117 protein-coding genes and 1 riboswitch (2 of these 118 running past the window's edge) are annotated in these 111210 nt (G+C 70.3%); of the genes, 30 read left to right on the top strand and 87 right to left on the bottom strand.

Annotated features, from left to right (window positions below; translation table 11 throughout):
- The 3 genes in view from galT to BLW09_RS04180 are tightly spaced (at most 55 nt apart) and all read left to right on the top strand, a layout consistent with a single transcriptional unit that may run on beyond the window.
- A protein-coding gene (gene galT, locus BLW09_RS04190; RefSeq protein WP_089908838.1) for a galactose-1-phosphate uridylyltransferase crosses the window boundary here: on the top strand, positions 1-538 show its 3' end. Its footprint begins 677 nt before the window's first position; the window shows 538 of its 1215 coding nt (coding positions 678-1215); its start codon lies beyond the left edge, outside the window; it ends in the stop codon at positions 536-538.
- Positions 535-1695 (top strand): galactokinase, encoded by a 1161-nt coding sequence (gene galK, locus BLW09_RS04185; RefSeq protein ID WP_089908835.1) that lies wholly within the window; start codon positions 535-537, stop codon positions 1693-1695. Before galT ends, galK begins: the two co-directional genes overlap by 4 nt.
- A 55-nt stretch (positions 1696-1750) precedes the next feature.
- A complete protein-coding gene (locus BLW09_RS04180) occupies positions 1751-2557 on the top strand; it encodes an MBL fold metallo-hydrolase (protein ID WP_231947049.1) in 807 nt (268 codons plus the stop codon).
- Positions 2558-2665: 108 nt separating this feature from the next.
- On the opposite strand, the gene BLW09_RS04175 is transcribed toward BLW09_RS04180, so the two are convergent.
- The 3 genes from BLW09_RS04175 to glyA all read right to left on the bottom strand — a co-directional run bounded on the left by BLW09_RS04175 (position 2666) and on the right by glyA (position 5463).
- Entirely contained in the window at positions 2666-3163 is a 498-nt protein-coding gene (locus tag BLW09_RS04175; protein WP_089908828.1) for a YbaK/EbsC family protein, read from the bottom strand.
- The gene (locus BLW09_RS04170) at positions 3160-4041 is read right to left on the bottom strand and encodes a bifunctional methylenetetrahydrofolate dehydrogenase/methenyltetrahydrofolate cyclohydrolase (protein ID WP_089908826.1); all 882 of its coding nucleotides are present in this window, start codon (positions 4039-4041) and stop codon (positions 3160-3162) included. Before BLW09_RS04170 ends, BLW09_RS04175 begins: the two co-directional genes overlap by 4 nt.
- A gap of 96 nt (positions 4042-4137) precedes the next feature.
- Positions 4138-5463, bottom strand: a complete 1326-nt coding sequence (gene glyA, locus BLW09_RS04165) for a serine hydroxymethyltransferase (RefSeq protein WP_089908823.1) — start codon at positions 5461-5463, stop codon at positions 4138-4140.
- Between the two features lie 32 nt (positions 5464-5495).
- Positions 5496-5593, bottom strand: a riboswitch (ZMP/ZTP riboswitch).
- Between the two features lie 134 nt (positions 5594-5727).
- Between glyA and BLW09_RS04160 the strand changes: the two genes are divergently transcribed.
- Positions 5728-7257, top strand: coding sequence for a family 20 glycosylhydrolase (locus tag BLW09_RS04160; RefSeq protein WP_089908821.1), 1530 nt, complete (start codon positions 5728-5730; stop codon positions 7255-7257).
- A gap of 51 nt (positions 7258-7308) precedes the next feature.
- On the opposite strand, the gene BLW09_RS04155 is transcribed toward BLW09_RS04160, so the two are convergent.
- The 4 genes from BLW09_RS04155 to BLW09_RS04140 form a co-directional block, all read right to left on the bottom strand.
- Positions 7309-8553, bottom strand: coding sequence for a hypothetical protein (locus BLW09_RS04155; RefSeq protein WP_231947048.1), 1245 nt, complete (start codon positions 8551-8553; stop codon positions 7309-7311).
- A 171-nt stretch (positions 8554-8724) separates the two neighbouring features.
- Positions 8725-9621 carry a carbohydrate ABC transporter permease gene (locus tag BLW09_RS04150; RefSeq protein ID WP_089908815.1) on the bottom strand — a complete coding sequence of 299 codons (897 nt, stop codon included), beginning with the start codon at positions 9619-9621 and terminating at the stop codon, positions 8725-8727.
- The gene (locus BLW09_RS04145; RefSeq protein WP_089908813.1) at positions 9618-10574 is read right to left on the bottom strand and encodes a carbohydrate ABC transporter permease; all 957 of its coding nucleotides are present in this window, start codon (positions 10572-10574) and stop codon (positions 9618-9620) included. Before BLW09_RS04145 ends, BLW09_RS04150 begins: the two co-directional genes overlap by 4 nt.
- A 5-nt stretch (positions 10575-10579) precedes the next feature.
- Entirely contained in the window at positions 10580-11821 is a 1242-nt protein-coding gene (locus BLW09_RS04140) for an extracellular solute-binding protein (protein ID WP_089908810.1), read from the bottom strand.
- A gap of 363 nt (positions 11822-12184) precedes the next feature.
- Here BLW09_RS04140 and BLW09_RS04135 point away from each other — a divergent pair, with 363 nt between their 5' ends.
- From BLW09_RS04135 to nagA (BLW09_RS04110), 6 genes are all read left to right on the top strand, one after another.
- Positions 12185-13063 carry an SIS domain-containing protein gene (locus BLW09_RS04135; protein ID WP_089908808.1) on the top strand — a complete coding sequence of 293 codons (879 nt, stop codon included), beginning with the start codon at positions 12185-12187 and terminating at the stop codon, positions 13061-13063.
- The gene (locus BLW09_RS04130) at positions 13060-14061 is read left to right on the top strand and encodes an ROK family protein (protein WP_231947047.1); all 1002 of its coding nucleotides are present in this window, start codon (positions 13060-13062) and stop codon (positions 14059-14061) included. The genes BLW09_RS04135 and BLW09_RS04130 overlap by 4 nt, the downstream gene beginning before the upstream one ends.
- Positions 14058-14969, top strand: a complete 912-nt coding sequence (locus BLW09_RS04125; protein ID WP_089908804.1) for a 1-phosphofructokinase family hexose kinase — start codon at positions 14058-14060, stop codon at positions 14967-14969. Before BLW09_RS04130 ends, BLW09_RS04125 begins: the two co-directional genes overlap by 4 nt.
- 85 nt (positions 14970-15054) lie before the next feature.
- A complete protein-coding gene (locus tag BLW09_RS04120) occupies positions 15055-15915 on the top strand; it encodes a class II fructose-bisphosphate aldolase (RefSeq protein WP_089908801.1) in 861 nt (286 codons plus the stop codon).
- Entirely contained in the window at positions 15912-16697 is a 786-nt protein-coding gene (locus tag BLW09_RS04115) for a DeoR/GlpR family DNA-binding transcription regulator (protein ID WP_089908799.1), read from the top strand. The genes BLW09_RS04120 and BLW09_RS04115 overlap by 4 nt, the downstream gene beginning before the upstream one ends.
- Positions 16694-17902: an N-acetylglucosamine-6-phosphate deacetylase gene (nagA, locus tag BLW09_RS04110; protein WP_231947046.1), complete on the top strand. Its 1209-nt coding sequence runs from the start codon at positions 16694-16696 to the stop codon at positions 17900-17902. Before BLW09_RS04115 ends, nagA (BLW09_RS04110) begins: the two co-directional genes overlap by 4 nt.
- A gap of 64 nt (positions 17903-17966) precedes the next feature.
- Here the strand turns inward: nagA (BLW09_RS04110) and BLW09_RS04105 are convergent, their stop codons facing one another.
- From BLW09_RS04105 to BLW09_RS04095, 3 genes are all read right to left on the bottom strand, one after another.
- Positions 17967-19190 carry an MFS transporter gene (locus BLW09_RS04105; RefSeq protein ID WP_089908797.1) on the bottom strand — a complete coding sequence of 408 codons (1224 nt, stop codon included), beginning with the start codon at positions 19188-19190 and terminating at the stop codon, positions 17967-17969.
- A 158-nt stretch (positions 19191-19348) separates the two neighbouring features.
- Positions 19349-19894, bottom strand: coding sequence for a cysteine hydrolase family protein (locus BLW09_RS04100; RefSeq protein WP_089908794.1), 546 nt, complete (start codon positions 19892-19894; stop codon positions 19349-19351).
- Positions 19891-21357, bottom strand: coding sequence for a purine-cytosine permease family protein (locus BLW09_RS04095; RefSeq protein ID WP_089908791.1), 1467 nt, complete (start codon positions 21355-21357; stop codon positions 19891-19893). The genes BLW09_RS04100 and BLW09_RS04095 overlap by 4 nt, the downstream gene beginning before the upstream one ends.
- A 106-nt stretch (positions 21358-21463) precedes the next feature.
- Between BLW09_RS04095 and purU the strand changes: the two genes are divergently transcribed.
- The 3 genes from purU to nagA (BLW09_RS04080) are packed head-to-tail and all read left to right on the top strand — an operon-like array spanning position 21464 to position 23941.
- Complete coding sequence (gene purU, locus BLW09_RS04090; protein WP_089908788.1) at positions 21464-22327, top strand: formyltetrahydrofolate deformylase; 864 nt, start codon at positions 21464-21466, stop codon at positions 22325-22327.
- A gap of 58 nt (positions 22328-22385) precedes the next feature.
- Positions 22386-22748, top strand: a complete 363-nt coding sequence (locus tag BLW09_RS04085) for a YrdB family protein (protein ID WP_231947045.1) — start codon at positions 22386-22388, stop codon at positions 22746-22748.
- Complete coding sequence (gene nagA / locus BLW09_RS04080; RefSeq protein WP_089908781.1) at positions 22745-23941, top strand: N-acetylglucosamine-6-phosphate deacetylase; 1197 nt, start codon at positions 22745-22747, stop codon at positions 23939-23941. Before BLW09_RS04085 ends, nagA (BLW09_RS04080) begins: the two co-directional genes overlap by 4 nt.
- A 107-nt stretch (positions 23942-24048) precedes the next feature.
- Here nagA (BLW09_RS04080) and nagB read toward each other — a convergent pair whose 3' ends face one another.
- The 7 genes from nagB to BLW09_RS04045 form a co-directional block, all read right to left on the bottom strand.
- Positions 24049-24834 (bottom strand): glucosamine-6-phosphate deaminase, encoded by a 786-nt coding sequence (gene nagB / locus BLW09_RS04075; protein WP_089908778.1) that lies wholly within the window; start codon positions 24832-24834, stop codon positions 24049-24051.
- Positions 24834-25730, bottom strand: coding sequence for an ROK family protein (locus tag BLW09_RS04070; protein WP_089908775.1), 897 nt, complete (start codon positions 25728-25730; stop codon positions 24834-24836). The genes nagB and BLW09_RS04070 overlap by 1 nt, the downstream gene beginning before the upstream one ends.
- A complete protein-coding gene (locus BLW09_RS04065) occupies positions 25727-27313 on the bottom strand; it encodes a glycoside hydrolase family 3 protein (RefSeq protein WP_089908772.1) in 1587 nt (528 codons plus the stop codon). The genes BLW09_RS04070 and BLW09_RS04065 overlap by 4 nt, the downstream gene beginning before the upstream one ends.
- A complete protein-coding gene (locus BLW09_RS04060) occupies positions 27310-28203 on the bottom strand; it encodes a carbohydrate ABC transporter permease (RefSeq protein ID WP_089908769.1) in 894 nt (297 codons plus the stop codon). The genes BLW09_RS04065 and BLW09_RS04060 overlap by 4 nt, the downstream gene beginning before the upstream one ends.
- Positions 28200-29153: a carbohydrate ABC transporter permease gene (locus BLW09_RS04055; RefSeq protein ID WP_089908766.1), complete on the bottom strand. Its 954-nt coding sequence runs from the start codon at positions 29151-29153 to the stop codon at positions 28200-28202. The genes BLW09_RS04060 and BLW09_RS04055 overlap by 4 nt, the downstream gene beginning before the upstream one ends.
- A 94-nt stretch (positions 29154-29247) precedes the next feature.
- Entirely contained in the window at positions 29248-30597 is a 1350-nt protein-coding gene (locus BLW09_RS04050) for an extracellular solute-binding protein (RefSeq protein ID WP_089908762.1), read from the bottom strand.
- Positions 30598-30677: 80 nt separating this feature from the next.
- Positions 30678-31862, bottom strand: coding sequence for an ROK family transcriptional regulator (locus BLW09_RS04045; RefSeq protein ID WP_089908760.1), 1185 nt, complete (start codon positions 31860-31862; stop codon positions 30678-30680).
- A 146-nt stretch (positions 31863-32008) separates the two neighbouring features.
- Between BLW09_RS04045 and BLW09_RS04040 the strand changes: the two genes are divergently transcribed.
- Positions 32009-32800: an SDR family NAD(P)-dependent oxidoreductase gene (locus BLW09_RS04040; RefSeq protein WP_089908757.1), complete on the top strand. Its 792-nt coding sequence runs from the start codon at positions 32009-32011 to the stop codon at positions 32798-32800.
- A gap of 84 nt (positions 32801-32884) precedes the next feature.
- Here the strand turns inward: BLW09_RS04040 and BLW09_RS04035 are convergent, their stop codons facing one another.
- Complete coding sequence (locus tag BLW09_RS04035) at positions 32885-34099, bottom strand: NADP-dependent isocitrate dehydrogenase (protein WP_089908754.1); 1215 nt, start codon at positions 34097-34099, stop codon at positions 32885-32887.
- Positions 34100-34245: 146 nt separating this feature from the next.
- Between BLW09_RS04035 and BLW09_RS04030 the strand changes: the two genes are divergently transcribed.
- From BLW09_RS04030 to BLW09_RS04020, 3 genes are all read left to right on the top strand, one after another.
- Positions 34246-34698, top strand: coding sequence for a GNAT family N-acetyltransferase (locus BLW09_RS04030; protein WP_172824172.1), 453 nt, complete (start codon positions 34246-34248; stop codon positions 34696-34698).
- Positions 34682-35065, top strand: a complete 384-nt coding sequence (locus BLW09_RS04025; protein ID WP_089908752.1) for an MGMT family protein — start codon at positions 34682-34684, stop codon at positions 35063-35065. Before BLW09_RS04030 ends, BLW09_RS04025 begins: the two co-directional genes overlap by 17 nt.
- Before the next feature lie 61 nt (positions 35066-35126).
- Positions 35127-35549: a hypothetical protein gene (locus BLW09_RS04020; RefSeq protein WP_089908749.1), complete on the top strand. Its 423-nt coding sequence runs from the start codon at positions 35127-35129 to the stop codon at positions 35547-35549.
- A 33-nt stretch (positions 35550-35582) separates the two neighbouring features.
- On the opposite strand, the gene BLW09_RS04015 is transcribed toward BLW09_RS04020, so the two are convergent.
- The 5 genes from BLW09_RS04015 to BLW09_RS03995 all read right to left on the bottom strand — a co-directional run bounded on the left by BLW09_RS04015 (position 35583) and on the right by BLW09_RS03995 (position 40030).
- Entirely contained in the window at positions 35583-35882 is a 300-nt protein-coding gene (locus tag BLW09_RS04015) for a hypothetical protein (protein WP_089908746.1), read from the bottom strand.
- Positions 35883-35884: 2 nt separating this feature from the next.
- Complete coding sequence (locus tag BLW09_RS04010) at positions 35885-37060, bottom strand: inorganic phosphate transporter (protein ID WP_089908743.1); 1176 nt, start codon at positions 37058-37060, stop codon at positions 35885-35887.
- A gap of 94 nt (positions 37061-37154) precedes the next feature.
- Positions 37155-38990: a sensor histidine kinase gene (locus BLW09_RS04005; protein WP_089908741.1), complete on the bottom strand. Its 1836-nt coding sequence runs from the start codon at positions 38988-38990 to the stop codon at positions 37155-37157.
- A gap of 4 nt (positions 38991-38994) precedes the next feature.
- Positions 38995-39678 carry a response regulator transcription factor gene (locus tag BLW09_RS04000; RefSeq protein ID WP_231947044.1) on the bottom strand — a complete coding sequence of 228 codons (684 nt, stop codon included), beginning with the start codon at positions 39676-39678 and terminating at the stop codon, positions 38995-38997.
- Between the two features lie 4 nt (positions 39679-39682).
- Positions 39683-40030 carry a response regulator gene (locus tag BLW09_RS03995; RefSeq protein ID WP_089908735.1) on the bottom strand — a complete coding sequence of 116 codons (348 nt, stop codon included), beginning with the start codon at positions 40028-40030 and terminating at the stop codon, positions 39683-39685.
- A gap of 179 nt (positions 40031-40209) precedes the next feature.
- Between BLW09_RS03995 and BLW09_RS03990 the strand changes: the two genes are divergently transcribed.
- Positions 40210-41262: a hypothetical protein gene (locus BLW09_RS03990; RefSeq protein ID WP_089908732.1), complete on the top strand. Its 1053-nt coding sequence runs from the start codon at positions 40210-40212 to the stop codon at positions 41260-41262.
- Between the two features lie 113 nt (positions 41263-41375).
- Positions 41376-41723, top strand: a complete 348-nt coding sequence (locus BLW09_RS03985) for a hypothetical protein (protein WP_089908729.1) — start codon at positions 41376-41378, stop codon at positions 41721-41723.
- Between the two features lie 61 nt (positions 41724-41784).
- Here the strand turns inward: BLW09_RS03985 and BLW09_RS03980 are convergent, their stop codons facing one another.
- The 10 genes from BLW09_RS03980 to sucC form a co-directional block, all read right to left on the bottom strand.
- A complete protein-coding gene (locus BLW09_RS03980) occupies positions 41785-43599 on the bottom strand; it encodes an ABC transporter ATP-binding protein (RefSeq protein ID WP_089908726.1) in 1815 nt (604 codons plus the stop codon).
- Positions 43596-45470 carry an ABC transporter ATP-binding protein gene (locus BLW09_RS03975; protein WP_089908723.1) on the bottom strand — a complete coding sequence of 625 codons (1875 nt, stop codon included), beginning with the start codon at positions 45468-45470 and terminating at the stop codon, positions 43596-43598. The genes BLW09_RS03980 and BLW09_RS03975 overlap by 4 nt, the downstream gene beginning before the upstream one ends.
- A gap of 414 nt (positions 45471-45884) precedes the next feature.
- Positions 45885-47123 (bottom strand): dimethylargininase, encoded by a 1239-nt coding sequence (ddaH, locus tag BLW09_RS19245; protein WP_089908721.1) that lies wholly within the window; start codon positions 47121-47123, stop codon positions 45885-45887.
- A 24-nt stretch (positions 47124-47147) separates the two neighbouring features.
- On the bottom strand, positions 47148-48203 hold the full coding sequence (locus tag BLW09_RS03965) for a Glu/Leu/Phe/Val dehydrogenase family protein (RefSeq protein ID WP_089908719.1): 1056 nt from the start codon (positions 48201-48203) through the stop codon (positions 47148-47150).
- Positions 48204-48307: 104 nt separating this feature from the next.
- Complete coding sequence (gene purH, locus BLW09_RS03960) at positions 48308-49888, bottom strand: bifunctional phosphoribosylaminoimidazolecarboxamide formyltransferase/IMP cyclohydrolase (RefSeq protein ID WP_089908716.1); 1581 nt, start codon at positions 49886-49888, stop codon at positions 48308-48310.
- Positions 49885-50478: a phosphoribosylglycinamide formyltransferase gene (purN, locus tag BLW09_RS03955; protein WP_089908714.1), complete on the bottom strand. Its 594-nt coding sequence runs from the start codon at positions 50476-50478 to the stop codon at positions 49885-49887. Before purN ends, purH begins: the two co-directional genes overlap by 4 nt.
- A gap of 35 nt (positions 50479-50513) precedes the next feature.
- A complete protein-coding gene (locus BLW09_RS03950; protein ID WP_089908711.1) occupies positions 50514-51815 on the bottom strand; it encodes a cell division protein PerM in 1302 nt (433 codons plus the stop codon).
- Positions 51816-51870: 55 nt separating this feature from the next.
- Positions 51871-53256 carry a hypothetical protein gene (locus BLW09_RS03945; RefSeq protein ID WP_089908707.1) on the bottom strand — a complete coding sequence of 462 codons (1386 nt, stop codon included), beginning with the start codon at positions 53254-53256 and terminating at the stop codon, positions 51871-51873.
- Between the two features lie 132 nt (positions 53257-53388).
- Positions 53389-54276, bottom strand: a complete 888-nt coding sequence (gene sucD, locus BLW09_RS03940; protein WP_018191900.1) for a succinate--CoA ligase subunit alpha — start codon at positions 54274-54276, stop codon at positions 53389-53391.
- 17 nt (positions 54277-54293) lie between these two features.
- Positions 54294-55457, bottom strand: a complete 1164-nt coding sequence (gene sucC / locus BLW09_RS03935) for an ADP-forming succinate--CoA ligase subunit beta (RefSeq protein WP_089908705.1) — start codon at positions 55455-55457, stop codon at positions 54294-54296.
- A gap of 233 nt (positions 55458-55690) precedes the next feature.
- Here sucC and BLW09_RS03930 point away from each other — a divergent pair, with 233 nt between their 5' ends.
- Complete coding sequence (locus tag BLW09_RS03930) at positions 55691-57289, top strand: hypothetical protein (RefSeq protein WP_089908701.1); 1599 nt, start codon at positions 55691-55693, stop codon at positions 57287-57289.
- A gap of 57 nt (positions 57290-57346) precedes the next feature.
- Positions 57347-58192: an oxygenase MpaB family protein gene (locus tag BLW09_RS03925; protein ID WP_089908699.1), complete on the top strand. Its 846-nt coding sequence runs from the start codon at positions 57347-57349 to the stop codon at positions 58190-58192.
- Here BLW09_RS03925 and BLW09_RS03920 read toward each other — a convergent pair.
- The 3 genes from BLW09_RS03920 to BLW09_RS03910 are packed head-to-tail and all read right to left on the bottom strand — an operon-like array spanning position 58189 to position 62941.
- Entirely contained in the window at positions 58189-59253 is a 1065-nt protein-coding gene (locus BLW09_RS03920) for an FUSC family protein (protein WP_089908696.1), read from the bottom strand. The two genes, BLW09_RS03925 and BLW09_RS03920, sit on opposite strands and share 4 nt — an antisense overlap.
- Positions 59250-61790 (bottom strand): ATP-dependent helicase, encoded by a 2541-nt coding sequence (locus BLW09_RS03915; protein ID WP_089908694.1) that lies wholly within the window; start codon positions 61788-61790, stop codon positions 59250-59252. Before BLW09_RS03915 ends, BLW09_RS03920 begins: the two co-directional genes overlap by 4 nt.
- Before the next feature lie 50 nt (positions 61791-61840).
- Positions 61841-62941: a glycerophosphodiester phosphodiesterase family protein gene (locus BLW09_RS03910; protein WP_089908691.1), complete on the bottom strand. Its 1101-nt coding sequence runs from the start codon at positions 62939-62941 to the stop codon at positions 61841-61843.
- A gap of 85 nt (positions 62942-63026) precedes the next feature.
- Between BLW09_RS03910 and BLW09_RS03905 the strand changes: the two genes are divergently transcribed.
- Both BLW09_RS03905 and BLW09_RS03900 read left to right on the top strand, forming a co-directional pair.
- Entirely contained in the window at positions 63027-63623 is a 597-nt protein-coding gene (locus BLW09_RS03905; RefSeq protein WP_089908685.1) for a hypothetical protein, read from the top strand.
- A gap of 40 nt (positions 63624-63663) precedes the next feature.
- Complete coding sequence (locus BLW09_RS03900) at positions 63664-64455, top strand: Bax inhibitor-1/YccA family protein (protein ID WP_089908681.1); 792 nt, start codon at positions 63664-63666, stop codon at positions 64453-64455.
- 72 nt (positions 64456-64527) lie between these two features.
- Here BLW09_RS03900 and guaA read toward each other — a convergent pair whose 3' ends face one another.
- The 7 genes from guaA to BLW09_RS03865 all read right to left on the bottom strand — a co-directional run bounded on the left by guaA (position 64528) and on the right by BLW09_RS03865 (position 72653).
- The gene (gene guaA / locus BLW09_RS03895) at positions 64528-66141 is read right to left on the bottom strand and encodes a glutamine-hydrolyzing GMP synthase (RefSeq protein WP_231947042.1); all 1614 of its coding nucleotides are present in this window, start codon (positions 66139-66141) and stop codon (positions 64528-64530) included.
- 25 nt (positions 66142-66166) lie between these two features.
- Positions 66167-66616: a DUF3817 domain-containing protein gene (locus BLW09_RS03890; protein WP_089908678.1), complete on the bottom strand. Its 450-nt coding sequence runs from the start codon at positions 66614-66616 to the stop codon at positions 66167-66169.
- Between the two features lie 4 nt (positions 66617-66620).
- The gene (locus BLW09_RS03885) at positions 66621-67439 is read right to left on the bottom strand and encodes an SURF1 family protein (protein ID WP_089908675.1); all 819 of its coding nucleotides are present in this window, start codon (positions 67437-67439) and stop codon (positions 66621-66623) included.
- A gap of 56 nt (positions 67440-67495) precedes the next feature.
- Positions 67496-68860, bottom strand: coding sequence for a cation:proton antiporter (locus tag BLW09_RS03880; RefSeq protein ID WP_089908671.1), 1365 nt, complete (start codon positions 68858-68860; stop codon positions 67496-67498).
- Positions 68861-68866: 6 nt separating this feature from the next.
- A complete protein-coding gene (locus tag BLW09_RS03875) occupies positions 68867-69400 on the bottom strand; it encodes a cation:proton antiporter regulatory subunit (RefSeq protein WP_231947041.1) in 534 nt (177 codons plus the stop codon).
- 166 nt (positions 69401-69566) lie between these two features.
- Complete coding sequence (locus BLW09_RS03870) at positions 69567-71432, bottom strand: glycerol-3-phosphate dehydrogenase/oxidase (RefSeq protein ID WP_089908668.1); 1866 nt, start codon at positions 71430-71432, stop codon at positions 69567-69569.
- 102 nt (positions 71433-71534) lie between these two features.
- Positions 71535-72653 (bottom strand): GuaB3 family IMP dehydrogenase-related protein, encoded by a 1119-nt coding sequence (locus BLW09_RS03865; protein WP_089908665.1) that lies wholly within the window; start codon positions 72651-72653, stop codon positions 71535-71537.
- 66 nt (positions 72654-72719) lie between these two features.
- Between BLW09_RS03865 and BLW09_RS03860 the strand changes: the two genes are divergently transcribed.
- Positions 72720-73877, top strand: coding sequence for a MalY/PatB family protein (locus BLW09_RS03860; protein WP_089916591.1), 1158 nt, complete (start codon positions 72720-72722; stop codon positions 73875-73877).
- Between the two features lie 13 nt (positions 73878-73890).
- Here the strand turns inward: BLW09_RS03860 and BLW09_RS03855 are convergent, their stop codons facing one another.
- From BLW09_RS03855 to groES, 4 genes are all read right to left on the bottom strand, one after another.
- Entirely contained in the window at positions 73891-75579 is a 1689-nt protein-coding gene (locus BLW09_RS03855; RefSeq protein ID WP_089908662.1) for an ABC-F family ATP-binding cassette domain-containing protein, read from the bottom strand.
- 99 nt (positions 75580-75678) lie between these two features.
- Positions 75679-77181 (bottom strand): IMP dehydrogenase, encoded by a 1503-nt coding sequence (gene guaB, locus BLW09_RS03850; protein ID WP_089908659.1) that lies wholly within the window; start codon positions 77179-77181, stop codon positions 75679-75681.
- Positions 77182-77278: 97 nt separating this feature from the next.
- Positions 77279-78220, bottom strand: a complete 942-nt coding sequence (gene rarD / locus BLW09_RS03845) for an EamA family transporter RarD (protein ID WP_089908656.1) — start codon at positions 78218-78220, stop codon at positions 77279-77281.
- 79 nt (positions 78221-78299) lie between these two features.
- Entirely contained in the window at positions 78300-78596 is a 297-nt protein-coding gene (gene groES / locus BLW09_RS03840; RefSeq protein WP_055894868.1) for a co-chaperone GroES, read from the bottom strand.
- A 155-nt stretch (positions 78597-78751) separates the two neighbouring features.
- On the opposite strand from groES, the gene BLW09_RS03835 reads away from it, so the two are divergent.
- A complete protein-coding gene (locus tag BLW09_RS03835; RefSeq protein WP_089908653.1) occupies positions 78752-79939 on the top strand; it encodes a class I SAM-dependent methyltransferase in 1188 nt (395 codons plus the stop codon).
- A gap of 32 nt (positions 79940-79971) precedes the next feature.
- Here BLW09_RS03835 and BLW09_RS03830 read toward each other — a convergent pair whose 3' ends face one another.
- From BLW09_RS03830 to glmS, 8 genes are all read right to left on the bottom strand, one after another.
- Positions 79972-80574: a DUF4190 domain-containing protein gene (locus tag BLW09_RS03830; protein WP_089916588.1), complete on the bottom strand. Its 603-nt coding sequence runs from the start codon at positions 80572-80574 to the stop codon at positions 79972-79974.
- 120 nt (positions 80575-80694) lie between these two features.
- On the bottom strand, positions 80695-81798 hold the full coding sequence (gene tsaD / locus BLW09_RS03825) for a tRNA (adenosine(37)-N6)-threonylcarbamoyltransferase complex transferase subunit TsaD (protein WP_089908650.1): 1104 nt from the start codon (positions 81796-81798) through the stop codon (positions 80695-80697).
- A complete protein-coding gene (gene rimI / locus BLW09_RS03820) occupies positions 81795-82295 on the bottom strand; it encodes a ribosomal protein S18-alanine N-acetyltransferase (protein ID WP_089908647.1) in 501 nt (166 codons plus the stop codon). Before rimI ends, tsaD begins: the two co-directional genes overlap by 4 nt.
- Positions 82292-82912, bottom strand: a complete 621-nt coding sequence (tsaB, locus tag BLW09_RS03815) for a tRNA (adenosine(37)-N6)-threonylcarbamoyltransferase complex dimerization subunit type 1 TsaB (protein WP_089908645.1) — start codon at positions 82910-82912, stop codon at positions 82292-82294. The genes rimI and tsaB overlap by 4 nt, the downstream gene beginning before the upstream one ends.
- Before the next feature lie 9 nt (positions 82913-82921).
- On the bottom strand, positions 82922-83467 hold the full coding sequence (tsaE, locus tag BLW09_RS03810; RefSeq protein WP_089908642.1) for a tRNA (adenosine(37)-N6)-threonylcarbamoyltransferase complex ATPase subunit type 1 TsaE: 546 nt from the start codon (positions 83465-83467) through the stop codon (positions 82922-82924).
- Positions 83464-84597 (bottom strand): alanine racemase, encoded by a 1134-nt coding sequence (gene alr, locus BLW09_RS03805; RefSeq protein WP_089908637.1) that lies wholly within the window; start codon positions 84595-84597, stop codon positions 83464-83466. Before alr ends, tsaE begins: the two co-directional genes overlap by 4 nt.
- Positions 84585-84941 carry a holo-ACP synthase gene (locus tag BLW09_RS03800; protein WP_089908634.1) on the bottom strand — a complete coding sequence of 119 codons (357 nt, stop codon included), beginning with the start codon at positions 84939-84941 and terminating at the stop codon, positions 84585-84587. Before BLW09_RS03800 ends, alr begins: the two co-directional genes overlap by 13 nt.
- A 4-nt stretch (positions 84942-84945) precedes the next feature.
- Positions 84946-86796: a glutamine--fructose-6-phosphate transaminase (isomerizing) gene (gene glmS / locus BLW09_RS03795; protein ID WP_089908631.1), complete on the bottom strand. Its 1851-nt coding sequence runs from the start codon at positions 86794-86796 to the stop codon at positions 84946-84948.
- Positions 86797-86861: 65 nt separating this feature from the next.
- Between glmS and coaA the strand changes: the two genes are divergently transcribed.
- Both coaA and BLW09_RS03785 read left to right on the top strand, forming a co-directional pair.
- Positions 86862-87800, top strand: a complete 939-nt coding sequence (gene coaA / locus BLW09_RS03790; protein WP_089908627.1) for a type I pantothenate kinase — start codon at positions 86862-86864, stop codon at positions 87798-87800.
- An 82-nt stretch (positions 87801-87882) separates the two neighbouring features.
- A complete protein-coding gene (locus BLW09_RS03785; RefSeq protein WP_089908623.1) occupies positions 87883-88191 on the top strand; it encodes a helix-turn-helix domain-containing protein in 309 nt (102 codons plus the stop codon).
- 68 nt (positions 88192-88259) lie between these two features.
- On the opposite strand, the gene glmM is transcribed toward BLW09_RS03785, so the two are convergent.
- The 4 genes from glmM to BLW09_RS03765 form a co-directional block, all read right to left on the bottom strand.
- Positions 88260-89621 (bottom strand): phosphoglucosamine mutase, encoded by a 1362-nt coding sequence (gene glmM, locus BLW09_RS03780; protein WP_089908619.1) that lies wholly within the window; start codon positions 89619-89621, stop codon positions 88260-88262.
- 27 nt (positions 89622-89648) lie between these two features.
- The gene (rpsI, locus tag BLW09_RS03775; protein WP_089908616.1) at positions 89649-90146 is read right to left on the bottom strand and encodes a 30S ribosomal protein S9; all 498 of its coding nucleotides are present in this window, start codon (positions 90144-90146) and stop codon (positions 89649-89651) included.
- Positions 90147-90198: 52 nt separating this feature from the next.
- Positions 90199-90645: a 50S ribosomal protein L13 gene (gene rplM, locus BLW09_RS03770; RefSeq protein WP_018191935.1), complete on the bottom strand. Its 447-nt coding sequence runs from the start codon at positions 90643-90645 to the stop codon at positions 90199-90201.
- Between the two features lie 167 nt (positions 90646-90812).
- On the bottom strand, positions 90813-91751 hold the full coding sequence (locus BLW09_RS03765) for an SDR family oxidoreductase (protein ID WP_089908611.1): 939 nt from the start codon (positions 91749-91751) through the stop codon (positions 90813-90815).
- Positions 91752-91856: 105 nt separating this feature from the next.
- Here BLW09_RS03765 and BLW09_RS03760 point away from each other — a divergent pair, with 105 nt between their 5' ends.
- Positions 91857-92696: a helix-turn-helix transcriptional regulator gene (locus BLW09_RS03760; protein WP_089908608.1), complete on the top strand. Its 840-nt coding sequence runs from the start codon at positions 91857-91859 to the stop codon at positions 92694-92696.
- Between the two features lie 30 nt (positions 92697-92726).
- On the opposite strand, the gene BLW09_RS03755 is transcribed toward BLW09_RS03760, so the two are convergent.
- Positions 92727-93530, bottom strand: coding sequence for a hypothetical protein (locus BLW09_RS03755; protein ID WP_089908605.1), 804 nt, complete (start codon positions 93528-93530; stop codon positions 92727-92729).
- 206 nt (positions 93531-93736) lie between these two features.
- On the opposite strand from BLW09_RS03755, the gene BLW09_RS03750 reads away from it, so the two are divergent.
- Positions 93737-94948, top strand: a complete 1212-nt coding sequence (locus BLW09_RS03750) for a sensor histidine kinase (protein ID WP_089908603.1) — start codon at positions 93737-93739, stop codon at positions 94946-94948.
- The gene (locus tag BLW09_RS03745; RefSeq protein ID WP_089908600.1) at positions 94945-95580 is read left to right on the top strand and encodes a response regulator transcription factor; all 636 of its coding nucleotides are present in this window, start codon (positions 94945-94947) and stop codon (positions 95578-95580) included. Before BLW09_RS03750 ends, BLW09_RS03745 begins: the two co-directional genes overlap by 4 nt.
- A 7-nt stretch (positions 95581-95587) precedes the next feature.
- On the opposite strand, the gene truA is transcribed toward BLW09_RS03745, so the two are convergent.
- The 27 genes from truA to rplB form a co-directional block, all read right to left on the bottom strand.
- Entirely contained in the window at positions 95588-96469 is an 882-nt protein-coding gene (gene truA, locus BLW09_RS03740) for a tRNA pseudouridine(38-40) synthase TruA (protein WP_089908596.1), read from the bottom strand.
- A 19-nt stretch (positions 96470-96488) separates the two neighbouring features.
- Entirely contained in the window at positions 96489-97514 is a 1026-nt protein-coding gene (locus BLW09_RS03735; RefSeq protein ID WP_089908594.1) for a GNAT family N-acetyltransferase, read from the bottom strand.
- 164 nt (positions 97515-97678) lie between these two features.
- On the bottom strand, positions 97679-98251 hold the full coding sequence (gene rplQ, locus BLW09_RS03730) for a 50S ribosomal protein L17 (protein ID WP_089908592.1): 573 nt from the start codon (positions 98249-98251) through the stop codon (positions 97679-97681).
- Positions 98252-98305: 54 nt separating this feature from the next.
- The gene (locus tag BLW09_RS03725) at positions 98306-99304 is read right to left on the bottom strand and encodes a DNA-directed RNA polymerase subunit alpha (RefSeq protein WP_018191943.1); all 999 of its coding nucleotides are present in this window, start codon (positions 99302-99304) and stop codon (positions 98306-98308) included.
- A 119-nt stretch (positions 99305-99423) separates the two neighbouring features.
- Complete coding sequence (gene rpsK / locus BLW09_RS03720; protein WP_018191944.1) at positions 99424-99822, bottom strand: 30S ribosomal protein S11; 399 nt, start codon at positions 99820-99822, stop codon at positions 99424-99426.
- Between the two features lie 38 nt (positions 99823-99860).
- Positions 99861-100235, bottom strand: coding sequence for a 30S ribosomal protein S13 (gene rpsM, locus BLW09_RS03715; RefSeq protein WP_018191945.1), 375 nt, complete (start codon positions 100233-100235; stop codon positions 99861-99863).
- Between the two features lie 135 nt (positions 100236-100370).
- Positions 100371-100484, bottom strand: a complete 114-nt coding sequence (gene rpmJ, locus BLW09_RS03710) for a 50S ribosomal protein L36 (protein ID WP_018191946.1) — start codon at positions 100482-100484, stop codon at positions 100371-100373.
- An 82-nt stretch (positions 100485-100566) separates the two neighbouring features.
- A complete protein-coding gene (infA, locus tag BLW09_RS03705) occupies positions 100567-100788 on the bottom strand; it encodes a translation initiation factor IF-1 (protein WP_011186713.1) in 222 nt (73 codons plus the stop codon).
- Between the two features lie 174 nt (positions 100789-100962).
- A complete protein-coding gene (gene map, locus BLW09_RS03700) occupies positions 100963-101793 on the bottom strand; it encodes a type I methionyl aminopeptidase (RefSeq protein ID WP_089908589.1) in 831 nt (276 codons plus the stop codon).
- A 2-nt stretch (positions 101794-101795) separates the two neighbouring features.
- The gene (locus BLW09_RS03695) at positions 101796-102416 is read right to left on the bottom strand and encodes an adenylate kinase (protein WP_172824171.1); all 621 of its coding nucleotides are present in this window, start codon (positions 102414-102416) and stop codon (positions 101796-101798) included.
- A complete protein-coding gene (gene secY / locus BLW09_RS03690) occupies positions 102413-103735 on the bottom strand; it encodes a preprotein translocase subunit SecY (protein ID WP_018191949.1) in 1323 nt (440 codons plus the stop codon). Before secY ends, BLW09_RS03695 begins: the two co-directional genes overlap by 4 nt.
- A 76-nt stretch (positions 103736-103811) precedes the next feature.
- Positions 103812-104519, bottom strand: a complete 708-nt coding sequence (gene rplO / locus BLW09_RS19175; RefSeq protein ID WP_089908581.1) for a 50S ribosomal protein L15 — start codon at positions 104517-104519, stop codon at positions 103812-103814.
- Positions 104519-104704, bottom strand: coding sequence for a 50S ribosomal protein L30 (rpmD, locus tag BLW09_RS03680; protein WP_018191951.1), 186 nt, complete (start codon positions 104702-104704; stop codon positions 104519-104521). The genes rplO and rpmD overlap by 1 nt, the downstream gene beginning before the upstream one ends.
- Positions 104704-105417: a 30S ribosomal protein S5 gene (gene rpsE / locus BLW09_RS03675; protein WP_018191952.1), complete on the bottom strand. Its 714-nt coding sequence runs from the start codon at positions 105415-105417 to the stop codon at positions 104704-104706. Before rpsE ends, rpmD begins: the two co-directional genes overlap by 1 nt.
- Positions 105414-105785 (bottom strand): 50S ribosomal protein L18, encoded by a 372-nt coding sequence (rplR, locus tag BLW09_RS03670; RefSeq protein WP_089908578.1) that lies wholly within the window; start codon positions 105783-105785, stop codon positions 105414-105416. The genes rpsE and rplR overlap by 4 nt, the downstream gene beginning before the upstream one ends.
- Positions 105786-105787: 2 nt before the next feature.
- The gene (rplF, locus tag BLW09_RS03665; RefSeq protein WP_018191954.1) at positions 105788-106324 is read right to left on the bottom strand and encodes a 50S ribosomal protein L6; all 537 of its coding nucleotides are present in this window, start codon (positions 106322-106324) and stop codon (positions 105788-105790) included.
- Between the two features lie 6 nt (positions 106325-106330).
- Positions 106331-106729 (bottom strand): 30S ribosomal protein S8, encoded by a 399-nt coding sequence (gene rpsH / locus BLW09_RS03660; RefSeq protein WP_089908575.1) that lies wholly within the window; start codon positions 106727-106729, stop codon positions 106331-106333.
- 99 nt (positions 106730-106828) lie between these two features.
- Positions 106829-107416 (bottom strand): 50S ribosomal protein L5, encoded by a 588-nt coding sequence (gene rplE / locus BLW09_RS03655; RefSeq protein ID WP_089908572.1) that lies wholly within the window; start codon positions 107414-107416, stop codon positions 106829-106831.
- Positions 107416-107775: a 50S ribosomal protein L24 gene (gene rplX, locus BLW09_RS03650; protein WP_018191957.1), complete on the bottom strand. Its 360-nt coding sequence runs from the start codon at positions 107773-107775 to the stop codon at positions 107416-107418. Before rplX ends, rplE begins: the two co-directional genes overlap by 1 nt.
- 3 nt (positions 107776-107778) lie before the next feature.
- On the bottom strand, positions 107779-108147 hold the full coding sequence (rplN, locus tag BLW09_RS03645) for a 50S ribosomal protein L14 (RefSeq protein ID WP_018191958.1): 369 nt from the start codon (positions 108145-108147) through the stop codon (positions 107779-107781).
- On the bottom strand, positions 108144-108449 hold the full coding sequence (gene rpsQ, locus BLW09_RS03640; RefSeq protein WP_018191959.1) for a 30S ribosomal protein S17: 306 nt from the start codon (positions 108447-108449) through the stop codon (positions 108144-108146). Before rpsQ ends, rplN begins: the two co-directional genes overlap by 4 nt.
- Complete coding sequence (gene rpmC, locus BLW09_RS03635) at positions 108449-108778, bottom strand: 50S ribosomal protein L29 (RefSeq protein ID WP_089908569.1); 330 nt, start codon at positions 108776-108778, stop codon at positions 108449-108451. Before rpmC ends, rpsQ begins: the two co-directional genes overlap by 1 nt.
- The gene (gene rplP, locus BLW09_RS03630) at positions 108778-109197 is read right to left on the bottom strand and encodes a 50S ribosomal protein L16 (RefSeq protein ID WP_018191961.1); all 420 of its coding nucleotides are present in this window, start codon (positions 109195-109197) and stop codon (positions 108778-108780) included. Before rplP ends, rpmC begins: the two co-directional genes overlap by 1 nt.
- A gap of 2 nt (positions 109198-109199) precedes the next feature.
- Positions 109200-109967, bottom strand: a complete 768-nt coding sequence (gene rpsC, locus BLW09_RS03625) for a 30S ribosomal protein S3 (RefSeq protein ID WP_089908567.1) — start codon at positions 109965-109967, stop codon at positions 109200-109202.
- Positions 109967-110359: a 50S ribosomal protein L22 gene (gene rplV, locus BLW09_RS03620; protein WP_018191963.1), complete on the bottom strand. Its 393-nt coding sequence runs from the start codon at positions 110357-110359 to the stop codon at positions 109967-109969. The genes rpsC and rplV overlap by 1 nt, the downstream gene beginning before the upstream one ends.
- Before the next feature lie 25 nt (positions 110360-110384).
- Positions 110385-110666, bottom strand: a complete 282-nt coding sequence (gene rpsS / locus BLW09_RS03615) for a 30S ribosomal protein S19 (RefSeq protein WP_018191964.1) — start codon at positions 110664-110666, stop codon at positions 110385-110387.
- Positions 110667-110678: 12 nt separating this feature from the next.
- Positions 110679-111210, bottom strand: the 3' portion of a protein-coding gene (gene rplB, locus BLW09_RS03610; RefSeq protein ID WP_089908564.1) for a 50S ribosomal protein L2. It continues 308 nt past the right edge of the window; the window shows 532 of its 840 coding nt (coding positions 309-840); the start codon falls outside the window, past its right edge — the gene reads right to left on this strand; it ends in the stop codon at positions 110679-110681.

The following is a 111210-nucleotide window of genomic DNA, read 5'->3' as shown; positions in this document are numbered from 1 at the left end:
CGACCTCCTGGAGCGCGAGCGCGCCTCCGAGCGCGTGGTGCTCGCCGGGGAGCACTGGACCGCCTACGTGCCCTTCGCCGCACGCTGGCCGATCGAGATCCACGTGCTGCCGCACCGCCACGTCGCCGACATCGCCGAGACGAACGCCGCGGAGCGGGACGAGCTGGCCACGCTCTACCTGCGTGTGCTGCGCGGGGTGGATGCGCTCTACGACACCCCCACTCCGTACATCGCCGCCTGGCACCAGGCGCCCGTCGGCGTGCGGCGGGACGAGATCCGCCTCATGCTGCAGCTGACCTCCCCCCGGCGCGGCGCGGATAAGCTGAAGTTCCTGGCCGGCTCGGAGTCGGCCATGGGCGCCTGGGTGGGCGACATCCCGCCCGAGCAGGCGGCCGCGGCTCTCCGCGACGCCGTCGCCCGCGCCGACCGCGACAACCCGGTCGGCGATCTGCCGGTCTCCGTGACCGGGCTCGTCACCGGGCCCGTCGTGGCTCCGGCGGGCACCGCATCCCCTTCCGACCGAGAGGCTGACCGATGACCGACCTGCGCACCGGCGTCCGCGACGACTTCGCCGAGGTGTTCGGCCGCGAACCCGACGGCGTGTGGTCGGCTCCCGGCCGGGTCAACCTGATCGGCGAGCACACCGACTACAACCTGGGATTCGTCCTGCCGTTCGCGATCAACCGGCGCACCGTCGCCGCGGTCGGCGCGCGCGATGACCGCATCCTCCGCGTCGGGAGCACGTTCGCGGACGAGGTGGTCGAGGTCTCCCTCGACGAGCTCGCGCCCGAGGTCCTCTCCGGCTGGTCGGCGTACCCGCTGGGCGTCGCCTGGGCCCTCGGCCAGTTCGGCGCCGACCTGGCCGCCGTGCCGGGCGTCGACATCCTGCTCGACTCCAACGTGCCCGTCGGCGCCGGCCTGTCGTCGTCCGCGGCGATCGAGGGGGCCGTCGCGGTCGCACTCAACGACCTGTGGCGGCTCGGCTTCGACCGCCGCACCCTGGCGCGTGTCGGCCAGCGGGCCGAGAACGTCGCCGTCGGCGCGCCCACCGGCATCATGGACCAGTCCGCGTCGCTCCTCGGCGAGCGCGACGCCGCCGTCTTCCTCGACTGCCGGTCGCTCGACTCCGAGGTCGTGCCCCTCGGGCTCGAGGCCGCCGGGCTCGAGATCCTCATCATCGACACCGGTGTGACGCACTCCCACGCCACCGGCGGCTACGCCGAGCGTCGCGCCTCGTGCGAAGAGGGCGCGCGCATCCTGGGCGTCGAGGCGCTCCGGGATGTGTCGGTCGGCGACCTGGACCGCGCACGCGAGCTGATGGACGACGTGACCTTCCGCCGCGTCCGCCACGTCGTCACCGAGGACCAGCGCGTGCTCGACACCGTGCGCACTCTGCGCGAGCAGGGACCTGGCGCCATCGGCGAACTGCTGGACGCCTCCCACGTCTCCATGCGCGACGACTTCGAGATCTCGGTCCCGGAGCTCGACCTGGCCGTGGAGACCGCACAGGCGAACGGCGCGATCGGCGCGCGGATGACCGGGGGCGGCTTCGGCGGCTCGGCGATCGCCCTGGTGCCGACGGATGCCCTCAGCCGCGTGCTCGTCGCGCTCGACGGCGCGTTCGCCGAGCACGGCTTCGGCCAGCCCGACCTCTTCACCGTGCAGGCGTCGGAGGGTGCGCGGCGCGAAAGCTGACCGCATCCCGGGCCGGTTCACCTCCCGGTCACCCGCGGGTGCCACACTGTGACGCGTGAGTGGACAGGGAGTGAACGATCCGGTCGTGGTCTGGCTCGACGCGGACACCGTCCAGCTGCGGCAGCCCAAGACGTCGCACTGGGAGGCGCCGTTCCTCTACCTGCTGTTCGGGCGGGAGCGGGCGCTGCTCATCGACACCGGCGCGACCGCAGACGAGGCGGTGTTCCCGCTGCGCACGACCGTCGAGGGCCTCATCGCGGAGTGGCTGCGCCGCAACCCGGCTGTGTTCGTGCGGCCGTATCCCCTGGTCGTCGCCCACTCCCACGGGCACGGCGACCACATCGCGGGCGACGCCCTCCTGCGGGACCGGCCGGGCACCACGGTCGTCGGCACCAGCCCCGCCGAGGTGATCGGGTTCTTCGGATTCCCGACCTGGCCGGACGCGACGGTCTCCTACGACCTCGGTCGCCGGGTCGTCGACGTGATCGGCGGGCCCGGGCACGAGCCGTCGGCCGTCGTCTTCTTCGACCGGCAGACGGGCATCCTGTTCACCGGGGACACCGTCCTGCCCGCCCGGCTGTACGTGCGCGACCTCGGGCAGTACCGGGCGACGATCGAGCGGCTGATCCGGTTCCGCGACGACCCGCCCGCGCCGGTGCGCGAGCTGCGCGGCGCGCACATCGAGATGTCGTCGGAGCCGGGCGTCGACTATCCGGCGGGGACGGTCGAGCAGCCGGACGAGGCTCCGCTGCCGCTGCGGCCGCGCATCCTGGACCGCGTGCTGGCCGCCCTCGGCGAGCTGCGCGGCGTGCCCGGCGAGCGCGTCGTCGCGAAGCGCTTCATCGTCGTCGTCGACCGCTGACCCCCGTCCCCCGTCCCCCCGTCCCCACTGTCCCCACCGTCGAGTCCGCGATCTTTGCACGCCGCGGGGGCGTTTCGCGTGCAAAGTTCGCGGACTCGACGGTGGGGGCTAGAGGAGGGGCGGCTCGACGGGGGTGGGCTCGCCGCCGGTGAGGCGGATGAGTTCGTCGAAGGTCGTCGGGAACACCGTGTGGGCGTGGCCGGCGGCCGCCCAGACCTCCGGGTAGTCCGCGAGCGCCACATCCACCACGGTCCGCAGCGGCTGCGGGTGGCCGACCGGCGCGACGCCGCCGATGGTCTGGCCGGTCGCCGCCTTGACGGTCTCCGCGTCGGCACGGCGGATGCGGCCGCCGAGCCGCTCGCCGAGGAACGCGGTGTCGACGCGGTGCGCGCCGGAGGTCATCACCAGGAGCGGCTCGCCGTCGATCGTGAAGACCAGCGAGTTCGCGATCGCGCCGACCTCGACGCCGAGCTCGGCCGCGGCGGACGCGGCCGTCGGCGTCGCCGACGCGAACCAGCGCACCCGCGGCTCGACGCCCGCGGCGAGCAGTGCCGCCTCGACGCGTTCGACCGCGGGATGCGTCCGCTCGGCCGCGGCGTCGCTCACAGCAGCTCCCGCTCCGCCGACTCGACGACGTTCTGCAGCAGCAGCGCGCGCGTCATCGGGCCGACGCCGCCCGGGTTCGGGGAGATCCAGGAGGCGACCTCGGCCACATCCGGAGCCACATCGCCCGCGACGACGCTCTTTCCGGTCACCGGGTCCTCCACGCGGCTCACGCCGACGTCGAGCACGATGGCGCCCGGCTTGACGTTCGCCGCCGTGACGAGGCCGGCGACGCCCGCGGCGGCCACGATGATGTCGGCGCGGCGGAGGTGCGCGTCGAGGTCGCGCGTGCCGGTGTGGGTGAGGGTGACGGTCGCGTTGTACTCACGGCGGGTGAGCAGCGCGCCGATCGAGCGGCCGACGGTGACGCCGCGCCCGACGACCACCACATCCCTGCCGCGGATGTCGATGCCGTGCCGCAGCATCAGCTCGATCACGCCGCGCGGCGTGCACGGCAGCGGTGACGTGATCGGCCGGTTGACGTTGAGGACCAGGCGGCCGAGGTTCGTCGGGTGCAGACCGTCCGCATCCTTCGCCGGGTCGACGAGCTCGAGGATGGCGTCCGTGTCGAGGTGCCCGGGCAGCGGGAGCTGCACGATGAAGCCTGTGCAGTCGGGGTCGGCGTTCAGCTCCTCGACCACGGCCTCGAGCTCGGCCTGCGAGATGTCGGCGGGCAGGTCGCGGCGGATGGATGCGATGCCCACCTCCGCGCAGTCGCGGTGCTTGCCGGCGACGTACCACTGCGAGCCGGGGTCGTCGCCGACGAGGATCGTGCCGAGCCCCGGGACGACGCCCTGCTCACGCAGCGCGCTCACACGCTCCTTCAGCTCCGCCTTGATCGCGGCGGCGGTCGCCTTCCCGTCCAGAATCTGTGCGGTCACGGTGTCTCCTTGCGTTTCCTCCGTCGAGTACGCAAAAACTGCACGGCGAACGCCTCGCGAACGTGCAAAGTTCGCGTACTCGACGGGGGGGTGGGGTCAGATGGAGGAGGGGAGCTCGACCTGGACGGCCTCGGCGCCGGAGGGCGTGAGGCCGGGGTAGAGCGGGAACGCGGCGGTCAGCGCGTCGACGCGGGCCCGCAGGGCGCGGGTGTCGGCGCCCGGACGCAGGGCCAGCGCGATGATATCGGCCACCTCGGTGAACTCGGTGTCGCCGAAGCCGCGGGTCGCGAGCGCCGGGGTGCCGATCCGGAGACCGGAGGTCACCATCGGCGGGCGCGGGTCGAACGGCACGGCGTTGCGGTTCACAGTGATGCCGACCTCGTGCAGCACGTCCTCCGCCTGCTGGCCGTCGAGCTCAGAGGTGCGCAGGTCGGCGAGCACGAGGTGCACGTCGGTGCCGCCCGTGAGCACGTCGACGCCGGCGGCGCGGGAGTCGTCGGCCGTCAGGCGCTCGGCGAGCAGCTTCGCGCCGCGGATGGTCCGCTCCTGGCGGTCTTTGAACTCCTCGGTGGCCGCCAGCTTGAACGCGGTCGCCTTCGCGGCGATCACGTGCATCAGCGGGCCGCCCTGCTGGCCGGGGAACACGTTCGAGTTGAGCTTCTTGGCGAGCTCGGTGTCACGGCTCACGATGAAGCCGGAGCGCGGTCCGCCGATGGTCTTGTGCACGGTCGAGCTGACCACGTCGGCGAAGGGCACGGGCGAGGGATGCAGCCCGGCGGCGACGAGACCGGCGAAATGCGCCATGTCGACCCACAGCTTCGCTCCGACCTCGTCGGCGATCTCGCGGAACGCCGCGAAGTCGAGCTGGCGCGGGTAGGCCGACCAGCCGGCGATGATGACCTGCGGCTTGTGCTCGATGGCCTTGTCCCGCACGACGTTCATGTCGACGAGGAAGGTCTCCGGGTCGACGCCGTAGGAGACGGCGTCGTAGAGCTTGCCCGAGAAGTTGAGCTTCATCCCGTGGGTGAGGTGGCCGCCGTGGGCGAGCTCCAGACCGAGGATGGTGTCGCCCGGTGTCGCGATGGCGGAGAGCACCGCGGCGTTGGCCGAGGCGCCCGAGTGCGGCTGGACGTTGGCGTACTCCGCGCCGAACAGGGCCTTGGCCCGGTCGATCGCCAGCTGCTCGGCGATGTCGACGTACTCGCAGCCGCCGTAGTAGCGGCGGCCCGGGTAGCCCTCCGCGTACTTGTTGGTGAGGACAGAGCCGACCGCTTCGAGCACCGCGCGCGGCACGAAGTTCTCGGAGGCGATCATCTCGAGGTAGTCGCGCTGGCGGCCGAGCTCGAGCTGCAGCACCTCCGCGATCTCGGGGTCGACCTCCGCCAGAGGGGCGGTGAACGTCGAGGGGAGGGTATCGGTCATTGCCGGCTCCTTCGTACAGGGATGGACCATTGCGTGGCGACCCAGGCGCGCGGCCGCATCCATCCGTGTTCTCGAGGTTCCGTGTCGCTCCCCGATGGTGACCATCTGAGCGCCAGTCGCGACGGGCCAAGCATAGCAAAGCGCACGCCGGGCGGAACCCTTGCTCAACGCCGGACGCGCTGCGATACTCGCTGGTGGCCGACGCACGCGGGGCGGGCGGAGTCGGTCTCCTCCGCTCTGCCCCGACCCGCAAGGGAGCCCACCGTGGTCGTGCCCCGCCCCGTTCTCACCCAGCCGTCGCCGGGCTCCCCCTTCGTGCTGGGGCCGACCGCCCGCATCAGCGTGGCCGGGCCAGGAGCGGACGCCGTCGGACGCCTGCTGAGCGAGGCGCTCGCGGACGACTGCTCGCGCGACCTGCCGGTCGTCGCGGAGCCTCCCGCGTTCGGCGACATCGCCGTGGTGATCGCGCACGGCGAGGGGGCGCACGACGACGGGTCGGACAGCGCGGAAGGCTACACGCTGGAGGTCGCCGCCGAGGGCGTGCGGATCGGCGCCGCCACCCCGGCTGGCGCGTTCTGGGGCGTCCAGACGCTGCGTCAGCTGCTCCCGGCCGCGGGCGACGGCGACGGCGACCGCGACGGGCTGACGGTCGAGCAGGTCCGCATCCACGACCATCCCCGATACGCGTACCGCGGCGCGATGCTGGATGTCGCCCGCCACTTCTTCACGCCCGCCGAGGTGAAGCGGTTCATCGACGCGATCGTGCTGCTCAAGGTCAACCACCTCCACCTGCACCTGACGGACGACCAGGGGTGGCGCATCCACATCGAGTCGTGGCCGGAGCTGACCCGCATCGGCGGCTCGACCGGCAGCGACGGCAGCCGCGGCGGCTTCTACACGCAGGACGAGTTCCGCAACATCGTCGCCTACGCCGCCGAGCGGAACGTCACCGTCGTCCCCGAGCTCGACATGCCGGGGCATACGAACGCGGCGCTCGCGTCCTATCCCGTGCTCAACCCGGACGGCGTGGCCCGGCCGCTGTACACCGGGTCCGACGTCGGCTTCAGCACACTGCGGACGGGGGATGCGGTGACCCGGCGATTCGTGCGCGATGTCGTCCGCGAAGTGGCCGCCCTGACACCCGGTCCGCTGCTCCACCTCGGCGGCGACGAGTGCCTGAGCACCGCGCCCGACGACTTCGTCGCGTTCGTCGAGGAGGCGGCCCATGTCGTCGCCGAGAACGGCAAGACGCCGGTCGGCTGGCACGAGATGGGCAAGGCGCACGGTCTGCCCGCCGGGACCGTCGGGCAGTACTGGGACTTCACAACGCCGCGCGATCGCTCGGCCGAGTACGCCGTGACCTTCGTCCGCGGCGGCGGGTCGCTCATCCTGTCGCCGTCGGACGCCGCCTACCTCGACATCGTCTACGCCGAGGGCGACCCGATCGGCCAGGACTGGACCGGCAAGCCGACCACCCTGCGCGATGCGTTCGTGTGGGACCCGGCGCGGGTGATCCCCGGCGTCGGGGATGCGCACATCCTCGGCGTGGAGGCCGCCCTGTGGACCGAGACGGTCGGCACCATCGAGGAGGTCGAGGAGATGGTCCTCCCCCGGCTGGCCGCGGTCGCCGAGGTGGGCTGGTCGCCGGCACCGGCCGACACCGAGCCCGTCGAGGCCGCCCGCGATCTGGACGAGTTCGGCGCGCGCGTCGCCCGGCTCGCCGAGCACTGGGATGCGACAGGCACCCGGTACCGGCGCGTGCCGGACGTGCCGTGGCCGGAGCCCGTCGGCTGAGCCGCCTCCCGGCACGGTCTCCCGGCAGGTCGCCCGCTGATCACGACCGGATCAGGGGTAGCCGATGAACCAGAGCAGCACGATCGCCACCGGCTGCAGCGCGATGCCGGCGATCAGCACCGCCTTCCGCGCCGTGCGATGGCGGGTGAGCCCCCGCGCTCCCGCCAACGGAGCGAGCGGCAGCAGCAGCCGGAACGTGCTCTGCTGCGGGAGGAACACCGCGAAGAGGTACAGGCCGTAACTCGCCGCGTAGGCGACGGTCTCCGTCCCGAGCGCCCGGACGGACGGCCGCGCCAGCACCCACGCGAAGCCGGCCACGACCGCGAGGACGATCAGAGCGCCCAGGATGCTCAGGTAGCGCCAGCTGAGCAGGAACCACGGGGTCAGCGGGATGAACGCGACGGTGCCGATGAATCCCGTCCACCAGGAGAGCTCGGTGGCCACATAGGCATCGCCCGTTCCCGTCACCACGGCCGCGATGATCGGCCAGGCGAGGCCGGCCAGCGCCATCAGCCCGCCGGTCAGCAGCATCGTCAGGCGCTCCCGCGGCCGGAACGCGTCCACGCCGCGCCGGACGAGCACCATCCGGACCACGAGGACGATCGCGAGCGCGAGCGGCAGGGCCAGCGCACCGGGCCGGGTGAACGCGGCGGCCACACCGAACGGCAGCATCAGCCAGTACTTCCGCTGGATCATGGCCAGCAGCGCCGCGAACATGAGGAAGAAGAACATGCTCTCGGCGTAGGCGATCTGCAGCACGAACGAGAGCGGTCCGAAGCAGAAGAACGCCGTCGCCCAGAACGCGCTCGAGACGCCCGCCCGTGCTGCGACCAGCCGGAACAGCACGACGCTGGCGGCAGCCCCGAAGACCATCGCGACGGCGAACCCGGCGGGATAGAAGCTCAGCCCGGTGAGGACCATCACGACCCGCACGACCATCGGGAACAGCGGAAGGAACGCCCAGGGGTTCTGCTGCACGGAGCCGTCGCTGTCGCGCGGCAGGCTGGTGGGGTACCCCTGCTCGACGATCTGGCTGTAGTAGGAGCCGTCCCACGATCCCGAGAAGGTGAAGAACGTCGGGTTCATCCGCGGGCTCGCGTAGTCCCAGTGCGCCACGTTGGCGGTGATGAACAACGCCAGCATGAGGGTCGTCGTGAGCAGCCGCGAGACGGCGTACAGCACGAGCACGGCCGCCCACCAGGGCACATCGCGGCCCGCGAACCGCAGCCGCCGCGGTACCGCCATCGGGCGGCCCAGAAGCTCCGGCCGCCTGGTGCTCGTGGTCCCCGCTGTCATCGTCCCGTCCGTCGCCCGCCGATCCCCGACCGAGGACCGCCCCTTGGGATGGTACCCGCCGGAAACGGTCCTCCGGCAGCCGCCCGAACTCGCCTGAGAGAGTCCTCATACGGCGGGAGACGACCGCGTCGCGCCACACGCGCGGCGCCTCCCGCCGGGTCCGGGGGTGCCCTACTTCACGCTGCCGGCGGTGAGTCCGCCGACGAGGCGCTTCTCGATGAGCATGAACAGGATGACGACCGGGATGACGGCGACCACCGAGACGGCGAAGACGTACTGCCACGCCGCGTCGTACTGGCCGACGAACTTGGTGAGCGCCACCGAGAGCGGCTGGTTCGCATCCGTGGACAGGATCACGAGGCTGGCCGCGAACTCGTTCCACGACGCCACGAAGGTGTAGATGATCGCCGTGACGATGCCCGGCCAGACCAGCGGCAGCTGCACGCGGAACAGGACGGTCCACTTTCCTGCGCCGTCGAGCTGCGCCGCCTCGTCGACCTCCTTCGGCACGCCCGCGAAGAAGCTGTGCATGATCCAGATCGCGAACGCCAGGTTGAAGGCGGCGTTGACGAGGATCATCGCCAGCCAGGTGTCGTTGATCCCGAGAGCCACCATCTCCTTGAACAGACCCGTCGCGAGCACGGTCGGCTGGAGCATCTGGGTCACGATGACGAGGAACAGGAAGATCCCGCGGCCCGGGAAGCGGAACCGTGCCGTGTAGTACGCAGCGGGAACGCAGACCAGCAGCACCAGCACCGTCGCGAACACGGAGATCACGATGGTGGAGATGAGGTTGTACGGCAGCGGCGTCTCGGGCGTCGACCACATCGTGAGGTAGTTCTCGGGATGCCACTGCTCGGGCAGGTAGGTCGGCGGGACGGCGAGGATGTTGTTCCTGCTCTTGAACGAGCCGATCAGCATGATCAGGTACGGCGCGATGAAGACCAGGGCGATCACGATGCCGGCGACGGTCTTCCCGGCGACGCGCCAGGAACCGCCGGCCGACCGGGGGCGGCGGCGGCGCGGCGTCGGCGCTCCGGCGAGGGCGACGGGGGCTGGCGCGGTCACGAGACCTCCTTCATCGGCTTCACGACCCACAGGTAGATGCCGACGACGACGAGCACGATCAGGAAGTTGATCACGCTGAGGGCGCTGGACAGGTCGATGCGCTGCTCGTTCTGAAGCAGCTTGAACACGTAGGTTGTCGTCGTGTCCGCTTTGTATCCGGGGATGGACCCGGTCATCAGTTTCAGGATGGGCAGCGAGTTGAACACGTTGATGATGTTGATCAGCGCCGCGAGGGCGATCGCGCTCCGCAGGTTCGGGAGGGTGACGCTGAAGTAGGCGCGGAACGCTCCGGCGCCGTCCATCTTCGCCGCCTCGAGCATGTCGCCGGGGATCCCGGCCAGCCCGGCGAGGATCGTGTACGTCGTGAACGGCAGCGAGACGAACACCGCGATGCCGATCGACGAGATGAACGCCGGAACCGGCTCCTTCGTGAAGCCGAAGGGCTCGGCGAGCAGGTGGATGTCGACCAGGAACTTGTTGATGATCCCGTAGAACGGGTCGAGGCCGTAGACGAACACGGTCGTGGTCATCACCACGCTGGCGGCCCACGGGACGATGATCGCCATCCGCACCCAGCGCCGCCCGGGGAAGTTCTTGTCGAGGAACTGGGCCAGGGCGAGCGAGATCACCACGGTGATCACGACCACCGAGACCACCCAGACCAGGGAGTTGAGCAGGATGCCAGGGAGTTCTGGCCGCGACAGCACCGTGATGTAGTTCTGCAGGCCGACCGATCCGTGGTCCACCCCGGCGATCGAGATCTTCCGGGTGGAGTTGTAGATCATGTAGCCGGCCGGGAACAGCACGACGCCGAAGATCAGGATGAGGGCGGGCAGTGTCCACGGCACGGCGTGCCAGAGATCGGACGCCCCGCCGGTGGGCTTGGGGGACGCCCCGCGGCGGGGACGGCCGGTGGCCGCCCCCGCGCGGGTCGCTTCAGCGGTGCTGGTCATCCGGGTTACTGGCCGTCGGCCTTCGCCTGGATGGACTTCAGCAGGTCTTCGGGCTTCGCGCCCTGACCGAGCTGCCCGATCTGGCTCTGGATCGCGCCCTGCGCGGCCGACCAGTTCGGGTTGGTGGACGGGTAGAACTTGGCGTTCGGCAGCAGGTCGAGGAACGGCTTGATGGTCTCGTCCGAGCCCATCGCCTCCGCACCGGACTTGGTCGTCGGCAGGAAGCCTTCGGCCGTGACCCACTTGGTGTAGACGTCCTTCGAGTAGAAGTAGTCGAGGAACTTCTTGATCGATGCCGTCTTGTCGGTCTTGTTCTTGAACGCCATCAGGTGGTCCGCGACGCCGAGGGTGAACGGCGAGCCGTCCTTGGTCGGGATCGGCGCGATGCCGTACTGCAGCGACGGGTTCTTGTCCTTGATCTGGCCGACGGTCGGCGGCAGGCCGACCTGCATGCCGAGCTGGCCCTGGATGAAGACGTTCAGCAGCGGGGTGCGGTTGGTCGAACCGGGGTTCGCCTCCGTGTAGCCCTGCGTGATGATCTTCTGCATCTCGGTGGCGCCTTCGACGTTCTCCGAGCTGTCGATGGTCAGCTTCTTGGCGTCGCCGTAGCCGCCGCCGGCCCCGTAGAACCAGAGCGCGGTCTCGGCCTGCGCCTCCTCGCTGCCGAGCGGCATGCCGTACGGCGTGATCCCGGCGGCCTTCAGCTTGGCGGCCGCGTCCTCGAACTCGGCCCACGTCTTCGGCGGGGCCGAGATGCCGGCCTTGGAGAAGTCGTCCTTGTTGTAGAACAGCGCGCGAGCGGAGGCGATGAACGGGAGGCCGTACTGCGTGCCGTCGATGCTCGCGTTCTTCTTGAAGGCGTCCTGGAAGTCGTCGAGCGTCGCGGAGGAGACGATGTCCTTCGCCGGGTAGAGCAGGTCGTCGGCCGCGAAGCCGGCGAACGCGTCGATGTTCAGGATGTCGGGCTGCTTCTGCGCCTGGATCCGCGTCTTGATGACGTTGTTGATGTCGGTCCAGGATTCGACGTCGAGGTTGACCTTGATATCGCTGTTCTTGGCCTCGAAGTCCTTGATGATCTGCTGCCACTCGGTCTTGGTGTTGTCCGAGTAGCTGGCGACCATCAGGTCGAGCGTCTGCGCGCCGCCGGACGAGCCGCCGGACCCGCCGCTGAAGCCGCAGGAGGCGAGCGTCATGGTGGCGACCGCCGCGGTTGCGACCGCCGCTCCCCACCGCAGTGACTTCTTCATTGACTTCCTCACTTCTCAAAGGGAATACGCGAACCGTCACTGCCGATGGAACCTGCGCGACGATGCGTAGCTGTTGATGCTTAGTGATTTGTTTCTGCTTGAAACAAGCACTTGCACTCAATGGATGATCGAAATCATGACGCGTCAGCACCGTTGCGTCAAGAACAATGCACAAGATCGTTACACGGCGTTTACAGGATGGCGGCGCTCTCCGAGGTTCACCCCGTGAAACGATTGAACATGATCACTAGACAACCCGTTCGATCATCAGTGATCATTGTTGCCAGACCTACACGCATTTCAGCAGCCGACGGCGCAGAACAGGAGCGATCAGTGACGCACGCACCAACCGCAGGAGCCCACATGGAGGCCGAGCTGCGGTCGCAGCCGGAGACGTGGGCGACCGCGGCCGGACTGCGCGAGGAGCAGTCGCTGCTCCCCGCGACCGGCGAGCGCATCGCCGTCGTCGGCTGCGGCACCTCGTGGTTCATGGCGCAGTCGTACGCGGCGCTGCGCGAGACCGCCGGACACGGCGTCACCGATGCGTTCGCCGCTTCCGAGGCGTTCGTCGACCGCGACTACGACGCCATCGTCGCCATCACCCGCTCCGGCACGACGACCGAGGTGCTCGAACTGCTCGACCAGCTGCGCGGCTCCGGCAACCGGGCCCGCACCGTCGGCATCGTCGGCGACCCGGACACCCCGCTCGTCGGACTGGTGGATGTGGCCATCCGGCTGCCCTTCGCCGACGAGCAGTCCGTCGTGCAGACCCGGTTCGCCACCACGGCCCTCGCGCTCGTCCGCGCCTCGCTCGGCCACGACCTCTCCCCCGCGATCGACCAGGCCGCCGCGGCGATCGAGGAAGACCTCGACGACGAGCTCGTCACCGCGGATCAGTACAGCTTCCTCGGCGCGGGCTGGACGGTCGGGCTCGCCCACGAGGCGGCGCTCAAGATGCGCGAGGCGTCGCAGTCGTGGACGGAGTCGTATCCCGCCAAGGAGTACCGCCACGGACCGATCGCGATCGCCGCGCCCGGCCGGGTCACCTGGATGCTCGGTGAGGCGCCGGCCGGGCTGGCCGGTGACGTCGCCGCCACAGGGGCGCGCTTCGAGGACCGCCCGATCGACGGGATGGCCGACCTGGTGCGCGCGCAGCGGGTCGCTCTGGCCCGCGCCCGTCGCGCCGGACTCGACCCCGACAGCCCCCGCAACCTCACCCGATCGGTCATCCTCCCCTCGTGACCGCAGAGCCCCTGACCCCGCTGCCGGCCGCCGCTCCGCTGGGAGACGGCGCACCGGTGCTCGCGTTCGACGTCGGAGGGACGGACACCAAGGCCGCCCTCGTGGATGCCGCCGGCCGGCTGGTGCAGGTGGTGCGCATCCCGACCCCGCACGCCGGCGATGCGACCGGCGACGCGGTGGTGGCGGCGATCGCCGCCGTCGCCGAGCGGTTCCGGGCGGAGCACCCGGGCGTCGTTCCGCAGGCGGCCGGGCTGCTGGTGCCGGGCCACGTGGACGACGACGCCGGGGTCGGCATCTTCGCCGAGAACCTGGGCTGGCGCGACTTCCCGTTCCGCGACCGCGCTGAGGCCGCGCTCGGCGTCCCGGTGGCGTTCAGCCACGACGTCCGCGGCGCCGGCGAGGCGGAGCACCGGCTGGGAGCCGCAGCGCCCTACCGCGACGTGGTCGTGATGGCGATCGGCACCGGCATCGCCGGGGCGATCTTCCTCGACGGCCGGCTGCACACCGGCGGCGGCCTGGCCGGCGAGATGGGCCACTCCCGGGTCGCCGACGGACCGCTCTGCGCCTGCGGCGGCATCGGCTGCCTCGAGGCCGTCGCGTCGGCCGCGGCCATCGCGCGGCGGTACAACGCGCTCACCGGCTCCGACGTTCCTGGCGCGCGGGAGGTGCTCGCCCTGGCGCAGTCCGGGGACGAGGCCGCCCGCGCGGTCTGGGACTCTGCGGTGGATGCGCTCGCCCTCGACCTCTCGCACACCGTCGCGCTGCTGGCGCCCGAGGCGGTGGTGATCGGCGGCGGACTGGCGCAGGCCGGCCCCGCGCTGTTCGAGCCGCTGGCGGAGAAGCTCGACGCCATCCTCACCTTCCACCGGCGTCCCGTGCTGCTGCCGGCGAGCATCGGCGAGAACGCCGGGCTGATCGGGGCGGCGCTGCGGGCGCGGGACCGCAGTGCCGGTTCGGCGGCGCGGTCGGTCGAGCCCAGCGCCGAGGTGGCGTCGTGATCCTCACCGTCACGCCGAACCCGGCGCTCGATCTCACGTACCGGGTGCCGCGGCTGCTCCCCGGCGAGACGCATCGCGCGGCCGCCCCGGCCGTCCGCGCCGGAGGCAAAGGGCTCAACGTCGCCCGCGTGCTGGCGCAGACCGGGAGCGCCGCGTTCGTCCTCACCACCGCGGGAGGCGCCCCCGGACTCCGGCTCGCCGACGATCTGGAGGCGTCGCAGCTGCCCTCGGAGCTCGTGCCGGTCGCCGCGCCGACGCGCAGCAGCGTCGCCGTCTTCGACGAGTCGAGCGGCGAGACGACGGTGATCAACGAGACCGGCGGCCCGCTCACCCCGGCCGAGTGGACGGCCCTGCACGACGCCGTCGACCGGCTCGTCGTTCCCGCGACCTGCGTCGTCGGGTCGGGCAGCCTCCCGCCGGATGCGCCGGACGACGTGTACGCCCGCCTGGTCGCCGCCGCCGACGCGCACGGACTGCCCAGCGTGATCGACGCGGTCGGGGCGCCGCTCGTCCGCGCGGCCGAGGCCGGCGCCTCCGTCGTGAAGCCGAACCGCCGCGAACTGGCCGAGACGACCGGCCTGGACGACCCGGTCGCCGGGGCGCGCATGCTCCTCGACGCCGGAGCCGGGCTGGTCCTCGTCTCGCTCGGCGCCGAGGGCATGCTCGCGGTGCCGCCCGAAGGCGCGCCCGTCCACGCCCGCCTCGGAACGCCGCTGACGGGCAATGCCACCGGGGCCGGGGATGCGGCCGTCGCCGCGGTCGCGAGCCTGCTCGCCGCCGGTGTCTCCGATCCGTCCGCCCTGGTCCGCCGCGCCACCGCCTGGTCAGCCGCCGCCGTGCTCGCCCCGCTCGCCGGCGAGCTCGCGCCCGGCTTCCGGGACTTCGCGTCCCGGATCGAGACCGGCTGAGCCGGCGATCGCCCGCCGCCATCCCGCCGCCATCCTGCCGTCGTCCACCCCTTCGCCCATCAGCCACCGTCCCGGAGCCGCCGCCATGCCCCTCGTCCCCACCGCCGACCTGCTGCACGCGGCCGTCGGCCGCCGCACCGGGCTGGCCGCCTTCAACGTCATCCTGCTGGAGACCGCCGAGGCCCTCGTCGACGCGGCCGAGCAGACCGGGCTCCCCGTCATCCTGCAGATCTCGCAGAACTGCGTCGCGTATCACGGCTCGCTCGACCCCATCGCATCGGCGACGCTCGCCCTGGCCAGGGAGTCGACCGCGCACGTGGCCGTGCACCTCGACCACGCGGAGGACGAGCAGCTCGCCCGACGCGCCGTCGAGAGCGGCTTCGGCTCGGTGATGTACGACGGCGCCGCCCTCGACTACGAGCACAACGTCGGCGCGACGGTGCGGGTGGTCGAGCACGCGCACGCCAACGACGTGCTGGTGGAGGCGGAACTCGGCGAGATCGGCGGGAAGGACGGCGCCCACGCGCCCGGCGTCCGCACCGACCCGGACGAGGCCCGGCGCTTCGTCGAGGAGACCGGGGTCGACGCCCTCGCCGTCGCCGTCGGCAGCTCCCACGCCATGACCGAGCGGACCGCCTCCCTCGACCTCGACCTGATCGCCCGGCTGCGACACGCCGTACCGGTTCCGCTCGTCCTGCACGGCTCCAGCGGCGTCGCGGATGAGACGATCGAGGCGGCGATCCGCGCAGGGATCACCAAGGTCAACGTCTCCACCCACCTCAACCGGTTCTTCACGGACGCGATCCGGGCGTACCTCGCCGCGCATCCCGACGTCGTGGACCCGCGGAAGTACGTGCGGGAGGGACGCTCCGCGGTGACCAGGGAAGCGGCACGCCTGATGACCCTGTTCGATGTGGCAGGCGGAACGGAGAGCGCACAGCGATGAACAGAGCCGAACGGCTGAACGCCGTGCTCGACCTGCTGGCGGAGGCCGGCCAGATCGAGGTCGACGACATCGTGGCCAAGCTGGATGTGTCGGCGGCCACCGCGCGCCGCGACCTCGACGCGCTGGCCTCGCAGCAGCTGCTGACCCGCACCCGCGGCGGCGCGATCGGGCAGTCGGTCGCCTACGACCTGCCGATCCGCTACAAGCGCGAGCAGCACGCGCCCGAGAAGCTGCGGATCGCGCAGGCGGCGAGCGCCCTCGTCCCCCGCGGCGCCGTGGTGGGGCTGTGCGGCGGCACGACCAGCACCGCCGTCGCGACCGTGCTCGGGTCGCGCCCCGACCTCATGGAGGCTTCGCCGCATCCCAGCCTCACCGTCGTCACCAACGCCATCAACATCGCTGCGCAGCTGGTGATGCGACCGCAGATCAAGACCGTGATGACCGGCGGCGTCGTGCACGCGCGCTCCTACGAGCTCGTCGGTCCGTACAGCGACGTCGTACTGGAGAAGATCACGATGGACATCGCCTTCATCGGCGTCAACGGCATCGACCCGATCGTCGGAGCGACCGTGCACGACGAGGGCGAAGCGAGCGTCAACTCGCTGATGGCGCGGCGCGCGACCCGGGCCGTCGTGGTGGCCGATTCGTCCAAGATCGGCCGCAAGGCGTTCGCGACCCTGGGCGGCCCGAAGGTGCTGACGACGCTCATCACCGACGACGGCATCACCGACGAGCAACGGGCCGCGTTCGTCGAGCACGGCATGGAGGTGATCGTCGCGTGAGCGACGACCGGCTCATCCACTCGACGCGACTGATCCACTCGGCACGGCTGGTCGACGGCGGCACGGTGGTCGAGAACGGCTGGGTGCGCTTCGACGGCGACACCATCGGCGCGGTCGGCACCGGCGACGGGTGGCGCGACGAGCCCGGGGCGATGGATGCGGCGGGAACGGCGTCCTCGACCGTGACCGACGCGGCCGGAGCCTGGCTCACTCCCGGTTTCGTCGACATCCACGTGCACGGAGGCGGAGGCGCCTCCTTCGACGACGGCCCGGACGCGATCGCCCGCGCTCTCGAGCTGCACCGCCGCCACGGCACCACCCGCTCGGTGCTGTCCCTGGTGACGGCGCCCGTTGCGGAGCTCGCCCGGCGCGTCCGGGAGGTGGCGGCGCTCACCGCGGCCGACCCGCGCATCCTCGGCTCGCACCTGGAGGGGCCGTTCCTCGACGTCGGCCACAAGGGCGCGCACGACCCGGCGCTGCTCCGCCCGGCCACCCGCGCCGACATCGACCTGCTGGTGGAGGCCGCCGCCGGCACACTCCGGCAGATCACCATCGCCCCGGAGCTGCCCGGCGGGATGGACGCGGTGCGCGCCTTCTCCGCCGCCGGTGCGGCCGTCGCGGTCGGCCACACCGCCGCCGACTACGACCAGGCGCTGGCCGCCTTCGACGCCGGGGCGAGCATCCTCACGCACGCGTTCAACGCCATGCCGGGACTGCACCACCGCGCGCCGGGGCCGGTCGCCGCCGCTGCCCGCACGCCCGGCGTCACGCTGGAGATCATCAACGACGGCGTCCACGTCCATCCCGAGATGGTCCGGATCGCGTTCGCCGCGGCACCGGGACGGATGGCGATGGTGACGGATGCGATGGCCGCGGCCGGCTCGGCCGACGGCGACTACATCCTCGGCTCGCTCGACGTCGAGGTGCGTGACGGCGTCGCCCGTCTCGCCGGCGGCGGCTCGATCGCCGGCTCGACGCTGACCCTCGACGACGCACTGCGCCGTGCGGTGCTCGAGGTCGGCATCCCCGTCGCGGAGGCGGTCCGCGCGCTCACCGAGACGCCGGCGGCCGCCGTCGGACGCGGCGGCGACCTCGGCCGTCTCCTCCCCGGCTACGCCGCCGACGCCGTGCTGCTCGACGCCGGCTTCCGCGTCGTCCGGGTGTGGGCTGCGGGCGCGCCCGTCCCCACCTCCGTCACCGCCTGATCCGTGGGGCGCGACATGCCGTCATCCCCGGCGGATGACGGCATGTTGCGACCCACGGACGGCGTCAGGCGCGGGCGAGGACGGTCCGGGACATGCGGCCGACGACCAGCACCAGGGCGACGGACACCACCAGCAGGCCGACGTACGCCCACGGCAGCACCAGCAGGCCGCCCGCGTCGAAGATCAGCGACCCGACGAGCGCGCCCCCGCCGATCCCGACGTTGAAGGACGTCGTATACAGCGCGCTCGCGGTGTCGCGGAACGCCGGGGACGACGTGTGCAGCATCCGCGTCTGCAGCAGAGGAGGGAGGGCGCCGAAGGCGAGCCCCCAGAGGATGAACGCGATCAGGGCCAGCACGATCTGCCCGGCCAGAACGGCGAGCGCCGCGACCGCGATCCCGGTCACGACGAGCGCGAGGATGAGCCCCAGCTGCGGCCGCGGGCCGAACACCGACCCGGCGAGCACCAGGCCGCCCGCCCCGGCGATGCCGTAGATGAACAGCAGGGCCCCGACGTTGCCGGCGGGAACGCCCATCGGCCCGGTCAGGAACGGCACGACGAACGTGTAGAACGCGTAGTGCCCGACCATGGTGACGGCCGCGATCACGCACACCATGACGACGAGCGGGATGGTGCGGTCGCGCGGACGCGGAACCGTGCGGTCGCGCTCGCGCCTCCGCTTGCCGTCCGCCTCCCGCTCGACGGCGGGCAGGAACTTCCAGATCACCACGGCGCCGACGACCATCAGGGCGGCCAGCAGCCCGAACGACAGCCGCCAGCCGAAGACGTGCCCGGCGAACGTGCCGAGCGGCACACCGAGCACGAAGGCCAGCGTTCCGCCGCCGAGCGTGATGGAGACGGCCCGGCCGATCTGCTCCTTGGGGACCAGGTGGCCGGCGTACGCGCCGACGATCGACCAGAACATCCCGTGCGCGACGCCCCCGAGCACGCGCGAGCCGACCACGAATGCGTAGTCCGGCGCGATCGCGGTGAGCGCGTTCGAGACGGCGAGCACGAGCAGGATGCCGATCAGCAGACCGTGGCGCGGCCAGCGCCGCGTCAGGGCCGTGAGCGGGGCGCTGCTGACCACCACCGTGAAGGCGAACACCGTCACGAGCAGCCCGATCTGGGCCTCGCTCACCCCCAGGGATGCGCTCATGTCCGGCAGCAGGCCGGTCGGGATCATCTCGCTGGTGACGGAGAGGAAGGTGGCCGCGGCGAGGGCGATCAGCCCGGTCCACGGGAATTTCGGCGCGATGCGCGCCGGAGTCGTCGAAGTGGCAGTCATACGGATCTGTCCAACGGACGGCGTTCCCCGGCCATTCCGCCGCGAATGCGGGCCGCGGCGCCTGTGCCTGAAGCTGGCTGCCGGGAGGGGATGGCGGGTCGACTACGCGCCCATGTGCGCGCCCAGGGCCGTGCGGGAACCGCCGACCACCGACGATTCTACCGGAGGCCGTCGAGAATGGCAGTGCTGTCGGAGATCTCGATGAGCGGCGCGTACAGCGCCATCGCATCCAGGGCGCGCTGGTGATCGGCGTCGCTGAGACCGGCGCACGCGTCGGCCGCGACGCGGATGCGGACGCCGGCGTCCGCGGCTCCCAGTGCCGTGCTGAGCACGCAGCAGTCGGTGGAGACGCCGGCGAGCACCACATCCTGCGACCCGTCCAGCGCCTCCCGCAGCGCAGGGCCCCACTTGCCGAACGTCGTCTCGGTCACCACCGGGTGCCCGGAGTCGCGGAACGAGAGCACCAGGTCGTAGATCGGATCGTCGGCCGGGACGAGCGCGAACGGCCACTGCTCGTAGTACGGCACCCAGGCGCCGTCCGGCCGCTCCGGCGCGACGAAGCGCGTGAACACGACGCGCTCGAACGCGGGCACCATCCCGGCGATGACGGCCTCCGCCTCGGCGAAGCGCGGGGTGAACCACGGGCTCGCCGGGGCGCCGAACACCTGCTGCATGTCGACGACCACGAGGGTCGGGCCGGTCATCGCTCCTCCTGGCGGCGCACTGCGCCGCGGGAGAACAGCAGGGTGCCGAGGTATCCGATCACCAGCGCGACGAGCACGCCGAGGTTCGCGAACGCCCAGTCGCCCTGCTTGCCGCCGATCGGGCCGAGCAGGTATCCCTGCCAGCTGAGCCACGACGCGGAGCCGTTGGTGACGAGCCCCCAGCCGATCGCGGTCCCGACCACGATGAGGGCGATCGGCAGCCAGCGCACGGCGCCGTAGCGTCCGCGGCGGTCGTAGAGCTCGGCCTCCGCGTAGTCGCGGCGGCGCAGCTGGATGTCGGCGATGAAGATGCCGCACCAGGCGGCGATCGGCACGCCCAGCGTGATGAGGAAGCCCTGGAACGGCCCGAGGAAGTCGGTGGCGAAGAACACGACGTAGACCGCCCCCGCGGTCATGATGACGCCGTCGATGCCCGCCGCGACGTAGCGCGGGACGCGGACGCCGACGCTGAGCAGCGCCAGGCCGGAGGAGTAGATGTCGAGCACCGCACCCCCGACCAGGCCGAGCACCGCGACGATGACGAAGGGCACCAGGAACCAGGTGGGCAGAAGCGACGCGAGCGCGCCGATCGGGTCGGCGGCGATGGCCTCGCTCAGCTTCGACGAGGAGCCGGCCAGCAGGATGCCGAAGATCAGCAGGACGACCGGAGCCAGCGACGAGCCGAAGGTCGTCCATCCCACGACTCCCCCGCTGCGGGCGCTGCGCGGCAGGTAGCGCGAGTAGTCCGCCGCCGCGTTCACCCAGCCGAGCCCGAAGCCGGTGAGCATGAAGACGAAGCCGCCGATGACGTGCGGGGCGTCACCCGCCGGAAGCGCCGCCACGGCTCCCAGGTCGATGTGGTTCAGCACCAGCAGGATGTACACGACGGTCAGCACGCCAGTCACGATCGTGATGATCATCTGCATGCGCATGATCAGGGTGAAGCCGATCACGCCGCCCACGATGACGAGCGCGACGACGACGATCAGCGCGACCAGCTTGGTGACGACCCCGCCCTCCCAGCCGAGCTGCTGGAACACGGTCGCGGTGGCGAGCGCAGCGAGCGAGACGAGCACGGTCTCCCAGCCGACCGTGAGCAGCCACGACAGCGCCGAGGGGACGCGGTTGCCCTCCACCCCGAACGTGGCGCGGCTGAGCACCATCGTCGGAGCGGAGCCGCGCTTGCCGGCGAGCGCGATCACGCCACACAGCAGGAACGACGCGACGATGCCGATGACGCCGACGATCGTGGCCTGCCAGAACGAGATGCCGAATCCGAGCAGGAACGAGCCGTAGCTGAGGCCGAACACCGAGACGTTCGCGCCGAACCACGGCCAGAACAGGTCGCGCGGCCGTCCTTTGCGCTCGCTCTCGTGGATGGTGTTGAGCCCGTTCAGCTCCACGTCGAAAGCGGACGCCGCGCCCGTACGGGTATCGGGCGCATCCTCACCGGTGCTGGTCATGCACCGATCGTGGTGCACGCCGCCCCGCACGTCAACATCGACGCGCCCGGGGCTGCCGGGGTGGGCCGCGGCCTGGGCTCATCACGCCGACCGCTACCCTGAACGGGTGACCGACTCCTCCACGTCCAACCACTGGGTGCTCACCTTCAGCTGCTCCGACCGTCCAGGGATCGTGCACGCCGTCAGCGGCGCGATCGTCTCCGCGCGCGGAAACATCACCGAGAGCCAGCAGTTCGCGAGCACCGACACCGGCCGCTTCTTCATGCGGCTGCAGGTGGAGTCCGAGGCAGGACGCGACGAGTTCGAGCGCGCGCTCGCCCCGGTGGTCGAGGAGTTCGGGATGACGCACCGGGTCGACAACGTCGGCCGGCCGCTGCGGACGCTCGTGCTCGTGTCGAAGGCAGCGCACTGCCTCAACGACCTGCTGTTCCGGCAGCGCGCCGGTCAGCTGCCCGTCGAGATCCCGCTGGTGCTCTCCAACCACGACACCCTGCGCGACCTCGCCGGCTTCTACGGCGTCCCGTTCGAGTCGCGCGCCGTGAGCGGCCCGGAGGCCAAGGCGGCGTTCGAGCAGCGCATCCTCGAGGCGGTCGAGGAGCACGACATCGAACTCGTGGTGCTCGCCCGCTACATGCAGATCCTCTCGCCGGAGCTGTGCGAGCGGCTGGCCGGACGCGCCATCAACATCCACCACTCCTTCCTCCCCGGGTTCAAGGGCGCCAACCCCTACCGTCAGGCGCACGCGCGCGGCGTGAAGCTGATCGGAGCGACCGCGCACTTCGTCACGAGCGACCTCGACGAGGGCCCCATCATCGAGCAGAACGTCGTGCGGGTGGACCACAGCAACACCGTGCAGGAGCTGGTCGCCATCGGGCAGGACGAGGAGAGCAGGACGCTGACGCAGGCCGTGAAGTGGTTCGCGGAGGACCGCGTGCTGCTCGACGGCGCGCGCACCATCATCTTCCGGTGAGTTCGGCTGGGGAATCGCCCGCTGCCGCCGGGCCGCACGGCCTCGGTAGACTGCCGTGGTGACCTCCGCACCCGACCAGCACGCCCGGCTCACGGTGGGGCCGAACGACATCCTGCGCTTCGTCCTCGAGCTGTTCGCCATCGTCTCGCTCGGCATCTGGGGCTTCCTCGCCTGGCCGCTCCCGTGGAACATCCTCGTCGGCATCGGCGCTCCGGTCGTCGCGATCCTGCTGTGGGCGCTGTTCCGGTCGCCGCGGGCCGTGCTCCACGTCGACCCGTTCGTCAAGGCGATCGTCGAGATCGTCGTGATGGGTTCTGCGGCGTTCGCCTGGTGGGACCTCGGTCAGCCCGTCGTCGCCATCGTCTTCGCCGTCATCGCGACCATCAGCGGCGTGATCAACGGACGGCGCGAGTTCTCGTGAGCGGCCTCGTCATCCACAGCGCCCGCAAGCTGGATGCGGAGGGGCTGGTCGACGACTTCTGGCTCGTCGCCGAGGGCGCACACATCACCGCGACCGGCACCGGCGCGGGCTGGCGCGAGGCGGTGCGGAGCGGCACGGACGACGATGCGGCGGGCCTCGACCCGTCCAGCACCGACGTGCAGGTCATCGACGCCCACGGCCACTGGCTGACGCCCGGCTTCATCGACCTGCACTGCCACGGCGGCGGCGGGCACCCCTACGACGACGGCGTCGACCAGATGCGCGCTGCCCTCGCGACGCACCGCGCGCACGGCACCACCCGGTCGCTGGTCTCGCACGTCGCGAACCCGCTGGCGTCGCTGCGCGAGAGCCTCGCGGTCGTCGCCGAGCTGACCGCGAGCGACCCGCTGGTGCTCGGATCGCACCTGGAGGGTCCCTTCCTCGCCGCCGAGCGGCGCGGCGCCCACGACGCGCGATTCCTCCGCGACCCCGAGCCGGAGGCCGTGGAGGAACTCATCGCCGCGGCCCGCGGGACGCTCCGGACGGCGACGATCGCACCGGAGCTGCCCAACGCGCTGGAGGCGATCGGCGTCCTGATCGAAGCGGACGTCGTGGTCGGCGTCGGGCACACCGCCGCCGGGTACGCCCAGACGGCCCGCGCGTTCGAGGTGGGCGCGCGGCTGCTGTCGCACGCGTTCAATGCGATGCCGGGCATCCACCACCGCGCGCCCGGGCCCGTGATGGCCGCGATCGACCACCCCGAGGTGACGCTCGAGCTCATCCTCGACGGGCTGCACGTCGCCCCGACGGTCGGGGCGCTGCTGTTCCGGGAGGCACCGGGCCGCGTCGCGCTCGTGACCGATGCGATGGCCGCCGCCGGCGCCACGGACGGCGACTACCGTCTCGGGGGCCTCAACGTCACCGTCCACGACGGACTGGCCGTGCTCTCGGGCACCGACACGATCGCCGGATCCACCCTGACCCAGGATGTCGCCCTCCGGAACGCGGTCACGCTCGCCGGGCTCGATCCGGTCGTCGCGGTCGCCGCCCTCACCCGCACGCCCGCTCGGGTGCTCGGCGAGGGCCACCGCCTCGGGCGGCTGCACGCCGGCTACGTCGCCGACGCGGTCCTCCTGGACCACGACTGGAACGTCACCGCCGTCGTCGCCGACGGCGCCCCGCTCCCCCGCTGACCAGCCCCGCCCGCCCGGCCCGCCGTCGAGTACACGAACTCTGCACGCTCCGGCGGCGTGTCGTGTGCAGTCTGTGCGGACTCGACGGCGGCGCAGTCGGGTACGGGTCAGAGGGTCTGCCAGGAGGGCTTGTTCGCGTACGCGTAGCGGTAGTAGTCGAGGTTCTTCAGGCGCGACGCGGCCGCCTCATCCACCAGCACCGTCACGTGCGGGTGCAGCTGGATGGCCGAGCCGGGGTTCGAGGCCGACACCGGCCCCTCCACCGCACCCGCCAGGGCCTCCGCCTTGCCCTCGCCGAACGCGAGCAGCATCAGGTGCCTGGCGCGCAGGATGGTCGACAGCCCCTGCGTGATGCAGTGCATCGGCACATCGTCCTCCGAGGCGAAGAAGCGCGCGTTGTCCTTCCGCGTCTGCTCGGTCAGCGTCTTCACGCGGGTCACCGACGCGAACGACGAGCCGGGCTCGTTGAACCCGATATGGCCGTCGGTCCCGATGCCCAGGAGCTGCACATCCACTCCGCCGGACTCGGCGATCGCCTTCTCGTAGTCGGCGCCGGCGTGCTCGATGCCGTCGAGCGACCCGTTCGGCACGTGGATGAGCGACGGCGTCAGCCCGAGCGGCTCGACGACCTCGCGCGTGATGACCGCGCGGTACGACTCGGGATGCCCGGCCGGAAGCCCCACATACTCGTCGAGCGCATAGCCGCGCACATGGGACACGTCCACGCCGCGCTCCCGGATACCGCGCTCCAGAGCCCGGTAGACCGCCAGCGGGGTGGATCCGGTGGCCAGCCCCAGCACCGCGTCGGGCTTGGCGGCGATCAGATCGAGGATGCTGCGCGCGGCGAGTTCACCCGCGGCGTCCTGGTCGCGGACGACGACGATTTCGGCCATCAGTTCTCTCCTACGAGTGCCGCGCCCAGCGCGGCGACGGGGGTGTCTTCGGGGACGAGGCGCACCCTCCCGGGCAGGTCGAGCGACGCCAGGAACGGCGACGTGCGCTCCCAGTCGTGCAGCACCTCGTGGACGTCGCCCAGCAGGCGCTCCCCCAGGTGGCTCAGACCGCCGCCGATGACGACGGTGCCGACATCGACGGTGAGCACGAGGACGCGCACCGCGGAGGCGATGCCCGCAGCCAGCCTAGCCGTGATCGCCCGCGCGGCGGGGTCGCCTTCCGCCGCGGCGAGGAACAGCGCGCGCACGGGGAGCGGGTCGTCGGTCGGCCACTGGCGGGCGACGCCGGAGCCGCTCGCCACCGTCTCCAGGCAGCCGCGCTGACCGCAGGCGCAGAGCACGCCCTGCGGGTCGACGGGCAGATGGCCGATCTCGCCGGCGATTCCCGTGCTCCCGCGCCAGAGCCGGCCGTCGACGACGATGCCTGCGGCCATCCCCGTCCCGAGATTGAGGAACGCCATGGTGCCGGTCAGCCGCAGCAGGTGGTAGGCGCCGAGGGCGGCGGCCTTCACGTCGTTCTCGACGCGGACGCCGACGCCGAGCCGGCCGGCGAGCATCCCGCCGAGCTCCAGCTGCTCGAGTCCGAGGTTGACCGCGTGCGCGACCTGCCCGGAGGCGGTGTCGACCATGCCGGGCACGCCGATCCCGATCGACTGGAAGCCGCCCGGTGCGAGCCCGGTGAGCTCGCCGATGCGCGCCACCGCCGCGACGGCGGTCTCGAGGACGGCGTCGTGCCCGAACCCGGTCGCCAGCCGCACCCTCTGTGTGAGCGCGCCGAGCTCATCGACGGCGACCGCGTCGGTCTTGGTGCCGCCGATGTCGATCCCGAGTCTCACGTCCGGCGCCCGAGCAGCTCGAGCAGCGCGCGTCCGACCAGCCGGGATGCGCCGAAGGTCGCGATGTCGGCGTAGGCGCGGTCGTCGCTCGGCCAGCCCATGTCGACGACGAGCACGCGCTCGCGTTCGGCGCGCAGCCGGTCGATGGCGGCGCGGGCGAAGGCGTGCCGGTGGTTGTCCTTGCCGATGACGAGCACCGGCGACTGCGCCGCGAGCACGAGGTCGGGATGGTCGCTCTCGGTGAACACGACGGCCGGGTTCGCGGTGAACGCCGTGGCCCACGGGCTGCCCGGGTCGGCCTCCACCTCGGAGAACGGGCCCCACGGGGCCGTCCCGACCGCGATGTTGGCTTCGGTGTCGATGCGGACGACCGAGTACCGCCCTCCGCCGTTCTCCCGCAGCCACCCTCGCGCGTGCTCGCTCACATCGAACGCCCGCTCCGCCGCCACCACGTCCGCCGCCCGCACCCCGTCCGCCGCGTCCGCATCCCCCACCGTCGAGTCCGCGAATTTTGTACGCTCATCCGCCGTGTCGCGTGCAAAACTCGCGGACTCGACGGTGGGCGGGAGGGAGCGCGCGAGGGCACGGACGCGGGCGGAGGCATCGGCGATGCGGGATGCGGCGAGACGTCCCGTCGCGAGCGCGTCGGCGATGGCCCGCTCGATCGCGGCGAGCTCGTCGTCGGTGTTCTCGGTGCCGATGCAGAGCAGGTCGCAGCCGGCGGCGAGCGCGAGCACGGCCGCCTCCGGGATGCCCCGGTCGCCGCTCGCGCCCCGCATGTCCAGCGCGTCGCTGACGACGACGCCGTCGAAGCCGAGCTCGCCGCGCAGCATCCCTCCGATGATCGCGGGGCTGAGTGTCGCCGGGAGCACCGCATCCAGCTGCGGGAGCAGGATGTGCGAGGTCATCACCGCGCGTGCTCCTGCGTCGATCACGGCCAGGAACGGCACGAGCTCCCGCTCGCGCAGCTGCTGCGGCGACAGGTCGACGACCGGCAGTTCGAGGTGCGAGTCGGTCCCGGTGTCGCCGTGCCCAGGGAAGTGCTTGGCGGCGACCGCGACGCCCGCGGACTGCAGCCCGCGGGTCCAGGCCGCGCCGTGCTCCGCGACGACCTCGGGCGACGACCCGAAGCTCCGCACGCCGATCACCGGGTTGTCCGGGTTGGAGTTGATGTCGATGTCCGGGGCGAAGTCGAGGTTCACGCCGGCCCGGCGCAGCTCCTCCCCGACCCGGCGCGCCACGCGCTCCGTGTAGCCGGGGTCGCCCAGGCGGCCGAGGATCGCGTTCCCCGGGTACGGCGAACCGCTCCCGTAGTAGAGCCGCGTGACGTCGCCACCCTCTTCGTCGATCGCGACGACGGCATCCGGGTTCGCGGCGTAGATCGCGTCCGTCAGAGCGCGCAACTGCTCCGCCGTCGCGATGTTCTGCCCGAACAGGCACACCCCGCCGAGGCCGCCGCGCAGGCGCTCCTCGAGCCAGGCGGGCAGCGTCGTCCCGACGAACCCGGGCAGCAGTGTGGCGGCGATGCTGCGGCGGAGGTCCGGATCGACGGCGGCGGTGTGGGCGACGGAGGCGCCGCTCACCCCTTCACCGCCCCGCTGACGAGGCCGCTGGTCATCCGGCCCTGCACGATGAGGAAGAAGATGATGACCGGGACGGCGACCAGCGTGGAGGCGGCCATGACCTGTCCCCAGTCGGTCGCCCTGGATGCGGACTGCTGGACGAACCCGCGCAGCCACAGCGGCAGCGTCGCGCTGCTCGACTGCGGCAGGATGACGAGCGCAACGGTGAACTCGTTCCACGCCTGCAGGAACGCGTACACACCGGACGCGACGAGCCCCGGGGCCAGCAGCGGGAAGGTGATCCGCAGGAAGGCCTGCGTGCGGCTGAGGCCGTCGACCATGGCGGCCTCCTCCAGGTCGGCCGGGATGCCGGCGACGAAGCCCCGCAGCATCCAGATCGTGAACGGCACGACGGCGGCGATGTAGAGGATGCTGACCCCGACGACCGTGTTCAGCAGGCCCAGCGTGCCCATCAGCTTGTACTGCGCGATGAACAGGCCCTCGGCCGGAAGCATCTGGATCAGCAGCACCGCGAGGACGAACGAGCGCCGACCGCGGAACTTGAAGCGGCTGATCGCGAGCGCCGCCAGGAAGGCGAACGCCAGGCAGCACACGACGGTGATGAGGGCGACAGCGACGCTCATCCCGAGCGCGGGGAAGAACGTCCCGCCCTCGACGACCGCCGAGAAGTTGTCGAACGAGCCGCCGAACGGCAGCCACGTCGGCGTGGAGTTCTGCAGGATGACGTTCGGCAGCAGCGCCGAGTTCACCATCCAGTACACCGGGAACACCCACACCAGGGCGAGCACGACGGCGAGGGCGCCGAGCAGCACACGGGAGACGCGGATGCGGCGGCGGGGGCGGGGCCGCGCGGCGACGGCGGCGGGCCGGGTCGAGGTCGCGGTGGTCACGATTCGTCCTCCTTGAGCAGGGAGCGCACGTAGAACCAGCTGAGCGCGACGGTGAGCACGAGCACGAAGACGCTGACGGCGCTCGCCATCGCGAAGTCGCTCGAGCCGACGCCGAGCTGGTAGATGTAGGTGCCGAGCAGGTTGGTCTCGCTGGCGATGGAGCCCTTGTCCTGCAGCAGCTTGATCTGCGCGAACACGCGGAGATCCCAGATGATCTGGAGCAGCAGGACGATGCCGAGAACCGGTCGGATGATCGGCAGGATGATGTAGCGCAACCGCTGCCAGCCGCGAGCGCCGTCCATCTGGGCCGCCTCGACGACCTCCGTGGAGACCTGGGTCAGCCCGGCGTAGACGGAGAACGCGACGAAGGGCACGCTCATCCATGTCACGATCACCATCGCGACGAAGAAGAACGACAGCGGGTTCTGCAGCCAGTTGTGGTCCTGGAAGTCGAGCCCCCACGAGGTGAGCACGTAGTTGACGACGCCGCGGCGCCAGTCGAACAGCCAGTTCCACACCGTCATGGCCGCGACGACCGGCATCGCCCAGGCGAGCAGCAGGGCGACCTGCAGGATGATGCGGACGACCTTGTTCACCGCGTTCATCAGGAGGGCCATGCCGACGCCGATCACGACCGTGACGAAGGCCGTGACCAGGCAGAAGGCGATGGAACGGCCGACGACGACCCAGGTGTAGCCGTCGGAGAAGAGGGTGATGTAGTTCTCGAACCAGACGAAGTCGGCCGGCTTGCCGAACTGCTGCGCCAGTCCGAAATGCTGCATCGAGGTGATCAGCTGCCACACGATCGGGTAGCCGAGCGCGAGCAGCAGGATGAGGATGGCCGGGAGCAGCAGCGAGTACGGCGTCAGCTTTCCGCGGCGGCGGCGCGGTGCGTCCCGGGCCGGGGCCGGCGGGGCCACGGCGATGCGGGTGTCTTCGGTGGCGGTCACCTGCGGCCTCCTTCCGTGATTGTCATCGAGTCGACGCAACACGCCGTGCCGGTGCGTCCCGGCACGGCGCGTCGCGTCAATCGGGTGGAGAGCGCTAGCTCTTGACGTTGAGCAGCGCGTCGATCTTCTTGTCGTACTCCTGCGCCAGCGCCTTCAGGTCGGAGGCGTCGCGGATCTTGGAGAAGAACTCCTCCATCACGTTGCCGGCCTCGACCGAGGCCCAGCCGGGAGCGGCCGGGGTCAGCTTCGAGTTGGATGCCGACTCGATGAGCGCCTTCGCGAACTGGTCGTCGCCGAGCGAGGAGGTGTACTTCTCGTTCGCCGGGCCCAGGCCGTTCTTGCCGAGCATCTCCTGGTACTCCTTGGAGAAGATGATCTTCAGGAGCGTCTTGGACAGGCCCGGCTCCTTGGTCTTCGCCGAGATGCCGATGTTGGAGCCGCCCGCGAACACGGGGGCCGGCTTGCCGTCGTTCCCCGGGAGGACGAACGTTCCGAAGGTGTTGTCGTTCCAGGTGCGCGTCGGCTTGCCGTCTGCGCCCGTTCCGAGGTCGCCGATCGACCAGTGCGCCCATCCCGGAGCCATGATGGTGGCCGCCGCAAGGGAGGTGTCGCCGCTCTTGTTGCCGTCGGCGTCGAGCGTCTGGTCGGTGTCGTTCAGGTAGATGTACTGGTTCGAGTCCTTGGCGTCGTTCGGCGCCTTGGAGGCGTTCTTGTACAGGTCCTGGAGCTGCTGGAGACCCTTCAGCGACTCCTCCGACTCGAGCGTGGCCTTCCACTTGTCGCCGTCCTTCGTGGCGATGTCCCCGCCGTTGGCGAAGATCCAGGAGATGCCGTCGCGCCAGTCCTGGCCGCCGAGGAAGAAGCCGGAGAAGTTGTCGATCCCCTTCGGGTTCTTCGCCGTGATCTCGGCCACGTCGGTGTTGAACTGGTCCAGGGTCGTCGGCACGCTCACGCCGGCGGCCTGGTAGATGTCCTTGCGGTAGAACATGTAGCGCGAGCCGAAGTAGTAGGGCAGCGTGTAGTTCTTGCCGTCCACCTTCCCGGCCTCGACGAAGGACTGCAGCAGGTCGCTCCCGCCGAGGTCCTTGTACATGTCGGAGATGTCGAGGAAGGCGCCGACGTTGGTGAAGGTGGGCGACTGGGTGTTGCCCATCTCGGTCACATCCGGGGTGTTGTTGGCGTCCGGGAGGGCTGTGGTGAGCTTGGTGACGATGTCTCCCCAGTCCTGCTGCTCGATCTTGAGTGTCGCTCCGGTCTCCTTGGCGAACTCCGTCTTGAGGTAGTCGCGGAGCTTGTCCGGGGTGTCGGAGCCGACGAGCCACAGGGTGACCGTCTTGCCCTTGCCGTCGGTGCTCGCGGCGGTCGAGCCTCCCGAGGCGCATCCGGCGAGCACGAGAGCGGAAGCCGTTGCCACAGCGGCGAGGCCGACGAGCTTTCTCTTCATTGCTGGTTCCTTTCGTAGTGGTCAGTGGCTGCGGGTGCAGCACACCGTCGGTGCAGGGGTCGAGTTCGGGTGGTGCTGTGTCAAGAGACCCCGAGTTGTCCGGAGAGGACGAGTACGGCCGCGCCGCGGAGGACGATGTCCTGCCCCTGCGTGGTCATCCGGAGGGACAGGTCGGCATGGTTCTGAGCCATGGTCCGGTTCCGGAGCGTGTGGACGGTCGCCTCGGCCAAGGCGCCGTCGAGCAGTTCGGTCGGGCCGCTGAGCACGATCTCCGACAGGTTGAGGGCGCCGACGACGGGCGCGAGCGCGATGCCGAGCCGCTGGCCCGCTTCGCGCAGGATGGGCGTGGCGTCGGCGCCGGCGGCGTCGGCCTCCCGGATCCCGCGCTGCAACTGCGGGACGCTGAGCCAGTGCTCCAGCACCTGGTCGCGGTTGTAGGTCGCATCCAGGCCCAGGTCGGTTCCGACCATGACCTGCCCGATCTCGCCGGCGGCGAAGTGGCTGCCATAGACGAGGGCGCCGGCGACCAGGAGGCCCGCGCCGATGCCGTGACCGACGCGGATGAGCATCATGTCGCCCGCGGCGCCGCCGTACGTGTGCTCGGCGAGCGCCGCGGCGTTGGCGTCGTTCGCGACGACGACCGCCAGCCCGGTGCGGTCGGCGAGACGTCGCTGCAGCGGGAGGTCGTCCCAGCCGAGGTTGGGCGCCGTCAGGATCGTGCCGGTCAGGTCGACGACACCGGGCGAGCCGACACCCATTCCGAGCACGGGAGCGGTGGTGGAAGCGGTCAGCCGGTCGACGAGCGCGTCGACCTTCGCGGCGGCGGCCTCGCCTGTCGCGGACTCGCCGCCCTCGTCGTCGGCGAGCATGACCTCGGCCCGGGCGAGGATGCGCCCGTCGAGGTCCATCACCGCTCCGCGGAAGCGGTCGTGGTCGCTGAGGTCGATTCCGATGATCTGGTGCGCCGCACGGTCGATGTCGAGGAGGACGGCCGGCTTGCCCGGTCGCGCCGACTCCCGCTGCCCGAGTTCGACGACGAGCCCCTCGGCGAGCAGGTCGGCGACCAGGTCGGACACCGTCACGCGGGTGAGCCCCGTCTCCCGCGCGAGGTCGGCGCGGCTGCGCTGTCCATCCCGGTACAGGGTCTGCAGGACGAGCGACCGGTTGTGGCTGCGAGCGTGCTCGGGGAGCACCTTGGCGCGCGGACGGAGCGCCCGTCCCGGTGCCAGTCCCCCGGTGCCGCTCTGCACCTCGGTCGTCGTCATGTTTGTTAGTAAAGCTTACGAACAAATGAATTGCAAGAGACGAAACGAAGTCGTTACACAGACGCGTGAGCGCGCGTCGCGAGCGTCGCGGGCGGCGGGCCGCTCCGCGCCCGGTTCGCCGGACGGCGGCGGGTTAGGCTCCCCCCATGGTCGCAGAAGCCGCCCCCGCCCCCGCCCGCACCCCGTTCGCGCTCACCGGATCGCGCGCGCTCGTCACCGCCGCCAGCCGCGGCCTCGGGCGCGAGATCGCGCTCGAGCTCGCCGGCCAGGGCGCCGACGTCGTGCTGGGCGTCCGCGATCCCGACGGCTCCGCCGGGCTGCTCGAGGAGCTGCGCGCCTTCGGCGTCGATGCTGCCGCGATCCGGATGGACGTCCTCGACCTGGCCGCGTGCCGCGCGGCCATCGACGCGGTCACCGAGCAGCGCGGTCCCATCGACATCCTGGTCAACAACGCCGGCGGCGGGATCGACGCACCGGCTCTCGAGGTCACCGAGGAGGACTTCGATCACGTCTGGCAGCTCAACACCCGCTCGACGTTCTTCCTGTCGCAGCACGTCGCGAAGAGCATGCGCGAGAACGGAGGCGGCGCGATCGTGAACGTCGCGTCGCAGGCCGGGCTCGTGGCCCTTCCCGGCGAAGCGTCCTACTGCGCGGCGAAGGCCGCCGTCGTCCACCTGACCCGCTGCCTCGCCGTCGAGTGGGGACAGTACGGCATCCGCGTCAACGCCGTCGCGCCCACCTTCATCGAGACCGACGGCACGTCCGCCGCGCTCTCCGACGACGCGTTCCGTGCCGACACCGTCGAGCGCATCGCCGCCCTCCACCGCATCGGGGAGCCGCGGGAGGTGTCCGGTGCCGTAGCGTTCCTGGCCTCGCCGTCCGCCTCCCTCATCACCGGCCAGACCCTGGCGATCGACGGCGGCTGGACCGCCCGCTGACCCGCGCCACACCTTAACGATTCGTGCCGAATGCGCGCCATTCGTCACGAACGGCGCGCATTCGGCACGAATGCGGAGCGAGGATCAGGCCAGGCGCGCCTTCAGGTTCTCGCTGATGGCGTCCAGGAACTCCTCGGTGGTGAGGAACTTCTGCTCGGGACCGACGAGGAGCGCGAGGTCCTTCGTCATCTTGCCCTCCTCGACCGTCTTCACCACGACGTCCTCGAGGGTGTGCGTGAAGTCGATGAGGTCCTGGTTGCCGTCGAGCTTGCCGCGGTGCGCGAGGCCGCGCGTCCAGGCGAAGATCGAGGCGATCGGGTTGGTCGAGGTCGGCTTGCCCTGCTGGTACTGGCGGTAGTGGCGCGTGACGGTGCCGTGCGCGGCCTCCGCCTCGACGACCTTGCCGTCCGGCGTGGTCAGGACCGAGGTCATCAGACCCAGCGAGCCGAAGCCCTGCGCGACGGTGTCGGACTGCACGTCGCCGTCGTAGTTCTTGCAGGCCCAGACGTAACCGCCCTCCCACTTGAGGCTGGAGGCGACCATGTCGTCGATGAGGCGGTGCTCGTAGGTGAGGCCGGCCGCGTCGAACTTCTCCTTGTACTCGGTGTCGAAGACCTCCTGGAACAGGTCCTTGAACCGGCCGTCGTAGGCCTTCAGGATCGTGTTCTTGGTCGACAGGTAGACCGGGTACTGGCGGTCGAGACCGTAGTTGAACGACGCGCGGGCGAAGTCGCGGATGGACTCGTCCTGGTTGTACATCGCCATCGCCACACCCGCGCCGGGGGCCTGGTAGACCTCGAAGCTCTGCGCCTCCCCGCCGCCGTTCGGCTGGAAGCTGATGGTGAGGGTGCCCGGGCCGTCGAACGTGAAGTCGGTCGCGCGGTACTGGTCGCCGAAGGCGTGACGGCCGATGATGATCGGCTTGTTCCAGCCCGGGACGAGCCGCGGGATGTTGGAGATGATGATCGGCTCACGGAAGACCACGCCGCCGAGGATGTTGCGGATGGTGCCGTTCGGGCTCTTCCACATCTTCTTCAGGCCGAACTCCTCGACGCGGGCCTCGTCGGGGGTGATGGTCGCGCACTTCACGCCGACGCCGTGCTTCTGGATGGCGTGGGCCGCGTCGATGGTGATCTGGTCGTCGGTCTCGTCGCGCTTCTGGATGCCGAGGTCGTAGTACTCGAGGTTCACATCGAGGTACGGGTGGATGAGAGAGTCTTTGATGGCCTTCCAGATGATGCGTGTCATCTCGTCGCCGTCGAGTTCGACGACCGTTCCGTCAACCTTGATCTTGTCCATGGTTCTCCTGGGGTGTCTGCCGTTTTACGCCGACGACAGCTTACCCGAGCGCGACAACTATCTTGACATCGAGACATTTTCTCTCGGCAGACGGTCGGCCGCCGCGCGACTATGCTGCGGTCGCCCGCGCACGTTACCCTTTCGTCATGGCTGAGTTGAGACTGGAAGAGTTGAGCGCGCGAACCGTGATCGCGGCGAACGCGCTCACGCTGAAGCCGGGCCAGGAGCAGTTCATCGCTCCGGTCTCCTACTCGGCCGCGGCCGCGGTCGCCGATCCGAACACCTCGTGGCAGCGCGTCGTGCTCGACGGCGACGAAGTGGTCGGCTTCATCATGGGCAACTTCGACCCGAACGCCGAGCACGAGGAGTTCAAGGCGATCCTCTGGCGCATCAACGTCGACGCCGACGACCAGGGCCGCGGGATCGGCACGTTCGCCGTCCGCGCGCTGGCCGATGAGGCGCGCGCCCGCGGGCACAAGCGCCTCTACGTGATCTGGGAGTCGGGCGAGCTCGGACCGGAGCAGTTCTTCCTGCGCAGCGGCTTCCAGCCGATCGGCGAGACGCAGTACGGCGAGACGATCGGTGCCCTCGAACTCTGACCGCGGGCCTTCTGACGAGGGACCCGCCCCGGACGACGGGGAGAGCGCATCCTTCGTCGAGCGGGTGCTCGACGTCGTCGACGCGATCCCTCCCGGACACGTCATGACCTACGGGGATGTGGCGGCCGCCCTGGGCTCGCGCGCCGCGCGCATGGTCGGGCAGGTGATGGCGTACTACGGCTCCGACGTGCCGTGGTGGCGCGTGGTGCGGGCGAGCGGGCATCCCGCCGTCCACCACGAACACATCGCGCTGCAGCACTATCGCGCGGAGGGCACACCCCTGCTGGGCGGTGGGACGACGCCGTACCGGGTAGATTTACGAGCGGCCCGCTACGACGACGCGCGGAATCATCCCTCCGACCGATGAACCATTCAGTTCCGTAGTGTTCACTCGTAGGAGATCCTTGTCACCTTCCTCTGGAGCTGCCGTGCCCCGCATCCGAACCGTCGGAGTCCTCGCGACGACGTCCGCCCTGGCGTTGGCCCTGTCGGGCTGCTCGGTGCTGACGGCGTTCGAACCTCACGTGGACTCGGCGATCTGGGACACCGCGAAGGAGATGAAGGCGTCGAACACCGCGCTCATCGGCTCCCCCACGTTCGTCCCGGACGACGCGACGATCATCCGCGTCGACTACGACACCACGAACGGCTCGGCGATCATGACCTATTCGTCCAAGACCCTGTTGGCGCCGAACGTGTGCTCAGGCAACGTCGCGACGCCGAAGCCTCCGATCGAGGACAGCTGGTGGCCGGTCCAGGGCATCCCGCCGCAAGCCTCCAAGTGCCCCAACGGATGGGCCGCCTTCGCCATCGGCGAGCAGGTCTGGGCCGTGAAGTCGCCGGCGAAGTAGGCCGGCCCCTGCGCCACTGCGGCTGCGGGTGACTCAGTGGAACTGCGGGACGATGAGCCAGATCCCGAACAGCACCGCCGCGCCCGCGACGGCGAAGCAGACGGCCGCTCCGACCGTCGCGACCACCGGGCGTCGCGTCGTCCGGACGGCCACCGCTCCCCCGGCGTCGTCGGGCGGAGCGCCGACCGCCAGCAGCCGGAGCGCCGCCGCGTAACCGATGACGACCACCGTGGTCGCGGCGAACGCGACAAGCAGCACCACCACGAACGAGCCCCAGTCGACGCCGAGGAACGACCCCTCCGGCGCCGCCGCATGCAGGATTGGCTGTCGCATCCTCATCCCTCCTGTCCAGCGCCGACGGAGACCGTCGAGCGCGCGTCCGCGGCGTCACGCCCGGTGTCGCCGCCCTCGTTGACGTTGTGGCGGGTGACCGGGTTGCGCCGGGACAGCGCGTACAGCCCGAGACCCGCGATGAGCCCGACCACGGCGACGCCGATGAGTCCGGCGACGCTGACCGAGGCGATCCACGCCGCCAGACCGCCGACGAGCGCCGCGGCGGGAAGCGTCACCACCCAGGCAGTCGCGATGCGGCCGACGATGCCCCAGCGCACCGAGGCGAGCTTCCTGCCCAGCCCGCTGCCGACGACGGCTCCCGACGTGACCTGAGTGGTGGAGAGCGCGAAGCCGAGGTGCGACGAGACGAGGATGGTCGCCGCCGACGACGTCTCGGCCGCGAACCCCTGCGGCGCCTTCACGTCGGTAATCCGCTTGCCGACCGTCCGCATGATCCGCCAGCCGCCGAGGTAGGTGCCGAGCGCGATGGCGAGGCCGCAGGAGACGATCACCCAGAGCGGCGGAGCGCTCCCGGAACCGAGGTAGCCGGCCGCGATCAGGGTCAGGGTGATGACCCCCATGGTCTTCTGGGCGTCGTTCGTGCCGTGTGCGAGCGAGACGAGGGAGGCGGACACGGTCTGGCCGTGCCGGAATCCGGTCTCCGCCCCGTGCACCCGCGCGTTGCGCGTGATGCGGTAGGCGGCGAAGGTGGCCACCAGGGCGACGCCGCCGGCCACCAGCGGCGACAGCAGCGCGGGCACGATGACCTTGCTCAGCAGCACGCCCCAGTCCACGGCGCCGAAGCCCGCGCCGATCACCGCTGCACCGATCAGGCCGCCGAACAGCGCGTGCGTCGAGCTCGACGGGAGGCCGAAGTACCAGGTGACCAGGTTCCACAGCACCGCGCCGACCAGCCCGGCGAAGATCATCGTCGGGGTGATGTCGACACCCGACGACCCCTCTTTGATGACGCCGCCGGAGATGGTCTGGGCGACAGCGGTCGACAGGAACGCGCCGACCAGATTCAGGACGGCCGAGATGAGGACGGCTGTCCGGGGTCTGAGGGCGCCGGTGGCGACAGAGGTCGCCATCGCGTTCGCGGTGTCGTGGAAGCCGTTCGTGAAGTCGAAGACGAGGGCGACGACGATCACGGCGACGACCGTGACGATGATGTCCATCGGCGTTCCTTCCGGTGAGGGCGGGCGCGCGCTGCGTCCATCCCCTGAGTACGCCGATCCCCGGCCGCGTTCGTGAACGGGGGGTGAATTCTGGTCAGGGAGTCTGCACCGGGATGGTCAGCTCGATGATGGTGCCGAGCCCCTCGACCGAGCGCACCTCCGCCCGGCCGGACACGGCCTCCACCCGGTCGCGCAGCCCCTCCAGACCGCCGCCCGGCTCGATGCGGGCGCCGCCCTGGCCGTCGTCCTTGACGATGACCGTGACGGTCGAGTCGGAACGCGTCACGCTGACCGTGCAGGTGCGCGCCCGCGCGTGCTTCGCCGCATTGGCGAGGGCCTCGGAGATGCAGTAGTAGATCGTCTCTTCGACGACCTCGGGCAGCCGCTCGGCGATGTCGACGTGGACCTCGACGGGCACGTGGCTGCGGAGTCCCAGCTCGTCGATCGCCGAACGGAGGTCGCCGTCGGTGAGCACCGTCGGGTGGATGCCGCGGGCGAGCTCCCGCAGCTCGCGCAGGGCGTCGGCGAGCTGCCCGGACGCGCGCTGCAGGTCGTCCGCGAGCTCCTGGTCGCCGTGCGCCTCGGCCTTCGCCGTCGCGATGCGCAAGCTGATGGCCAGCGACACGAGCTGCTGCTGGCTGCCGTCGTGCAGGTCGCGTTCCAGTCGCCTGCGGGCCAGGTAGCCTTCCTCGACGATGCGCAGACGGGACTCGCGGAGCTCCTGGATGGTGTGCTCCAGCCTCCCGCGCAGCCGGTCGTTGTCGACCGACAGCAGCAGGGCGGAGGACACGGCATCGAGCAGGCGGTCGTCCTGGCTGAGCGCGACATCGTGCTCGATCAGGGCGATCGGTCCCTGGTCCGAGTCGATCGCGAGCACCGACCGCCCCGGCCGGTCGGCCGGGCCGGCCTCGGGCATCGGCCTGCCGTCGCTGGTCTGGTAGCTCTGCAGCGGTTCATCCCACCAGAACACGCGCAGCGAGCCGTCGTGCAGCATCCGGGCGAGGCTCGACTCCCACAGTCCGCGGTCGACCTTGTCGCGCGCGACGATGACGAGGTCGGCCATCCGCGAGCGCAGTCCCCGCGCGTAGAGCACGCCACCGACGAAGGCCGGAGGGATGAGCGCGATCGCCACCGGCGGGATGAACTGCAACCAGCCGCCGTCCCACCCGAACGCGAAGCTCAGCGAGTCCTGCACGGTGCCGTAGCACCACAGCAGGATGGCGAGCGGCATCACGAACGCCACGCGGCGCGCCGGGAGCGAGCTGGTGAACCAGCGCGCGATCAGCCGGGCCGCGACGGTGAGCATGAGCGCGAGCCCGACGAACCGCCACGCGAGTCCCAGCCAGTAGTCGGCCGAGTCGCTCGGGAGAGCCGCGTACGGGTTCATCGTGCAGCCGCACTCCGCCGGCTCGGGCGAGGAGAAGAGCAGGGTACCTCCGAGGCGCACGGCGAAGGCGATGGAGATGGCGAGCAGGATGGCCCGGTCGAAGCGCGCCGCCAGGCGTCCGGTCGGGTAGCAGAGCACGAGCAGACCGACGAACACCGCCCACAAGTCCGTCGCCCCTTGAACCCACGGCCAGACCCAGCCCCACTGCCGGAGCAGTGGATACCAGGCGCCCGCCGACCAGAAGAATGCGGCGCCGACCATGAGCCAGCCGGGGATGGGGCTCCGCACGATGCGCCAGGCGATGACCGCGCAGACCACATAGACGACCGCGACCGAGACGAAGACGATGGCCCACCCGATGCCCGACGGCCGCGGTCCGTAGTCGCCGGTGATCGCGCTCATCACCTGCGCGGTGACGTTGGAAGCGATCGTCACCGTGACGGCCAGCGCGCGCAGGATCAGCCGTGCCGCCCCCGGGCGTGCGGGCCTCGCATCCACGCCGCCGACCGCGGCCTCCGGACGCGCGGTGTGCGCGACATCCATGGGCTCAGGAGTCCCGGCCGAGGAAGCGCAGCACCGCGAGCACCCGGCGGTGACCCTCGGCGGAGTCCTCCACGCCCAGCTTCGCCATGATGTGCCCGATGTGCGACTCGACGGTGCGCAGGCTGAGGTGCAACTCGGTCGCGATGCCGACATTCGATCGTCCTTCGGCCATCAGCCGCAGCACGTCGCGCTCTCGAGAGGACAGCGCTTCGACCGTCGCCTCCGACGAGCGCGCGGTGACGAGGAGCTGCACGACTTCGGGGTCGACGACGGAGCCGCCGCGCGCGACGGTCCGGACCGCGGTGACGAGGGTGTCCGCGTCGGCGACGCGGTCCTTCAGCAGGTACCCGGTGCCGCTGCCGGCGCTCATCGCCCGGATCGCGTACGACGCCGTGGTGTACATGGAGAGCAGCAGGATGCCGGCACGGGAGCCGTCGGCGCGCAAGCGTTCGAGCGCTCGCAGCCCCTCATCCGTGTGAGTGGGCGGCATCTTGATGTCGAGGACGATCGCGTCGACGTCCCCGTCGGACCCGACGGCGCGCAGGAGTTCCTCGGCGGTGTCCACCGAGGCGACGACCTCCATACCGCCCGCGCGCAGGATCTGTCCGATCCCCTCGCGCAGCAGGACTGCATCGTCGGCGACGGCCACTCTGAGCGCGCGAGACTCGACAGTCTGTCCCCCGCTCACGCGCTTACCTTAGCAGGGTGCGGATCGCCTCACCGGTCAGCTCGTCCTTGTTGATGAATCCCTCCGCACCGCTATCGGCGACGCGTCGTCCGTAGTCGGTCGCGGACCGGCTCGAGGTGAGCACGACGGCGGCTCCGGTCGCCCGCATCGCCGGCACGATGTCGAAGCCGCTGGCGTCGGGCAGGCCGATGTCGAGCAGCACGACGTCGGGGGCGAGACGGCGGCTCAGCTCGATGCCGCCGGCCGCGGTCGCACTGTCGCCGACCACCATGAAGCTCTCCAGGCGGAGCAGCTCCGCCGCCTGTTCGCGGAACCGCTCGTGGTCGTCGACGATCACAACGCGGAGGTACATGGCACCATCATCTCCGCACGCACCCCGAGGTTCATCCGTGCCTCCACGCAATCGGAATGAGGTGACCCCCCGGATGTGGGCCATCAGGGGCAGGACCAGGATGTGAGACAACCTCATCGACCCGAACGATGGGGTCGCCCGCCGCAGAGCGGGCCGCAGTTCCACCCGAGGAGATGGCGATGTCCACCGCGACCCGAACCGCCGACCCGACCGGCGCCGCTGCCGTCCTCACGGACGCGGCGACCGGGGCGGTCGCGGTGGACGGCCGTCCCTCCGGGCGCGGGCGGCGCGGTGGCCCCGAACTGCCCGTCGTCGTCATCGACCTGGCGCGCGCTGCCCGCCGCTTCCGCGACCTGCGCGAGGCGTTCCCCTGGGTGGACGTGCACTACGACGTCAGCGCGCTCGCGCATCCTGCTCTGCTCGGCACCATCTCGGCGGAGGGCGCCGGCTTCACGATCACGCACGAAGCGGCCCTCCCCGCCCTGCGCCGGGTGGATGCCGACCTCGGCCGGGTGCTGCATGCCGCGCCCGGCGCCCGCTGGCTGCAGCGGCGTTCCGCCTGGGCGGCCGGCGTCCGGCTGTTCGTCGTCGACGACCCGTACGACCTCGATACCTTCGTGTCCGCTCCGGCCGGAACGGCCGTGTTGCTGCGGGTCGACCCGGACATCGCCGTTCCCGTCGCGCGGCATGCGTCGGCCCTCGGAGTGCAGGTGGCCGGGCTGTCGCTCCCCGTCGCCGCCGCGACGGGCGCATCCGACCTCGTCGCGCTGCTGCAGCGCGCCGTGCGGGCGAGCAGCGACGTCGCGGCGGCCACGGGCCGCCGCCTGGAACTCCTCGACCTCGGCGACACCTTCTCGGACGGCACCGCGATCCGCCCGGCGGAATGGCCGGCGCTGGCCCGCACGGTCCGCTCGCTCGTCGCCCCGGCGACATCCCGCACCACCGTGCTGGCGACGGCCGGGCGCGCGCTGGTGAGCGACTGCATCACCGTCTCCGCCGGTGGCGGCGAGCAGTACGCGGACGGCGCGACGGCGAGCGCCTGCATCGACGCAGGCTGCGAGGTGGTCGTGCTGCGCGAGGGGATGCGCGACGGCCTCCTGTCGCGCCTGCCCCTCTTCCGCACGGCACCGGCCCGCGAAGGCGCCACCATGCGCCGCACTCCGCACGCCCGCGGCGGCCACCGCACGCTGCGTCCCTCCCGGGCGCGTTCGACCTGGTCCCCGGCCGGCTGACTCGACCCCTACCTGCCCGGAGACCGGCGGCGGGGACTACGGGAGGCTTCCCGTGGTCCCCGCCGGGAACCGAACGACGCGCGCATCACGAACGGGGTGGTCACCTCGTCTTCATGAACGAGATGCCAAGCGAATCACCGGGAACCACCCTCGACAGCGCGGCCGCGATCGTGCTGAGCGTGCTCGCGGTCATCCTCGGGTTCCTGTGCAGCTTCGTCGTCGCCCTTCTTCAGACGGGGGTCGCCGCATGCGGGGCGGGAACATCCTGCGATGTCGCCGCCCTCGGCTGGGTGGGTCTCATCACGCCCGGCGTCTCCGTGGTCGCCGTGCTCTCGATCCTGATCTTGATCCTCGCCCGCAGGGCCGGAGGGCGCATCTGGTGGGCTCCGGTTCCCGCCATCGCGGCGATCGTGTTGGCGTTCTTCGTATCAGCCGCGCTGACTTCTGCCCTTCTCCCCTGACACGGCGACGGGGACCACGGGAGCTTCCCCGTGGTCCCCTCCGGACCCGCGACCGCGGCCGCTACACGAGCGAGTCGCGCCAGGCGGCGTGCAGCTGGGCGAAGCGGCCCGTGCCCGCGATCAGGTCGTCGGGCGTGCCGTCCTCGACCACACGGCCGTGCTCCATGACGAGCACCCGGTCGGCGATCGCGACCGTCGACAGACGGTGCGCGATGATCACCGCCGTCCGGTCGGCGAGCAGCGTCTGCAGCGCCTCCTGCACCAGGCGCTCGCTCGGGATGTCGAGCGAGCTCGTCGCCTCGTCCAGGATGAGCACGGCCGGGTCCGCCAGGAACGCCCGGGCGAACGAGATCAGCTGACGCTGACCGGCGGAGACGCGGCCGCCGCGCTTGTTCACGTCGGTGTCGTACCCGTTGGGCAGACCCTCGATGAACTCGTGCGCGCCGACGGCCTCCGCCGCCCGCACGATCTCGTCGCGCGTCGCATCCGGCTTGCCCAGGGCGATGTTGTCGGCGACGGAGCCGCTGAACAGGTACGCCTCCTGCGTCACCATCACGATCGCCCTGCGGAGATCCTTCGGGTGCAGGTCGCGCAGGTCGACGCCGTCCAGCTTCACCGCGCCCGCCGTCGGGTCGTAGAAGCGCGAGATCAGCTTCGCGAGCGTCGACTTGCCCGCGCCGGTCGAACCGACCAGCGCGACCGTCTGCCCTGCCGGGATGTCGAGCGTGAACTCCGGCAGGATGACACGGTCCTTCTTGTAGGCGAACGAGACCTCGTCGAAGCTCACGTGCCCCTGCGCCGACCACAGGTCGACCGGCCGCACCGGATCCGGAACGCTGGGCTCCTCCTCCAGGACGCCGGAGATCTTCTCCAGCGCCGCGGCGGCCGACTGGTAGGAGTTGTAGAACATCGCCATCTCCTCCATCGGGTCGAAGAAGCGTCGCGTGTACAGCAGCACCGCGAGCAGCACGCCGATCGCCAGCTGGCCGTCGGCGACGCGGAAGCCGCCCACCAGCAGCACGACGCCGACCGTCACGTTGCCGATCATCACGAGGCCGGGGTCGAAGATCCCGAACAGCTGGATGACGCGGGCGTTCACGTCGCGGTACTCCTCGACCAGACCGCCGAAGTCCTTCTCGTTGCGCTTCTCCTTGCGGAACGCCTTGACCGCACGGATGCCGGTCATGGTCTCCACGAAGTGCACGATCAGCTTCGCCGACGCCACCCGCGAGATGCGGAACAGCACCTGCGAGCGCTTCTGGAACCACCGCGTCAGCAGGTACAGCGGCACCAGCGACACCAGCAGCACGACACCGCTCACCCAGTCGATCGAGAACAGCGCGATCGCGATGAACAGCATGTACAGGAAGCCCTGGACCAGCTGGTTGATGCCCGAGTCGAGCAGCTCCCGGATGGAGTCCAGGTCGCTCGTCTGGCGCGAGATGATCCGGCCGGAGGTGTACGACTCGTGGAACTCCAGCGACAGCTTCTGCGTGTGCAGGAACACCCGTTTGCGCAGGTCGAGCAGGATGGCCTGGCTGATCCGAGCGCTCAGCACCGTGTACCAGGCGATGAGCACGGCGCCGATGACGCCGGTGACCAGGTAGGCGGCGCCGGCGGCGGCCAGCGGGAACCAGTCCTGCTTCAGCAGCGCCGGGAGGCCGTTGTCGATGCCGAACGCGATGATGGCGGGGCCCGCCACCTGGGCGGCCGTGCTCACGACGACCACGACGGCCGTCAGCGCGAGCCGCATCCGCAGGGGGTGCAGCAGGGAGCCCAGCAGACGCAGCGAACGGCGCCGGACCTGCCTGCTCTCCTCTTTGCTGAGGTCGTTGCGCTCCTCGCCTTCGACGCCCAGGACGGTCGTGGTGCTCACAGGTTCACCTCCTCGAGGATCTCTTCGTTCTGTTCGTCCTCCAGGCTGGAGATGACGAAGCGGTAGTGCTCGCTGGTCGCGAGCAGGTCGTGGTGGGTCCCCACCGCGGTGATGCGGCCGTCCTCCAGCAGCGCCACCCGGTCGGCGAGCATCACCGTGGACGGGCGGTGGGCGACGATGAGGGCCGTCGTGGATGCGAGCACCCGGCGCAGCGCGGCCTCGACGAGGGCCTCGGTGTCGACGTCGAGCGCCGACAGCGGGTCGTCGAGCACCAGGATGCTGGGGTTCGCGGCGACGGCACGCGCGAGGGCGAGCCGCTGACGCTGGCCTCCGGACAGGCTGAGCCCCTCCTCGCCGACCTTCGTCTCGACGCCTTCCGGCAGGTCGTAGACGAAGCCCGCCTGCGCCACCTCGAGGGCCTCGGTCAGCACGCGCTCGGCCTCCGCCGAGGCGGGGTCGAGGTCGTCGCGGCCGAGCAGGACGTTGTCGCGCACAGACGCCGAGAACAGCGTCGCATCCTCGAACGCCATGGCGATCGCCTTGCGCAGGTCGTAACGGGTCAGGTCGCGCACATCCACGCCGTCCACCTTCACCGCACCGCCGGTCACGTCGTAGAGACGCGTCGTCAGCGCTGTGAGCGTCGACTTGCCCGAACCGGTCAGTCCCACCAGCGCCATCGTCTCGCCCGGGCGGACGGTCAGATGGACGCCGTCGAGAAGGTCGGGGAAGCGCTCCGGCGAGTCCTGATACCGGAAGTGGACGTCGTCGAAGACGAGCTCGCCCCGCGGCTCCGCGATGCGCTGGGGCTCGGCCGGATCGGTGATGGCGTTGACCTCGTCCATCACGTCGAAGTAGCGGTCCGCCGCCGTGCGCGTGTCGAAGGTCATCGACAGCAGGAAGCCGATCGACTCCACCGGGAAACGCAGCACGGTCGCCGTGGCGAAGAAGGCGACGAGCTCGCCCACCGACAGCTGACCCTGAGCGGACAGCCAGACGCCGACGACCAGGCAGATGCCGAACGCGACATCCGGCACCAGCAGCAGCCACAGCCAGATGCCGGCGATGGCCTTCGCCTTCTCGATCTCGGTGCCGCGCAGTTCCTCCGCGCGCGACTCGAAGGTCTTCAGGGCGTGCTTTCCGCGTCCGAATGCCTTCAGCACGCGGATGCCGTGCACCGACTCCTCCACCGCCGTCGCCAGGTCACCGGCCTGGTCCTGGCTGCGCCGGGCGATCACCGAGTACTTGTTCTCGAACACGAACCCGTAGATCCAGAGCGGGATGGAGCACACCAGGAAGATGAGCCCGAGGATCCAGTTCCACCCGATCAGGATCGCGAACCCGACCACGATGGTGACGACGTTGACCACCAGCAGCACGATGCCGAAGGACAGCCACCGGCGGATCATGCTGAGGTCGCTCACCGCGCGCGACAGCAGCTGGCCGCTCGGCCAGCGGTCGTGGAAGGCGACGGGCAGGTCCTGCAGCTGCGCGTACAGCGCGTTGCGCATCTTCGCCTCGACGTGCGTCCCCGGGGTCAGCACGAACCAGCGCCGTAGCGAGATGAACACCGCTTCGGCAGCGCCCAGCCCGACCACGAGCAGCGCGGCGGGCCACACGGCCGACGGGTCGCCCGTCGACAGCGGCCCGTCGACCAGCCACCGGAGCACCTGCGGAATGCTCAGCGCGACCAGGCTGGCGAGCAGCGCGGCCACCATGCCGAGCACGATGCGGGGCGCGGCGGACTTCGCGTACGGGAGGATGCGCAGCAGGATGCGCGCGGTGCTCTTCCGCTTCGCGGCGGTCTTCGGAGTCCGAGTGTTCGGAGTCTGTGTGTTCGGAGTCTGTGTGTTCGGAGTCTGGGCGACAGACATGGATGATCCGTTTTCTGTGAGTGTCCGACGTCATGGAGCCGGCGGCGAGCACGCGGAGGAGTCGCCGAAGACACGCCGACGATGGCGGGTCTTGTGATGGGGATGCGAGGAGCGTCCGCGGACGCTCCCGGTGTCGCGCGCGGCGGCGCGGCGAAGGGCGGGGAGCTACCGCCCGGACGGTCGGGCGTCGGCCGCGAGGGCGGCGACGAACCCGGGCACGGTGATCTTTCGTGCGGTCTCGATCGTCGTCATGGCGTCCTCTCAGCCTCGATGTACACGTCCGTTGTGCCGCGACAAGGCAGCCCTACAGCTTATGCCCAGGTTCACAGGAAACGCAATACCCCGTCAAGACGTGAGTCGTTGCGGGAAATCGCGTCGAGTGGTGACGTGATGTCACCACTCGACGGGAGGGGGTCAGCGGATGCGGACCGAGAGGCAGGTGACGCAGCCCTCGAGCTTCTCGAACTCGGAGATGTCGACCTGGACGACCGTGTAGCCGAGGTCCTCGACGAGCGCCACCGACTGCGGAGCCGAGGACGACATCAGCACGGTGTCGTCGGAGAGCACGACGACCGCGGTGCCGTGGGCCTCGGGCACCGGGAGGAAGCGCTCGAAGACGCGCGTGTCGTCCACGATCGGCTCGTAGCCGATCACGGTTCCGTCGGGCAGGGCGGTCACGGCCGTCTTGAGGTGCAGTGCCTTGGTGACCGGCACGGCGACGACGGTGTACCCGAGCGGCGCCGCGATGGCACGGAGCTGGCGGATGCCCTCCGCGTTCGTGCGTCCGCCGCGGCCGACATAGACGGTCGAGCCGACCTTGAGCACGTCGCCGCCCTCGAGCGTCCCCGGCGCCTCGATGCGCTCCAGGTGCAGCCCCTGGGCGCGCAGCGCGGCCTCGGTGCCGACGACCTCCGCGCGGCGGGACTCCGCGCCGGGCAGCGTGATCACAGCGGTGTCGCCCAGGACGACGGCGGTGTCCTCCACGAACACCGAGTCGGCCAGCGTGTCGGCGCTCGCCACCTCGACGGTCTGCCAGCCGGCCGCGGACAGCGCGGCGACGTAGGCGTCCCACTGCGCGTCCGCGCGCTCCGCATCCACCGGCTGACGGTCGATGTGGGTGACCAGGCCCTCGGCGAGGTTGCCGGCGGGGATGCGGACGAGCGCGACCTTGCGGTCGGTCTCGAACCGGCTGCGGGCGCCCTCGACGATGCGGAACAGCCAGCGGCCGAAGGTCGGGGTGAGCGCGGTGATGGCGACGGCGTAGAGCAGGTTGATCCCCAGCAGGGTGCCGAGCACCGCGACGATCAGATCGCCGGTGAGCGGCGAGCCCGCCGAACCGGAGCTCCCCGCCGTCGCCGTGAGAAGCGTCCCGAGCGCAGGCGCGAGCACACCGGTCAGCACGCCCGCGATCAGCGCCGTCCACCACCGGTCGAAGGCACCGACGAAGCCTGCGATCCAGAGCAGCACGAAGGCGATGACGCTGGTCAGCGAGAAGTAGTTGCTGACGGCGACGATCAACGCCCCCGACGGGGCCGACGACCCGGCGAGGCTCCCCACGTAGAACGCGGCGATCATCGCCGCGTGAACGACGAGGACCACCACGAGGGCAGCGACAAGGGATGCGATGAGCCGGCGGCCCCAGGAAGACGTCATGGGATCCAACCTAGCGGAGCGCTGCTATGCGTTCGCTGGCTCCCGGAGCCGGCCGAGCGCGAGCTCGTCCGCCGCCTGCAGCGTGGTGATGCCGCGCTGGTCGGCCGCGCGGAAGATCTCGGCGAGCGTGTCGCCGATCCGCTCGACGCGCTCCTGCGTCGCCTCGGCCGTCACGCCGGGCTCGCCCGCCATCGACAGGAAGATCACACCACCCGCGTTGACGACGAAATCGGGGGCCCAGAGGATGCCGCGCTCGGCCAGGCGCTCCGCTCCGGAGCGGTGCGCGAGCTGGTTGTTCGCGGGACCGACGACGGCCGCGACCCGCAGCTCGTCGATCACCCGGTCGGTCAGCACGCCGCCGACACCGGCGGGGACGAACACGTCGCCCTCGACGCGGTGGGCGTCCTCCGGCTCCACCCACGTGGCTCCGAGCGCCTCGGCGAGGGCGCGCTTCGCGGGGTTCACGTCCGTCACCGTCAGCACGGCTCCCTCACTCGCGAGACGCATCGCGATGAGCGACCCGACATGGCCGAGTCCGAGCACGATGACATGGCGGCCGGCGACATCCCGGTTGCCGAACGCCCGCTCCATGGTGGCCTGCAGGCCGGCGTAGACGCCCGCCGCGGTCGCATCGCTGGGCTCGCCGACACCGCCCTCCGACGGCGGGAGGCCGCAGACGTGGGCGGTGCGCGTCGCGACGACGGACATGTCCTCCGCGCTCGTGCCGACATCCTCCGCCGTCATGTAGCTGCCGCCGAGCGTCTCGACCGCGTCGCCGAGATCGAGCATGGCCTCGTAGCGCTCGGTCGGCGTGAGCACCGTGCCCCGCGGCACGTAGACGACGGCCTTGCCGCCGCCGCGGTTGAGGCCCGCAGCGGCGTTCTTGAGCGTCATGCCCTCGGCCAGCCGAAGCGAGTCGGCGACCGCCTCCTGCCAGGAGTCGTACGTCCAGACCCGGCAGCCGCCGAGGGCGGGGCCGAGGACGGTGGAGTGGACCGCGATGCTGATGGTGAGGCCGCTCCGCCTCCCCTTCACGACGTGCAGTGTTTCGTGCGGCAGGTCTGCGGGCAGGACGGACATCGGTGTCTCCTCGTGGGATCGCGGCGAAAAGGTGTGACGGTCTTGTGGACCGTCGTCCATTCTCCCGCGACCCGGCCGCGGAGGCAACGTCGCCGCGCGTTCTCCTAGTGGAAGAAGTGGCGCTCGCCCGTGAAGTACATGGTCACGCCGGCCGCCTTCGCCGCCGCGATCACGTCCTCGTCGCGGATGCTGCCGCCCGGCTGCACGATCGCCCGCACACCGGCGTCGATCAGGATCTGCGGGCCGTCGGCGAACGGGAAGAAGGCGTCGGAGGCCGCGACGGACCCGACCGCGCGCTCTCCCGCCCGGCTCACCGCCAGGGTGCACGAGTCGACGCGGTTGACCTGGCCCATCCCGACCCCGACGGACGCGCCGTCGTGGGCGAGCAGGATGGCGTTCGACTTCACCGCGCGGCACGCCTTCCACGCGAACTCGAGGTCGGCGCGGGTCGCAGCCTCCGCCTCCTCGCCGGCCACCAGCGTCCATCCGGCGGACGAGAACTCATCGAACCGATCCGAGTCCTGCACGAGCACGCCACCCGAGATCTGGCGGAACTCGGTCAGCGCCCGGGCGTACCCCTCGGGCAACTGCAGGATGCGGAGGTTCTTCTTCGTCTGCAGAAGCTCCAGCGCCTCCGGCTCGTAGGCCGGGGCGATGAGCACCTCAGTGAAGATCCCCTTCACGGTCTCGGCCATGGCGAGCGTGACCGTGCGGTTGGCCGCGATGACCCCGCCGTACGCCGACACCGGGTCGCACTCGTGCGCCTTGCGGTGCGCTTCGGCGATGTCGTCCGCCACCGCGATCCCGCACGGGTTCGCGTGCTTGATGATGGCGACGGCCGGCTCGCGGAAGTCGTAGGCACTGCGCAGCGCGGCGTCCGCATCCACGTAGTTGTTGTACGACATCTCCTTGCCGCCGAGCTGGGTCGCCTGGGCGATGCCGGCGCCCTTCGGGTCGGCGTAGAGGGCGGCCGCCTGGTGGGAGTTCTCGCCGTAGCGGAGGGTCTGCTTGAGCTCGGCCCGCGCCTCCCAGCGCTCGGGGAAGTCGTCCGTGGAGGGGGCGTCGCCGGCGAACCAGGCGGCGACGGCGCCGTCGTAGGCGGCCGTGTGCGCGAAGGCCTTCGACGCGAGCTCACGGCGCTGGTCGAAGGTCGTTCCGCCCGCGGCGACCGCCGCGACGATGCCGTCGTAGTCGGAGGGCGACACCACGATCGCCACGTTCGCGTGGTTCTTCGCTGCGGCGCGGACCATCGCCGGGCCGCCGATGTCGATCTGCTCGACGACATCGTTCCCGACCGCTCCGGAGGCCACCGTCTCGACGAACGGGTACAGGTTGACGACGACGAGCTCGAACGGCTCGATGCCGAGGTCCTTGAGCTGCTCCTCATGCGACGCCAGGCGCAGATCGGCGAGCAGCCCGGAGTGGATGGCCGGGTGGAGCGTCTTCACGCGCCCGTCGAGCGACTCCGGGAAGCCGGTGACGCTCGCGACATCGGTCACCTCGTGGCCCGCATCGCGGATGGTCTGCGCCGTCGAGCCGGTCGAGACGATCTCGACGCCCGCCGCGGCGAGCGCCCCGGCCAGGTCGAGCAGACCGGTCTTGTCGCTGACCGAGATCAGGGCGCGACGGATCGGGACGATGTCCCGCTCGCGGTACAGGCTGGCGTCGTGACGGGGTCCGCTCATGCTCGGGCAAGCTCCTCGAGGTCGATGTGTCCGTTGGCGATGTCGAGCACGGCGTCGATGAGCAGCCGTCGCTCCACGGGTTTGATGCGCTCGTGGAGGGCGGCCTCGGTGTCGCCCGGCTCCACCTCCACGCGCTCCTGGCTGATGATGGGGCCGGCGTCCACACCGTTGTCGACGACGATCAGGCTGGCGCCGGTCTGCGTCACGCCGGCGGCGAGGGCGTCGCGGACCGCGTGAGCGCCCGGGAACTCCGGCAGGTACGCCGGGTGGGTGTTGATCAGCCACGGCGAGAGCGCTTCGACCACGCGCGGCGGAACCAGGCGCATGAAGCCGGACAGGATGGTCAGGTCGGGCTCCCACTGCCGGATCTGCTCGAGCAGGGCGTCGCCCCACTCCTCGCGGCTCGGGTACGAGGTGAAGGGCACCGTGAAGGTCGGGATGCCGAAGCGCTCCGCGTGCTCCAGGCCGTCCGCATCCCGGTCGGCGCCGACGGCCACAACGCGGGCGGGGAACTCGGCGTCCTCCGACGCCTCCAGCAGGGCACGCAGGTTCGAGCCGCCACCGGAGATCAGCACCACGATCGAGAGCACGCCACCAGCCTAGCGGCGCTCGGCTACCGCCTCGGTCACCGCCGGCCGCGCCCGGCCGCCGCCAACCCGATCGCGGCGGCGACCGCGACCTCCGCCGCCGCGAGTCCCGCGACGATCCACGGGTTCGGGCCGACGTCGTGCAGCCTTCCCGGACCGAGAGCGCCGGACGACCACCACGCCAGCAGCCCGAGCTGGATGCCCGCGACCGCGCCGATCCCCACGGCGATCAGCAGGAGCGCCCGCAGACCGTCCAGTCCGCGCACGGCCGTGCGGGAGCGGACGAGGACCCCGGAGACGAAGCCCGCAAGGATCGGGACGACCACGCCGACGAGCCCGAAGCTCCAGCCGCCGGCCGGGATGATGCCGAAGATCGGGAGCCCGGGCACCGGCCCCAGCGCTGTGCCGATCGGACTCACAGACGACCCCGTGCCGAGGGCGAATCCGGGCCCCACCAGCCAGGACGCCATCCACACGACCACGTTCGGGATGACGGCGAGCTGTCCGATGGTCAGCGCAGCACCGCCGGCGACACCGGTCTGGAGCTGCTCGTACAGGCTGATGATCGATCCGTAGTTGCCGAAGATGAGGAGCGCGACGACGAGTGCGGCGACGCCGATCACGATGGCGGTCGCCGCCGTCCCCGCCCGCAGGGCGGCACCCGCTCCGGTGCGCAGCGCGCCGGGGATCGGTGCGGTCGCCGTCCGCAGCACCGCGAGGACGGCCGGTGCGGCCGTCCGTCCGGACGTCGGGCCGCCGGAGCCGCCGTCGAAGGCGCCGGTCGCATCCCCGTCATCCCGGGACGACCGCGGAGTCTCGGAGAGAGCTCCTCCGCGCAGCGCCGCGAACCCGAAACCGGCCGCGATTCCGACCCCGTACACGAACGGCGGGAGGACGATGCCCTGCCAGATCGACGGCTGCACCATCGGGGATCCCGCGGTCAGGACGACCAGGGTCGAGATCACGGCGAAGGTCACGAGCGCGCTGAGGGCGCCGACGAGACGCTGATCCGTCTCCGCCGCGCGCATCCCTGTCCGCACGCCCAGCCCGGCGCTGAGCGCGGCGAACCCCAGCAACGCGATCGTCACCTGGAACGGCACGGCCGCGCCGGGAAGCCCGAGCTGCGCGACCGTCTGCGGGTCGAGCGAGACGGTCAGGTTCACGCCGTGTCCGACCAGCCAGACATCGGCGGCCGAACGCCACACCACGGTGAAATCGGCGCCCAGCTGATACTGCGCCGCCCAGAGGATCGTGATGGGGACGAGGCAGATCCCGATGCCGATGGCGGCGACGATGAGCGCTTCCAGCGCGGCGAGCAGGGCGACGGTTGTGCGACTCATGACCGAACGGAGCCTACCGGCGCGCAGACGGCTCAGGCCGCCGACACTTCGGCGCTCAGGAGACCGTGACGACCGGCGTCTCGTCGTCGGTCGTCTCGGGCGCGGTGATAGCCGGTCGTTGCAGCAGTTCGAGCACGGCGACCACGAGCGCTGCGAGCACCAGGGTCCAGATGACCAGCGCGGGCGTCAGCGGGCGGACGAACAGTACGACCGCCGCGGCGATCACCGCCACCGCGGCCCGCAGCAGCGTGCGCTGGGCGTACATCCACTCCCCCGCCCTGCCCGTCGTGATGCCGTGGCTCTCCGCGGATGCACGGACCCAGGAGACCCCGGCGCCGAAGAAACCACGCAGCCGCCGGGGAACGGCGAACGGACCGGAGAACCACCCGACGATCGCGACCGCGATGGCGAGCACCAGCACGGCGACCGCGGTCGCGATCATCGCGTCCGTCACGGTCGAATACAGGGTCTGCGCCAGCCCGGACGGCACCAGCGACGGCGACACCGAGGAGACGAACACGATCCGCCCGATGCCGATCGCCGCCAGAGTGATTCCCATGGCGAGGGCGAGTGCGACCGCCGCCCAGACGAGCGCGAGAGCGCGTCGACGCGCCACGACGACACCGAGTGCGAGCAGAGCGATCGCGACCCAGGGCAGCCATGCGCCGGCGGCGACAGCCAGCCCGTAGAACAGCTGCAGTGTCGGGATGGAGGAGTTCTGGGCGACCGTGATCGTGCGATCCACCGACGGGATCTGCGCGGCGAAGCTGACGCCCTGCTCCACCAGCAGCTGTTTCACGCGGTCGATGATCGGGCCGAGCTGGATGCCGACCGAGCCGTCCGAGCCGACGGTGATCGCCGCATTCGGGTCGTTCTGCATGGTCGCGATCAGCTGGTCGTGACTCGTCCGGAGCGCCTGCTGCCAGACCTGTGCGAACGCGTCGGAGGCGACGAATCGCTGGACGGTCGACTGCAGCAGCGACACGATGCCCTGCGCCAGCGGGCCCTTCAGCGACTCCAGCGCCTTGGTGGCGACCGGGCCGGTGCCGAGGCCCGTGATGCCGTCGATCACCTGGGAGGTGAGCTGGTCGATGTCGACGTTGTCCTGCACAGCCTTCACGGCCTCATCGGTGACGAACGCCTGCACGCCCGGGTCGTGGGCGAGCGGGGCGTACGTCGCGACGAACGAGTCCGTGTCCGTCAGCTGGACCTTCGCCCACGAGGCGATCACGGCGACGGGCGCGAGGATCGCACCGATGACGATCAGGACCGTCGCGAGCAGCGTCCACGCCCAGCTGCGCTGCCGCTTCACCGGCTCCGGCCGAGGGATCGGCACGGTGTCGCCATCGGCCGCCGGCTCAGCGCTCCTGCGGAGGGCGGCGTTCTCCTCCTCCAGAGCGGCGATGCGCTGCAGGAGCTCGGTGTTCGTCGGACGAGCCATCGGCGCCTCCTTCCGGCACGGTGCGCTCACTGTAGCGCCGGGGCCGCGGTGTGCGGCAGGGAGTATCTGACCGGGTACGACGAAGGCCGGGACCGATGTGGTCCCGGCCTCCGGTGTCCGTGCGTCGCGCGCTCAGAGCGCGGCGTAGACCTCGCGGAGCAGTTCGGCGGTCTCGGACGGCGTCTTGCCGACCTTCACGCCGGCGGCCTCCAGGGCCTCCTTCTTGGCCTGCGCGGTGCCGGCGGAGCCCGACACGATGGCGCCGGCGTGGCCCATGGTCTTGCCCTCGGGAGCCGTGAAGCCCGCGACGTAGCCGACGACCGGCTTGGTCACGTTCGCCTTGATGAAGTCGGCGGCGCGCTCCTCGGCGTCGCCGCCGATCTCGCCGATCATCACGATCGCCTTCGTCTCCGGGTCGGCCTCGAATGCGGCGAGCGCGTCGATGTGGGTCGTGCCGATGACGGGGTCGCCGCCGATGCCGATCGCGGTCGAGAAGCCGAGGTCGCGCAGCTCGTACATCATCTGGTACGTCAGCGTTCCCGACTTCGAGACGAGCCCGATCGGGCCCTTGCCGGTGATGGTCGCCGGGGTGATGCCGACCAGCGACTCGCCCGGCGTGATGATGCCGGGGCAGTTCGGGCCGATGATCCGGGTCTTGTTGCCCTTCTCCTTGGCGTAGGCCCACGCCTCCGCCGAGTCCTGCACCGGGATGCCCTCGGTGATCACGACGAGCAGCGGGATCTCGGCGTCGATCGCCTCGACCATCGCGTCCTTCGCGAACGCCGGCGGGACGAAGATGATCGACACGTCGGCGCCGGTCTTCTCGATGGCCTCGACGACCGTCCCGAAGACGGGGAGCTCGACGTCGCCGTGGGTGACGGTCGTCCCGGCCTTGCGGGCGTTGACGCCGCCCACGACCTGCGTGCCGGCCTTCAGCATCAGCGCGGTGTGCTTGGTGCCCTCGCCGCCGGTGATGCCCTGGACGATGACCTTGGAGTCCTTGTTGAGGAAGATAGACATTCTCGTTCGTCCTTCGCTTACTTCGCGGCCAGCTCGGCGGCCTTGTCGGCGCCCTCGTCCATGGTGAGCGCGAGGGTCACCAGCGGGTGGGCGGCCTCGGTCAGGATGCGGCGTCCCTCGTCGACGTTGTTGCCGTCGAGACGGACGACCAGCGGCTTGTTGGCCTCGTCGCCGAGGATCTCCAGCGCCTTCACGATGCCGTTGGCCACCGCGTCGCACGCGGTGATGCCGCCGAAGACGTTCACGAACACGCTCTTCACCTGCGGGTCGTTCAGGATGACGTCCAGGCCCGCCGCCATGACCTCGGCGGATGCGCCGCCGCCGATGTCGAGGAAGTTGGCCGGCTTGACGCCCTTGTGCTTCTCGCCCGCGTAGGCGACGACATCCAGCGTCGACATGACCAGTCCCGCGCCGTTGCCGATGATGCCCACCTGGCCGTCGAGCTTGACGTAGTTCAGGTTCGCCGCCTTGGCCTTGGCCTCCAGCGGGTCGGCCGCGTCCTTGTCCTCGAGGGCCTGGTGGTCGGGGTGACGGAAGTCGGCGTTCTCATCGAGCGAGACCTTGCCGTCGAGCGCGATGATGTCGCCCTCCTCGGTGAGGACGAGCGGGTTGACCTCCACCAGGGTCGCGTCCTCGCCGGTGTAGACCTCGTACAGCTTCACGAAGACGCCGGCGACCTTCTCGACGAGCTCATCGGGGAAGCCTGCGGCCTGGGCGATCTCGACGGCCTTGGCGTGGTCGATGCCACCGCGCGGGTCGACCTCGACGCGAGCGAGCGCCTCCGGCTTCTCGACCGCGAGCTGCTCGATCTCCATGCCGCCCTCGACGCTGGTCAGCGACAGGTACGAGCGGTTGGCGCGGTCGAGGAGCACCGAGAAGTAGAACTCGCGCGCGATCCGGGCGCCGCCCGCGACCATGACGCGACGGACCACGTGGCCCTTGATGTCCAGACCCAGGATGGCCTTCGCGGCCTCCTCCGCCTCGTCCGGGTTCTTGGCGACCTTGACGCCGCCCGCCTTCCCGCGGCCGCCGGTCTTCACCTGCGCCTTGACGACGGTGACGCCGCCCAGCTTCTCGGCCGCTGCGCGCACCTCCTCCGGAGTGTCCGCGACGATGCCCGGAAGGACCGGGACCCCGTACTTCTCGAACAGGTCTCTGGCCTGGTACTCGTATAGATCCACGGTTATCCAATCCGCTGATTGCCCGGTGCGCTCGTGGCTGCCGGCTGATTTCTCTCTGGCGGTCCGACGCGAGAATAGCTCGACGCCGAGATAATTTCGCCACGCAGAATCGTAGTCCCTCCGCCTGAACGAGCCGAAACCGGGAATGTGCTCACAGCGGCAGAGAAGCCTGCGTTCTCCACCGATCGGGCTGAAGCGGTCCTCTCGCCCGGCCTCCCGGCGACCGTGGATGCATGACGTATCGACCTCTCACTCTGATCACCGTGGTGAGCCTCGCCGGGCTCGCCGTCTTCTTGGGCGTCCTGCAGAGCCTGTTCACTCCGACGGCGGCTCGCGCGCTGACGGGCGACGGCCACGGCCCTGGCTACCTGTCCTCGGACGGCTGGTGGCTCGGCGCCTACCATTTCGACGACGGAGCCCTCGGCTTCTGCCTCCATCCCGGCAAGAAAGCGCCGACCGGCATCGGCTACCGGTATGCGGACGCCTCCGAGGTCGGCGGGTGGACACCGGAGCAGTCCGCGGTCTTCGCCTACATCGCTCGGACCTGGGCCGGAAGCGGTGACCGCATGACGGCCGCTGCAGGCCAGCTGGCGACCTGGATGCACGCCGGGCTGCCCGAGGCAGAGGCCCGGGATCGGGCGCGCCGGGCGGGCGCGGACGCCGATGCGGTCTACGCGCGAGCGCTCGAGATGGTGGCAGAAGCGAGCAGCCGCGCGTCGACGGGTGTTCGGGCCGCCGTCGTCGTCGAGCTCGCGGAGACAGGACCCGGCCGCGTGCGGGTCGAGCTGACCGTCGATCGCATCACCGGCCCCGAGCTGCTCCCTGGCGGCGCCCACCCCGTCTCGGTGACGCTCGACGGAGCGGACTTCGACGACGGCGGGAGCACGGCGACCATCCGCTCGGGGACCGACGTGGCGATCCGGCCGACCGGAACGGAGGCGAGCGTCGCCGTGAGCGCCGCCGCGACGGCGGGGGATCTCCCCTACGGCAACCGCATCACCGTCGCCCTCCCGACGACGGATGCGCAGGCCGTGCTGATCGCGCAGCCGTCCACGGCGAGCGCTCAGGCCGAGGCGCACGTGACCGGTCCGTCCCCTCTGCCGTTCCAGCCGCGGGTGGGCACGCAGACGTCACTGGCCGAGGCGCATCCGGGCGCAGACATCGCCGACCACCTCACCGTGAGCGTCGACGCGGGCGACGGCCTGCTGCCGACCTGGGGAGTGCGTTCCGGCGATGACGGCTTCACCCCCGTCGCGGCGGTCGTCGAGAGCACGCTGCACGGGCCGTTCGCCGACCCGATCGTGCGCACCGCCGGCCCGCCGGAAGGATCGCCCACCGTCTGCACGGTCGAGACGGTGATCGACGGGGTGGGCGAGTACACCACACCGACGTGCACGCTTCCGGCCGACGGCTACTACGTCTGGACGGAGCGGATCGACCCGGCCCGCACCGAAACCGAGGGCGGCGGCACGCGCCTGCGTCCCTGGACCTCCGAGTTCGGGATCGCGACCGAGATCACCAGGGCCACGACCCCGGCCATCCCACTCTTGGACGCTGGACCCGCCCTCGCGCAGACGCGCCTCGCCGACACCGGCGCCGACACACTGCCGCCCGCACTCTGGGGGTCGGGAGCCGGCGCGGCCGGAGTGCTGCTGATGGTCGCCGGGCGGGTGCGCGCCCGGCGGGCGCGCCGGCCGCGCGGGCGGCGCGCAGCGCTGGAGGAGGCTTTCCTCGATCCGGAGGCGATCGGCCGTCCCGGTCGACGGCCGCGCGTCACCGGCCGACAGAATCTCCGGCCACGACGCGCCCGCTCGACCTGGGTCGCGCGGTGAGCGGCGCACAGGCGCGGCTCTCCGCTCCCTTGCAGGAGGCGGCGACAGGATGGCCGGGTGCGCAGGAACCCCCGCAACAGGCCGGTCGAGGCCGAGGACATCGTGTCCGAGGCACTGACACTTGCGGGCGGAGGCCGGGCGCTTCTGCTGCAGATCGCACATCCCGCGGTCGGGCGGGGCGTCGCGGAGCACAGCGACTTCGCCTCGCGGTTGATGGACCGGTTCGACGCCACGATGCTCTACCTCACGGCGACGATGTTCGGCTCCCCGGCGGAGCGCGCGGCCATGAGGAGGGTCGTGAACCGGGCCCACGCACCCGTCCGCGCGGAGGGAACGACAGGCGGCCCGGCCTACAACGCCTACGACCCGGAGCTCCAGCTCTGGGTGGCCGCCACCCTGTACCAGACAGTGATGGACCTGCACCGGCGTGTGTTCGGTCCGCTGACACCGGCGCAGGAGGACCGCGCGTACGACGAGCTCTCGCGGGCGCTGTCCAACCTGCAGCTCACGCCCGATCGGTGGCCGAGTGGACGCCTGGCTTTCGACACCTACTGGGAGCGGATGGTCGCATCCCTCCGGGTGGACGACGATGTGCGGGCGGTGTCCCGCCAGATCCTCTTCCCGCGGAGGGTCCCGTGGTGGCTGCGTCCGACGCTGCCTCTCGTCCGTCTCGTCACCGGGGGTCTCCTCCCCGGTCCTGTGCGGCAGGAGTTCGGGATCGCCTGGGACGACCGGCGGCAGCGCCGGTTCGAGCGGGCGATCCGCTGGACGGCTGCGGTGTATCCGCGGCTGCCGCTCCGGCTGCGACACCTCCCGCGCGAGCGCTATCGGGCGAAGCTCCATCGAGCCGTGCGCACGGACCACGTCGGCGGCGGTGCGCCGCGGCCGTCCGGGGAGCGCTAGGCGGCGAGCCCTCGCCGACGCTCGACGACGCGCGCGAGCAGCACCAGCGCGATGCCGACGCCCGCGCCGAGGACGGTCTCCAGCACACGGTCGACCACCAGGACGTTCAAGGGCGTCGGGCTCGACAGGTGCGAGACCGACAGCGCCAGCGGCGTGATGAACACCAGAGCGGCGCCGTAGTGCCGCGCGACCAGGATCTCCGCGAAGAACTGGCACACCACGATGACGCAGATCACCACGAGGGCGGGAGGCGACCAGACGAGGAGCAGAGCAGTGACGGCGATGCCGACCACCGTCCCCACGATCCTGTGCACGGACCGCGAAATCGAATGGGCTGCACGGGCCGGAGGGATCACGGCCACCAGGCTCACCACGGCCCAGTACGCGTGTCCGAGGCCGAAGCTCAGAGCCACCCCGCCGGCGATCAGCACCCCCACGACGTTCTGGGCGACCGTGAGCCAGACGCGCGGATCACGGACCGCGCCGATATCGACGCCCGGACGCCGGCGGAGCTCGGTCACGAACCCGGATCGGGCGAGCGGGCCGCGGGAGATCCCCGGGATGCGACGGAGGACCCACCCGGACATCGTCAGGGCCCAGGCGAACGCCGCCGTCGCGGCCGCCAGGCCGATGCGAGGAAGGGCGTCCGCGGCCGGCGTCGGCACGGCGGCGCAGACCAGCAGCGCGAACACGAAGAACAGGGCCTGCGGCGGCACCATCTGGAAGATCGTGACGAACAGGGTCCCGCCGCCGACGACCACGACGAGCGCGACCGCCAGCAGAGCGAGCGGTTCGCCGAGCACAGCGAGCCACACCCCGGCCGAGATGCTCAGCAGGAGCGCGACGGCCGCGACCGTGAGCGTCCGCACGCGCACCCGATACGGCTCGTTCCTTCCATAGAGAGCGGTGAAGGCGCCGAATGTCGCGTATGCGGTCAGATCGAGACGACCGGCCGCGAACAGCAGGAACAGGGGGACGGCGACCGCGACGGCCGCCCGCATACCCACCTCGAGGTTGCGCGGCGCCCAGCCCTTCCGCTCTGCCGGGGCGGCCGGCGTCACAGCTTGTCGATCGGGGCGATCTTGATGAGGAGCTTCTTCGCGCCCACCTTGTCGAACTGCACGTGCGCGACGCGCTTCGCGCCCTGCCCCGTCACCTGGGTGACGCGGCCCTCGCCGAAGTCGGCGTGGCGGATGCGGTCGCCGGGGGCGAGCTCCAGGTCGCCGTTGTCGCGGACCTTGCCCGTGACGCGGTTGGGCCACTCGGCCTTCGGCCGCTCCTGGCGGAACGTCGACGACGAGAGCGGGTCGTTCCAGCCGGTGCCACCCGAGCCCGCTCCGAGGCCGGGGCGCCGGGCGTTGAGCGCGCGCGACTGCGTGCCGCCGCGGCCGTTCGCCGACCCCGGCGACTGGCGCCAGTCGATGAGATCTGCGGGGATCTCTTGCAGGTAACGGCTCGGCATGGCGACCGCGGTCTCGCCGAACTGCGCGCGCGTCATCGCCAACGACAGGAACAGGCGCTTCTTGGCGCGCGTGATCCCCACGTAGAACAGGCGTCGCTCCTCCGCAGGTCCGCCCGGCTCGTTCGCCGACATCCGGTGCGGCAGCAGATCCTCCTCGATCCCGGTCAGGAACACGGCGTCGTACTCCAGACCCTTCGCCGTGTGCAGCGTCATCAGCGACACCGAGCCGCTCGAGTCGTCGATCTCGTCCGCGGCCGCGACGAGGGACACCTCGGTGAGGAAGTCGACCAGCGTGCCGTCCGGGTTGTTGCGCGCGAACTCCCGGGTCACGGCGACGAGCTCGTCCACGTTCTCGGCTCGCGCCTCGTCCTGCGGATCGCGGCTGTTGCGCAGCACGTCGAGGTAGCCGCTCCCGTCGAGGAGGAAGGTCAGGATGTCCGCGACCGGCGAGACACCGGCGGGGTTCGACGGATCGATCTTGGCCGCCGCCTCGTCCAGCAGGTTCGACAGCTGCAGGATCGCGTTCGTCACCTTCGGGCCGAGACCGAGCGAGCCTGCATCGCGCATGGCCGCGCGGAACGTGAGTCCGTTGTCCTCCGCATAGCTGGCCAGCTGCGTCTCCGTCGCCGGGCCGATTCCACGCTTCGGGGTGTTCAGGATGCGGCGGAGCGCCAGCATGTCGCTCGGGTTCGCCACCGTGATCAGGTACGCCATCGCGTCCTTGATCTCCGCGCGCTCGTAGAACTTCGTGCCGCCCATCACCTTGTACGGCAGGGCGGAGCGGATGAAGATCTCCTCCAGCGCACGGGTCTGGGCGTTGGTCCGGTAGAAGACCGCGATGTCCTTGTAGTCCATCCCGGCGCTGTGCAGCTTCTCGATCTCGTCGGCGACGAACTGCGCCTCGTCGTGTCCCGAGTACCCGGTGTAGCCGACGATCTTCTCGCCGTCGCCGACCGCGGTCCAGAGCTTCTTGTCCTTGCGGTCGAAGTTGTTGGCGATGACGGCGTTCGCGGCGCTCAGGATGTTCTGCGTCGAGCGGTAGTTCTGCTCGAGCAGGACCACCTTGGCGCCGGGGAAGTCGCGCTCGAACTCGACGATGTTGCGGATGTCGGCCCCGCGGAACGCGTAGATCGACTGGTCCGAGTCGCCGACCACTGTGAGCGAGGCGCTCGGGATGACGCCGGCGGCGTCGCGCAGCGGGCCGACGTTGCGGCCGTGCGCCTCCAGCTCGTCGGCGATGTCCGGCGCGACCGGCATCGTGAGCTCGCGGATCAGCGAGTACTGCGCGTGGTTGGTGTCCTGGTACTCGTCGACCAGGATGTGGCGGAAGCGGCTCTGGTACAGCGCCGCGACCCGTGGGAAGGCGCGGAACAGGAAGACCGTCTCGGCGATCAGGTCGTCGAAGTCGAACGCGTTCGCGCGCCGGAGCTCCCGCGTGTACTGGCGGAAGATCTCGAGGAACATGACCTCCTGCGGGTCGCTCAGGTTGGCCGAGCGCGCGTGGGTCTCGAGGTCGGTCAGCTCGTTCTTCAGCTTCGAGATGCGGTTCGCCGCGCTCCCGACGGTGAAGCCGAGCGTGTCGGCGTCGAGCTCCTTGATGATGCGCTTCAGCAGCGCCCGGGAATCGCCGGAATCGTAGATGGTGAAGCTCGGCGTCTTGCCGATCGTCTCGGCCTCGCGACGGAGGATGCGGACGCACGCCGAGTGGAACGTGGAGATCCACATGCCCTGCGCCTTGCCGCCGAGAAGCTGCTCGACGCGCTCGCGCATCTCGTTGGCGGCCTTGTTGGTGAACGTGATCGCCAGGATCTCGCTCGGCCACGCCTCACGGCTCTCGATCAGGCCGGCGATGCGGCGCGTCAGGACACTGGTCTTGCCCGAGCCGGCGCCCGCGACGATCAACAGGGCCTGGCCCCGGTATTCCGCGGCTTCCCGCTGCTGCGGGTTGAGGCCGTCGAACAGGCGCTCGCTCGGGCCACGCCACGGGCCGGGGCCGCCCGCGCCCGCCGATCCGCGCGAGCCCCGCCCGCCCGCGCGGGCGTTCGCGTCGACGTCTGTACCGTCGCCCTGCCACCCGTCCAGGATGATCGGGACGGAGGAAGGGGTGGTCTGCGGGGCGTCGGGAAGGCTCGTCATGTCTGCAGTCGATTTTAGTCGCTGCCACCGTCATTCGGTCGCGAGCGCGGTCAGCGGCCGTCGCGGACGGCGACGGCCAGGTCGGGATGGTCGGCGAACACGCCGTCCACCCCGGAGTGCAGCAGGATCGAGAAGTGGCGCCGCCAGTCCCCCCAGGCCGCATCGGCGTCGGTGCCAGCGCCGCCGCCGGTGTCGCCGGCGGCAACGGTGCGGAACTCGGCGGGCAGCATGGCGTTCTCGGGGCGGAGCGTCCAGCAGAACACGGCGAGGCCCGCCGAGTGGGCGAGATCGACGAGATCCGAAGTGACGGCGCCGACGTCCGCCGCGTCGTCCTCGCCGAACAGTGCCATGGACACGGAGCCGGACGACAGCACCAGGGAGGTCTCGACGCTGATGCCGTCCACCCGGTCGGCCGCCGAGGGAGCCGCCGAACCGAGCGCGTACAGGCCGCGCAGGCTGAGATCGGTGTCGTAGCCGGGCGCCGACGAACCGAGCGCGGCGACGCGGTCCGCCGGCGCGCCCGCATCCTCCAGCAGGTACACCCGGCGCCCGCGGAACCCGCGGTCGTGCAGCTTCACCAGCACGGTGCGCTCGAAGCTCTCCACCACGACTCCGGCGCGATCGGTCCAGCCCGCGTCCGCCAGATCGCGCAGCAGGAGCTCATCCAGCGGATACCCCGCCGCCTCGAAGTACGTCGCGTGCTTCAGCTCGGCCACGAGCCCGGGCGGCCGCGCAGAGCCCTCGCCCGCGCGGTCGATCAGATCGAGCAGGTCGCGGAGGCGGAGCAGCGGGTAGTGGCCGTCGAAGGTGGAGCTGTGCTGCCTCAGGCCCGGGATGCGCTCCCGCGCGCGCAGGGTCGACAGCTCGTCCCACGTGAAGTCCTCCGTGAACCAGCCGGTCTGCGCGACCCCGTCGACCTCCTTCGTCGTCCGGCGGTCGGCGAACTCCGCGCGGTCCGCGACATCCGTCGTGCCGGAGATCTCGTTCTCGTGCCGGAGGACGAGCACACCATCCTTCGACGCGACGATGTCGGGTTCGACGGCGTCCGCGCCGAGCTGGAACGCCAGCTCGTACGAGCCCTGCGTGTGCTCCGGCCGGTACCCCGGTGCTCCGCGGTGGCCGATGACCACCGGAGCCGTTCGCGCGCGCATGGCCCGATCCTAGCCCGGAGGACGCGGTCCACCCCGGGCAGCGACATGCCGCGCCGCGGCCGCATCGGAGTGCCAGAATCGACGGGTGTCCGCCGATTCCAGCACGGCCCCCGCGCCCCGCGATCCCGCCGGGCCGGGCGCCGGCGCGCCCGGCCGCGGCGGCTGGACGGAACCCGCCTCCCTGCTCCCGCTCCGCTGGGGCGCGTACCGCCCCCGGCTGGTCGCGGGGCTCGCGATGCTCGTCGTCGGGACCGCATGCGTGCTCGGCACCACGACGTACAGCCTCACCCTCCTCCTCATCGGGTCTCTCATGCAGCCCGCGGGGTGGGCCGTGCTCCCGTCGACGATCGGCCGCCGGGTCGCCGTGCCGCTGCCCGTGCTCGGGTTCACGTGGCTCATGCTCGGCGGCTCGGGCTTCGCCTGGTGCTACGCAGTCGTCCTCGCGGCCTGGCTGCTCGTCCGCCTCCGACCTCTCCCGTCGTTCGCCGTGCTCCTCCTCCCGGCCGCCTGGAGCGCCCTCCTCCCCCTGTTCGTCCACGACTACGAGCACGGCTGGATCACGATCGTCACGAGCACGGCGGTCATCGTCGGGGCCGCCTGGCTGGCGAAATGGATCGCGATCCGATTCGATTCATGGCAATCTGTCAGAACTCTCAGAAAAGAACCCCGTAGATTTGACTGAAGACGACCGGTAACCGGTCCACCCATAGAACGAGGAGCTCATGGCACTCAACAACCCGGCCTTCTCTACGAACCCGGCGTTCTCCCCCAACGGTCAGGCCGCGACCGTCTCCGCCGAGAAGCTGGAGCAGATGTACCAGTCGCCGTCGGCGACGGCGGCGGAGACCGACCGTATGACGGTCGAGGACACGATCACCAAGACGGCCATCTGCTTCGTCCTCCTGCTCGCGGGCGCCGGCGTCGGCTGGTTCGTCCCCGTTCTCGCCATCCCCGCCGCGATCGTCGGCTTCGTGCTGGCGCTCGTCAACATCTTCAAGCGCAAGCCCTCCCCCGGCCTCATCCTCGGATACTCGGCCGCGCAGGGCATCTTCCTCGGCGCCATCTCGATGTTCTTCGAGTCGCAGTGGTCGGGCATCGTCATCCAGGCGGTCATCGCGACGTTCGCCGTCGTGGGCGTCACCCTGGCGCTCTTCGCCTCGGGCAAGATCCGCGCCTCGGCGAAGGCCACGAAGATCTTCCTCATCGCGATGTTCGGCTACCTCGCCTACTCGCTGGTCAACCTGGTCCTGATGTGGACGGGCGCGACCGGCGGCAGCTTCGGCCTGAACAGCGTCGAGCTCGGCAACACCGGCATCAAGCTGGGCCTGATCATCGGCCTCCTGGTCGTCCTGCTCGGCGCCTACTCGCTCGTGCTCGACTTCGACGCGATCAAGCAGGGCGTCGCGAACCGCGCACCGCGCATCTACGGCTGGTCGGGTGCTTTCGGCATCATGGTCACGGTCATCTGGCTGTACCTCGAGATCCTCCGCATGCTGGCGATCTCGCGCGACTGACGCCGCCGCTCCACGCAGAAGGCCCGGGATGCTGTCTCAGCAGCCCGGGCCTTCCGCATTACCGGTGCGGGATCACTCCCACTCGATCGTCCCCGGCGGCTTCGACGTGACATCGAGCACCACGCGGTTCACGCCGTCCACCTCGTTGGTGATGCGATTCGAGATCTTCGCGAGCAGGTCGTAGGGCAGTCGCGTCCAGTCGGCCGTCATGGCGTCCTCACTGGAGACCGGGCGGAGCACGATCGGGTGGCCGTAGGTCCGGCCGTCGCCCTGCACGCCGACCGAGCGCACGTCGGCCAGCAGCACGACGGGGCACTGCCAGATCTCGGCATCGAGGCCGGCGGCGGTCAGCTCCGCACGCACGATCGCGTCGGCGTCGCGCAGCAGGTCGAGACGCTCCTGCGTGACCTCGCCGACGATGCGGATGCCGAGCCCCGGGCCGGGGAACGGCTGACGCGAGACGATCGCCTCCGGCAGTCCCAGCTCGCGGCCGATGGCGCGCACCTCGTCCTTGAACAGTGTCCGCAGCGGCTCCACGAGCTCGAACTGCAGGTCGTCCGGGAGGCCGCCGACGTTGTGGTGGCTCTTGATGTTGGCGGTCCCCGTGCCTCCGCCCGACTCCACCACGTCCGGGTACAGCGTGCCCTGGACGAGGAACCGGATGGGGTCGCCCTCGCTCGCCGCCTCGGCGATCAGGTCGGCCTGCGCCTTCTCGAAGACGCGGATGAACTCGCGGCCGATGATCTTGCGCTTCGTCTCCGGGTCGCTGACGCCGGAGAGCGCGTCGAGGAACTGCTTCTGCGCGTTCACGGTCACCAGCCGGACGCCCGTCGCGGTGACGTAGTCCTCCTCCACCTGGCGCGCCTCGTCCTTGCGGAGCAGCCCGTGGTCGACGAACACGCAGACCAGCTGGTCGCCGACGGCCTCGTGGACCAGGGCGGCCGCGACGGCGGAGTCGACCCCGCCGGAGAGGGCGCAGATCACGCGACCGGACCCGACCTGGGCGCGGATGGCCGCCACCTGGTCGGCGATCACGTTGCCGCTGTTCCAGTCGGCCGGGATGCCGGCCGCCCTGTGGAGGAAGTTCTCGAGCACGGCCTGCCCGTAGGCGGAGTGCTTGACCTCGGGATGCCACTGGACGCCGTACAGCTTGCGCTCGTCGTTGGCGAACGCCGCGACGGGGGTTCCGTCGGTCGAGGCGAGAACGTCGAAACCCTCGGGCGCGCGGGCGACCGAGTCGCCGTGGCTCATCCAGGCGGTCTGCTCGGCCGGCTGCCCCTCGAGCAGGACGCCGGAGTCGGAGATCCGGACGGCGGTCGAGCCGTACTCGCGCTGGCCGGTCTTCGCGACCTCGCCGCCGAGCGCGGTCGCCATGACCTGGAAGCCGTAGCAGATGCCGAGCACCGGGACGCCGAGATCGAGGATGGCCTCGTCGAGCTGCGGTGCGCCCTCCTCGTACACCGAGGACGGTCCGCCGGAGAGCACGATCCCGGAGGGTCGCTTGGCGGCCACCTCGGCCGCGGTGACCGTGTGCGGCACGATCTCCGAGTACACGTTCGCCTCACGCACGCGCCGGGCGATCAGCTGCGCGTACTGCGCGCCGAAGTCGACCACCAGGACCGGCCCGGACGGGTTGGCGGAGTCGGCTCCGCCCAGAAGATCGGTGAACGCCGCATCCGTGCTCATCGGGTCAGGGCTCCTTGTCTCGCCGCTAATGTGCCGCCTCCACGAGGTCGGCTGCCTCGGCCTCACGGCCGGCCAGGTACGACTTCACCTGCTTGGTGATGCGGGCCTCCACGAAGAACGAGAGGAACGGGACGACGCCACCGAGGGCGATCATCACGAACTTCGTGAACGGCCAGCGCATCAGACTCCACAGGCGGAAGTCGGAGATCAGGTACACGACGTACAGCCAGCCGTGCGCGATGAGGATGCCCGTGCTCAGGTCCACGCCGGTCGGTGCGACGGCGGTCTGCACGGGGACGAAGGTCAGGGCTCCGTAGTTGCTGAACGCGAAGAGCTCGTACCCGAGGCCGTACTTGACGATCATCTCGGCGCACAGGAGCAGCAGCATGATGCCCGTGACGTACGCGAACACCTGGTAGAACCGGAGCGCCCCGCGGATCTTCGGGAAGTCTTCGAGCTTGGGAGCGAGGGGCATGGGCCTATTCTAAAGGCTCGACCCGGGGGTTCTCCCCGGCAGCCGCAACCTGCTTCTCGCGCTCGAGCAGCTGCTCCTCGCGCAGCTCGTCCTCCCGCTGCTTGGCGTCCTTCACCAGGCGGTACCAGAGGAACACCGCGAAGCAGGCGAAGATGATCCACTCGGCCGCGTAGAAGATGTTGAGCCAGTTGAGCTCGGTCTGCGCGATCGGCGGCGGGGAGGAGATCTGGACGAGCCCGGCCGGCGCTCCGCGCTCGACGACGTACGCGGCGTACACGGGCATATCGTCGACGCCGGTCCAGAGGTTGTAGAGGGCGCCGACGCCGAGCGTCCGCATCGCCGTCGGGTCCTTCTTGTCGGTCGGCACCTCGGGCTGCTCGTCGGGCAGGATGCGGCCGACGATGCGCTGCGGGCCGGCATCCGGCTGCCGCGACAGCCGCTCGACCGCCGCCTGCGCGGCCGCCTTGTCCGGCGCCCACCCGCGCGCGACGGCGAGCGCCACCGGCCGGCCGTCCCGCTCCAGGTTCAGGTGGCCGACGACCCACCAGCCGCTCCGTCCGTCGTTGAGGCGGTCGTGGAGAAGCTGGTAGTCCTCCGGCACGAACGTCCCGGTGAACTCGACCAGCTGGCCGACAGCCACGTCGCGGAGCGGCGACGACGGACCGGCGACCTCCGCGAGTGGGAGCACCGTCTCGCTCGGCGCCTCGACGGCCTTGCCGGACTCGACAGCACGCTCGAGCTGCCACTGGCCGAGCCAGGCGAACCCGGCGGCGAGGAGCAGCGCGAACACGAGCGCGCCGATCCACCGCGGGCGCCGCATCATCTGGAAGAGGGTGGTCTCGCCGGCGATCGGCTCGGCCCCCGTGGTCGTCTCGATGGTCAGTCCCGTTCCCGTTCGCCGCTGGTGTCTTCCTGCATCGCCCGCTCGACCATCCGGTCGACGGCCCGCTGCGTCTCGTCGGCGCTCGTCGTCTCGCGCCGTGCGTCCGAGTCGAGGTCGGCAGTCGCGGCCTCGACGAGGGCGATCTCCTCGTCCAGCATGGGCTCGCGCTTCTTCTTCCTGTCCCGTCGGCGTGACGGCCCGGACCGTAGGATCATCGCACCGATCTTCTCGGAGTTCGCTGCGAGGATCGGCCCGATCACCGCCATCACGAGCACGTAGAGACCGGCGAACGGCTGGATGCGCTCGTCCAGCCCGGCGGCGAGCGACAGCGTCGCGAGGATGAGGGCGAACTCACCGCGGTTCTGCAGGATGACCGTCGTGTTGATGCCCGCCTGCACGCCCATGCCGTTGATCCAGGCGACGAACTGGCCGGCCCCGATGTTGAGCAGGATGGTGAGCACCACCGCGATCCCGACGGGCAGCAGCACGGACGGGAACTTGGCCGGGTCGAGCGCGAGGCCGAAGTTGAGGAAGAAGAAGGCCGCGAACACATCCCGCAGCGGGATGGCGATCTGCTCGATCTTCCTGCGGTACTTCGTCGCCCCGAGGACGAGGCCGATCAGGAAGGCGCCGATCGCGTCGGTCACGCCGAGCAGCTCGCCGATGCCGGCGAACAGCACGGCGAAGCCGAAGAACAGGATGGTGAAGAGCTCGTCGTCCTTCGTTCGGAACAGCCGCGAGACGAACCGGCCGCCCCAGCGCGCGACCGTGAACATCACGACCAGGAAGGCGAAGGCGATCGCGAGCTTGCCGACCACCGGCCAGAAGTCGGTCTCGCCGCTGAGCACGACGGAGACGATCGCCAGGTAGATGGCGATGAAGATGTCCTCGACGACGGTGACGCCGAGGATCATCGGGGTCTCGGTGTTCGCCAGCCGCCGGAGCTCGATCAGCAGCTTCGTCACGATCGCCGAGGACGACGTCGCCGTCATCCCGGCGATGATGAGCGCCTCCCGCGTTCCCCAGCCGACCATGAACCCGAAGATCAGGCCGACGCCCATGTTGATGACGATGTACGAGCCGCCGGAGACGATCAGCTTGCCGAAGTTGCCGAAGAACTCGTCCTGGTCGAACTCCAGGCCGAGATTGAACAGCAGCAGGATGAGCCCGAAGATCGCGATGAGCTCGATGTAGTCGCTCTCGAAGTTGAGCGGGAACCAGCCGGTGTGCGGACTGGCCAGCAATCCGACCAGCATGTAGATGGGGATCGCGGGGAGACTCACCAGCCTGCCGAGGCGCCCGAGCACGTACGCGACGAGCAGGAGGATGCCGAGAATGATGAGGTCTTCGCCGAGATGCATCGTCGATCAGCCTCCGGGCGGAGCGTCGGCGGTGACCCGGTGGGCGACCTCGCCCGTGCGGAAGAACGAGAACGCCTTCGCGACCTTCTCCGGCGTTCCGGCGACCACGAGCGTGTCGCCCGGGAACACCTTGAAGTCGGCAGCGGGCGCCGGGTTGGCGGAGTCCCCGCGCACCACGGCGACGACCGTGAGGCCGACGAAGCCGCGGTCGCCGGGGGCGCCGAGCTGCTGGCCGGCGATGTAGTCGTCGTAGTCGACGGTGAACCAGTCGATGCTGAGGCCGGGGATCTGGTCGAGCGCCGTCAGCGCCTCGGTGATCTGCGTGCCGCCGAGCAGCTCCGCCAGCGTGTGTGCCTCATCCTCGTTGAGCCGGAGCGACACCTTGGTGACGTCGCTGCCGTCCTCGTGGTCCGAGAAGGTGATCAGGTCGCTGTGGCCGGACCGGTGCGCGATGACGCCGACTTTGCCGCCATCGTCGGTCACGAAGGTGTGGAGCACTCCGACCCCGGGCAGCTTCACCCGTCGAACGTCTACCATCATCCGTCTCCATCCGCCGGGTGGGCCGGCATAAGGGGGGTATGCCTCCAGCCTACCGGAGGCGCGCGGAGGCCCTCCCGGAGAGCGGACTCCGGAAGGGCCTCGTGCGATGCCTCGCGTCGGTGCGGCGCCTAGCCGTCGGTCTAGGGTCTAGCCGTCGGTCTGGGGTCTAGCCGTCGGTCTGGGGTGCGTCCTCCGCGCCTGCGCCCTGCACGTGCTTCGGCGCCTGGTCGGCGCTCGTCGGAGTGCCGGCCCGGGACGTGCCGGCCTTCGCCGTTCCGGCCTTCGCTGCGGCAGCCTTCGACGCGGACTTCGCGGCGGCGGCGTCGGCTTCGACGATGTCGGGCGCTTCGAGGCGGATGCGGTCGGCCGACTCGTCATCGGGCTGCAGCTGGCTGGCGCGCTCCGCCTCGACCCGCCGCAGGTAGGTGCGCACTTCGCGCTCCTCCCGGTCCGAGTCCCAGCCGAGCACGCGCGCCATGAGGGACGCGGCGACCGGGGCGGCGGAGGCGCCGCGGTCCCACGCCTCGATGGAGATGCGCGTGCGCCGGGCGAGCACGTCCTCCAGGTGCAGCGCGCCCTCGTGCGTCGCCGCGTAGACGACCTCCGCGCCGACGTAGTCGTCCGCGCCGGGCAGCGGGTCCGCCAGCGACGGGTCCTCGCGGATGAGGGCGAGGATGTCGTCGGCGAAGGTGCCGTAGCGGTTGAGCAGGTGCTCGATGCGGGCGACGTGGAGGCCGGACTCCTGGGCGATCCGGTGGCGCCGGTTCCACGCGGCCTGGTAGCCCTCCGCGCCGACCAGCGCGATGTCCATCGTCGTGGATGCGGGCGTCTTGCCGTCGAGAGCGCTGACGGCGGCATCCACCGCGTCCTTCGCCATCACGCGGTAGGTCGTCCACTTGCCGCCCGCGATGACCACGAGACCCGGCACCGAGTGGGCGACCAGGTGCTCGCGGGACAGCTTCGACGTCTGCTCGGACTCTCCGGCAAGGAGGGGCCGGAGCCCCGCGTAGACGCCCTCGACGTCCTCCCGCGTCAACGGGATGTTGAGGATCTCGTTGACGTGGGCGAGCAGATAGTCGATGTCGGCGGCGGTCGCTGCGGGGTGCGCCTTGTCGAGGTGCCAGTCGGTGTCCGTCGTGCCGATGAGCCAGTGCCGGCCCCAGGGGATGACGAAGAGCACGCTCTTCTCGGTGCGCAGCAGGAGGCCCATCGTCGACTGGAAGCGGTCCCGCGGCACCACCAGGTGGATGCCCTTGGACGCGCGCACCTTGAACTGGCCGCGCTCCCCCACCATCGACTGCGTGTCGTCCGTCCAGACGCCGGTCGCGTTGACGACCTGCTTGGCGCGGATGTCGAACCGCTCGTCGGTCTCGAGGTCGTGGGCCCGGACGCCGACCACCCGCTCGCCGACCTTGATGAAGCCCTCGACCCGCACGCGGGAGGCGATGTGGGCGCCGTAGTGCGCCGCGGTCCGCACCAGGTTAGCGACGTAGCGGGCGTCGTCGACCTGCGCGTCGTAGTAGGTGATGCCGCCGACCAGGGCGTCCTTGTTCATGGACGGAATGGCGTTCAGCACCTGCCGCTTGCTCAGGTGCCGGTGGTGCGGGACGCCGGGAGGCCGGCCTCCTGTGTACGAGAAGATGTCGTACAGCATCATCCCCGCGCCGATGTAGAAGCGCTCCCACACCCGCTTGTGCAGCGGGTACAGGAAGCGCACGGGCTTCACGAGGTGCGGAGCGATGCGCTGCAGCAGCAGCCCGCGCTCGATGAGGGCCTCGCGGACCAGGCGGAAGTCGAGCTGCTCGAGGTAGCGGATGCCGCCGTGGACCAGCTTGGACGACCGGCTGGAGGTTCCCGAGGCGAAGTCGCGCGCCTCCACGAGTCCGGTGGTGAGACCCCGCGTCGCCGCATCCACCGCCGACCCCGCGCCGACGATGCCGCCGCCGACCACCAGGATGTCGAGCTCGGTGTCCTTGAGCGCCGCGATCGCCGCCGCGCGCTCCGCCGGACCGAGCCGCGACGGGTAGGTCACGGCCGGGTTCGATGCGGGCGTCGCATGCCTGTCGCCGCCTGGGGCAGATTGGGACTTCACCATCGTTCTCTCCCTCTCCGGCCGCCATCGGCCGGCGCTGCTCTACTGCGTACGGTACGGCGCGACGACCACCTCGACGCGCTGGAACTCCTTCACGTCCGAGTATCCCGTCGTGGCCATGCTCCGGCGCAAGGCTCCCACGAGATTCGCAGAGCCTTCGGCCACGGGAGCCGGCCCGTAGAGGACCTCCTCGAGCGGCGCGACCTGGCCAACGGCGACGCGGTTGCCGCGCGGCAGCTGCGAGTGATGCGCCTCGGCGCCCCAGTGCCAGCCGCCCCCGGGGGCGTCGGTGGCGCGGGCGAGCGTGGTGCCGAGCATGACCGCGTCGGCGCCGCAGGCGATCGCCTTGACGATGTCGCCGGAGCTGCCGAGCCCGCCGTCGGCGATGACGTGCACGTAGCGGCCGCCCGACTCGTCCATGTAGTCGCGGCGGGCGCCGGCGACATCGGCGACGGCGGTAGCCATGGGCGCGTGGATGCCGAGGGTGGATCGCGTGGTGGACGCCGCGCCGCCGCCGAAGCCGACGAGCACGCCGGCCGCGCCGGTGCGCATGAGGTGCAGCGCCGCGGTGTAGGTGGCGGCGCCGCCGACGATGACGGGGACGTCGAGCTCGTAGATGAACTTCTTGAGGTTGAGCGGCTCGACGTTCTTCGACACGTGCTCCGCGGAGACCGTGGTCCCGCGGATGACGAACAGGTCGACGCCGGCGTCGACGACCGTCTCGTAGAGCTCCTGGGTGCGCTGCGGCGAGAGCGCGCCGGCCACGGTGACGCCGCCCTCGCGGATCTCGGCGAGCCGTCGGGTGACGAGCTCCGGCTTGATCGGCTCGGAGTAGATCTCCTGCATCCGGCTCGTCGCGCGCTCGGCCGGGAGCTCGCGGATCTCGGCAAGCAGCGGCTCGGGGTCCTCGTACCGGGTCCAGAGGCCCTCGAGGTCGAGCACGCCGAGGCCGCCGAGCTGGCCCATCATGATGGCCGTCGTCGGCGAGACCACCGAGTCCATCGGGGCGGCGATGAACGGGATGGAGAACTGGTAGGCGTCGATCGTCCACGACACGGAGACGTCCTCCGGGTCGCGGGTGCGGCGGCTCGGAACCACGGCCACGTCGTCGAAGGCGTACACACGGCGGGCGCGCTTGGCGCGGCCGATCTCGATCTCCATACTCACGCGCTTCAGTCTAGGCCGCGCACCTGTCCGGCGTCGGGGGCCTGTGGAAAGGTGGATGTCGTGACCGTCGAAGCCGAACCCCTCAGCCGTCTCCGTCAGCGCACCAGCGAGAAGTGGCGCGCGTATCCGGACGACGTCCTCCCGCTGTTCGTCGCCGAGATGGACTACCCGCTCGCTCCCCCGGTCGCCGCGGCGCTGCACGCGGCGGTCGACCGCAGCGACACCGGCTACATCGGGCCGGACGATCGCACGCAGCGCGCCTTCGCCGACTTCGCGCGCGACCGCTGGGGCTGGGAGGTCGACCCTGCGCAGACCCGGACCACCACCGACGTGAGCGTGGTGATCGTGGAGGCGCTGCGGATGCTGATCGAGCCCGGCGACCGGGTCGTCATCACCACCCCGGTCTACCCGCCGTTCTTCGAGCTCATCCCCGAGGCAGGCGGCGTGGTCGAGGAGGTGCCGCTGCGGGAGGGCGGCACGGACGGGCGCGGCTGGGCGCTCGACCTGGCGGGCCTGGAGCGGGCGTTCGCGGGAGGGGCGAAGGCGTTCCTGCTGTGCAATCCGCACAATCCGCTCGGGCTGGTCCACCCGCGCGCCGAGCTGGAGGCCGTCGCGGCGCTCGCGGCCCACCACGGCGTGTTCGTTCTGAGCGACGAGGTGCACGCGCCGCTCACCCACTCCGACGCGACCTTCACGCCGTTCCTCAGCGTGTCGGACGACGCCCGGCGCATCGGCGTCGCCGCGCACTCCGCCAGCAAGGCCTGGAACCTGGCGGGGCTCAAGTGCGCGCTGTTCGTGACGGCGTCGCCCGGGCAGGCGGAACGCATCCACGCTCTGCCCATCGAGGTGGAGGTGCGCACCAGCCACTTCGGCCGCATCGCCACCGAGGCGGCCTACCGGGACGGGCGACCCTGGCTCGACGACGTGCTGCGGGCGATCGAGACCAACCGCGAGCTCCTGTCCGTCCTGCTCACCGACCGCCTGCCGCGCGCCCGTTACCGCGAGCCGCTCGCCGGCTATCTCGCCTGGATCGATCTGCGCGAGCTGGGCTGGGGCGACGACCCGGCGGCGCGCATCCTCGAGGAGGCCCGCGTCGCGGTCAACCCCGGGATCGACTTCGGCGCGCCCGGCGCCGGCTTCATCCGGCTCAATCTCGCATGCTCCCCGGAGGTGCTGACCGAGGCGATCGACCGGATCGCCGAGCTGGACCGCCGCTGACGCCGACCAGCCGTCACCGTGCCCGGCTGACCCTCCGCTCGTCCCACACCGGCTCGTCGGCCTCGTAGACCGCGCCGTCCGAGCCGAACACCAGGAACCGGTCGAAGCCGCGGGCGAACCAGCGGTCGTGCGTGACCGCGATGACCGTCCCCTCGAAACCGGCGAGACCCTCCTCGAGCGCCTCCGCGGAGACCAGGTCGAGGTTGTCGGTCGGCTCGTCGAGCAGCAGCAGGGTCGCACCGGAGAGCTCGAGCAGCAGGATCTGGAGGCGCGCTTGCTGGCCGCCCGAGAGCGACTCGAAGGTCTGCTCAGCGGCCCCGGCGAGCCCGTAGCGGTCGAGCACCCGGCTCGCCGCCTCCCGCGGGAGCCCGTCACGTCGTTCGTCCCCGCGGTGCAGGATCTCCAGCAGCGTGCGCCCGACCAGCTCGGGATGCTCGTGGGCCTGGGCGAACAGGCCGGGGGCGACCCGCGCGCCGAGTCTCGCGGTGCCGGTGTGCGGCACCGGCGCGCCGGCGGACTCCGCCGATGCGAGGTGGCCCGCCGCCGGGTCGGGGTCCGTGCCCCCGGCCGCGAGCAGCCGGAGGAAGTGCGACTTGCCGGAACCGTTCGACCCGAGCACCGCGATGCGCTCACCGAACCAGACCTCCGTGTCGAACGCGCGCATCAGCCCGGTGAGCTCCAGGTCGTCGACCTGGAGCACCCGGCGGCCGGTGCGGGACCCGGTCAGGCGCATCCGCACGTTCTGCTCGCGGGGCACCGCCTGCGGCGGCCCGGCGGCCTCGAAGCGCGCGAGGCGGGTCTGCGCGGCTTGATAGGCGCTCGCGAGATCGCTGTTGTACTTCGCCTTCTCCTTGAAGCGCAGCACGAGCGCCTTCAGCTTGGCGTGCTCCTCGTCCCACCGGCGGCGCAGCTCCTCGAGCCGGTCCATCCGCTCGCGCCGTGCCTCGTGGTAGCCGGCGAATCCGCCGCCGTGCGTCCACGTCGTGTTCCCGGCAGCGCCGAGCTCCAGCGTGATGATCCTGTCTGCCGCGTTGGCGAGCAGCTCCCGGTCGTGCGAGACGACCAGCACGGTCTTCTGCGTCGCGCGGAGCTGCTCCTCCAGCCAGCGCTTCGCCGGGACGTCGAGATAGTTGTCCGGCTCATCCAGCAGCAGCACCTGCTCCGGGCCGCGCAGCAACGCTTCCAGCACCAGCCGCTTCTGCTCACCGCCGGACAGGCTGCGGACCGCCCGATGGCGCGCACGCTCGAACGGGACGCCGAGCGCGGTGACCGTGCACTGATCCCAGACGACCTCCTGCTCGTATCCCCCGGCGTCGGCGTACTCGGCGAGCGCGGTCGCATAGCGCAGCTGCGTGTCGGTCTCGTCGCGTTCGATGATGGCGTTCTCAGCGGCCTCCAGCGCTTCGGCAGCGGCCTTCACCGCCTTCGGCGCCACTCCCACCAGAAGGTCGTGCACCGTCCGGTCGTCGCGGACATGCCCGACGAACTGGTCCATCACCCCGAGACCGCCGTCGATCACGACGCCTCCGGATTCGGGCCGGAGTTCACCGCGGATGATCCGGAGCAGGGTCGACTTCCCCGCCCCGTTCGCGCCGATGAGAGCGCCGACGCGCCCCTCCCCGACCCGGAACGAGACGTCGTCGAGAAGCGGTCGGCCGTCGGCGAGCGTGTAGGAGACGCCGGAGACGTCGATGTGGCTCATGGGGTGATCCTGATCTGGGAGGCGGGCAAAGCCTTCCAGAGTAGACGAAACCGCCGCCCGAGGGAACGGGCGGCGGTTTCTCAGACCTGGACCTGCGTGTCAGCGACGGTAGTTGGGCGCCTCCACGACCATCTGCACGTCGTGCGGGTGCGACTCCTTGAGCCCGGCCGCTGTGATGCGCACGAACTTGCCGCGCGACTTGAGCTCCGGGATGGTGCGGGCGCCGACGTAGAACATCGACTGCCGCAGACCCCCGACCAGCTGGTACGCGACCGCGGACAGCGGACCGCGGAACGGCACCTGACCCTCGATGCCCTCGGCGATCAGCTGCTCGTCGCTCGGCACGTCCGCCTGGAAGTAGCGGTCGCGCGAGTAGGACGTCTTCTTGCCGCGGGTCTGCAGGGCGCCGAGCGACCCCATCCCGCGGTAGTTCTTGAACTGCTTGCCGTTGACGAACACGAGCTCGCCCGGCGACTCCGAGGTCCCGGCCAGCAGCGACCCGAGCATGACGCTGTCCGCTCCGGCGACGAGGGCCTTGGCGATGTCGCCCGAGTACTGGAGGCCGCCGTCGGCGATGAGCGGGACGTTCGCCTCGCGTGCGGCGAGCGACGCCTCGTAGACCGCCGTCACCTGCGGAACGCCGACACCGGCGACGACGCGGGTGGTGCAGATGGAGCCGGGGCCGACGCCGACCTTGATGGCGTCGGCGCCCGCGTCGATGAGCGCCTGTGCGCCAGAGCGGGTGGCGACGTTGCCGCCGATGACGTCGACGTGCGACGCGCGGGGCTCTGCCTTGAGACGGCGGATGATGTCGAGCACGCCGGCGCTGTCGCCGTTGGCGGTGTCGACGACGATCACGTCGACGCCCGCGTCGACCAGCGTCATCGCGCGCTGCCAGGCGTCTCCGAAGAACCCGATCGCGGCGCCGACGCGCAGCCGGCCCTCGTCGTCCTTCGTGGCGTCCGGGTACTTCTCGCTCTTGTCGAAGTCCTTCACCGTGATGAGTCCGCGGAGCTTGCCGTCCGCATCCACCAGGGGCAGCTTCTCGATCTTGTGCTCGGCGAAGATGGCGACGGCCGAGTCGGGGTCGATGCCGACCGGGGCGGTGATGAGCGGCTGGCGCGTCATGACGTCGCGGACCTTGGTGGTCGACCGCTCGAACGGCGACACGAACCGCATGTCGCGGTTGGTGATGATGCCGACCAGGGTGCCGTCCGGCTCGACGACCGGGAGACCGCTGACACGGAACTGGCCGCAGAGCGCGTCGACCTCTTCGACGGTGGCCTCCGGGGTCGTGGTCACCGGGTTGGTGATCATGCCCGACTCGGAGCGCTTCACCTTGTCGACGTGCGACGCCTGGTCCTCGATCGAGAGGTTGCGGTGGATGATGCCGATACCGCCCTGGCGCGCCATGGCGACGGCCATGCGCGACTCGGTGACGGTGTCCATCGCGCTGGAGAGCAGCGGGGTCGCCATCGAGATGCGCTTGGTCAGGCGGGTGGTGGTGTCCGCCTCACTGGGGATGACGTCGGTATGCCCGGGGAGGAGCATGACGTCGTCGTAGGTCAAACCGATGAAACCGAACGGATCCGCCTGATCCATCTCACCCCTTCAAAAATGCATCCCGTGTGAGGACGCGCGACTGTGGATGCTCAATGGTAACGGCAGAATCTGGACGGATATTCCGGCCGGTGCGCGGTCAGTCGACCGGGGCCAGATCGAGCTCGGCCGCGCGCTTGCCCTGCCGTGCGGCGACGATCATGTCGATGCTCAGGATGAGCAGCGCGAGCCACACGATGGCGAACCCGACCCAGCGCTCCGGCGGCATCGCCTCGTGCAGTACGGCGACGCCGACGACGAACTGGATGAACGGGGCGAAGTACTGGATGAAGCCCATGTAGACGAGAGGGAGACGCCGGGAGGCCGCCGCGAAGAACAGCAGCGGGACGGCCGTGATGACGCCGGCCCCGACGAGCAGCACCGTGTGCCAGACGCCCGCCGTCCCGATCGTGAGCGCACCGGTGACGGCGACGACGACGAGCTGGATGATGGCGACAGGGGTCAGCCACATCGTCTCGAGGGTCAGGCCGGAGAGCGCATCCACCCGGTTGCCGACGCGCTTCTTGATCAGCCCGTAGAGGCCGAACGAGAAGGCGAGGATGAGGGCGATCCACGGCATCGAGCCGTAGCCGACGGCCAGGACGATGACGGCGACGACGCTCACGCCGACGGCGACCCACTGGGCGACGCGCAGCTTCTCGCGCTGCACGACGACGCCGAGGAACACGGTGACGATCGGGTTGATGAAGTAGCCGAGGGCCGCCTCGACGACGTGGCCGCTCACCGTCGCCAGCACGTAGGTCTGCCAGTTGACGTAGATGAGGGCTCCGGCGAGGCCCATGGTGAACAGGACCCGCTTGTCGGTGAGCAGTACGGTGAACGCCCGCCAGGAGCGCGTCACGGTGATCGCGATCGCGCAGAACCCCAGGGAGAAGATCACCCGCCAGCCGACGATCTCCCAGGCGCTGGCCGGCGCGAGCGCCAGGAAGTAGATCGGGAGGATGCCCCAGAGGACGTACGCGGAGACCGCGTAGACGAGTCCGGACGTGCGGTGGGAGCTGAGGTCGTCGGAGGGTGCCACTCGTCCGACTCTACCGCCGTGGCCGGGAACGACGACGGCCCGGATGCTCAGAGCATCCGGGCCGTCGGTGAAGGGTTCGTCAGCGGACGACGACCGCGAGCACGTCGCGGGCCGACAGGACGAGGTAGTCCTCGCCGCCGAACTTGACCTCGGTGCCGCCGTACTTCGAGTAGATGACCTTGTCGCCGACAGCGACGTCGAGCGGGACGCGGTTGCCGTTGTCGTCGATGCGACCCGGACCCACCGCGACGACCTCGCCCTCCTGCGGCTTCTCCTTGGCGGTGTCGGGGATGACCAGACCGGAAGCAGTGGTCTGCTCAGCCTCGACCTGCTTGATGACGATGCGATCCTCGAGCGGCTTGATGGAGACCGACACGTTGACCCCTTTCCTGTGAAGAACAGTGTCTCTACTAAGACTGATTAGCAAACTCGCAGTGAGAGTGCTAACACGAGTCTAGGGGGTGCGTTAGCAGTCACGCAACGTGAGTGCCAGGCCGGGCGGGCCGGGACGTCCGGGGTAGCGTTGAGCGCATGGAACGCTCCGAGCTGGTCGCCCTGCTGAGCCCGGAAGGGCTGCGCCTGCTCGACTCCCTTCCGCCATACAGCAGCGAGCGGGATGTGCTGGCCATCGTCAGCGATCTCCGCAAGCAGGGGCACTCCCCGGCCCTGGTCGCGGCCGTCCTGACCCAGTCGAAGCTCCGCAGGAAGGCCGTCGCCAAGTTCGGCGACTTCGCGTCGCAGATGCTGTTCACCGAGGCGGGACTGGAGCAGGCGACCCGGCTTCCGGTCGCCGCCCGCCACGCCGGACGGTTCCGTGCGGCCGGTCTCCGCCGCGTCGCCGACCTCGGCTGCGGCATCGGCGGCGATGCGCTCGCCCTCGCCGCGCTCGACCTCGACGTCCTGGCGGTCGAGGCGGACGAGGTGACCGCGGCCATTGCCTCCTTCAACCTGGCCCCGTTCCCCAGCGCGCGGGTCGAACACCGACGCGCTGAGGACGTCGACCTGCGCGAGATCGACGGCGTCTTCCTCGACCCGGCCCGCCGCACGGCCGGCCACACCCAGACGGAGCGCCTCACCGATCCCGACGACTACACCCCCTCACTCGGCTTCGCGTACGAGCTCGCCACGGGCCGGTCCGTCGGGCTGAAGCTCGGTCCGGGGTTCGACCGCGACCTCATCCCCTCGACGGCGGAGGCGCAGTGGGTGTCCGCCGACGGGCAGGTCGTCGAGCTCGGGCTGTGGTTCGGCGCGCTCGCCCGCCCCGGCATCCGCCGCGCGGCGCTCGTGCTGCGCGGCGAGCAGGCGGACGAGCTGACGGCCGACGCGGACAGCCCCGACGAAGAGGCGGGTCCCCTCGGCGAGTTCCTGTACGAGCCGGACGGCGCCGTCATCCGCGCGCGGCTCATCGGCGACCTCGCGCGCAGGCTCGGCGGCCGGATGCTCTCGGAGCAGATCGCGTACATCACGACCGACCGGGCGACCGAGACGCCGTTCGCCGCCGGTTTCCGCGTGCTCGAGTCGCTGCCCTACGCCGAGAAGGACCTCAAGAAGGCGCTCCGTCAGCGCGGCATCGGCACCCTCGAGATCAAGAAGCGCGGAGTGGATGTCGACCCGGCCGCCCTGCGCCGCAGGCTCGGGCTCAACGGCGACCGCCCGGCGACCCTGATCCTCACCAGGGTCGCCGGGCGGCACACGGCGTTGCTCGCCGAACGGCTCTGAGGCCGTCGGCGGGCTGTTTCAGAGGGCGCTGATCAGTACGTGCCCTGGTAGCTCGCGATGCTCGCGAAGATGATCGCGAGGAAGATCCAGTAGATGATCGCGATCAGGATGCTCACGAATCCCAGGATGATGCCGGTGAGCCAGAAGCCCTTGGCCTGCGGCTCCTTGTTGCGGCCGATGAAGCCGAGCACGACCGCCGCGATGCCGAACAGGAACCCGATGCCCCAGGCGATGTTGAGCAGGATGCCCAGGATGCCGCCGACCAGGGACAGGATGCTCAGGATCGGCGACTTGGCGGCCGGCTGCCCGTAGGGCTGCGCGTAGCCGGGCGCGGGCTGGCCGTACGGCTGCTGACCCGGCTGGCCCGGCTGCTGGCCGTAGGGCTGCTGGTACGGCTGGCCGTATCCCGGCGCCGGCGGCTGCTGGCCGTATCCCGGTGCGGGCGGCTGCTGGCCGTATCCGGGAGTCGGCGGCTGCTGGCCGTAGTCCGGGGCAGGCGGCTGCTGGCCGTAGCCCGGCGCGGGCGGCGGGACGGCGCCGGTGTCGGACGCGGGAGGAGCAGGAGGCGGCGGCGGAACCGATCCGTTCTGCGAGTTCGGGTCCGTCGGTTCGACGGGGGCGTTCGGGTCGGTCATGAGACCCATCTCCTTCGGTGCGGAAGCTGGTGGTCGGCGCCTCGGCGGAAACACATTTCCTGAGAGAACGCTGTATCAGATCTATCGTGGCAGGGCCCCCGGAGGGTGTCAACGCACCACTCAGGCGGTGACCTGGATGTCCGTCACGGGGAGGGTGGAGTCGGCTGAGAAGGTGAGCTCGCTCGGGCGGTGGCCCGCCATGATGAGCTGCGCGCCCAGCGCGGCGATCATGGCGCCGTTGTCCGTGCAGAGCGACAGGGCGGGGATGCGCAGCGCGACACCGGCCTCGGCGGCCCGGGCGACGGCGAGACGGCGCACGCGGGCGTTGGCCACGACACCGCCGCCGAGCAGCAGTCGCGGCACGTCGTGGTCGCGGCAGGCGGCGAGCGCCTTGGTGATCAGCACGTCCGCCACCGCCTCGCGGAACGACGCAGCGACGTCGGCGACGGGCACCTCCTCGCCCGCGTCCTGCCGCTGCTCGACCCACCGCGCCACCGCGGTCTTGAGGCCGGAGAAGGAGAAGTCGTAGCGGTGGTTCTCGAGGTCCTTCGGGCGGGTCAGCCCGCGCGGGAAGCGGATCGCCTTCGGATCGCCGTCGGCGGCGACGCGGTCGATCTGCGGTCCGCCGGGGTACGGGAGGCCGAGCACGCGCGCGACCTTGTCGAAGGCCTCCCCCGCCGCGTCGTCGATGGTCTCGCCGAGCAGCCGGACGTCCGAGACGAGGTCGCGGACGAGGAGCAGGGAGGTGTGCCCGCCCGAGACGAGCAGGGCGATGGTCGGCAGCTCCACCGGGTGCCCCGGTCCGCCCTGCGCGTCGAGCAGGTCGGCCCCGACGTGTCCGACGAGGTGGTTGACCGCGTACAGCGGCTTGCCGAGCGACACCGCGAGCGCCTTGGCCGCGCCGACGCCGACCATGAGCGCACCCGAGAGCCCTGGACCGCTCGTCACCGCGATGGCGTCGACATCGGCCAGCTCGATCCCGGCGTCCGCGACGGCCGTCCGCAGCGTCGGCTCGAGGGCCTCCAGGTGCGCGCGGGCGGCGACCTCCGGCACGACTCCGCCGTAGCGGGCGTGCTCCTCCATCGACGAGGCGATCGTGTTGGCGAGCAGGGTCGTTCCCCGGACGATCCCGATCCCGGTCTCGTCGCACGACGTCTCGATGCCGAGCACGAGCGGCTCCGTCACGGATGCCGGATCGAGGCGAGTGGATGCTGCACTGGTCATGCGACGGTGGTCTCCGGGCTGGGGACGGCGAGACGCATGACGATCGCATCCACGCCGTCCGGCTGGTAGTACTTCGGGCGCACGCCGATCTCCTCGAAACCGAGGTCGCGGTAGAGGGTCTGGGCGCCCGGGTTGTCGGCGCGCACTTCGAGGAACACCTCGCGGGCGCCGCGTTTCCGCGCCTCCGCGATCAGCGCGAGCATGAGCCGGCGGCCCAGCCCGCGACGGCGGGCGTGCGGAGCGACGGCGATCGTCTGGATGTCGCCCTCCCCTCCCCCGTGCGGGGCGAGGAGGCCGGCGTAGCCGTCGATGCGGTCCGGCGACTCCGGCTCGAAGGCGACCAGGTAGTAGCCGTGCTCCCCGGCGACCTCGGAGCGCATGGACCGCTCCGACCAGGCGTCGTTCTCGAAGATGCTGCGCTCCAGCTCCATGATCGCGGGCACGTCGGCGGGCGCGGCGCGACGCAGCTGGTGGACGGCACGGGCCGGATCGGTCACGCCGTCACCCGCTTCGGCCCGGCGGACGGCGTCACATCCGGCGAGCGCAGGTAGAGGGCGACATCGGCGTCCATCGGGAGCCGGTTCGCGTAGCGGAGCTCTGCGATCATCCCGAGCCGGCCGGCGGGGACCACGTCCGCGTCGAATCGGGACACGTCCGGATGGGGCAGCTCCTCCGGCCGCGCGAGCCCGGGACCGTCGAGGCGGACCGGGAGGCCGAAGGCGTCGACGCCGGAGTAGGCCGTCCAGTAGCGCTCGCGGCGGCGGGCGTCCGTGACGACGAGCAAGGGACCCGCGTGGCCCGCCTCATAGCGGTCGTAAGCGACCGCGTCGTGGCTGACGACCGGGACGAGCGGCTTGCCCGCGCCGATCGCGAACGCCTTCGCGGCGGCGATCCCGACCCGGAGTCCGGTGAACGGACCGGGACCCATCCCCGCCACGACGCCCGACAGGGAGCGCACCTCGATGCCGGCGACGGTGAGCGCCTCGTCGATCAGGGTGCCGATCACCTCGGCGTGGCGCATCGTGTCGGTCTCGATGACCTCCGAGAGGACTCCGCCCTCCCGGTCGACGACGGCGACGCTGGTCCCGGCGGACGTGTCGATGGCGAGGAGCATGCTTCCAGCCTAAGCGGGATCGACGGGTGACGGGCCCGCCGCCGATGCCCACCGCGGGCCGAACCCGGTCAGCGTGACGGTGCGCGGTTCGTCGGCGTCGTCGACCTCGGCATCGGCCGCGTCCCCCTGGTCGGCCGCGCCCTCCGCCGCGCCCGTCGGCCGCTCGATCGCGACCTCGAGCCACGACTCGGCGACGCCGTCGAGCATCCCGGCGCCCCACTCCACCACGACGACGGACCGCGCGAAGTCGATGTCGAGGTCGTCGAGCTCGAGCGCGCTCGACAGGCGGTAGGCGTCGACGTGCACGAGCGGTGCGCCGCCGGAGAGGCTGGGATGCGTCCTGGCCAGCACGAAGGTGGGGCTGGTCACCGGGCCGCGCACCTCCAGTCCCTCGCCGATCCCCCGCGTCAGCGTGGTCTTGCCCGCGCCGAGCGGACCGGACAGCACGACGAGATCGCCGGGGCGGAGCGCCGCGGCCAGCTCGCGCCCGAGGTGGTGCATCTCGTCGGCGGTGGCGATCCGCCGGACGGCGGGCACCTGCAGCGCAGCCGTCATCGGGTGCCTCCGGTGTAGCTCCGTCTCAGCCGGCCGCCCAGGCGGGTCACGATCTCGTAGTTGATGGTGTCCGCGGCCTCGGCCCAGTCGTCCGCGCCCGGCACACCGGTCGCGGGGTCGCCGAAGAGGACGACCTCGTCTCCGACCGCCACCTCCAGGTCGCCGACGTCGACCACGAACTGGTCCATCGCCACCCGCCCGCTGATGCGGAACGTGCGGCCGCCGATCGAGACGGGACCGCGGTTCGACGCGTGACGCGGGATCCCCTCCGCGTACCCGAGCGGGACGAGCACGAGCGTCGTCTCCTTCTCGGTGCGGTACGTGTAGTCGTACGAAACGCCCTTCCCCGCCGGCACGCGCCGGACGGCGGCCACCCGGCCGCGCAGCGTCATCGCCGGGCGCAGTCCGAGCTCGACGGCCGACGCGCGACCGAACGGCGACAGCCCGTAGACGGCGATGCCGAGGCGGACGAGATCGAAGCGGGACTCCGGCAGCGAGAGCGCGGCCGCACTCGCGGCGATGTGCCGCAGCTCGGGCTGGAGCCCGGCGGCGGATGCGCGGTCGAGGGCGCGCTCGAACACCGCGATCGCCGCACGGTCGTCATCCGGTGAGGCGTTGGACAGGTGCGAGAAGATCCCGCGCACACGGATCAGCCCGGCGACCTCCAGCTCGCGCGCTCGCGCGACCACCGCCTCCCACTCGGACTCCGGGATGCCGTTGCGGCTCAGGCCCGTCTCGATCTTGAGCTGCACGACGGCCGGCCGCGCGGGCGACGCCACGGCCGCCGCCGCCGCCTCCAGCTGGGAGCGCGACGAGACGCCCAGGTCGAGGTCGGCGCGCACGGCGTCGGCGAAGTCCTCCTCCGGGTCGTGCAGCCAGGCCAGCACCGGAGCGGTGATGCCCGCCTCGCGCAGCGCGAGGCCCTCGGCGATCTCGGCGACGCCGAGCCAGTCGGCCCCGCCCGCGAGAGCGGCGCGCGCGCACTCGACGGCGCCGTGGCCGTACGCGTCCGCCTTGACGACCGCCATCGCGTGCGGCGTCCCGACCAGCTCGCGCAGGCGTGCGACGTTGGCGGTCACCGCATCGAGGTCGACGACGCGCTCGCGGAACGCCGCGGTCACGGCGCGCACTCCGCCACGACGAACGCCGTCGCCACCCCCGCGTCGTGCGTCATCGACACGTGGATGCGGACGATGCCGCGCTCGCGGACCTGCGCCTCGACCACGTTGTGCAGCACGAAACCGGGGTTCCTCTCGGCGTCCGGGACGATCTCCATATCGTGCCAGCGCACCCCCTCGGAGCCGCCCAGCGCCTTGATCAGCGCCTCCTTCGCGGCGAACCGCGCCGCGAGGGAGTGCACGGGCAGCTGGCGCTCGTCCTCCGTGAACAGCCGGTCGCGCAGCTTCGGCGTGCGGGCGATCGACCGCTCGAAGCGGGCCAGATCGACCACGTCGACCCCGATGCCGGCGATCACGGCGTCACTCGACGGTGACGGACTTGGCCAGGTTGCGCGGCTGGTCGACGTCGAGGCCCTTGGCCGCCGACAGCTCCATCGCGAAGATCTGCAGCGGGACGACCGCGAGCAGCGGCTCGAACAGCGGAGCGGCCAGCGGGATGCGGATGACCTCGTCGGCGAACGGCAGCACGGCGGCGTCTCCGGCCTCGGCGATAGCGATGACGCGGGCGCCGCGTGCGCGGATCTCCTGGATGTTCGAGACGACCTTCTTGTGCAGCTCGTCCGACCAGCGCGGGCTCGGCACGACGACGAACACCGGCTGCCCGGGCTCGATCAGGGCGATCGGGCCATGCTTCAGCTCGCCGGCGGCGAAGCCCTCGGCGTGGATGTACGCGAGCTCCTTGAGCTTCAGCGCACCCTCCAGCGCGATCGGGTAGCCCACGTGACGACCGAGGAACAGCACCGCGCGGGTGTCCGACATCCACTTGGCCAGCTGAGCGATCTCGGCGTGCGACTCGAGCACCGTGGCGATCTTGGCGGGAACCTCCTGCAGCTCCTCGATCGCGTCGCGCTGCTGCGCCGCGCTCAGGGTGCCGCGCACGCGCGCCAGGTGCAGACCGAACAGGTACAGCGCGGTGATCTGGGCGACGAAGGCCTTCGTCGACGCGACGGCGACCTCCGGGCCGGCGTGCGTGTAGAGCGCGGCGTCCGACTCCCGCGGGATGGTCGCGCCCTGCGTGTTGCAGACCGAGATCGCCTTCGCGCCGCCCTCGCGGGCGTACTTGACGGCCATCAGCGTGTCCATCGTCTCGCCGGACTGGCTGATCGAGATGACGAGGGTGCCATCGGTGAGGACCGGCTCGCGGTAGCGGAACTCGTGGCTCAGCTCGACCGTGACGGGCACGCGCGCCCACTTCTCGATCGCGTAGCTGCCGACCAGGCCCGCGTAGGCGGCGGTGCCGCAGGCGATGATCGTGATGCGGTCGATGCCCGCGAAGTACTCGTCGCCGAGCGCATCGAGCTCGGGGATGTGCACGGTGCCGTCGACGAGACGGCCGCGGATGGTGTTGGCCACCGCATCCGGCTCTTCGGCGATCTCCTTGGCCATGAACGACGACCAGCCGCCCTTCTCGGCGGCGGAGGCGTCCCACGCGACCTCGAACGGCTCGACCTCGACCGGCGCGCCGGCGAAGTCGGTGACCGTCACGCTGTCCGGCGTGATGGTGACGATCTGGTCCTGCCCGATCGCCATCGCCCGGCGGGTGTGCTCGACGAACGCGGCGACATCAGAGCCGAGGAAGTTCTCGCCGTCGCCGAGCCCGATGACGAGCGGGGAGTTGCGGCGGGCGCCGACGACGACGTGCGGCTGGTCCTGGTGCATGGCGAGGAGGGTGAACGCGCCCTCGAGGCGCGAGACCACGCTCTGGAACGCCTCGGGCAGGTCACCCGTCCGCCGGTACTCGCGGCCGAGCAGGACGGCGGCGACCTCGGTGTCGGTCTCCGACGCGAAGGTGAAGCCGTCGGAGAGCAGCTCGTCCTTCAGCGTCGCAAAGTTCTCGATGATGCCGTTGTGGATGACGGCCAGGCGACCGTCGTCGCCCAGGTGCGGGTGGGCGTTGACGTCGGTCGGGCCGCCGTGGGTCGCCCACCGGGTGTGGCCGATGCCGGTCTGCCCGTTCGGGATGGGGTGTTCCTGCAGGTCTTCGGTCAGCACGGACAGCTTCCCGGCCTTCTTGGCGGTGCCGAGGGCCCCGTCCGGGCCGATCACGGCGATGCCGGCGGAGTCGTATCCGCGGTACTCCAAGCGCTTCAGACCGCCGAGAAGCACCTCGAGGCTCTTGTCGGTACCGACGTACCCCACGATTCCACACATGCACCCGAGTCTATCGTGGGTCATAGTGGGAGCCTGCTCGGAGCGCCCCCTAGAATTGGGGCCCTATGCTTCCGAACGGCGACTCCTCCACCCCCTTCGTCGAGCTGAGCAGAGCCGACTGGGCGGAGCTGGCGGAGAACACGCGGCTGCCGCTGCAGGAAACCGAGATCGTCCAGCTCCGCGGTCTCGGCGATCCGCTCGACATGCGCGAGGTGTCGGAGGTCTACCTCCCCCTCAGCCGCCTCCTCAATCTCTACGTGGGCGGCGCGAAGCAGCTGCACAGGGTCACGAGCGACTTCCTCGGCGAGCGGGCGGCCAGTACACCGTTCGTCATCGGCGTCGCCGGCTCGGTCGCGGTCGGCAAGTCGACGATCGCGCGCCTGCTCCGCGAGCTGCTGTCGCGCTGGGACGACACCCCCCGCGTCGAGCTGGTGACCACGGACGGCTTCCTGCTGCCGAACTCCGAGCTCGAGCGGCGCGGCCTGATGCAGCGGAAGGGCTTCCCCGAGTCGTACGACCGTCGCGCCCTGCTGCGCTTCGTCACGGCGATCAAGAGCGGCGCCCCGGAGGTCCGCGCCCCGTTCTACTCGCACCTCAGCTACGACATCGTGCCGGATGCGGAGATCGTCGTCCGGCGCCCCGACGTGCTCATCGTCGAGGGGCTGAACGTGCTCCAGCCGGCCGGAGGCGGCAACCGGCTCGCGGTGAGCGACCTGTTCGACTTCAGCATCTACGTGGATGCGCGCACCCGCGACATCGCGCACTGGTACGAGGAGCGATTCCTCAAGCTGCAGCGCGGGGCCTTCGCCAATCCGAAGTCGTACTTCCACCGGTATGCCGAGCTGACCGAGGATGAGGCGCGCGCGCGGGCCGCATCCATCTGGACGGCCATCAACGAGCCGAACCTGCTCCAGAACATCCGGCCGACGCGTTCCCGCGCCAAGCTGGTGCTGCGGAAGGACGTCGACCACGCGGTCAGCTCCGTGCTGCTGCGCAAGCTCTGAATCGGGTCTTTAGACCCGAGGCGCACAGGGGTGAGGTCGTGGCACTCTGGCCATGCATGCATATATCCCCTAAGCATGAGGCATGCCAGCACCACGCTCCCGCGCAGCCGAGCTCTTCGGACAGCGCGTCCGCGAGGCGCGGATCGCGCTCGGGATGAGCCAGGAGGACATCGCCAACCTGGCCGACATGCACGTCACGAACTACGGGCGGGTCGAACGCGGCGAGGCGAACTCGGAGCTGCACACCATCGTCCGCATCGCCACGGCTCTCGACGTCGACCCGGGCACGCTGATGGCCGGACTGTACGGCACCGAGATGCTGCCCGACCGGTCACGCGCGTACTCGGTGGCGGACTTCATCGCAGCCCGCCGGGCGCACGAGACGCGCTGACGCACTGACACACTGACGCCGCACGCCCACGCGCTGGATCGGCGCAGGCGAATGCTCCGCGCCTCCCGCTACAGGGCCAGGCGCTCTCGCACGACGTCCGCCAGCTCGTTCGCCAGGCGCTCGGCCGTGACCTGATCCGCGGCCTCCACCATGACGCGCACCAGGGGCTCGGTGCCGGACGGACGCAAGAGCACGCGCCCGGTGTCGCCGAGGGCGCTCTTCGCCGTCTCGACCGCGGTGCGCAGCCCGTCGTCGGTGTGGACGGCGTGGTGGTCGACGTTCTTCACGTTGACCATCACCTGCGGGTACACGGTCATGACCTTCGCGAGCTCCGCCAGCGACTTGCCCTGCCGCGCCATCTCGCTGAGGAGGTGCAGTCCGGTGAGGATGCCGTCGCCGGTCGTCGCGAACTCGCGCATGATGACGTGCCCGGACTGCTCGCCGCCGAGGGAGAAGTCGTGCTCGTTCATCTCCTCGAGGACATAACGGTCGCCGACCGCGGTCTCGACCATGCGGATGCCGTGATCGCGCATGGCGAGCTTCAGGCCGAGGTTGCTCATCACCGTGGCGACGAGGGTGTCGTCGCGGAGCTTGCCGCGCTCCTTCATGCCGACCGCCAGGATCGCCATGATCTGGTCGCCGTCGACCACGTTGCCGTCGGCGTCGATCGCGAGGCAGCGGTCCGCGTCGCCGTCGTGGGCGATGCCGACATCGGCGCCGGCCGCGAGAACGGCCTTCGCGAGGTTGTCGAGGTGCGTGGAGCCGACGCCGTCGTTGATGTTCATGCCGTCGGGCGCGTCGCCGATGACGGTCACGCGCGCTCCGGCGTCGGTGAACACCTCCGGCGAGATCCCGGCCGCGGCGCCGTGGGCGCAGTCGAGGACGACGTGGATGCCGTCGAGCCGGTGCGGGAGGCTGCCGAGCAGGTGGAGGACGTAGCGGTCCTCCGCGTCGGCGAAGCGGCGGATGCGGCCGACGTCGGCGCCCGTCGGGGTCAGCTTCTCGAGGTCGAGGTGCTGTTCGATGCGGTCCTCGACGACGTCGGGGAGCTTGGTGCCGCCGCGGGCGAAGATCTTGATCCCGTTGTCCGGCGCCGGGTTGTGCGAGGCCGACACCATCACACCGAAGTCCGCGTCGAAGTCGGAGATGAGGAAGGCCGCGGCGGGCGTGGGGATGACTCCCGCGTCGTACACGTCGATGCCGGAGCTGGCGAGCCCGGCCGCGACGGCGGCGGAGAGGAACTCGCCGGAGACGCGGGGGTCGCGGGCGACGATGGCCGTCGGGCGCTTGCCCGCGGCACGCCGCGCCTCGGCGCTTCGGCCTTGCGTCAGTACAGCAGCAGCTGACTGCGCAAGGCCGAGCGCCAGGTCGGCGGTGAGACTGCCGTTCGCGAGACCGCGAACGCCGTCGGTTCCGAAAAGGCGGGGCATGGACCGGAGCCTAAACGCTGACGTGGGTTAGCGCTTGGAGAACTGCGACGCCTTGCGGGCCTTCTTGAGACCGGCCTTCTTGCGCTCGGTGACGCGGGCGTCACGGGTGAGGAAGCCGGCCTTCTTGAGGGTCGGGCGGTTGTTGTCGCGGTCGATCTCGTTGAGCGCGCGCGCGATGGCGAGGCGCAGGGCGCCCGCCTGGCCCGAGGGGCCGCCGCCGGTGATGCGGGCGACGACATCGTAGGAGCCGATGAGGTCGAGCACCTTGAACGGGTCGTTGATGAGCTGCTGGTGCAGCTTGTTCGGGAAGTAGTCGGCGAACTCACGGCCGTTGACCGTGATGGTGCCGGAACCCGGGACCAGGCGCACGCGCGCGATGGCCTCCTTGCGGCGGCCGACGGCCGCGCCGGGAACGGAGAGGACGGCGCGCGGGGCGGCCGGGGCCTCGGAGGCCGGGGTCTCGGTCGAGTAGGACTCGACGTTCGAGGTCTCGGCCGAGTCGATGCTGTCTGCGATCTTCGCCACGGTGGTGATAATCCTTTGTCTCTTTAAGTCGTGAACGTCTACGTCGTCGCGGTTACTGCGCGACCTGGCCGAGCGTGTAGGGCTTCGGCTGCTGGGCGGCGTGCGGGTGCTCGCTTCCGGTGTAGACCTTCAGCTTGCGGAGCTGGGCGCGGCCGATGGAGTTCTTCGGCAGCATTCCGCGAACGGCCTTCTCGACGGCGCGCACCGGGTTCTTCTCCAGGAGCTCCGAGTAGGTGGTCGCCTTGAGGCCGCCCGGGTAGCCCGAGTGGCGGTAGGCCTTCTTCTGCAGAGCCTTCTGACCGGTCAGCGCGACCTTGTCGGCGTTGACGATGATGACGAAGTCACCGCTGTCCATGTGCGGGGCGAAGGTCGGCTTGTGCTTGCCGCGGAGGAGGGCGGCGGTGTGGCTGGCGAGACGGCCGAGCACGACGTCGGTCGCGTCGATGACGACCCAGTCGCGCTGGATCTCGTCTGCCTTCGGGGAATAGGTGCGCGTCACAGTAGTGGCTGCTTTCTGTCTCGAACGGAGGTGTTCGTGAATCCCGCTCCGTTGGTGGTTCGCTCGCGATGGCGTCGAACCGGACCGGTGGAGGGCTCACGTTCGTGTGTCCGGCCGCAGGGGGCGCGGACACCAAAGAGCAATACTACGGGAGCGGGCGTACCCGGTCAAACCGGCAAGGGGACGCCGACCTGCTGCTCGGAGACCTCCCACACCCGGGCGGCCTCCCGCACGTCCCGGAGAGGCGCGTACAGGGCCTGCTCCGCCGGTGCGCCGCCCAGGTGGCCCGGTCCGCTCGGCCCGTACATCCGTCCGCCCCGCGCATCCGGACCCGTCGCCGCGAGCAGCGCGGGCAGCGCCGCCGTCTCCGGCGTGCCGACCAGGATGCCGCGGGCGGACAGCCAGCGGATGACGCGGACGGCGCCGGTGTCCGCCGCGCGCCCGTACCCGGGCTGTGCCGCGAGCAGGTTGGTCGGAGCGACTCCGGGATGCGCGAGGTTGCTGCTGATCCCCCAGCCGCCCGCGGAACTCCGCCGGTCGAGTTCGAGCCCGAACAAGCCGAGCGCGATCTTCGAGGCGCTGTACGCCGCTTGGGCGCGGTACCTCCGCTCGGCGGCGAGGTCGTCCCAGTCGATCGCCCCGCTGCGCGCCGCCACGCTCACCTGCGAGGTGACCCGTGCGCGTCCGTCGCGGAGTAGCGGGAAGAGGGCGCCGAAGAGCGCGAGATGGCCGAGGTGGTTGGTGCCCCACTGCAGCTCGAAGCCGTCGACGGTGGTGCGGCGCTCCGGCGGCGTCATCAGCCCGGCGTTGTTGATGAGGATGTGGACGGGGTCGCCGTCCGCGCGCATCCCCTCGCCGAACGCGGCGACCGAGTCGAGCGAGGCGAGGTCGAGGTCGCGCAGCACCAGGCGCGCCTCCGGGACGGCGGAACGGATCCGGTCCGCGGTCGCGTTTCCCTTCGCCCGGTCGCGCACCGGCATGACCACCTCTGCGCCCGCCCGCGCGAGCCGTGCCGCGATCACGGACCCCATGCCGTCGCTGGCCCCCGTGACGACGGCCCGCCGGCCGGTCAGGGCGGGGATGTGGATGTCGATCGTGCGTGCCACTGCGTCCTCCTTCAATCGGTGTCTCCACCCTGACCGTTCCGGCCGGCCGTAGCCACGGCCCGGTGATCCGTGGCTACGGCGCGCGCCACGCGGTAGACATGAGGGGTGATCGACCGCATCGGACTCGCCGAGTTCCTCCGGACACGGCGAGAGCTGCTGCAACCGGAGGACGTGGGCCTGCCGCGCGGCAGCCGACGCCGCACCTCCGGGCTGCGGCGCGAGGAGGTGGCCGCGCTGGCCCACATGTCCGTGGACTACTACGCGCGCCTCGAGCGGGAACGCGGCCCGCAGCCGTCCGAGCAGATGCTCGCCTCGATCGCCCAGGGGCTCCACCTCTCCCACGCGGAGCGCGATCACCTGTTCCGCCTCGCCGGCCACACCCCGCCGGCGCAGGGCTCGGAGAGCGAGCACGTGAGTCCCGGTCTGCTGCGTGTGCTCGATCGGCTGGATGACACCCCCGCCGAGATCGTGACAGAACTGGGAGAGACGCTGCGGCAGAGCCCGATGGGCGTCGCGCTCACCGGGGACACGGCGTCCCTGCGCGGGCCGGAGCGCAGCCTCGGCGTGCGCTGGTTCACCGCTCCCGACTCGCGCCGCCTGTACGCGCCTCGGGACCACGACTTCCTGAGCCGGATGTTCGCGTCCGGCCTGCGCGAGATCGCGACGGCCCGCGGCCCCGGATCCCGCGCGGCCGCGCTGGCGGACCACCTCCTGGCCCGCAGCGACGAGTTCCGGACGCTCTGGGCGGCGCACGAGGTCGGGCTCCGTCCGACGGAGGTCAAGCACTTCCTGCACCCGGAGGTCGGCGAGCTCGAACTGCACTGCCAGCAGCTCGTCGACCCGGGCAACGCGCACTCGCTGCTCGTCTACACCGCGATCCCGGGCAGCGAATCCGCGGACAAGCTGCGGCTGCTGTCCGTCATCGGGGCCCAGACCCTGGGCTGAGCAGCGCTGGGCTTTGCAACGCTGGGCCGTTCAGGAGCGGACGCATCCTGCAGCGGTGACGAAGCACCCCGTGCCGTCATTGCCGGGCGGGTAGCCCCATGACCTCCAGGACTGGCTCTCGGTCCACACGTGGTTCTGCACTGCCCAGGTCGGCACGAACGAGGTGTACCCGAAGCCGGCGCCCGTGATCCAGCCGTAGAGCTTGATGCCCCCGGGAGCGTAGTCCCACACCGGTCCGCCGGAGTCGCCACCCGAGGCGGGCACCGAGAGCTGGCACTGAGTACTCGGCGGGGAGCAGTCGAAGCCCATGGTCCCGCACCGGTAGCCGCCCGCAGCCATCGTCTGCGGGGAGGTTCCGGAATGACACAGGGCGAGGCCCTGCGTGATGTCGCCTGGATGGGCCACATCGATGACCATGGCGTTCGACCAGGCCGCCGACACGCGAACGGTCGGTGGGACGGGTGTGGTGCCGGTCGAGACCAGGCCGATGTCCGGAAGCGCCGGCTTCCCGTCGTAGGTGGTGTAGGCGACTCGCCCGAGAACGCCGGTACCGGTCTCCTTCTCTTCGCGCCAGGTGCCGAGCGGCTGATCGATGTGGCCGACGCCCGGGATGTAGTACACCCCGCGCCAGAGGTAGACGCCTCCGCCCGCTGTGCCCCAGCCGAGCGGGCCGATGGAGGCGGCGCCGGCCGGATGTGTCGCCGTGCTCCAGGTCCAGGTGTCGGCGCCCTGGGCCGGTGCCGCCCCCGCCAGCGCGGCTGTGATCGCGACCGCAGCCGCCGCGGTGGCGACCCGCCACCGCGTCCGAAGAGTCGTCCTTCGTGATGTCGTCATCTGCCCTCGTCCGTTCCGGCGGCAACGCTGACGCCTCTACTCAAGAAAGACGACGCGACGGGACGGTCGTGACGCGCGTGATCGCAATCCGCCCAGGCTGCGCTCGTTCTGCGCGCAGGGCGGACCGGTTGAACGGCACTCAGCCCCAGGGCTGAAATCCGGCGCGATGGCACCCGCGGCGGATCGACCCGCCCTAGCGTTGCCGTATGAGATCACTCCTGCGTCGCAGTCGGTGGCTCCTCGAGCCCGCCATCGCCGTGGCCTTCTTCGTCGTCCTGGCCATCGCCGAGACGGGACGCCATCAGCTCCTGCCCGGGGCACTGCGGTCGACCGTGCCGTTCTGGGCCGCTCTCCTCGTGCTCGCGTGCACCATCGGGGTCTCGAGGCTCAGTCCCATCGCCGCCATGGGAGGAGGGACTGCCGTGCTCATCGGGCAGCTGCTCTTCCCGTCCGGGATCTTCGAGAACGGGCTGATCTACCTCGGCTACGCGATCGTGATCGGCGTCGTCGCCGCCACGGTGGGCGGGCGGATGCGGGTCGTCGCCCTGGCCTTCGCGGTCGGCGCCGGCGTTTCCATCGCCGGCCTTCTCTCGTGGGCGCAGGGCATCGGCCACACCGACGCCGGCGCGCGGGCGCTGTTCTTCGTCCTCTGCGCCGGGGCGGGCGCATTCGCCTGGCTCCTCGGGACGCTCGCCGGTGTGTGGATGCGCACGCGGCGCAGCGAGAAGGAGCTGGCGCGCACGACGGCCGAACTCCGCAGCGCGGAGGCCGAGACGATGGTCGCAGGCGAGAGGGAGCGTATCGCCCAGGATGTCCACGACATCATGGCCAACTCCCTCGCGGTGATCCTCGCCCAGGCCGATGGCGCCCGTCTCCTCGCCGACGACCGTCCGGCGTCCGTCGCACCGTCGCTCGCCACCATCGCGGACACGGCGCGGGCCTCGCTGACGGAGGTCCGGGTCCTGATCGAGACGCTGGTGGGCGAACCGGGCGGCCCGGAGCATCCCGGCCTGGCCGACCTCGACGAGCTGATCGCGCGGATGTCCGACGCCGGCCTGTCGATCTCCATCGAGCGATTCGGGGAATCCGCTAATGTGACGCCCGCCCAGGAGCTCGCCGTCTATCGGATCGTGCAGGAGGGCCTCACCAACGCCCTCAAGCACGCCGGGTCCGGAGCGCACGCACGACTGGCCCTGGATGAGCGGGGAGACGGCATCGCCCTCTCCCTGGCATCCCGGCCCGCGGCTGCCGGGGTCGCGCCACCGCCCAACCCGGCAGGCCGCGGAGTCATCGGGATGCGGGAGCGCGCCCGGTTCGCCGGAGGCTGGCTCGACGCCGGTGCGGACGAAGACCAGCCCGGCGGGTATCTGGTGACCGCCTACATTCCGGCGGTCGGGCGTAGCACGGTGACCGCATGATCCGAGTCGGGGTCGCCGACGACCAGCCCCTGTTCTGCGCCGGGTTGCAGATGATGATCGAGTCGCAGCCCGACCTCGAGTTCGCGGGAACCGCCGCCGACGGCCTTCAGGCCGTGCAGCTGGCGCGGTCCGCCCGCCCGGATGTGCTGCTCATGGACATCCGGATGCCCGGGCTGGACGGCATCGCGGCCACGGAGGCCATCCGGCGCGATCGAACGGGGCAGCTCCCGCGCATCGTCGTCCTCACGACGTTCGACCGCGACGAGGCCGTCGCCGCGGCGCTTCGCGCGGGGGCGGACGGCTTCCTGTTGAAGGATGCGACGACGGACTTCATCCTCGCCGCGATCCGCACCGTGCACGACGGGCACTCGGTCATCGCGCCGAAGCAGACCACCGAGTTGTTCCGCGCGCTGGCCCGCCGCCGACCGGAAGCCATCGACTCCCTGTCCGTACGGGAGAAGGAGGTGTTCCTTCTCGCGGCCCGTGGTTTGAACAACGGCGACATCGGGCGGACGGCCTTCATCTCCGAGGCCACCGTCAAGTCGCACGTCCGCAGCATCCTCGCCAAACTCGGGCTCGTGTCCCGCGTGCAACTGGTGGCGTTCGCCTACGAGAACGGGCTGGTCCGGTGAGCCGCGGTCACAGCTCCCGCATCGCCCGGGTGCGCTCCGCGCGCAGCGCGAGCTCCGCCCCTTCGGGGTAGCCGACCTCCATCAGCGTGAGCCCGCGGGCGGGCATCACCTTGAAGGCGCTCGTGCGCTGCTTCTCGTCGCGCAGCGCGATGAGATCGCCGGCGCCGAGCTTGCCCTCCCCCACTTCGACGCACGCGCCGACGAGGGCGCGCACCATGCTGTGGCAGAAGGCGTCCGCGGTCAGCTCGGCCACGAGCACGCCGTCCGGATCACGGCGCCAGGCGAACGCCTGCAGCGTCCTGATGGTCGTCGCACCCTCGCGCGCCTTGCAGTAGCTGGCGAAGTCGTGGAGGCCGAGGAGTCCGTGAGCGGCCATGTCCATCGCATCGACGTCGAGGTCAGACGACACCCACGCCGTCCGGTGGCGCTGCAGCGGGTCGCGGAGGGCGAGACGATCGGCGACCCGGTACTCGTACCGCCGCCATAGCGCTGAGAAGCGTGCGTCGAACCCCTGGGGCGCCACCGTGGCGGACAGCACGACGACATCGGACACCGGCCCCAGGATGCCGTTGAGGCGGCGGCCCAGCGCCTCCTCCGCCGAGAGCGGCGGACGCTTGCCGTGCGGCTTCCGCAGCAGCGACACCTGCCCAGGCGTCAGGTCGACGTGCGCCACCTGCCCGATCGCGTGCACGCCGGCGTCGGTGCGCCCCGCGACCGTCAGCAGCGGCGGCTCCCCCGCCCGGCGGAAGATCGTGGCGAGCGCATCCTCCAGCGTGCCCTGGACCGTCCGGAGCCCGGGCTGACGCCCCCACCCGTTGAAGTCGGTGCCCTGGTAGGCGATGTCGAGCCGGTAGCGCGTCGTCGGGGCCGGAACGGGTTCCGTCGGCACGGACTCAGTAGGCACGGACTCAGTAGGCACGGACCAGCCCCACCTCCTGCTGCGAGGTGACGAAGCCCATCCCGGTGTAGAGACCGAGAGCGCCGGTGGGGTTCTCGGCGTCCACGTCGAGCACGACCTTCTCGAGACCGCGCGCCGCCGACGCCTCCAGCACCGCGCGCAGCAGTGACGGCGCGATCCGGCGGCCGCGGTAGGGGCGCGTGACGGCCACGGTCGAAACGTACGAGCCGGTGAACCCCTGGCCGGGCCAGTCCTCCTCCGCGACGTCGGTCAGCACGATGCCGGCAACATCGCCGTCGATCATCGCGACGTACGAGAGGTCCGCGGCGAAGGTGCCGGAGACCAGCCCGTGGAACTGCTCGTCCGACAGCGGCTGGCTGCCCCAGTGGTCGCGGAAGGCGTCGTCGCGGGCGGCGTGCACCGCCGCGGAGAGCTCGTCGCGGTAGGGCTCGATCCGCACGTCGCCCACCGGCGTCACGTCCGGGACGGGGTCGGCCAGGTCGCGCTCCATCGTCTGGAAGTAGCGCACCACCTCGAAACCGCCCGCCTCGAGCAGACGCTGCCGGCCGGGTGCGCGCTCGTCGGCGTACCCGACCAGCCAGCCCGGCAGCCGCTTGTCGGACGCAGCCAGCTTCTGCTCGCCGCGGGCGCGCTGCCACGCGAGCAGTTCGCGCCCGATCCCCCGCTCCCGGAATTCGGGATGGACGCCGCCGTTCATGAACTCGCGCACGAGGCTCTCCTGCCGCGGCGGCTCCATGACGATGCCCACAGCGGCGACGCGCCCGTCGGCGGCGATCGCGAGGAGGGTGTCCTGCTCGAGATCGATGAAGCTGAAGCCGAGCTCCTCCTCGACCTGCTCGCGGTTGGTCAGGTAGTTCGGATGGTCCGCCGTGTCGATGGCGCGGTACACCTCGTGCACCGCATCCACGTCGGCCGCCGTGGCCGGGCGCCACTCGGCGATGAGGGGATGCTGCGGACGGTAGGTCGGCGGCGCGGCGACCCGCTCGCTGAGCGGGCTCAGAGTGTCGTCGGTCATCCCTTCACCCTAAAGCCTCGCCTTCCGGGCGTGCCCGGCATCCGTGGGTCGCAACACACCGCTTGCCGGCCCCCATGACGGCGTGTTGCGACCCACAGGCGGCCGGGGACGACGAAGGCCCCGCATCCGGGGATGCGGGGCCTTCGTGCGGACAGGGGAGGGCGTTACGCCTTCTCCGCCTCGCTCTCGGCGTCGGTCTCACCGGCGGCGTCGGCGTCGGCGGTCGCGGCCTCGACGGCCTCCGCCTCAGCGGCGGCGGTCTCGGTGCTGGTCTCCTCGGCAGGAGTCTCCTCCGCCGGGGTCTCCTCGGCGGGGGTCTCCTCGACCGGCGCGGCCTTGGGGGCAGCGGTGGTCTTGGACGACTTCACCTTCGGGGTGACGGGCTCGAGCACGAGCTCGATCTGCGCCATCGGCGCGTTGTCACCCTTGCGGAAGCCGAGCTTGGTGATGCGGGTGTAGCCGCCCTCACGCTCGGCGACCAGCGGCGCGATCTCGGTGAAGAGCTCGTGCACGACGGTCTTGTCCTGAATCACGGCCAGAACGCGGCGGCGGGCGTGCAGGTCGCCGCGCTTCGCGAACGTGATCAGGCGCTCGGCCACGGGACGCAGGCGCTTGGCCTTGGTCTCGGTGGTCTTGATGCTCTTGTGCGTGAAGAGCGCAGCGGCCAGGTTGGCGAGCATGAGGCGCTCGTGCGCCGGGCCGCCCCCGAGGCGGGGGCCCTTGGTGGGCTTAGGCATGATCGGTTATCTCCAGTGTTGAAAAGGTCTGATGGCTGAGTCGGGCGACGTGCCTCAGATGGTGGTGGACTCGTCCTCGTCGTAGCCGCTGTAGAAGTGGGCGCCGTCGAACCCGGGAACCGAGTCCTTCAGCGACAGGCCCATCTCCGTCAGCTTGTCCTTGACCTCATCCACCGACTTCTGACCGAAGTTGCGGATGTTCATGAGCTGCGTCTCCGACAGCGAGACGAGCTCGCTCACGGTGTTGATGCCCTCGCGCTTGAGGCAGTTGTACGAGCGGACCGACAGGTCCAGGTCCTCGATCGGCATCGACAGCTCGGAGCTGAGGACGGCGTCGACCGGAGCCGGGCCGATCTCGATGCCCTCGGCGGCGCTGTTGAGCTCGCGGGCGAGACCGAACAGCTCGACCAGGGTGCGGCCGGCCGAGGCGATGGCGTCGCGCGGGCTGATCGCGGGCTTGGTCTCCACGTCGACCACCAGGCGGTCGAAGTCGGTGCGCTCACCGGCACGGGTGGCCTCGACGCGGTAGGTGACCTTGAGAACGGGCGAGTAGATCGAGTCGATCGGGATCTGGCCCGCCTCGCTGTACTCGTTGCGGTTCTGCTGGGCCGACACGTAGCCGCGGCCGCGCTCGATGGTCAGCTCGACCTCGAACTTCGCCTTGTCGTTGAGGGTCGCGATGACCAGCTCGGGGTTGTGGATCTCCACACCGGCCGGGGCCGAGATGTCGGCGGCGGTGACCTGACCGGCGCCGGTCTTGCGGAGGTACGCGGTGATGGGCTCGTCGTGCTCGCTGGAGACCACCAGACCCTTGATGTTCAGGATGATCTCGGTCACGTCCTCCTTCACGCCCGGCACGGTGCTGAACTCGTGCAGCACGCCGTCGATGCGGATGCTGGTGACAGCCGCTCCGGGGATGGAGGAGAGGAGGGTGCGGCGCAGGGAGTTGCCGAGGGTGTATCCGAAGCCGGGCTCCAGCGGCTCGATGACGAACCGCGAGCGGAACTCGGAGATGTTCTCTTCGGTGAGCGTAGGACGCTGTGCAATGAGCACTATTGATTCCTTTCGGCTAAGTGTCCGCTATATGACACTTGCTTCTACTGAGGGGGGTTCGTCACGCCGCCAGGCGGCGGCCCGGTCGGACCGCCGCCTGCGGCGGACGAGAAGAGAACTTAGACGCGACGACGCTTCGGCGGGCGGCAACCGTTGTGCGCCTGCGGGGTGACGTCGTTGATCGAGCCGACCTCGAGGCCGGCGGCCTGGAGGGAGCGGATCGCCGTCTCACGACCGGAGCCGGGGCCCTTGACGAAGACGTCGACCTTCTTCATGCCGTGCTCCTGCGCCTGGCGCGCAGCCGACTCGGCGGCGAGCTGTGCCGCGAACGGGGTCGACTTGCGGGAGCCCTTGAAGCCCACGCCGCCGGACGAGGCCCAGCTGATCACGGCACCGGTGGTGTCGGTGATCGAGACGATCGTGTTGTTGAACGTGCTCTTGATGTGGGCCTGGCCCACAGCGATGTTCTTCTTTTCCTTTTTGCGCGGCTTGCGAGCGGCCGACTTGGGTGCTGCCATTTTTTCTCCTGAATCCTAAGAGCTACGGGCCGCGGGCCTTAACGCGCCTTCTTCTTGCCGGCCACGGTGCGCTTCGGGCCCTTGCGGGTACGAGCGTTGGTCTTGGTGCGCTGGCCGCGCACCGGGAGGCCCTTGCGGTGGCGGATACCCTCGTAGCTGCCGATCTCGACCTTGCGGCGGATGTCGGCGGCGACCTCGCGGCGCAGGTCACCCTCCACCTTGAAGTTGCCCTCGATGTAGTCGCGGAGAGCGACGAGCTGCTCGTCGGTCAGGTCCTTGACGCGGATGTCGCCCGAGATCTCGGTCTCGCGCAGAGTCTGGAGGGCGCGGGTGCGGCCGACTCCATAGATGTAAGTGAGTGCGACCTCGACGCGCTTCTCGCGCGGGATGTCGACGCCTGCTAGACGTGCCATGTGTTGGCTTCTCCTGTGATGAGTGGAGGTCTGCAGCGATCCCGGTGCCCCGGCCTCCTCCGAGGGTGTCCCCCTCGCCCGTTTCCGGACGAGGGATCTGGCATCGCCTGTGTTCTTATTCGGTTATGACTGCGTTCAGCCCTGGCGCTGCTTGTGGCGCGGGTTCTCGCAGATGACCATGACCCGGCCGTTGCGTCGGATGACCTTGCACTTGTCGCAGATCCTCTTGACCGAGGGGTTGACCTTCATGAGTGTTTCTTACCTTTGTTCGCTGTCCTCGTACCTCACCCGGGGCTACCCGTTGGGTGGGGCCGTTACTTACAGCAGACCTTTACTTGTAGCGGTAGACGATCCGGCCGCGGGTCAGATCGTAGGGGCTCAGCTCGACGATCACGCGGTCCTCGGGGAGGATGCGGATGTAGTGCTGGCGCATCTTGCCGGAGATGTGGGCAAGAACCTTGTGACCGTTGGTCAACTCCACGCGGAACATCGCGTTGGGAAGAGCCTCGATCACGGATCCTTCGATCTCGATGACACCGTCTTTTTTGGCCATAGCCTCACTGTCGCTAAAAGTCGTGGTTTGCTGGTCGTGCGTTGATCGGCGGAAGGCTCGTCTGAAACGTGCCTAAGACACCAAGGATCTATCTTATGGGAAAGGGCGCGAATCCGCCAATCCGAGTGTATGATCCCCCGCCGCCCTGAGCGAACGCCGTCTCGCGGGCGCCCATCAGGCGATCGGAACCGGCGTGACGCCGAACTGCGCCAGGCCGGCGGCCCCGCCGTCCGTGGCGGTGAGCACCCAGATGCCGTCCGCGTGCACGGCGACGCTGTGCTCCCAGTGAGCGGCCGCCGATCCGTCCTCCGTCGCGACGGTCCAGCCGTCGTCCTTGACGTAGGTCTCCTGCGATCCGAGCACCACCATCGGTTCGATCGCGACGACGAGTCCCGGGCGCACCTCCGGGCCCTTGGCGCGGACGCGGTAGTTGAACACCGGCGGCTCCTCGTGCATGCGGCGCCCGATGCCGTGGCCGATGTAGTCGGTCAGGATGCCGTAGTCGCCCTGCGCCGAGATGTAGTCCTCGATCGCCTCCCCCACGTCGTTGAGGTAGCGGGCCGAGGCCAGGGTCGCGATGCCGCGCCACAGCGACTGCTCCGTCACCTCGGAGAGACGGGCGCGCTCCGCGACCACCTCGGGATGCGCGGGATCGGGCAGCACGAAGGTGCGGGCTGCGTCACCGTTCCAGCCTCCCAGGATCGCGCCGCTGTCCACGGACAGGATGTCGCCGGGCTCCAGGATGCGCGCACCCGGGATGCCGTGCACGACCTCGTCGTTCACCGACGCGCAGATCGTGTGGTGGTACCCGGGCTCCAGCTGGAAGTTCGACGCGCCGCCGGCCTCCACGATCGCCCGCTCGGCGATCGCATCGAGCTCGAGCGTCGAGACGCCGGGGCGTACCCCCGCGGCGACCGCCTCGAGGGATGCCGCCGTCGCGCGCCCGGGCGCGACCATGTCGCGCAGTTGGGCGGGCGTCTTGTAGATCGACCTCTTGAAGACCACTTCTAGGCCACGGACTCGCCGGCGGACGCGGACGCGCCCGCGACGGGGGTGATGCCGCGCTCGGCCAGAGCAGACGCGATCCGCTCGGCGACCTCGTCCATCGCGCCCAGGCCGTCGACCGGGACCAGCAGGCCTCGCTCGCGGTAGACGTCGATCAGCGGGGACGTCTCGCGCAGGTAGACCTCCTGGCGGTGGCGGATGGCCTCCTCCGAGTCGTCGGCGCGGCCCTGCTCGAGGGCGCGCTTGGTCAGGCGCTGCACGATCTCGTCCTGGTCGGCGGTGAGCTGGATGACCGCATCGAGCTTCTGCCCCTTGCCCGCGAGGAGCTCGTCGAGGTAGTCGACCTGCGCGAGCGTGCGCGGATACCCGTCGAGCAGGAAGCCGTTCTTGGCGTCCTCCTCGCCGAGCCGGTCGGCGACCAGCTGGTTGGTGAGGGTGTCCGGGACGTAGTCCCCCGCATCCACGATGGCCTTGACCTGCTTGCCGAGCGGCGTCTCGTTCTTGATGTTGGCCCGGAAGATGTCGCCCGTGGAGATGTCGGGGATCCCGTAGGTGGTCGTGATGCGGGAGGCCTGGGTGCCCTTGCCCGCTCCGGGGGGTCCGACGATCAGCATTCGGGTCAACGCAGAAGCCCTTCGTAATGCCGCTGCTGGAGCTGGGAGTCGATCTGCTTGACCGTCTCCAGCCCGACACCGACGATGATCAGGATGGACGTGCCGCCGAACATGAAGTTCTGGCTTGCGCCGATCAACGCGAAGGCGACCAAGGGGATCAGCGCGATGATGCCCAGATAGAACGAACCGGGCAGGGTCACCCGCGTGAGCACGTAGTCGAGGTACTCGGCCGTCGGACGGCCCGCGCGGATGCCGGGGATGAAGCCACCGTACTTCTTCATGTTGTCCGCGACCTCCTCCGGGTTGAAGGTGATCGCCACGTAGAAGTAGGTGAAGCCGACGATCAGGAGGAAGTACAGCAGCATGTACAGCGGGTGGTCGCCCTTGGTCAGGTAGTTCGTGATCCAGGTGACCCACGGCGCCGGGGCCTTGCCCGCGGCCGGCTGGTTGAACTGGGCGATGAGCGCCGGCAGGTACAGCAGCGACGAGGCGAAGATCACGGGCACCACGCCGGCCATGTTGACCTTGATCGGGATGTACGTGTTGTTGCCGCCGTAGGTGCGCCGGCCGACCATCCGTTTCGCGTACTGCACGGGGATGCGCCGCTGCGACTGCTCGACGAACACGACGCCCATGACGATGAGCAATCCGATCGCGATCACGACCAGCAGGATCTCGATGCCCTGCGACTGGCCGACCGCCCACAGGGAGGACGGGAACTGCGCGGCGATCGAGGTGAAGATGAGGAGCGACATGCCGTTGCCGATGCCCCGCTCGGTCACGAGCTCGCCCATCCACATGATGAGGCCCGTTCCGGCGGTCATGGTGACGACCATGAGCATGATCGCGTACCAGGAGTCGTCCGTGATCAGCTGCGTGCACTGCGAGACGGCAGTGGTGCCGAACAGGGCGCCGCTCCGGGCGACGGTGATGAGGGTCGTCGACTGGAGGACGCCCAGCGCGATCGTGAGGTAGCGCGTGTACTGCGTGAGCTTGGCCTGACCGGCCTGGCCCTCCTTGTAGAGGGTCTCGAAGCGCGGGATGACCACGCGCAGCAGCTGCACGATGATCGACGCGGTGATGTACGGCATGATGCCGAGCGCGAAGATCGAGAGTTTGAGGAGGGCACCGCCGGAGAAGAGGTTCACCAGCGAATAGAGGCCGGAGGTGTCCTGATTGGCGTTCAGACAGGTCTGGACGTTGCCGAAGTCGACGAACGGCGCCGGGATGAAGGACCCCAGCCGGAACAGGGCGATGATGCCCAGCGTGAAGAAGATCTTCCGGCGAAGATCCGGGGTGCGGAAGATCCGCCCAACGGCGCTAAACAATCCTGCGTCCTGCTTTCCTAAGAGTCAGTCGGGTGGCCGGTTCCCCGGCCACCCGACTCAGCTGCTCTGCGGATGACTACTTGACGGAGCCACCTGCGGCGACGATCTTCTGCTCGGCAGAGCCGGAGACCTTGTCCACCGCAACGTTCAGCTTAACCGCAATGTCCCCGTTGCCGAGAACCTTGACCTTTTCGTTCTTGCGAACGGCACCCTTGGCGACCAGGTCGGCGACGGTGACGTCACCGCCGGACGGGTACAGCTCGGCGAGCTTCTCCAGGTTCACGACCTGGTACTCGACGCGGAACGGGTTCTTGAAGCCGCGCAGCTTCGGCGCACGCATGTGCAGCGGAAGCTGACCGCCCTGGAAGCCGGGGCGCACCTGGTAGCGCGCCTTGGTTCCCTTGGTACCGCGGCCGGCCGTCTTGCCCTTGGAGCCCTCACCGCGTCCGACGCGGGTCTTCTCCTTCTTGGCACCGGCGGCGGGGCGCAGGTGGTGCACCTTCAGGACCTGCTCGCGCGGAGCGGCGACGTCCTTCTTGGCGGAGGACTTCGCGGCCGGCTTCGCGGCCACGGTGTCGTCCGTGCTGGAGGCTGCGGCCTTGTCAGCAGCGGCCTTCGCCGGTGCCTTCTTGGCCGGAGCCTTCTTCTCGGTGCTGGTCTTCTCGGCGGCCGGCTTGTCGGCGGCAGCCTTCGCGGCAGTAGCCTTCGTGCTCGCGGCCTTGGTCGCGGGCTTCTTGGCGGCCGGCTTCTCAGCGGCCTCTGTTGTGGCCTTCTCTTCAGCCATTAGTCAATCTCCTCGACCTTCACCAGGTGAGCGACGGTGTTGACGTACCCGCGGTTCTGCGGGTTGTCCTCGCGGACGACGACGTCACCGATGCGCTTCAGTCCCAGACTGCGCAGCGTGTCGCGCTGGTACTGCTTCTCGCTCACTTTCGACTTGATCTGCGTGATCTTCAGACGCGCAGCCATCAGGCACCTGCCTTTGCGGTCGCGGCGGCCTCGGCCAGCGCTGCCTCGGTGCGAAGCAGGCGCGCCGGGGCGACCTGGTCGTAGTCGAGACCACGGCGAGCTGCGACGGCACGGGGCTCCTCGAGCTGCTTCAGCGCCTCGACGGTCGCGTGCACGATGTTGATCGTGTTGGACGAACCGAGCGACTTGCTCAGGACGTCGTGGATGCCGGCGCACTCCAGGACGGCGCGCACCGGTCCACCGGCGATAACACCGGTACCGGCGGCGGCCGGACGCAGGAGGACGACACCGGCGGCGGCCTCACCCTGCACCGGGTGCGGGATGGTGTTGCCGACGCGCGGGACGCGGAAGAAGTTCTTCTTCGCCTCCTCGACGCCCTTCGAGATCGCCAGCGGGACCTCACGGGCCTTGCCGTAGCCGACGCCCACCAGACCGTTGCCGTCGCCGACGACCACGAGAGCGGTGAAGCTGAAGCGACGACCACCCTTCACGACCTTCGAGACGCGGTTGATGGTGACGACGCGCTCCAGGAACTGGCTCTTGTCGGCGTCACGGCTGCCACGGTCGCGGTTGGGGTTGCGCTCGCGGCCACCACGGCGCGGCTCGCGCTCGCTCCGGGTGTTGTTGTCGGTGCCCGCAGCGGTCTCCACCGGCTGCGCGCTGTCCGTTACCTGATCGGCCACGGTCTGCTCCTTGTTGTTCTCGTCGCTCACAGGTTCAGTCCACCCTCTCGAGCTCCCTCGGCGACAGCGGCGACGCGGCCCGCGTACTTGCTGCCTCCACGGTCGAACACGACGGCCTCGACACCGGCGCTCTTCGCGCGCTCGGCGACGAGCTCTCCGACCTTGCGGGCCTTGGCGGTCTTGTCACCGTCGAAGGTGCGCAGGTCCGCTTCCATGGTCGACGCGGACGCCAGCGTGTGGCCCTTCGCGTCGTCGACGACCTGCACGAAGACGTGGCGGGCCGAACGGGTCACGACCAGGCGCGGACGGACCGCGTTGCCCTCGATCTTCTTGCGAAGGCGGGTGTGACGGCGGTCGCGGGCGGCCGCCTTGCTCTTTCCTCTGGTACCCAGAGCCATGATTACTTACCAGCCTTTCCGGCCTTGCGACGAACGACCTCGCCGGCGTAGCGCACGCCCTTGCCCTTGTACGGCTCGGGCTTGCGGATCTTGCGGATGTTCGCGGCGACCTCACCGACGGCCTGCTTGTCGATCCCGGCCACGGTCAGGCGGTTGTTGCCCTCGACCGTGAACGTGATGCCGGCCGGCGGCTCGACCGTCACCGGGTGCGAGAAGCCGAGAGCGAACTCGACAGCCGAGCCCTTCTGGACGACGCGGTAACCGGTGCCGACGATCTCCAGGCCCTTGGAGTAGCCCTGGGTGACGCCGATGATCTGGTTGTTGATGAGGGTGCGGGTCAGGCCGTGCAGCGAACGCGAAGCACGCTCGTCGTCCGGACGGGTCACCAGGACCTGGTTCTCCTCCAGCTTGACCTCGATGGGCTCCGCGACGGTGAGGCTGAGCTCACCCTTCGGGCCCTTGACGGTGACGGCCTGGCCGTCGATCTTCACATCGACCCCGGTCGGGATGTCGATGGGCAGTCTTCCAATACGCGACATGGCGGATTACCACACGTAGGCGAGGACTTCCCCACCCACGCCCTTCTTCTCAGCCTGGCGGTCCGTGAGCAGACCGGAGGAGGTGGACAGGATGGCGACGCCGAGCCCGCCGAGCACCTTGGGGAGCTCCGTGGACTTCGCGTAGACGCGAAGGCCGGGCTTCGACACGCGCTTGATACCGGCGATGGAACGCTCGCGGTTCGGACCGAACTTGAGCTGCAGGGTCAGCGTCTTGCCGACGCGGGCGTCGGTGACGTCCCAGCCCGCGATGTAGCCCTCCGTGGTGAGGATCTCGGCGATGTGGGCCTTGAGCTTCGAGTGCGGCATCGACACGGTGTCGTGGTGAGCCGAGTTCGCGTTGCGCAGTCTGGTCAGCATGTCTGCGACCGGATCTGTCATGGTCATTTCGGTTTTCCTTACGGTCACCAGGTTTCGTTCAGCCGGTACACGACTGACGACCTGTGGTGGAAGCGGGCCGGCCGGACGGCCGGCCCGCAGGTGGGCCTAGTTGGCCGCGTCGGTGGAACGGAACGGGAAGCCGAGCTGCTTGAGCAGCGCGCGGCCCTCGTCGTCGTTCTTCGCGGTGGTCACCACAGTGATGTCCATGCCGCGGACGCGGTCGATGCGGTCCTGGTTGATCTCGTGGAACATCGACTGCTCCGTGAGACCGAACGTGTAGTTGCCGTTCCCGTCGAACTGCTTGTCGCTGAGGCCGCGGAAGTCGCGGATTCGCGGAAGCGCGAGCGAGAGGAGACGGTCGAGGAACTCCCACATGCGGTCGCCGCGCAGCGTGACGTGCGCGCCGATCGGCTGACCCTCGCGCAGCTTGAACTGCGCGATGGACTTGCGGGCCTTCGTGACCTGGGGCTTCTGACCGGTGATCAGGGTGAGGTCGTTGACCGCGCCGTCGATCACCTTGCCGTCACGAGCCGCCTCGCCGACACCCATGTTGACGACGATCTTCACCAGACCGGGCACCTGGTGCACGTTGGTGAAGCCGAAGTCGCCCTGGAGCTGCTGGGAGATCTCGTTCTTGTACTTCTGCTTCAGGCGCGGCTGGATTTTGCCAGCAGCGGTTGCAGTGTCGGTCATTACAGGTCCTTACCAGACTTCTTGGCGTAACGAACGCGGACCGTCTTGGTGACGCCGTCCTTCGTGACGCTCTCTTCGCGGAAGCCGACGCGGGTCGGCTTCTTGGTCTCGGGGTCGACCAGCGCCACGTTCGAGACGTGGATCGGGGCCTCGTGGGTCTCGATGCCGCCGGTCTTCGTGCCACGCTGCGTCTGGCCGACGCGCACGTGCTTCGTCACGAAGTTGACGCCCTCGACGATGACGCGGTTCTGCTCGACGAGAACCTCGATGACGCGACCCTGCTTGCCACGGTCACCACCGCGGGCCTGCGAACGGCCCGAGATGACCTGGACCAGGTCGCCCTTCTTGATGTTCGCCATGGGTTACAGCACCTCCGGTGCGAGCGAGATGATCTTCATGAACTTCTTGTCGCGGAGCTCGCGGCCGACCGGTCCGAAGATGCGCGTGCCGCGGGGGTCACCGTCGTTCTTCAGGATGACAGCGGCGTTCTCGTCGAACTTGATGTAGGAGCCGTCCGGGCGGCGGGTGTTCTTGCGAACACGCACGACGACCGCCTTGACGACGTCGCCCTTCTTGACGTTCCCACCCGGGATCGCGTCCTTGACCGTGGCGACGATGACGTCGCCGAGGCCGGCGTACCGACGGCTGGAGCCGCCGAGCACGCGGATCGCGAGGAGCTCCTTGGCGCCGGTGTTGTCGGCGACCTTGAGTCGGGATTCCTGCTGGATCACTTGGCCTTCTCCAGAATCTCAACCAGGCGCCAGCGCTTGCTGGCGCTCAGGGGACGGGTCTCGTTGATGAGAACGAGGTCGCCGATGCCGGCGGTGTTGTTCTCGTCGTGCGCCTTCACCTTGGAGGTGCGGCGGATGACCTTGCCGTACAGGGGGTGCTTCACGCGGTCCTCGACCTCGACGACGATGGTCTTGTCCATCTTGTCGCTGACGACGTACCCGCGACGGGCCTTGCGGTACCCGCGGACGAGGGCCTCGTCAGCCGCCGACTCCGCGGCCGCGGCCTTGGTGGTCTCAGCCATTACTTGGCCTCCTCATTCGTGGTGTCGACCTCGGCCTCGGCGGCCGGGGCCGCCTTCTTGGCGCGGGTCTTCTTCTTCTCGGCCGGCGCCGCCTCGGCCGGAGCCGGGGTGGCCCGGATCCCGAGCTCGCGCTCGCGGATCACGGTGTAGATGCGAGCGATGTCACGCTTCACGGCGCGCAGGCGGCCGTGGCTCTCGAGCTGGCCGGTGGCCGACTGGAAGCGGAGGTTGAACAGCTCTTCCTTGGCCTTCTTCAGCTCGTCGACGAGACGCTCGTCTTCGAAAGTGTCGAGCTCGCTCGAGGCAAGCTCCTTGGATCCGATCGCCATTACGCGTCGCCCTCCTCGCGCTTGATGATGCGTGCCTTGAGGGGCAGCTTGTGGATTGCACGGGTCATGGCCTCGCGAGCGAGCTGCTCGGAGACGCCGGAGACCTCGAAGAGGACTCGACCCGGCTTGACGTTCGCGACCCACCACTCCGGCGAACCCTTACCGGAACCCATTCGGGTCTCGGCCGGCTTCTTCGTGAGCGGACGGTCGGGGTAGATGTTGATCCACACCTTGCCGCCGCGCTTGATGTGACGCGTCATGGCGATACGAGCGGACTCGATCTGACGGTTGGTCACGTAAGCGGGCGTCAGGGCCTGGATGCCGAACTCGCCGAAGGAGACCTTCGTGCCACCGGTCGCCTGGCCGCTACGGCCGGGGTGGTGCTGCTTGCGGTGCTTGACTCTGCGTGGGATCAACATGGTTATGCCTCAACTCCTGCTGCGGCCGGCGCGCCAGCGGTCTCGGGGGCGTTGCCCCGGCCACCGCGACGCGGACGGTCGTTGCGCTCGCGCGACGGCTTCTGGTTGGCCTGCTCGCGAGCCAGTTCCTTGTTCGTGATGTCGCCCTTGTAGATCCACACCTTCACACCGATGCGACCGAAGGTGGTCTTGGCCTCGTAGAAGCCGTAGTCGATGTTGGCGCGGAGCGTGTGCAGCGGCACACGACCCTCGCGGTAGAACTCGGAGCGGCTCATCTCGGCGCCGCCGAGACGGCCGGACACCTGGATGCGGACACCCTTGGCGCCGGCGCGCTGCGCGCCCTGCAGGCCCTTGCGCATCGCGCGGCGGAAGGCCACGCGGGCGGCGAGCTGCTCGGCGATGCCCTGGGCGACGAGCTGAGCGTCGGCCTCGGGGTTCTTGACCTCGAGGATGTTCAGCTGGATCTGCTTGCCCGAGAGCTTCTCGAGGTCGGCGCGGATGCGCTCGGCCTCGGCGCCACGACGACCGATCACGATGCCCGGGCGGGCGGTGTGGATGTCGACGCGGACGCGGTCACGGGTGCGCTCGATCTCGATGCGGGACACGCCCGCGCGGTCGAGCGACGTCTTCAGCAGGGTGCGGATCTTGACGTCCTCGGCGAGGTAGTCGCTGTAACGCTGACCCTTCTTGGTGCTGTCGGAGAACCAGCGCGACACGTGGTCGGTGGTGATTCCCAGACGGAAGCCGTACGGATTGACTTTCTGACCCATTACTTGCTCGCCTTCTTGCTGACGGGGGCGGCCTCTGCCTCGTCCGGCGTCGCGAGGACGACCGTGATGTGGCTGGTGCGCTTGTTGATGCGGAAGGCCCGGCCCTGTGCACGCGGCTGGAACCGCTTGAGGGTGGTCCCCTCGTCCACGAAGGCGCGGCTCACGTACAGGTCCTGCTCGTCCAGGTAGGTGTTGCTCTGGTCGGCCTTGACACGCGCGTTGGCGATGGCCGAGGCGACGAGCTTGTAAACAGGCTCGCTCGCGCTCTGGGGGGCGAACTTCAGGATGGCCAGGGCCTCCTGAGCCTGCTTGCCGCGGATCATGTTGACGACGCGGCGGGCCTTCATGGGGGTAACGCGGATGTGTCGCACGCGGGCGATCGACTCCACCATTTCTCTCCTCCTTACGCCACCGCGATCAGCGGCGGCGACCCTTCTTGTCGTCCTTCACGTGTCCACGGAAGGTGCGGGTCGGCGCGAACTCGCCGAGCTTGTGTCCGACCATGGTCTCGGTGACGAACACCGGGATGTGCTTGCGACCGTCGTGCACCGCGATGGTGTGACCCAGCATGGCCGGGACGATCATCGAGCGGCGCGACCAGGTCTTGATCACGTTCTTGCTGTTGGCCTCGTTCGCGGCGACCACCTTGCGAAACAGGTGCTCGTCGACGAAGGGGCCCTTCTTGAGACTGCGTGGCATCTTCTCGAACTCCTACTTGCGCTTCTTGCCGGCGTTGCGACGGCGGACGATGAGCTTGTCGCTTTCCTTGTTGGGGTGGCGCGTACGGCCTTCCTTCTGACCCCACGGGCTGACCGGGTGGCGACCACCGGAGGTCTTGCCCTCACCACCACCGTGCGGGTGGTCGATCGGGTTCATCGCGACACCACGCACGGTCGGGCGGACGCCCTTCCAGCGCATGCGGCCGGCCTTGCCCCAGTTGATGTTCGACTGCTCGGCATTGCCGACCTCGCCGACGGTGGCGCGGCAGCGCATGTCGACGTTGCGGACCTCGCCAGAGGGGAGGCGCAGCTGGGCGTAGGGGCCGTCCTTCGCGACGAGGCGGACCGAGGCACCGGCCGAACGGGCGAGCTTGGCGCCACCGCCCGGCTTCAGCTCGATCGCGTGCACGACGGTACCGGTCGGGATGTTGCGCAGCGGCAGGTTGTTGCCCGGCTTGATGTCCGCGCCGGCACCCGACTCGACGACGTCGCCCTGCTTCAGGCCGGCGGGCGCCAGGATGTAG

The sequence above is a fragment of the Leifsonia sp. 21MFCrub1.1 genome, assembly GCF_900107895.1.
Taxonomy (GTDB): domain Bacteria; phylum Actinomycetota; class Actinomycetes; order Actinomycetales; family Microbacteriaceae; genus Leifsonia; species Leifsonia soli.
This window is presented reverse-complemented; position numbering and strand designations above follow the sequence as displayed.

Bases quoted from the DNA above. Each gene is read 5' to 3' on its own strand.
- BLW09_RS04050 (WP_089908762.1), bottom strand. From the start codon at position 30,597: ATGAAGAGAAAGCTCGTCGGCCTCGCCGCTGTGGCAACGGCTTCCGCT.
- BLW09_RS03965 (WP_089908719.1), bottom strand. From the start codon at position 48,203: ATGTCCGTCCTGCCCGCAGACCTGCCGCACGAAACACTGCACGTCGTG.
- BLW09_RS03785 (WP_089908623.1), top strand. From the start codon at position 87,883: ATGCCAGCACCACGCTCCCGCGCAGCCGAGCTCTTCGGACAGCGCGTC.
- rpsC (WP_089908567.1), bottom strand. From the start codon at position 109,967: ATGGGTCAGAAAGTCAATCCGTACGGCTTCCGTCTGGGAATCACCACC.
- BLW09_RS04140 (WP_089908810.1), bottom strand. From the start codon at position 11,821: ATGAAGAAGTCACTGCGGTGGGGAGCGGCGGTCGCAACCGCGGCGGTC.
- BLW09_RS03945 (WP_089908707.1), bottom strand. From the start codon at position 53,256: ATGGCTCGTCCGACGAACACCGAGCTCCTGCAGCGCATCGCCGCTCTG.
- tsaE (WP_089908642.1), bottom strand. From the start codon at position 83,467: ATGACGGCTGCGCTGCAGGTGCCCGCCGTCCGGCGGATCGCCACCGCC.
- galK (WP_089908835.1), top strand. From the start codon at position 535: ATGACCGACCTGCGCACCGGCGTCCGCGACGACTTCGCCGAGGTGTTC.
- BLW09_RS03890 (WP_089908678.1), bottom strand. From the start codon at position 66,616: ATGCCCCTCGCTCCCAAGCTCGAAGACTTCCCGAAGATCCGCGGGGCG.
- BLW09_RS04005 (WP_089908741.1), bottom strand. From the start codon at position 38,990: ATGGATGTCGCGCACACCGCGCGTCCGGAGGCCGCGGTCGGCGGCGTG.
- glyA (WP_089908823.1), bottom strand. From the start codon at position 5,463: ATGACCGATACCCTCCCCTCGACGTTCACCGCCCCTCTGGCGGAGGTC.
- rpsM (WP_018191945.1), bottom strand. From the start codon at position 100,235: ATGGCACGTCTAGCAGGCGTCGACATCCCGCGCGAGAAGCGCGTCGAG.
- BLW09_RS03835 (WP_089908653.1), top strand. From the start codon at position 78,752: ATGGAACGCTCCGAGCTGGTCGCCCTGCTGAGCCCGGAAGGGCTGCGC.
- BLW09_RS03830 (WP_089916588.1), bottom strand. From the start codon at position 80,574: ATGACCGACCCGAACGCCCCCGTCGAACCGACGGACCCGAACTCGCAG.
- BLW09_RS04035 (WP_089908754.1), bottom strand. From the start codon at position 34,099: ATGGACAAGATCAAGGTTGACGGAACGGTCGTCGAACTCGACGGCGAC.
- BLW09_RS03885 (WP_089908675.1), bottom strand. From the start codon at position 67,439: ATGATGCGGCGCCCGCGGTGGATCGGCGCGCTCGTGTTCGCGCTGCTC.
- BLW09_RS03975 (WP_089908723.1), bottom strand. From the start codon at position 45,470: ATGTCTGTCGCCCAGACTCCGAACACACAGACTCCGAACACACAGACT.
- glmS (WP_089908631.1), bottom strand. From the start codon at position 86,796: ATGTGTGGAATCGTGGGGTACGTCGGTACCGACAAGAGCCTCGAGGTG.
- BLW09_RS04040 (WP_089908757.1), top strand. From the start codon at position 32,009: ATGGTCGCAGAAGCCGCCCCCGCCCCCGCCCGCACCCCGTTCGCGCTC.
- rplE (WP_089908572.1), bottom strand. From the start codon at position 107,416: ATGACCGACACTGCAACCGCTGCTGGCAAAATCCAGCCGCGCCTGAAG.
- BLW09_RS03950 (WP_089908711.1), bottom strand. From the start codon at position 51,815: ATGAGTCGCACAACCGTCGCCCTGCTCGCCGCGCTGGAAGCGCTCATC.
- BLW09_RS03855 (WP_089908662.1), bottom strand. From the start codon at position 75,579: ATGAGCCACATCGACGTCTCCGGCGTCTCCTACACGCTCGCCGACGGC.
- BLW09_RS03930 (WP_089908701.1), top strand. From the start codon at position 55,691: ATGACGTATCGACCTCTCACTCTGATCACCGTGGTGAGCCTCGCCGGG.
- tsaB (WP_089908645.1), bottom strand. From the start codon at position 82,912: ATGCTCCTCGCCATCGACACGTCCGCCGGGACCAGCGTCGCCGTCGTC.
- rplX (WP_018191957.1), bottom strand. From the start codon at position 107,775: ATGGCGAACATCAAGAAGGGCGACCTGGTCCAGGTCATCTCGGGCCGT.
- BLW09_RS03910 (WP_089908691.1), bottom strand. From the start codon at position 62,941: ATGCGCGCGCGAACGGCTCCGGTGGTCATCGGCCACCGCGGAGCACCG.
- BLW09_RS04120 (WP_089908801.1), top strand. From the start codon at position 15,055: ATGCCCCTCGTCCCCACCGCCGACCTGCTGCACGCGGCCGTCGGCCGC.
- guaB (WP_089908659.1), bottom strand. From the start codon at position 77,181: ATGGATCAGGCGGATCCGTTCGGTTTCATCGGTTTGACCTACGACGAC.
- rplV (WP_018191963.1), bottom strand. From the start codon at position 110,359: ATGGTGGAGTCGATCGCCCGCGTGCGACACATCCGCGTTACCCCCATG.
- nagB (WP_089908778.1), bottom strand. From the start codon at position 24,834: ATGGCCGAAATCGTCGTCGTCCGCGACCAGGACGCCGCGGGTGAACTC.
- BLW09_RS04155 (WP_231947048.1), bottom strand. From the start codon at position 8,553: ATGACAGCGGGGACCACGAGCACCAGGCGGCCGGAGCTTCTGGGCCGC.
- BLW09_RS03750 (WP_089908603.1), top strand. From the start codon at position 93,737: ATGAGATCACTCCTGCGTCGCAGTCGGTGGCTCCTCGAGCCCGCCATC.
- BLW09_RS04015 (WP_089908746.1), bottom strand. From the start codon at position 35,882: ATGCGACAGCCAATCCTGCATGCGGCGGCGCCGGAGGGGTCGTTCCTC.
- BLW09_RS03745 (WP_089908600.1), top strand. From the start codon at position 94,945: ATGATCCGAGTCGGGGTCGCCGACGACCAGCCCCTGTTCTGCGCCGGG.
- BLW09_RS03735 (WP_089908594.1), bottom strand. From the start codon at position 97,514: ATGACCGACGACACTCTGAGCCCGCTCAGCGAGCGGGTCGCCGCGCCG.
- BLW09_RS04095 (WP_089908791.1), bottom strand. From the start codon at position 21,357: ATGACCAGCACCGGTGAGGATGCGCCCGATACCCGTACGGGCGCGGCG.
- coaA (WP_089908627.1), top strand. From the start codon at position 86,862: ATGCTTCCGAACGGCGACTCCTCCACCCCCTTCGTCGAGCTGAGCAGA.
- rplR (WP_089908578.1), bottom strand. From the start codon at position 105,785: ATGGCTCTGGGTACCAGAGGAAAGAGCAAGGCGGCCGCCCGCGACCGC.
- rplF (WP_018191954.1), bottom strand. From the start codon at position 106,324: ATGTCGCGTATTGGAAGACTGCCCATCGACATCCCGACCGGGGTCGAT.
- BLW09_RS03985 (WP_089908729.1), top strand. From the start codon at position 41,376: ATGAACGAGATGCCAAGCGAATCACCGGGAACCACCCTCGACAGCGCG.
- rpmC (WP_089908569.1), bottom strand. From the start codon at position 108,778: ATGGCGATCGGATCCAAGGAGCTTGCCTCGAGCGAGCTCGACACTTTC.
- guaA (WP_231947042.1), bottom strand. From the start codon at position 66,141: ATGAGCACGGATGCGGCGTTCACCGATCTTCTGGGCGGAGCCGACTCC.
- rplQ (WP_089908592.1), bottom strand. From the start codon at position 98,251: ATGCCTAAGCCCACCAAGGGCCCCCGCCTCGGGGGCGGCCCGGCGCAC.
- BLW09_RS03990 (WP_089908732.1), top strand. From the start codon at position 40,210: ATGTCCACCGCGACCCGAACCGCCGACCCGACCGGCGCCGCTGCCGTC.
- BLW09_RS04145 (WP_089908813.1), bottom strand. From the start codon at position 10,574: ATGACCAGCACCGCTGAAGCGACCCGCGCGGGGGCGGCCACCGGCCGT.
- rpsS (WP_018191964.1), bottom strand. From the start codon at position 110,666: ATGCCACGCAGTCTCAAGAAGGGCCCCTTCGTCGACGAGCACCTGTTT.
- ddaH (WP_089908721.1), bottom strand. From the start codon at position 47,123: ATGACGTCTTCCTGGGGCCGCCGGCTCATCGCATCCCTTGTCGCTGCC.
- BLW09_RS03865 (WP_089908665.1), bottom strand. From the start codon at position 72,653: ATGGAGATCGAGATCGGCCGCGCCAAGCGCGCCCGCCGTGTGTACGCC.
- infA (WP_011186713.1), bottom strand. From the start codon at position 100,788: ATGGCCAAAAAAGACGGTGTCATCGAGATCGAAGGATCCGTGATCGAG.
- rpsQ (WP_018191959.1), bottom strand. From the start codon at position 108,449: ATGGCTGAGACCACCAAGGCCGCGGCCGCGGAGTCGGCGGCTGACGAG.
- BLW09_RS04100 (WP_089908794.1), bottom strand. From the start codon at position 19,894: ATGACCGGCCCGACCCTCGTGGTCGTCGACATGCAGCAGGTGTTCGGC.
- BLW09_RS03880 (WP_089908671.1), bottom strand. From the start codon at position 68,860: ATGCATCTCGGCGAAGACCTCATCATTCTCGGCATCCTCCTGCTCGTC.
- BLW09_RS03755 (WP_089908605.1), bottom strand. From the start codon at position 93,530: ATGACGACATCACGAAGGACGACTCTTCGGACGCGGTGGCGGGTCGCC.
- rpsH (WP_089908575.1), bottom strand. From the start codon at position 106,729: ATGACCATGACAGATCCGGTCGCAGACATGCTGACCAGACTGCGCAAC.
- rpsK (WP_018191944.1), bottom strand. From the start codon at position 99,822: ATGGCAGCACCCAAGTCGGCCGCTCGCAAGCCGCGCAAAAAGGAAAAG.
- BLW09_RS03915 (WP_089908694.1), bottom strand. From the start codon at position 61,790: ATGACGAGCCTTCCCGACGCCCCGCAGACCACCCCTTCCTCCGTCCCG.
- BLW09_RS03900 (WP_089908681.1), top strand. From the start codon at position 63,664: ATGGCACTCAACAACCCGGCCTTCTCTACGAACCCGGCGTTCTCCCCC.
- rplO (WP_089908581.1), bottom strand. From the start codon at position 104,519: ATGGCTGAAGAGAAGGCCACAACAGAGGCCGCTGAGAAGCCGGCCGCC.
- BLW09_RS04105 (WP_089908797.1), bottom strand. From the start codon at position 19,190: ATGACTGCCACTTCGACGACTCCGGCGCGCATCGCGCCGAAATTCCCG.
- glmM (WP_089908619.1), bottom strand. From the start codon at position 89,621: ATGCCCCGCCTTTTCGGAACCGACGGCGTTCGCGGTCTCGCGAACGGC.
- tsaD (WP_089908650.1), bottom strand. From the start codon at position 81,798: ATGACCAGTGCAGCATCCACTCGCCTCGATCCGGCATCCGTGACGGAG.
- BLW09_RS04135 (WP_089908808.1), top strand. From the start codon at position 12,185: ATGGAGGCCGAGCTGCGGTCGCAGCCGGAGACGTGGGCGACCGCGGCC.
- BLW09_RS04010 (WP_089908743.1), bottom strand. From the start codon at position 37,060: ATGGACATCATCGTCACGGTCGTCGCCGTGATCGTCGTCGCCCTCGTC.
- rplP (WP_018191961.1), bottom strand. From the start codon at position 109,197: ATGTTGATCCCACGCAGAGTCAAGCACCGCAAGCAGCACCACCCCGGC.
- rpmJ (WP_018191946.1), bottom strand. From the start codon at position 100,484: ATGAAGGTCAACCCCTCGGTCAAGAGGATCTGCGACAAGTGCAAGGTC.
- sucD (WP_018191900.1), bottom strand. From the start codon at position 54,276: ATGTCTATCTTCCTCAACAAGGACTCCAAGGTCATCGTCCAGGGCATC.
- BLW09_RS03995 (WP_089908735.1), bottom strand. From the start codon at position 40,030: ATGTACCTCCGCGTTGTGATCGTCGACGACCACGAGCGGTTCCGCGAA.
- BLW09_RS04045 (WP_089908760.1), bottom strand. From the start codon at position 31,862: ATGACGACGACCGAGGTGCAGAGCGGCACCGGGGGACTGGCACCGGGA.
- purH (WP_089908716.1), bottom strand. From the start codon at position 49,888: ATGAGCGGACCCCGTCACGACGCCAGCCTGTACCGCGAGCGGGACATC.
- BLW09_RS04115 (WP_089908799.1), top strand. From the start codon at position 15,912: ATGAACAGAGCCGAACGGCTGAACGCCGTGCTCGACCTGCTGGCGGAG.
- BLW09_RS03875 (WP_231947041.1), bottom strand. From the start codon at position 69,400: ATGATGGTAGACGTTCGACGGGTGAAGCTGCCCGGGGTCGGAGTGCTC.
- rpmD (WP_018191951.1), bottom strand. From the start codon at position 104,704: ATGGCTGCGCGTCTGAAGATCACGCAGATCAAGTCGAAAGTGAGCGAG.
- BLW09_RS04030 (WP_172824172.1), top strand. From the start codon at position 34,246: ATGGCTGAGTTGAGACTGGAAGAGTTGAGCGCGCGAACCGTGATCGCG.